105 protein-coding genes and 1 tRNA gene (2 of these 106 running past the window's edge) are annotated in these 112861 nt (G+C 67.5%); 52 read left to right on the top strand and 54 right to left on the bottom strand.

Annotated features, from left to right (window positions below; genetic code table 11):
* Positions 1-2204 carry the 5' portion of an indolepyruvate ferredoxin oxidoreductase family protein gene (locus CAL15_RS20950; RefSeq protein WP_086080254.1) on the bottom strand. It extends 1309 nt beyond the left edge of the window, so only the first 2204 of its 3513 coding nucleotides appear in the window; its start codon is at positions 2202-2204; the stop codon falls past the left edge of the window.
* 120 nt (positions 2205-2324) lie between these two features.
* On the opposite strand from CAL15_RS20950, the gene CAL15_RS20945 reads away from it, so the two are divergent.
* From CAL15_RS20945 to CAL15_RS20910, 8 genes are all read left to right on the top strand, one after another.
* Positions 2325-2783, top strand: coding sequence for an Lrp/AsnC family transcriptional regulator (locus CAL15_RS20945; protein WP_086080253.1), 459 nt, complete (start codon positions 2325-2327; stop codon positions 2781-2783).
* 98 nt (positions 2784-2881) lie between these two features.
* The gene (locus CAL15_RS20940) at positions 2882-3850 is read left to right on the top strand and encodes a Bug family tripartite tricarboxylate transporter substrate binding protein (RefSeq protein ID WP_086080252.1); all 969 of its coding nucleotides are present in this window, start codon (positions 2882-2884) and stop codon (positions 3848-3850) included.
* 76 nt (positions 3851-3926) lie between these two features.
* On the top strand, positions 3927-4706 hold the full coding sequence (locus tag CAL15_RS20935; protein ID WP_086081224.1) for a GntR family transcriptional regulator: 780 nt from the start codon (positions 3927-3929) through the stop codon (positions 4704-4706).
* A gap of 40 nt (positions 4707-4746) precedes the next feature.
* Positions 4747-6018, top strand: coding sequence for a 3-isopropylmalate dehydratase large subunit (locus tag CAL15_RS20930; protein WP_086080251.1), 1272 nt, complete (start codon positions 4747-4749; stop codon positions 6016-6018).
* A complete protein-coding gene (locus tag CAL15_RS20925; protein WP_086080250.1) occupies positions 6015-6545 on the top strand; it encodes a LeuD/DmdB family oxidoreductase small subunit in 531 nt (176 codons plus the stop codon). The genes CAL15_RS20930 and CAL15_RS20925 overlap by 4 nt, the downstream gene beginning before the upstream one ends.
* Complete coding sequence (locus CAL15_RS20920; protein WP_086080249.1) at positions 6542-7405, top strand: isocitrate lyase/PEP mutase family protein; 864 nt, start codon at positions 6542-6544, stop codon at positions 7403-7405. The genes CAL15_RS20925 and CAL15_RS20920 overlap by 4 nt, the downstream gene beginning before the upstream one ends.
* Positions 7406-7566: 161 nt before the next feature.
* Positions 7567-8085: a hypothetical protein gene (locus tag CAL15_RS20915; protein WP_086080248.1), complete on the top strand. Its 519-nt coding sequence runs from the start codon at positions 7567-7569 to the stop codon at positions 8083-8085.
* Positions 8086-8166: 81 nt separating this feature from the next.
* Positions 8167-9366 (top strand): MFS transporter, encoded by a 1200-nt coding sequence (locus CAL15_RS20910; protein ID WP_086080247.1) that lies wholly within the window; start codon positions 8167-8169, stop codon positions 9364-9366.
* An 11-nt stretch (positions 9367-9377) separates the two neighbouring features.
* Here CAL15_RS20910 and gltX read toward each other — a convergent pair whose 3' ends face one another.
* A complete protein-coding gene (gene gltX / locus CAL15_RS20905; RefSeq protein ID WP_086080246.1) occupies positions 9378-10781 on the bottom strand; it encodes a glutamate--tRNA ligase in 1404 nt (467 codons plus the stop codon).
* Between the two features lie 89 nt (positions 10782-10870).
* Here gltX and CAL15_RS20900 point away from each other — a divergent pair, with 89 nt between their 5' ends.
* From CAL15_RS20900 to CAL15_RS20880, 5 genes are all read left to right on the top strand, one after another.
* Positions 10871-13330 carry a bifunctional acetate--CoA ligase family protein/GNAT family N-acetyltransferase gene (locus CAL15_RS20900; RefSeq protein WP_086080245.1) on the top strand — a complete coding sequence of 820 codons (2460 nt, stop codon included), beginning with the start codon at positions 10871-10873 and terminating at the stop codon, positions 13328-13330.
* A gap of 22 nt (positions 13331-13352) precedes the next feature.
* Complete coding sequence (locus tag CAL15_RS20895) at positions 13353-14252, top strand: LysR substrate-binding domain-containing protein (RefSeq protein WP_232468049.1); 900 nt, start codon at positions 13353-13355, stop codon at positions 14250-14252.
* 166 nt (positions 14253-14418) lie between these two features.
* On the top strand, positions 14419-15396 hold the full coding sequence (locus tag CAL15_RS20890; protein WP_086080243.1) for a Bug family tripartite tricarboxylate transporter substrate binding protein: 978 nt from the start codon (positions 14419-14421) through the stop codon (positions 15394-15396).
* Positions 15397-15471: 75 nt separating this feature from the next.
* On the top strand, positions 15472-16833 hold the full coding sequence (locus tag CAL15_RS20885) for an acyclic terpene utilization AtuA family protein (RefSeq protein ID WP_086080242.1): 1362 nt from the start codon (positions 15472-15474) through the stop codon (positions 16831-16833).
* Positions 16834-16837: 4 nt separating this feature from the next.
* Positions 16838-17164, top strand: a complete 327-nt coding sequence (locus CAL15_RS20880; protein WP_086080241.1) for a DUF4387 domain-containing protein — start codon at positions 16838-16840, stop codon at positions 17162-17164.
* A 28-nt stretch (positions 17165-17192) separates the two neighbouring features.
* Here the strand turns inward: CAL15_RS20880 and CAL15_RS20875 are convergent, their stop codons facing one another.
* Both CAL15_RS20875 and yjgA read right to left on the bottom strand, forming a co-directional pair.
* Complete coding sequence (locus tag CAL15_RS20875; protein ID WP_086080240.1) at positions 17193-17870, bottom strand: alpha/beta hydrolase; 678 nt, start codon at positions 17868-17870, stop codon at positions 17193-17195.
* Positions 17871-17904: 34 nt separating this feature from the next.
* Positions 17905-18456 carry a ribosome biogenesis factor YjgA gene (gene yjgA, locus CAL15_RS20870; RefSeq protein ID WP_086080239.1) on the bottom strand — a complete coding sequence of 184 codons (552 nt, stop codon included), beginning with the start codon at positions 18454-18456 and terminating at the stop codon, positions 17905-17907.
* 61 nt (positions 18457-18517) lie between these two features.
* Between yjgA and pmbA the strand changes: the two genes are divergently transcribed.
* The 6 genes from pmbA to erpA all read left to right on the top strand — a co-directional run bounded on the left by pmbA (position 18518) and on the right by erpA (position 23497).
* A complete protein-coding gene (pmbA, locus tag CAL15_RS20865) occupies positions 18518-19885 on the top strand; it encodes a metalloprotease PmbA (protein ID WP_086080238.1) in 1368 nt (455 codons plus the stop codon).
* Positions 19886-20105: 220 nt separating this feature from the next.
* Positions 20106-20534 (top strand): 50S ribosomal protein L13, encoded by a 429-nt coding sequence (rplM, locus tag CAL15_RS20860; RefSeq protein ID WP_086080237.1) that lies wholly within the window; start codon positions 20106-20108, stop codon positions 20532-20534.
* Positions 20535-20543: 9 nt separating this feature from the next.
* Positions 20544-20936 (top strand): 30S ribosomal protein S9, encoded by a 393-nt coding sequence (gene rpsI, locus CAL15_RS20855; protein WP_086080236.1) that lies wholly within the window; start codon positions 20544-20546, stop codon positions 20934-20936.
* 206 nt (positions 20937-21142) lie between these two features.
* A complete protein-coding gene (gene argC, locus CAL15_RS20850; protein WP_086080235.1) occupies positions 21143-22207 on the top strand; it encodes an N-acetyl-gamma-glutamyl-phosphate reductase in 1065 nt (354 codons plus the stop codon).
* A gap of 37 nt (positions 22208-22244) precedes the next feature.
* Positions 22245-23063, top strand: a complete 819-nt coding sequence (locus CAL15_RS20845; RefSeq protein ID WP_086080234.1) for a DUF6776 family protein — start codon at positions 22245-22247, stop codon at positions 23061-23063.
* Between the two features lie 62 nt (positions 23064-23125).
* Positions 23126-23497, top strand: coding sequence for an iron-sulfur cluster insertion protein ErpA (erpA, locus tag CAL15_RS20840; protein ID WP_086080233.1), 372 nt, complete (start codon positions 23126-23128; stop codon positions 23495-23497).
* 87 nt (positions 23498-23584) lie between these two features.
* Here erpA and CAL15_RS20835 read toward each other — a convergent pair whose 3' ends face one another.
* The gene (locus tag CAL15_RS20835; protein WP_086080232.1) at positions 23585-24721 is read right to left on the bottom strand and encodes an anhydro-N-acetylmuramic acid kinase; all 1137 of its coding nucleotides are present in this window, start codon (positions 24719-24721) and stop codon (positions 23585-23587) included.
* A 13-nt stretch (positions 24722-24734) separates the two neighbouring features.
* A complete protein-coding gene (locus tag CAL15_RS20830) occupies positions 24735-26150 on the bottom strand; it encodes a M23 family metallopeptidase (RefSeq protein ID WP_086080231.1) in 1416 nt (471 codons plus the stop codon).
* A gap of 253 nt (positions 26151-26403) precedes the next feature.
* Here CAL15_RS20830 and tyrS point away from each other — a divergent pair, with 253 nt between their 5' ends.
* The 9 genes from tyrS to CAL15_RS20785 all read left to right on the top strand — a co-directional run bounded on the left by tyrS (position 26404) and on the right by CAL15_RS20785 (position 36324).
* The gene (gene tyrS, locus CAL15_RS20825; protein WP_086080230.1) at positions 26404-27645 is read left to right on the top strand and encodes a tyrosine--tRNA ligase; all 1242 of its coding nucleotides are present in this window, start codon (positions 26404-26406) and stop codon (positions 27643-27645) included.
* A 33-nt stretch (positions 27646-27678) separates the two neighbouring features.
* A complete protein-coding gene (locus CAL15_RS20820) occupies positions 27679-28335 on the top strand; it encodes a YbhB/YbcL family Raf kinase inhibitor-like protein (protein WP_086080229.1) in 657 nt (218 codons plus the stop codon).
* A 51-nt stretch (positions 28336-28386) separates the two neighbouring features.
* Positions 28387-29310 carry a LysR family transcriptional regulator gene (locus tag CAL15_RS20815; RefSeq protein ID WP_086080228.1) on the top strand — a complete coding sequence of 308 codons (924 nt, stop codon included), beginning with the start codon at positions 28387-28389 and terminating at the stop codon, positions 29308-29310.
* Positions 29311-29391: 81 nt separating this feature from the next.
* The gene (gene tcuA / locus CAL15_RS20810) at positions 29392-30828 is read left to right on the top strand and encodes an FAD-dependent tricarballylate dehydrogenase TcuA (RefSeq protein ID WP_086080227.1); all 1437 of its coding nucleotides are present in this window, start codon (positions 29392-29394) and stop codon (positions 30826-30828) included.
* Positions 30812-32041 (top strand): tricarballylate utilization 4Fe-4S protein TcuB, encoded by a 1230-nt coding sequence (gene tcuB / locus CAL15_RS20805; RefSeq protein ID WP_086080226.1) that lies wholly within the window; start codon positions 30812-30814, stop codon positions 32039-32041. Before tcuA ends, tcuB begins: the two co-directional genes overlap by 17 nt.
* 48 nt (positions 32042-32089) lie before the next feature.
* Positions 32090-33082: a Bug family tripartite tricarboxylate transporter substrate binding protein gene (locus CAL15_RS20800; protein WP_420042516.1), complete on the top strand. Its 993-nt coding sequence runs from the start codon at positions 32090-32092 to the stop codon at positions 33080-33082.
* Between the two features lie 205 nt (positions 33083-33287).
* Positions 33288-34532, top strand: coding sequence for a serine hydroxymethyltransferase (glyA, locus tag CAL15_RS20795; RefSeq protein WP_086080225.1), 1245 nt, complete (start codon positions 33288-33290; stop codon positions 34530-34532).
* A 67-nt stretch (positions 34533-34599) separates the two neighbouring features.
* Positions 34600-35079 (top strand): transcriptional regulator NrdR, encoded by a 480-nt coding sequence (nrdR, locus tag CAL15_RS20790; RefSeq protein ID WP_086080224.1) that lies wholly within the window; start codon positions 34600-34602, stop codon positions 35077-35079.
* Between the two features lie 33 nt (positions 35080-35112).
* Positions 35113-36324: a D-alanyl-D-alanine carboxypeptidase family protein gene (locus CAL15_RS20785; RefSeq protein ID WP_086080223.1), complete on the top strand. Its 1212-nt coding sequence runs from the start codon at positions 35113-35115 to the stop codon at positions 36322-36324.
* A gap of 47 nt (positions 36325-36371) precedes the next feature.
* On the opposite strand, the gene CAL15_RS20780 is transcribed toward CAL15_RS20785, so the two are convergent.
* Both CAL15_RS20780 and CAL15_RS20775 read right to left on the bottom strand, forming a co-directional pair.
* The gene (locus CAL15_RS20780) at positions 36372-37325 is read right to left on the bottom strand and encodes a GlxA family transcriptional regulator (protein WP_086080222.1); all 954 of its coding nucleotides are present in this window, start codon (positions 37323-37325) and stop codon (positions 36372-36374) included.
* Between the two features lie 13 nt (positions 37326-37338).
* Positions 37339-37899 (bottom strand): cysteine hydrolase family protein, encoded by a 561-nt coding sequence (locus CAL15_RS20775; RefSeq protein WP_086080221.1) that lies wholly within the window; start codon positions 37897-37899, stop codon positions 37339-37341.
* Between the two features lie 215 nt (positions 37900-38114).
* Between CAL15_RS20775 and ribD the strand changes: the two genes are divergently transcribed.
* The 6 genes from ribD (at position 38115) to CAL15_RS20745 (ending at position 45499) form a co-directional block, all read left to right on the top strand.
* Positions 38115-39227 carry a bifunctional diaminohydroxyphosphoribosylaminopyrimidine deaminase/5-amino-6-(5-phosphoribosylamino)uracil reductase RibD gene (gene ribD, locus CAL15_RS20770; RefSeq protein ID WP_086081222.1) on the top strand — a complete coding sequence of 371 codons (1113 nt, stop codon included), beginning with the start codon at positions 38115-38117 and terminating at the stop codon, positions 39225-39227.
* Between the two features lie 25 nt (positions 39228-39252).
* The gene (locus CAL15_RS20765) at positions 39253-39882 is read left to right on the top strand and encodes a riboflavin synthase (RefSeq protein WP_086080220.1); all 630 of its coding nucleotides are present in this window, start codon (positions 39253-39255) and stop codon (positions 39880-39882) included.
* Between the two features lie 454 nt (positions 39883-40336).
* The gene (locus CAL15_RS20760) at positions 40337-42253 is read left to right on the top strand and encodes a PrkA family serine protein kinase (RefSeq protein WP_420042565.1); all 1917 of its coding nucleotides are present in this window, start codon (positions 40337-40339) and stop codon (positions 42251-42253) included.
* 12 nt (positions 42254-42265) lie between these two features.
* Positions 42266-43528: a YeaH/YhbH family protein gene (locus CAL15_RS20755; protein WP_086080219.1), complete on the top strand. Its 1263-nt coding sequence runs from the start codon at positions 42266-42268 to the stop codon at positions 43526-43528.
* Between the two features lie 55 nt (positions 43529-43583).
* Positions 43584-45113 carry a SpoVR family protein gene (locus CAL15_RS20750; protein ID WP_086080218.1) on the top strand — a complete coding sequence of 510 codons (1530 nt, stop codon included), beginning with the start codon at positions 43584-43586 and terminating at the stop codon, positions 45111-45113.
* Positions 45114-45199: 86 nt separating this feature from the next.
* Positions 45200-45499 carry a 4a-hydroxytetrahydrobiopterin dehydratase gene (locus CAL15_RS20745; RefSeq protein WP_086080217.1) on the top strand — a complete coding sequence of 100 codons (300 nt, stop codon included), beginning with the start codon at positions 45200-45202 and terminating at the stop codon, positions 45497-45499.
* Positions 45500-45547: 48 nt separating this feature from the next.
* Here the strand turns inward: CAL15_RS20745 and CAL15_RS20740 are convergent, their stop codons facing one another.
* The 4 genes from CAL15_RS20740 to CAL15_RS20725 all read right to left on the bottom strand — a co-directional run bounded on the left by CAL15_RS20740 (position 45548) and on the right by CAL15_RS20725 (position 50469).
* Positions 45548-46744 carry an MFS transporter gene (locus CAL15_RS20740; RefSeq protein ID WP_086081220.1) on the bottom strand — a complete coding sequence of 399 codons (1197 nt, stop codon included), beginning with the start codon at positions 46742-46744 and terminating at the stop codon, positions 45548-45550.
* 2 nt (positions 46745-46746) lie between these two features.
* Positions 46747-48123: an MmgE/PrpD family protein gene (locus CAL15_RS20735; RefSeq protein ID WP_086080216.1), complete on the bottom strand. Its 1377-nt coding sequence runs from the start codon at positions 48121-48123 to the stop codon at positions 46747-46749.
* 11 nt (positions 48124-48134) lie between these two features.
* Complete coding sequence (locus CAL15_RS20730; protein ID WP_086080215.1) at positions 48135-49157, bottom strand: Bug family tripartite tricarboxylate transporter substrate binding protein; 1023 nt, start codon at positions 49155-49157, stop codon at positions 48135-48137.
* A gap of 76 nt (positions 49158-49233) precedes the next feature.
* A complete protein-coding gene (locus tag CAL15_RS20725; protein ID WP_086081219.1) occupies positions 49234-50469 on the bottom strand; it encodes a methylaspartate ammonia-lyase in 1236 nt (411 codons plus the stop codon).
* A gap of 106 nt (positions 50470-50575) precedes the next feature.
* On the opposite strand from CAL15_RS20725, the gene CAL15_RS20720 reads away from it, so the two are divergent.
* Entirely contained in the window at positions 50576-51376 is an 801-nt protein-coding gene (locus CAL15_RS20720; protein ID WP_086080214.1) for a GntR family transcriptional regulator, read from the top strand.
* A gap of 15 nt (positions 51377-51391) precedes the next feature.
* Here the strand turns inward: CAL15_RS20720 and CAL15_RS20715 are convergent, their stop codons facing one another.
* Positions 51392-53029 carry a methyl-accepting chemotaxis protein gene (locus CAL15_RS20715; RefSeq protein WP_086080213.1) on the bottom strand — a complete coding sequence of 546 codons (1638 nt, stop codon included), beginning with the start codon at positions 53027-53029 and terminating at the stop codon, positions 51392-51394.
* Between the two features lie 512 nt (positions 53030-53541).
* Here CAL15_RS20715 and CAL15_RS20710 point away from each other — a divergent pair.
* Positions 53542-53632, top strand: a tRNA-Ser gene (locus CAL15_RS20710).
* 92 nt (positions 53633-53724) lie between these two features.
* Here the strand turns inward: CAL15_RS20710 and gcvA are convergent.
* From gcvA to CAL15_RS20650, 12 genes are all read right to left on the bottom strand, one after another.
* Positions 53725-56247 (bottom strand): transcriptional regulator GcvA, encoded by a 2523-nt coding sequence (gcvA, locus tag CAL15_RS20705; RefSeq protein ID WP_086080212.1) that lies wholly within the window; start codon positions 56245-56247, stop codon positions 53725-53727.
* A gap of 159 nt (positions 56248-56406) precedes the next feature.
* Positions 56407-56778 carry a RidA family protein gene (locus CAL15_RS20700; RefSeq protein WP_086080211.1) on the bottom strand — a complete coding sequence of 124 codons (372 nt, stop codon included), beginning with the start codon at positions 56776-56778 and terminating at the stop codon, positions 56407-56409.
* Positions 56779-56788: 10 nt separating this feature from the next.
* The gene (locus tag CAL15_RS20695) at positions 56789-57514 is read right to left on the bottom strand and encodes a CoxG family protein (RefSeq protein ID WP_086080210.1); all 726 of its coding nucleotides are present in this window, start codon (positions 57512-57514) and stop codon (positions 56789-56791) included.
* Between the two features lie 48 nt (positions 57515-57562).
* Positions 57563-58048, bottom strand: a complete 486-nt coding sequence (locus CAL15_RS20690; protein ID WP_086080209.1) for a (2Fe-2S)-binding protein — start codon at positions 58046-58048, stop codon at positions 57563-57565.
* 16 nt (positions 58049-58064) lie between these two features.
* Positions 58065-60377 carry a xanthine dehydrogenase family protein molybdopterin-binding subunit gene (locus tag CAL15_RS20685; RefSeq protein ID WP_232468047.1) on the bottom strand — a complete coding sequence of 771 codons (2313 nt, stop codon included), beginning with the start codon at positions 60375-60377 and terminating at the stop codon, positions 58065-58067.
* Positions 60374-61249 carry an FAD binding domain-containing protein gene (locus CAL15_RS20680; RefSeq protein WP_086080207.1) on the bottom strand — a complete coding sequence of 292 codons (876 nt, stop codon included), beginning with the start codon at positions 61247-61249 and terminating at the stop codon, positions 60374-60376. The genes CAL15_RS20685 and CAL15_RS20680 overlap by 4 nt, the downstream gene beginning before the upstream one ends.
* Before the next feature lie 9 nt (positions 61250-61258).
* A complete protein-coding gene (locus CAL15_RS20675) occupies positions 61259-62071 on the bottom strand; it encodes an alpha/beta fold hydrolase (RefSeq protein ID WP_086080206.1) in 813 nt (270 codons plus the stop codon).
* 130 nt (positions 62072-62201) lie between these two features.
* Positions 62202-62948 (bottom strand): ABC transporter substrate-binding protein, encoded by a 747-nt coding sequence (locus CAL15_RS20670; RefSeq protein ID WP_086081218.1) that lies wholly within the window; start codon positions 62946-62948, stop codon positions 62202-62204.
* A gap of 14 nt (positions 62949-62962) precedes the next feature.
* Positions 62963-63928, bottom strand: a complete 966-nt coding sequence (locus tag CAL15_RS20665) for a Bug family tripartite tricarboxylate transporter substrate binding protein (RefSeq protein WP_086080205.1) — start codon at positions 63926-63928, stop codon at positions 62963-62965.
* 190 nt (positions 63929-64118) lie between these two features.
* Positions 64119-64376, bottom strand: a complete 258-nt coding sequence (locus CAL15_RS20660) for an RNA-binding protein (protein ID WP_086080204.1) — start codon at positions 64374-64376, stop codon at positions 64119-64121.
* A 100-nt stretch (positions 64377-64476) separates the two neighbouring features.
* Positions 64477-65304 (bottom strand): DUF2182 domain-containing protein, encoded by an 828-nt coding sequence (locus CAL15_RS20655; RefSeq protein ID WP_086080203.1) that lies wholly within the window; start codon positions 65302-65304, stop codon positions 64477-64479.
* The gene (locus tag CAL15_RS20650) at positions 65301-65903 is read right to left on the bottom strand and encodes a DUF1326 domain-containing protein (RefSeq protein ID WP_086080202.1); all 603 of its coding nucleotides are present in this window, start codon (positions 65901-65903) and stop codon (positions 65301-65303) included. Before CAL15_RS20650 ends, CAL15_RS20655 begins: the two co-directional genes overlap by 4 nt.
* A gap of 340 nt (positions 65904-66243) precedes the next feature.
* On the opposite strand from CAL15_RS20650, the gene CAL15_RS20645 reads away from it, so the two are divergent.
* The 4 genes from CAL15_RS20645 (at position 66244) to CAL15_RS20630 (ending at position 70066) form a co-directional block, all read left to right on the top strand.
* Complete coding sequence (locus tag CAL15_RS20645; protein WP_157666704.1) at positions 66244-67011, top strand: AraC family transcriptional regulator; 768 nt, start codon at positions 66244-66246, stop codon at positions 67009-67011.
* 71 nt (positions 67012-67082) lie between these two features.
* Complete coding sequence (locus CAL15_RS20640; RefSeq protein WP_086080200.1) at positions 67083-68057, top strand: Bug family tripartite tricarboxylate transporter substrate binding protein; 975 nt, start codon at positions 67083-67085, stop codon at positions 68055-68057.
* A gap of 4 nt (positions 68058-68061) precedes the next feature.
* Positions 68062-69186, top strand: a complete 1125-nt coding sequence (locus CAL15_RS20635; protein WP_086080199.1) for a lyase family protein — start codon at positions 68062-68064, stop codon at positions 69184-69186.
* Between the two features lie 10 nt (positions 69187-69196).
* Positions 69197-70066, top strand: coding sequence for a PhzF family phenazine biosynthesis protein (locus CAL15_RS20630; RefSeq protein WP_086080198.1), 870 nt, complete (start codon positions 69197-69199; stop codon positions 70064-70066).
* Here CAL15_RS20630 and CAL15_RS20625 read toward each other — a convergent pair.
* On the bottom strand, positions 70047-70898 hold the full coding sequence (locus tag CAL15_RS20625; protein ID WP_086080197.1) for a hypothetical protein: 852 nt from the start codon (positions 70896-70898) through the stop codon (positions 70047-70049). The two genes, CAL15_RS20630 and CAL15_RS20625, sit on opposite strands and share 20 nt — an antisense overlap.
* 317 nt (positions 70899-71215) lie before the next feature.
* The gene (locus CAL15_RS20620; RefSeq protein WP_086080196.1) at positions 71216-71998 is read right to left on the bottom strand and encodes an AraC family transcriptional regulator; all 783 of its coding nucleotides are present in this window, start codon (positions 71996-71998) and stop codon (positions 71216-71218) included.
* A 146-nt stretch (positions 71999-72144) separates the two neighbouring features.
* Between CAL15_RS20620 and CAL15_RS20615 the strand changes: the two genes are divergently transcribed.
* On the top strand, positions 72145-72918 hold the full coding sequence (locus CAL15_RS20615) for a fused MFS/spermidine synthase (protein ID WP_086080195.1): 774 nt from the start codon (positions 72145-72147) through the stop codon (positions 72916-72918).
* A gap of 12 nt (positions 72919-72930) precedes the next feature.
* On the opposite strand, the gene CAL15_RS20610 is transcribed toward CAL15_RS20615, so the two are convergent.
* A complete protein-coding gene (locus tag CAL15_RS20610; protein WP_086080194.1) occupies positions 72931-73740 on the bottom strand; it encodes an IclR family transcriptional regulator in 810 nt (269 codons plus the stop codon).
* Positions 73741-73852: 112 nt separating this feature from the next.
* On the opposite strand from CAL15_RS20610, the gene CAL15_RS20605 reads away from it, so the two are divergent.
* Together CAL15_RS20605 and CAL15_RS20600 are read left to right on the top strand one after the other, a co-directional pair.
* The gene (locus CAL15_RS20605) at positions 73853-75031 is read left to right on the top strand and encodes a thiolase family protein (RefSeq protein WP_232468046.1); all 1179 of its coding nucleotides are present in this window, start codon (positions 73853-73855) and stop codon (positions 75029-75031) included.
* A gap of 13 nt (positions 75032-75044) precedes the next feature.
* A complete protein-coding gene (locus tag CAL15_RS20600) occupies positions 75045-75440 on the top strand; it encodes a Zn-ribbon domain-containing OB-fold protein (protein WP_086080193.1) in 396 nt (131 codons plus the stop codon).
* A gap of 86 nt (positions 75441-75526) precedes the next feature.
* On the opposite strand, the gene CAL15_RS20595 is transcribed toward CAL15_RS20600, so the two are convergent.
* From CAL15_RS20595 to CAL15_RS20535, 13 genes are all read right to left on the bottom strand, one after another.
* Complete coding sequence (locus tag CAL15_RS20595; RefSeq protein ID WP_157666703.1) at positions 75527-76900, bottom strand: MmgE/PrpD family protein; 1374 nt, start codon at positions 76898-76900, stop codon at positions 75527-75529.
* Positions 76893-78056 (bottom strand): PrpF domain-containing protein, encoded by a 1164-nt coding sequence (locus tag CAL15_RS20590; protein WP_086080191.1) that lies wholly within the window; start codon positions 78054-78056, stop codon positions 76893-76895. Before CAL15_RS20590 ends, CAL15_RS20595 begins: the two co-directional genes overlap by 8 nt.
* Positions 78053-79249, bottom strand: a complete 1197-nt coding sequence (locus tag CAL15_RS20585; RefSeq protein ID WP_086080190.1) for an iron-containing alcohol dehydrogenase — start codon at positions 79247-79249, stop codon at positions 78053-78055. The genes CAL15_RS20590 and CAL15_RS20585 overlap by 4 nt, the downstream gene beginning before the upstream one ends.
* Positions 79250-79263: 14 nt before the next feature.
* Positions 79264-80451: an acyl-CoA dehydrogenase family protein gene (locus CAL15_RS20580; RefSeq protein ID WP_086080189.1), complete on the bottom strand. Its 1188-nt coding sequence runs from the start codon at positions 80449-80451 to the stop codon at positions 79264-79266.
* A gap of 22 nt (positions 80452-80473) precedes the next feature.
* Positions 80474-81250, bottom strand: coding sequence for an enoyl-CoA hydratase/isomerase family protein (locus CAL15_RS20575; RefSeq protein ID WP_086080188.1), 777 nt, complete (start codon positions 81248-81250; stop codon positions 80474-80476).
* 34 nt (positions 81251-81284) lie between these two features.
* Entirely contained in the window at positions 81285-82490 is a 1206-nt protein-coding gene (locus tag CAL15_RS20570; RefSeq protein WP_086080187.1) for a CaiB/BaiF CoA transferase family protein, read from the bottom strand.
* Entirely contained in the window at positions 82487-83737 is a 1251-nt protein-coding gene (locus tag CAL15_RS20565) for a CaiB/BaiF CoA transferase family protein (protein WP_157666702.1), read from the bottom strand. The genes CAL15_RS20570 and CAL15_RS20565 overlap by 4 nt, the downstream gene beginning before the upstream one ends.
* A 22-nt stretch (positions 83738-83759) precedes the next feature.
* Entirely contained in the window at positions 83760-84734 is a 975-nt protein-coding gene (locus CAL15_RS20560; protein WP_086080185.1) for a Bug family tripartite tricarboxylate transporter substrate binding protein, read from the bottom strand.
* A gap of 246 nt (positions 84735-84980) precedes the next feature.
* Positions 84981-85952: a LysR family transcriptional regulator gene (locus CAL15_RS20555; protein ID WP_086080184.1), complete on the bottom strand. Its 972-nt coding sequence runs from the start codon at positions 85950-85952 to the stop codon at positions 84981-84983.
* Between the two features lie 51 nt (positions 85953-86003).
* The gene (locus tag CAL15_RS20550; RefSeq protein ID WP_086080183.1) at positions 86004-87044 is read right to left on the bottom strand and encodes an amidohydrolase family protein; all 1041 of its coding nucleotides are present in this window, start codon (positions 87042-87044) and stop codon (positions 86004-86006) included.
* Positions 87045-87047: 3 nt separating this feature from the next.
* Positions 87048-88262: a CaiB/BaiF CoA transferase family protein gene (locus CAL15_RS20545; RefSeq protein WP_086080182.1), complete on the bottom strand. Its 1215-nt coding sequence runs from the start codon at positions 88260-88262 to the stop codon at positions 87048-87050.
* 7 nt (positions 88263-88269) lie between these two features.
* The gene (locus CAL15_RS20540) at positions 88270-89481 is read right to left on the bottom strand and encodes a CaiB/BaiF CoA transferase family protein (protein ID WP_086080181.1); all 1212 of its coding nucleotides are present in this window, start codon (positions 89479-89481) and stop codon (positions 88270-88272) included.
* Between the two features lie 54 nt (positions 89482-89535).
* Positions 89536-90522: a Bug family tripartite tricarboxylate transporter substrate binding protein gene (locus CAL15_RS20535; protein WP_086081216.1), complete on the bottom strand. Its 987-nt coding sequence runs from the start codon at positions 90520-90522 to the stop codon at positions 89536-89538.
* A 434-nt stretch (positions 90523-90956) separates the two neighbouring features.
* Between CAL15_RS20535 and CAL15_RS20530 the strand changes: the two genes are divergently transcribed.
* From CAL15_RS20530 to CAL15_RS20515, 4 genes are all read left to right on the top strand, one after another.
* Entirely contained in the window at positions 90957-91514 is a 558-nt protein-coding gene (locus CAL15_RS20530; protein WP_157666701.1) for a hypothetical protein, read from the top strand.
* A 327-nt stretch (positions 91515-91841) separates the two neighbouring features.
* Complete coding sequence (locus CAL15_RS20525) at positions 91842-92870, top strand: alpha/beta hydrolase (RefSeq protein ID WP_086080179.1); 1029 nt, start codon at positions 91842-91844, stop codon at positions 92868-92870.
* A gap of 137 nt (positions 92871-93007) precedes the next feature.
* Positions 93008-94030: a hypothetical protein gene (locus tag CAL15_RS20520; RefSeq protein ID WP_086080178.1), complete on the top strand. Its 1023-nt coding sequence runs from the start codon at positions 93008-93010 to the stop codon at positions 94028-94030.
* A complete protein-coding gene (locus tag CAL15_RS20515; protein ID WP_086080177.1) occupies positions 94027-95175 on the top strand; it encodes a glycosyltransferase in 1149 nt (382 codons plus the stop codon). The genes CAL15_RS20520 and CAL15_RS20515 overlap by 4 nt, the downstream gene beginning before the upstream one ends.
* A gap of 4 nt (positions 95176-95179) precedes the next feature.
* Here CAL15_RS20515 and CAL15_RS20510 read toward each other — a convergent pair whose 3' ends face one another.
* Complete coding sequence (locus tag CAL15_RS20510) at positions 95180-96214, bottom strand: endonuclease/exonuclease/phosphatase family protein (protein ID WP_086080176.1); 1035 nt, start codon at positions 96212-96214, stop codon at positions 95180-95182.
* Positions 96215-96319: 105 nt separating this feature from the next.
* Here CAL15_RS20510 and CAL15_RS20505 point away from each other — a divergent pair, with 105 nt between their 5' ends.
* The 3 genes from CAL15_RS20505 (at position 96320) to CAL15_RS20495 (ending at position 99296) form a co-directional block, all read left to right on the top strand.
* Complete coding sequence (locus CAL15_RS20505) at positions 96320-97084, top strand: hypothetical protein (RefSeq protein WP_157666700.1); 765 nt, start codon at positions 96320-96322, stop codon at positions 97082-97084.
* A gap of 162 nt (positions 97085-97246) precedes the next feature.
* The gene (locus CAL15_RS20500) at positions 97247-98284 is read left to right on the top strand and encodes a uroporphyrinogen decarboxylase family protein (protein WP_086080174.1); all 1038 of its coding nucleotides are present in this window, start codon (positions 97247-97249) and stop codon (positions 98282-98284) included.
* 55 nt (positions 98285-98339) lie between these two features.
* Positions 98340-99296 (top strand): Bug family tripartite tricarboxylate transporter substrate binding protein, encoded by a 957-nt coding sequence (locus tag CAL15_RS20495; RefSeq protein WP_086080173.1) that lies wholly within the window; start codon positions 98340-98342, stop codon positions 99294-99296.
* A gap of 577 nt (positions 99297-99873) precedes the next feature.
* On the opposite strand, the gene CAL15_RS20490 is transcribed toward CAL15_RS20495, so the two are convergent.
* The 10 genes from CAL15_RS20490 to CAL15_RS20445 all read right to left on the bottom strand — a co-directional run bounded on the left by CAL15_RS20490 (position 99874) and on the right by CAL15_RS20445 (position 109746).
* Positions 99874-100941 carry a protein-glutamate methylesterase/protein-glutamine glutaminase gene (locus tag CAL15_RS20490; RefSeq protein ID WP_086080172.1) on the bottom strand — a complete coding sequence of 356 codons (1068 nt, stop codon included), beginning with the start codon at positions 100939-100941 and terminating at the stop codon, positions 99874-99876.
* Positions 100929-101462: a chemotaxis protein CheD gene (locus CAL15_RS20485; RefSeq protein ID WP_086080171.1), complete on the bottom strand. Its 534-nt coding sequence runs from the start codon at positions 101460-101462 to the stop codon at positions 100929-100931. Before CAL15_RS20485 ends, CAL15_RS20490 begins: the two co-directional genes overlap by 13 nt.
* A 16-nt stretch (positions 101463-101478) precedes the next feature.
* Positions 101479-102291 (bottom strand): CheR family methyltransferase, encoded by an 813-nt coding sequence (locus CAL15_RS20480; RefSeq protein ID WP_086080170.1) that lies wholly within the window; start codon positions 102289-102291, stop codon positions 101479-101481.
* Between the two features lie 21 nt (positions 102292-102312).
* The gene (locus tag CAL15_RS20475) at positions 102313-103566 is read right to left on the bottom strand and encodes an EAL domain-containing response regulator (RefSeq protein WP_086080169.1); all 1254 of its coding nucleotides are present in this window, start codon (positions 103564-103566) and stop codon (positions 102313-102315) included.
* Positions 103567-103575: 9 nt separating this feature from the next.
* A complete protein-coding gene (locus CAL15_RS20470) occupies positions 103576-104145 on the bottom strand; it encodes a chemotaxis protein CheW (RefSeq protein ID WP_086080168.1) in 570 nt (189 codons plus the stop codon).
* Between the two features lie 10 nt (positions 104146-104155).
* Complete coding sequence (locus CAL15_RS20465; RefSeq protein ID WP_198299095.1) at positions 104156-105805, bottom strand: methyl-accepting chemotaxis protein; 1650 nt, start codon at positions 105803-105805, stop codon at positions 104156-104158.
* A 67-nt stretch (positions 105806-105872) separates the two neighbouring features.
* Positions 105873-108029, bottom strand: a complete 2157-nt coding sequence (locus tag CAL15_RS20460) for a chemotaxis protein CheA (protein ID WP_086080167.1) — start codon at positions 108027-108029, stop codon at positions 105873-105875.
* A 29-nt stretch (positions 108030-108058) separates the two neighbouring features.
* Positions 108059-108367 carry an STAS domain-containing protein gene (locus tag CAL15_RS20455; protein ID WP_157666699.1) on the bottom strand — a complete coding sequence of 103 codons (309 nt, stop codon included), beginning with the start codon at positions 108365-108367 and terminating at the stop codon, positions 108059-108061.
* Between the two features lie 49 nt (positions 108368-108416).
* The gene (locus CAL15_RS20450) at positions 108417-108785 is read right to left on the bottom strand and encodes a response regulator (protein WP_086080165.1); all 369 of its coding nucleotides are present in this window, start codon (positions 108783-108785) and stop codon (positions 108417-108419) included.
* Between the two features lie 7 nt (positions 108786-108792).
* Positions 108793-109746, bottom strand: coding sequence for a methyl-accepting chemotaxis protein (locus CAL15_RS20445; protein ID WP_232468045.1), 954 nt, complete (start codon positions 109744-109746; stop codon positions 108793-108795).
* A 378-nt stretch (positions 109747-110124) separates the two neighbouring features.
* Here CAL15_RS20445 and CAL15_RS20440 point away from each other — a divergent pair, with 378 nt between their 5' ends.
* A complete protein-coding gene (locus CAL15_RS20440; protein WP_086080163.1) occupies positions 110125-111285 on the top strand; it encodes an AraC family transcriptional regulator in 1161 nt (386 codons plus the stop codon).
* Here the strand turns inward: CAL15_RS20440 and CAL15_RS20435 are convergent.
* Complete coding sequence (locus CAL15_RS20435; protein ID WP_086080162.1) at positions 111239-111859, bottom strand: flavin reductase family protein; 621 nt, start codon at positions 111857-111859, stop codon at positions 111239-111241. The two genes, CAL15_RS20440 and CAL15_RS20435, sit on opposite strands and share 47 nt — an antisense overlap.
* Positions 111860-111944: 85 nt before the next feature.
* Positions 111945-112178 carry a hypothetical protein gene (locus CAL15_RS20430; protein ID WP_086080161.1) on the bottom strand — a complete coding sequence of 78 codons (234 nt, stop codon included), beginning with the start codon at positions 112176-112178 and terminating at the stop codon, positions 111945-111947.
* A gap of 197 nt (positions 112179-112375) precedes the next feature.
* Here CAL15_RS20430 and CAL15_RS20425 point away from each other — a divergent pair, with 197 nt between their 5' ends.
* Positions 112376-112861 carry the 5' portion of an NUDIX hydrolase gene (locus CAL15_RS20425; RefSeq protein WP_086080160.1) on the top strand. 453 nt of this gene lie beyond the right edge of the window, so the window shows 486 of its 939 coding nt (coding positions 1-486); its start codon is at positions 112376-112378; the stop codon falls past the right edge of the window.

Here is a 112861-nt window from a genome sequence, read left to right as displayed (position 1 = left end):
ACACCGGTGCCGCCCATGCCGGCCACCAGCAGGCGATAGGGTCGATCCAGCGCGGCCAGTTGCGGTTCGGGCAGCGCGGCGATGCGGCCGCGCAGCTGGTCGCGGTCGGCCTTCGGCGCGCTGCTCTTGCGCGGCTTGCCGCCCAGCACCGAGACGAAACTGGGGCAGAATCCTTCGGCGCACGAATAGTCCTTGTTGCAGCTGGACTGGTCGATGGCGCGCTTGCGGCCGTACGGGGTTTCGAGCGGCACGACGGACAGACAGTTCGATTGCACGCCGCAGTCGCCGCAACCCTCGCAGACCGCGCTGTTGATCAGCATGCGGCGCGGCGGATCGGGGAACTGGTTCTTCTTGCGGCGCCGGCGCTTCTCGGCGGCGCAGGTCTGGTCATGGATCAGCACGGTCACGCCCGGAATCTCGCGCAGCTCGCGCTGCAGGGCGTCGAGCTCGCGGCGATGATGCACGCGGATGCCCGCGCCCAGGTCGACGCCGCGGTACTTCTCGGGTTCGTCGGTGGTGACGACGATGCGCGCCACGTTCTCGCCGCGCAGCTGCTGGCAGATCTGCGGCACCGAGATCGGACCGTCCACCGGTTGCCCGCCGGTCATGGCTACCGCGTCGTTGAACAGTATCTTGTAGGTGATGTTGGCGCGGGCCGCCACGGCCTGGCGGATCGCCAGGTAGCCCGAGTGGTAGTACGTGCCTTCGCCCATGTTCTGGAACACGTGCGGCATGTCGATATAGGGCGCCAGGCCGATCCAGTCGGCGCCTTCGCCGCCCATCTGCGTCAGGCCGCCGGTGTTGCGGTCCATCCACGCGGCCATGTAGTGGCAGCCCACGCCGGACAGCGCCTGGCTGCCTTCGGGCACCTTGGTGGACGTGCTGTGCGGACAGCCCGAACAGAAGTAGGGCCGGCGCCGCATGCCGTCGGCCTCGTTGGACAGCGCTTGCTGGCAATCGAAGGCGGCGGGGTCGCCGCCCACGCGCAGGCCGGTCGTGCGCAGCAGCCATCCGGCCAGCGGCGCGGCCAGCAGCGAGGGCCGCAGCTGGCCGGCGGAAGTGACCAGGGTTTCGCCATCGAGCCCCGCCTTGCCGGCCACGGAGGGGCGGTCCGGCTCGTTGTACAGCAGGTCTTTGATCTGGCTTTCGACCACGGCGCCTTTCTCCTCGACCACGAGGATGTGGCCCAGGCCGCGCGCGAACTCGCGCAGCCGGCCGGCGTCCAGCGGCCAGGTCAGGCCCGGCTTGTAGATGCGCACCGGGGCCTGCGGCGTGACGGTGTCCACGCCCAGGCGAGCCAACGCTTCCATGGTGTCCAGGTGCGCCTTGCCGACGGTGACGATGCCCACGGTGGCCGAGGGCGCCGGGCAGACGAGCCGGTCGATGCTGTGGCGTTGCGCGAAGGCGCGCACCGCGCGCATGCGCAGGTTCATGCGGGTTTCGACGGCCAGCGACAGGAAGTCGCGGGCCGAGTACTCGAGCGCCTCGCGAGGCAGTTCGGGGTCTTCGGGCATGTCGTAGACACGCGGCGGCTGCAGTTCGAACGACTCGCCGCATTCGACCGTCTCGGACACGGCCTTGAAGGCGACCCATGTGCCGGCATGGCGCGACAGGGCCCAGCCCCACAGCGCGAACGTTTCGTATTCCTCGATGGACGCCGGATGCACCACCGGAATCTGCCAGCCGATCAGCGATGCCTCGCTGGCGTGCGGTATCGACGAGGACACCGCGGTGTGATCGTCGCCGACAACCAGCAGCACGCCGCCGTGGCGCGAGGCGCCGGCCGCGTTGCCGTGATGCAGGGCGTCGCCCGCGCGATCCAGGCCGGGACCTTTGCCGTACCACATGGCGACCACGCCATCGACCTTGCGGTCGGCGCGCACGCCGGCCTGCTGCGTGCCCATGACCGTGGTGGCCGCCATGTCCTCGTTGATGCCGGGCAGGAAACGGACCTGGTGCTCATCGAGAACCTTCTTGGCCTTCCACATGGCCATGTCCACGCCGCCCAGCGGCGAGCCGCGATAGCCGGACACGAAGCCCGCTGTATTCAGGCCGCGTTCGCGGTCCAGACGACGCTGGGTCAGCACCATGCGCACCAGCGCCTGCGTGCCGGTGAGGAATACGCGACCTTCGGTGCGGGTCAGGTTGTCGGACAGCTGGTAGTCCAGGTCGACGGGGGGTGGAAGCTGGGGCGTGCCGTCCATGATGGGAGCTCCGGTAACTTCCCGTCATGATAGGTTCGCCCGCCTTGCGTTTTATTGCGTTCTGCCATCGTGCTATCCCTATAATTCGAAATAAACGTTTCGTTTGGACGAGAGGTGGCGATGGACAAGACCGACATGGGCATTCTGCGCGCCCTGCAGGAGGACGGCCGGGCGTCCGCACAGCAGCTGTCCGACAAGGTGGGGCTGTCCGCCGCGCCCGTGTGGCGGCGGGTGAAGGCGCTGGAGGCAGGGGGCGTGATACGCGGCTACAGCGCGCAGATCGACCGCCACAAGGTAGGCCTGTCGGGCTGTATGTTCGTGCAGATCAGCCTCGAGCGGCATTCGGCCAGCACGGTCGAGAATTTCGAACGTTCGGTTCGCGACGCGCCCGAGATCCTGGAATGCTATGCCGTTACCGGCGACTCCGATTTCCTGCTGAAGATATTGGTGGAAAGCCCCGAGGCCTACGACCAGTTCCTGCATCGCTTCCTGTTCAATCTTCCCGGCATCCGGCAGACCCGCACCATCGTGGCGCTGCGCGAGATCAAGCACGAAGTGCGGCTGCCGCTTTCCCCCTGACTGCTACATAGATAAGAGGGCGCCTGCATCGCGCTGGCCCGGCTGCCGCAGCGCTTGTATACTTGTATTGTTATCAATACAACATACAGGAGACTGCGGTGGCAACATCCTTCCTACGCCTGGCCGGCGGCGTTCTGCTGACGGCGCTGTTCACTTCTTCCGCCCCCGTCCTGGCGCAGTCCAGTCCGCCGCTGCGCCTGGTGGTCGGCGCGCCTCCCGGCGGCACCACCGACACCGTGGCGCGGGCCATCGCGCAGCACATGGGCATCGATCTGAAGCGCACCGTTCTGGTCGAGAACCGCCCCGGCGCGGGCGGCAACATCGCGGCCGACTACGTGGCCAAGAGCAAGGCCGATGGCAACACGCTGCTGGTCACCTTCACCAGTTTCTCGATCAACGCCAGCCTGTACAAGAACCTGCCGTTCGATCCCAAGAAGGACTTCACGCCGATCAGCATGCTGGCCTCGGTGCCCAGCCTGCTGGTGGTGCGCAAAGACTTTCCGGTCAGCTCGATGCCGGAATTCGTGAAAGAGGTGAAGGCGAATCCCGGCAAGTACACCGCCGGCATCGGTGCGCTGGGCTCGTCGCTGCACATGGCGGGCGAGCGGCTGAAGATGATGGCCGGCCTGGAGATCCTGAACGTGCCGTACAAGGGCACCAGCCCCGCGCTGAACGATCTGCTGGGCGGCCAGGTGGACATGATGTTCGCCAGTTCGCTGAACGTGAAGTCGCCCATCAAGTCGGGCATGGTGAAGGCGCTGGGCGTCACCAGCCCGAAGCCGCTGGCCGAGTTTCCGGGCGTGCCGCCGATCGGCGATACCATCAAGGGTTTCGAATCCAATGCCTGGTTCGCCATGCTGGGTCCGGCCGGCCTGCCCGAACAGACCGTGGCGCAACTGAACGCGGCGGCGCGCAAGGCTGTCGATACGCCGGCGTTCCGCAGCATGCTCGAGGCGGAGTCGGCGTCGGCCGTCAGCAGCACGCCGCAGGAACTTGGCGACTTCATCGCCAAGGACATCGCCCGCTACGCCGAACTGGTCGAATTCACCGGCGCCAAGCCCGAATAAGCGGGGCGCGCCAGGAGTCCATCCCTTGTCCTCAGAAGTGTCCGCGGGCGTTTCGCCAGACCTGCCCAAGCCAGACCTGCCCAGCAATCCGCTGCCCCTTTATCACAAGGTGTACCTGCTGCTGAAGCAGCGGCTGGCGGCGGGCGGGTTTCCGCAAGACGCGCCCATGCCCGGCGAGAACGCGCTGGCGGCCGAGTACGGTGTGTCGCGCCTGACCATCCGCCGTTCGCTGGAGGCCCTCGAAAGCGAGGGCCTGGTGCGGCGTCGGCAGGGCCGCGGCACTTTCGCCGCGCCCGCGCCGCCATCGGCCGGGCACGAGTCGGACATCGATGCGCTCATGGCCCACCTGGCCGACATGGGCATGCAGACGCAGGTGCGCCTGGTCGAGCTGCAGACCGAGCCCGCGCCGCCCGCGGTGGCGCAGCGGCTCGAGCTCGAGCCCGGCTCGCCGGTGCACCGTTCGGTGCGGGTGCGCAGCCACGACGGCCTGCCGTTCTCGTATCTGACCACTTACGTGCCCGACGACATCGGCTGCCGCATCGGCCGCCAGGACCTGGCCTCGCGTCCGCTGCTGGCCATCTTCCGCGACCTCGGCGTGCAGGTGGCGCGTGCCGAGCAGGCCATCTCGGCCGTGCTGGCCGAGCCGCATCCCGCGGGCTTGCTGGGCGTGCCGGTGGGATCGGCGCTGCTCAGCCTGCGCCGCCTGGTGCGCGACGAGTCGGGACGGCCGGTGGAGTGGCTGCATGCGCTGTACCGGCCCGACCGCTATGAATACCGGATGGACATGCGCGCCCATGAGACCCCGGGCGAGCCCAACTGGCTGCCCGCCGGGGCGGACATGTCCGCCACCACTTGAGCCCGCCATTGACGCATGCCGGCCGCACGGAGATACACCAATGACCGCCCAGACCCTGGCCCAGAAACTGCTTGCCGCCGCCTGCGGCCGCGATGCCGTGCAGGTCGGAGAGATTCTGAACTGCCGCGTCGACCTTGCGATGTTCCATGATTCCAGCGGTCCGCGACGCCTGAAGCCCATGCTCGAAGAGTTGGGCACGGGCCTGTGGGACCGTTCGAAGGTCGTGCTGGTGATGGACCACTACGTGCCCGAATCCGACGACGAGTCGCGCCGCATCGTGCGCATCGCGCGCGACTGGGCGCGCGACCAGGCGCTGCCGCACGTGTACGACTCGGTGGGCATCTGCCACGTGGTGGTGCCCGAGCACGGCCACATCCGGCCCGGCATGTTCTGCGTGGGCGGCGATTCGCACTCGCCCACAGGCGGCGCCTTCGGCGCCTACATGTTCGGCGTGGGCAGCACCGAGATGCTGGGGGTGGTCACCACCGGCGAGATCTGGATCAAGGTGCCGCAAACCCTGATGATGCGCTGGAACGGCCGGCTGCCGGCCGGCGTCACCGCCAAGGACATGGCGCTGCGCATGATCGGCCGCTTCGGCATGAGCGGCGGCCGCTACCAGGCCGTCGAGTTCTGCGGCGAAGCTGTGCGGGCCCTTTCCATGCAAGAGCGCATGACCCTGTCCAACATGTCCGCCGAGCTGGGCTCGCAGGTGGGACTGGTGGCGCCCGACGAGGTCACCGTGCGCTATCTGCGCGAAGCCGGCGTGCCCGGATCGCAGATTCCCGACGTCTCGGCATGGCGTTCCGACGCCGATGCGCCGGCCGAATGGCACGACTTCGACGCGGCCGCGCTGGCGCCGCAGGTGGCCGCGCCGCACAGCCCCGCCAACGCGGCCGATGTCGACGACTATCCCGGCACCGCGGTCCAGGCCGCCTACATCGGCGCCTGCACCGGCGCCAAGCTGGAAGACTTGCGCGCGGCCGCCGCCGTGCTGCAGGGCCGCCGCGTCGCGGCGGGCGTCGCCCTGATGGTGGCCCCCGCCAGCGCGCGCGACCAGCAGCAAGCCGAACGCGAGGGCGTCATGGCGCAGCTGGTGCAGTCCGGCGCCACCGTGCTGCCCACCTCGTGCGGCGCCTGTTCGGGCTACGGCGGCTCGATTCCCGAGGGCGCCAACGTCATCTCCACCACGGCGCGCAACTTCAAGGGCCGCATGGGCGCCGACACCGCGCGCGTGTACCTGGCGTCCCCGTATACCGTGGCGGCCTCGGCGCTGGCCGGCCGCATCGCCGATCCCCGCGAGGTCATGGCATGAATTCCACCGCAGCAACCGGTCATCGCGCCTGGAAACTGGGCAGCGACGTCGACACCGACCAGCTCGCCCCGGGCGCCTACATGAAGTTCGGCATCGACGAGATCGCGCGGCATTGCCTGCAGGGCGTGCGCCCCGAGTTCGCCGGCAGCGTGCAGCCTGGCGACGTGCTGGTGGCCGGCGAGAACTTCGGCATCGGCTCGTCGCGCGAGCAGGCGGCATCGGCGCTGGTGGCGCTGGGCCTGCGCGCCGTGATCGCGCCCACCTACAGCGGGCTGTACTTCCGCAACGCGTTCAACGTGGGCCTGCTGTTGCTGACCTGCGCGCGCGCCGGCGAAATCGACGAAGGCGAACGCATCCGCGTGGATCTCGAGGGTCCGTCCGTGGTGCGCGCCGACGGCACGGTGCTGCCGTGCGAACCGATTCCCGGCTTCCTGCTGGACATGGTGCAGGCGGGCGGCCTGCTCAACCAGCTCAAGCGCCGCCTCGCCTCCGGCGAACTGGCGCGTCATCCCTTGAAGGCGATATGACTACTTCGACACTGAAGACCAGGCTGGACGCCGGCCAGGCCATCCTGGCTCCCGGCATCTACGATGCATTTTCCGCGCTGGTGGCCGAGCAGGCCGGTTTCGAGGCGCTGTACCTGTCGGGGGCGTCCATCGCCTACACCGCGCTGGGGCGCTCCGACGTGGGCCTGACCACCTATACCGAGGTATCCGAGACCCTGGCGCGCATCACCGAGCGTGTGCGCACGCCGGTCATCGTTGATGGCGACACGGGCTTCGGCAACGCGCTGAACGTGCAGCGCACCGTGCGCGGCTTCGAGCGCGCCGGCGCCGCCATGATCCAGCTGGAAGACCAGGGCTTTCCCAAGCGCTGCGGCCACCTGTCGGGCAAGACCGTGGTGCCGGTGCAGGAGATGTGCGGCAAGCTCAAGGCCGCGCTGGACGCCCGCACCGATGCCCGCACGCTGATCCTGGCGCGCACCGACGCGGTCGCTGTGGAAGGGCTGGATGCCGCGCTGGACCGCGCCGAGCGCTATGTCGAATGCGGCGTGGACGCCCTGTTCGTCGAGGCGCTGCGCACCGGCGAGCAGATGGATGCGGCATGCGGGCGCTTCGCCTCTCGCATCCCGTTGCTGGCCAATATGGTCGAGGGCGGACAGACCCCCGTGGAAAGCGCAAAGGCGCTGGCGCAGCGGGGCTTTCGCCTGGTGATCTTCCCCGGCGGCACCATGCGCGCCGTGGCGCATACGCTGCAGGGCTATTACGCAAGCCTGCGCGAGCACGGCACCACCGCGCCGTGGCGCGAGCGCATGCTCGATTTCGACGGCCTGAACGAGGTGATCGGCACGCCCGAACTGCTGGCCAGCGGCAAGCGCTACGAATAGGCGCCGGCCGAGCGCGCTGGACTGTTGCGCAATTGCAAATCCGGCGTGGCGCGCGCACCGTATCCGTTGCGTTGCGCGGCCTCGCTATTTAGAGTGCTTCCTGTCGGTCCGCGGCGCATCGCGCGTTGCGGCAAGTCACCGGGCATGGTCCCGAGGAAGTCATGATTCGTCCGTTTTTGCCCCTGGCCGGCGCGATGTGCGTCGGGCTGGTGTTGGCCGGTTGCGCGGCCAAGAAATCGCCTGCTCCCAAACAGGCGGAGGCCCCTGCCGCGGTAGCCGCGGCGCCCGAGCCGGTACGCTGCGTGCCGGCGCGTGGCGATGATCCCATGGTCGGAACCTGGTTCTCGGTGTCGCGTCCGCGCGGTTTCGCCGGCGACTTCCAGGCGCTGACGGTCCTGTCGGCAGACGGCACCATGAGATACGAGACGCAGATGAAGGTGGGTCGCAAGACCCGTCCCGCCCTGCGCGAAACGGGATGCTGGACGGTGGCGGACGGCGTCTACACCATGCAGACCACGCAATCGAACGGCGAGGCCGTGGATCCGGGCGACCCCATCTACGTCAATCGCTATCGCGTCGAGAAGGTCGACCGCGGCCAGCTGAAGCTGCGCGAGCTGCGCAACAACGGCCAGGTGCTGACGGCCAAGCGCATGCAGCCGGGTTATCGCCTGCCCAACTGACGCCGCGCGCGCCGGGCCATCCGGCGCAGGGACGGATAGGGTAAGGTAGCGGACTTCGCAACCCGCCCGCCGCGACCGTCCATGTCCACGCCGTCCTCGGAAAACCGCGCCATCATGCTGCTGGCCCTGGCGGCCTTCGTCAGCGCCAGCGCGTTCCGCATCTGCGATCCCATGCTGCCTCAGCTGGCATCCGAGTTCGGCGTCACCACGGGGCAGGCCGCGCATGCGGTCACCGCCTTCGCGGTGGCGTATGGCGTGCTGCAGCTGTTCTTCGGCCCGGTGGGCGACCGCTACGGCAAGTACCGCGTTGTGTGCGTGGCCACGTTCCTGTGCGCGCTGGGCAGCGCCGGGGCGGTGCTGGCAGGCTCGCTCGAGATGCTGGTGGCGTGCCGCGCGCTGTCCGGCGCGGCAGGCGCCGGCATCGTGCCGCTGTCCATGGCGTGGATCGGCGACACGGTGCCGTACGAGCGCCGCCAGGCCACGCTGGCGCGCTTTCTCACGGGCACTATCCTGGGCATGGCCTTCGGGCAGGTCGCGGGCGGCCTGTTCGCCGACTCGCTGGGCTGGCGCTGGGCGTTTGCCGCGCTGGTGGTGGGCTATGTGGCGGTGGGCGCGCTGCTGCTGCAAGAGGTGCGGCGCCAGCGCCGGCACGGCACGGCGGCGGTCGCCGGCGCGGGCGGCAGTTTCGTCGTGCAGGCGCGCCGGGTGCTGGGCGTGCCCTGGGCGCGCGTGGTGCTGGCCGTCGTTTTCTTCGAGGGGCTGTTGGTGTTCGGCACCCTGGCGTTCGCGCCTTCCTACCTGCATGACCGCTTCGACATCTCGCTGACCGCCGCCGGGGCGCTGGTGGCTGTGTACGCGGTGGGCGGGCTGATCTACACGCTGGTGGCCAACGCCGTGTTGAAACGGCTGGGCGAGCACGGCCTGTCGATGGCCGGCGGCATCCTGCTGGGCGTGGCTTTTCTTTGCTATGTGGCGGGACCCACCTGGTACTGGGGCATCGTGGCCAGCATGCTGGCGGGCTTCGGCTACTACCTGCTGCACGCCACCCTGCAGACGCATGCGACGCAGATGGTGCCCGAAGTGCGCGGCACGGCCGTGGCATGGTTCGCATCGTGCCTGTTCATGGGCCAGGCCGTAGGGGTGGCCCTGTCGGGCCTGGTGGTCGATGCGGGCGGACCGTCGATATTGTTCGCGATCGCGGCCGTGCTGTTGCCCGTGCTGGGGTGTTTCTTCGCGGGGTTGCTGAAGCGGCGGGCGGCGGCGCGGCGGCGCGCCGCTTGAGTTCGCAGCCGTTAAAGCGCAGCCAGCCGCTGCAGCACCGCTTCCTTGCCCAGCAACACCAGCACCGCGTCCACCGCGGGAGTTTGCGGGCGACCCGTTACAGCCACGCGCAGCGGGATGGCAAGCTGCGGCATCTTCAGGCCGCGGTCGGCCAGCACCGACTTGATCAGCGCGGAGACGGCTTCGCGGGTCCATTCGGTGTCGCGCGCGCGGGCGGCGAAGTCGGCCAGCGCTTCGCGCGCCGCCGGCGTGAAGTGCTGCTCGGCCAGCTCGGCGGACGGGGCGGCGTACGGGGCGCAGAACAGCATGGCGCCTTCGGCCAGTTGTTCCAGCGTTTCGGCGCGGTCTTTCAGCAGGGCGATGGCGCCGGCCAGGTCGACGGCTTGCGGATTGCCGCCGCGCTTGGCGATGCGCGGCGCCACGCGTTCGGCCAGTTCGGCGTCGGCCATCTGCTTGATGTAGTGCGCATTGACCCAGTTCAGCTTCTTGGGATCCCACTGCGAGGCCGACTTCGACAGGTGTTCGGTGTCGAACCACTGCACCAGCTGCTCGCGCGAGAAGATCTCGTCGTCGCCGTGGCTCCAGCCCAGCCGCGCCAGGTAGTTCACCATGGCTTCGGGCAGGTAGCCCTCGTTGTCGTATTCCATCACGTTGACCGCGCCGTGCCGCTTGGACAGCTTCTGGCCGTCGGGGCCCAGGATCATGGGCACGTGGCCGTACTGCGGCAGCGTGGCGCCCAGGGCCAGCAGGATGTTGATCTGGCGGGGCGTGTTGTTGACGTGGTCGTCGCCGCGCAGCACGTGCGTGATGCCCATGTCCCAGTCGTCGACAACCACGCAGAAGTTGTAGGTGGGGGTGCCGTCGGGGCGCGCGATGATCAGGTCGTCCAGCTCGCTGTTGTCGAAGCTGATGGGGCCCTTGACCAGGTCGTTCCAGCCGGTGGCGCCTTCCTGCGGGTTGCGAAAGCGCACCACGGGTTTGCGGCCTTCGGGAATGGGCGGCAGGGTCTTGCCGGGCTCGGGGCGCCACGTGCCGTCGTAGCGCGGCTTCAGACCCTGGGCGCGAGCGGCCTCTCGCATTGCCTCGACTTCCTCGGGCGTGCTGTAGCAGTGATAGGCCGTGCCCTGCTGCAGCATGCCGGCGATGACTTCGCGGTAGCGGTCCATGCGCTGCATCTGATAGAACGGGCCTTCGTCGGGCTGCATGCCCAGCCAGTCCATGCTGTCCAGGATGGCCTGGGTGGCCTCTTCGCTGGAGCGCTCGACGTCGGTGTCTTCCACGCGCAGGATGAACACGCCCTGGTGGCGGCGGGCATAGGCCCACGAGAACAGGGCGGTGCGCGCGCCGCCCAGATGCAGGAAGCCGGTGGGAGAGGGCGCGAAGCGGGTGCGGACAGTGGGAGCTTGGGAAGTCATGTAGAGGAAGCCTGCGGCCGGGCCGTGGATGCGCCGCGGCCGTTCTTGTTACGATGACCGGTATTTTAGAGTAGCAAGCGAACCGCGCCATGTTGCGACACGCACTCGCTCCGTTGTTCGAACCCGGCTCTCTGCTCGTCGTGGCCGATCGCGCGCTTCCGGTGGCCGCGGTGCTGCCGGCCCACTTGCGCGCGCGCACCACCATCGTCGATTGCGCGCCCGGCCAGGCGCCCGAACTGCCCGAACGCTGCACCGGCCTGGCCGATGGCGAACGTCCCGACCTGGCGCTGGTCTGCGTTTCCCCGGCCGTGCTGCCCGAAACGCTTCGTCGCCTCGCGCCGCTCGCCCCGCGCGGGGCCATCCTGCTGCCGCACGAGCTGCCCGACCCGTATCCCGGCGGCACCTTGGCGCTGTGCCGGGCGTGGGCACAGGAAACCGGCTGCCAGCTGATGGGCCCCCGATCGTTCGGCGCCCAGCGCCCGCACGCGGGATTGAACCTCAGCCAGCACCCGTCGCTGGCGCGCGGCGGCCGCGTGGCGCTGCTGGCGCAGTCGCGCTCGATCATGGCGGCCATCATGGATTGGGCCGAGGACGTGCACATCGGGTTTTCGGTGGCGGTCACGCTGGGCGACGCCGCCGTGGTCGGCCTGGCGCAGGTGCTCGACTTCCTGGCCAGCGATCCGCGCACCGACAGCATCGTGCTGTATCTGGAAGACGTCGGCCCGGCGCGCGAGTTCGTCAGCGCGCTGCGCGCGGCGGCCAGCGTCAAGCCCGTCATTGTGCTGAAGGCGGGCCGCGCCGATCCGGACGGCGCCGATGCCGTGTTCGATGCCGTGCTGCGGCGCGCGGGCGCGGTGCGGGTGCGCTATTTCGTGCAGCTGTTCTCGGCCGTGAAGGTGCTGGGCTACAAGAGCCGGCCGCGCGGCCGGCGCGTCGCGTTGCTGTCCAACGGCAGCGGCCCGCCGCAACTGGCGCTGGACCTGGCCGGGCCCGACACGCCCATCCTGAAGGCCGAGCTGTCGGCGACCACGCGGCGCGCGCTCGAGACCATGCTCGAGCCCGACGCCGCCATCTCGAATCCGGTCATCACCTATACGCCGCTGACGCCCGAGCGCATCCAGGCCATCCTGGACACGCTGCTGGACGACGCAGGCGTGGATGGCGTGCTGGTGCTGCTGGCGCCGGATGCGCTGGCGGACATGCCGGCCGTGGCCCGGCAGCTGGCGCAGATCGCGCCCAAGGCGCGCAAGCCGGTGGTGTCGTGCTTCATGGGCGATGCGGGCATGCGGCCGTTGCGCCGCATGCTGGACGACGCCGGCACGTCGGCGTTCCGCACGCCCGAGTCGGCCGCGGATGCCTTCGGGGTGCTGGCCACGCATCACTACAACCAGCAACTGCTGCTGCAGACGCAGCCGCCGGAGCCGCCGAGCTTCGAGCCCGACATCGCGGGGGCGCGCGCCATCATCCGGCGCGCGCGGGCGGAAGGCAGGCTGGAGCTCGACGCCGCCGAGGCGCGCGTGCTGCTGGATGCCTTTCTGGTGCCGCTGCGCGCCGAGCCGCGCGACGTGCTGCCCAGCGAGCCCGAGTCTCGTCCCATGGCCATCCGCGTGCGGCGCGACCCGCAGTTCGGTCCCGTCATCCGCTTCGGCGCGGGAGGGGCCGACGCCGCGCTGTCGCCGGCGGACCGCGGGCTCGATCTTCCGCCGCTCAACGGTTTCCTGGCGCGCCAGTTGGTCGAGCGCAGCCGGATATGGCGGCGCGTGTTGGCCCCGCAGGTCGGCAGCCTGGCTGCCGAGGCCTTGCAGCATGCCCTGGTGCAGGTGTCCGAACTGGTGTCCGAGCTGCCCGACGTCGAGTCGCTGGACATCGACCCGATGTACGCGGGCGACACGCAGCTGCGTGCCGCCGGCATGCGCGTGACCCTGTGCCGCGAGCCGGGCTGCGACTCGCCGCAGCAGCAGGGCTATCCGCACATGGCCATCCATCCTTATCCGGCGCGGCTGGTGCAGGTGCGGCGCTTCGAGGACGGCAAGCCCTGGGTCATCCGCCCCATCCGGCCGGAAGACGGCCAGTCGCTGCAGGACTTCATCCGCGGGCTTTCAGAGCGCTCGCGCTACATGCGCTTCGTGTCCATGATGCGCGAACTGACGCCGCGCATGGTGGCGCGCTATACGCAGGTGGACTACCACCGCGAACTGGCGCTGGTGGCGGCGACGCAGATGCCCAACCCCGCGCACCGCGGCCATCCGCGGGAGGTCATCATCGGCTTCGCGCACTACCTGCGCAATCCGGACGGACGCGGCGCGGAATATGCGCTGGTGATCGGCGACGACTGGCAGCGCCGCAAGCTGGGCGGTCAGCTGATGCGCGCGCTGATCGAAGAAGCGCGCGAGCAGGGACTCGAGTACATCGACGGCCTGGTGCTTTCCAGCAACCGCCCCATGCTGACGCTGATGACGCGACTCGGCTTCACCAACGATGCCGATCCCGAGGATCCCACCATGCGGCGGGTGTGGCTGGATCTGCGCGCCGGACGCACCGGCCAGTGACCGCGCCGTTGCGCCCCTCGCCATGAACCTGCGCCAGATCGAAGTCTTTCGCGCGGTGATGCTGGCCGGCTCGGTCAGCGGCGCGGCCCAGATGCTGCACGTCTCGCAGCCGGCCGTCAGCCGGCTCATTTCCTACACCGAGCAGCGGCTGGGATTCGCCTTGTTCCAGCGCCTGCGCGGTCGCTTGCATCCCACCGCCGAGGCGCAGAAGCTCTTTGGCGAGATCGAAGTGCTGTATCAGGCGGTGCAGCGTATCAACGGCCTGGCCGACGACCTTGCCAACCAGACGGGCGGGATGCTGCGGGTCGCCTGCAGTCCCAGCCTTGCCTATGCGCTGATGCCCATGGCCATCGCGGCCTTCGCACGGCGATGGCCCGATGTGAAGGTGGCCTTCGAGGGCATGCTGGCCGAGCCCCTGGTCGACGCGCTGCTCACTCAACGCGTCGACCTGGCGGTTGCCATCGTGCCTCTGCAGCATCCGCGCATCCAGACGCACCGGCTGTACCGCAATCGGATCGTGGCGGTGCTGCCCCCCGGCCATCGTCTGGCGGCACGCAGGCGCCTGCGCGTGACCGACCTGCGCGATGAGAGGGTCATCGGCTACAGCCCCGAGACACCGCTGGCGCATGCCATCGGTCGCCTGTACGACGGGGCCCATCTGGCGCCGCGTTGGGTCGCCGAAGTGAAGCAGACGCATGTGGCCTGCGCCATGGCGCAGCAGGGCCTGGGCATCGCATTGGTGGACGAGCAGGCGCGGGTCGGCGGGGCGTGGCCCGACCTGCAGATGCGCGAGCTTTCGCCGTCGATCGACCTGCAGGTAAGGCTGGGCTATTCCCGCCACGAGCCCCTGCCAGCGCTCGCGCAGGCATTCGCCGACGAACTGCGTGCATTGGACCATCCCGGCCTGGTGGCAGCCGGCTGACGGCAGGGCGGCGCGAGCCCAATGGCAGCGCGGGACTTAACGTCGTGTTATGGATTTTCTCCATATCCGAATACGACATCCGCGCGGGCCTTACCTAGAATTTTCCTTGAGCTGCCACAAAGGCGGTGGGGCGCCAATCCGGCAGTCCCGATAGCAAGGGGAAAACATGAAGCCATTACCGAGAGTGCGCCGGTGGATCGCCGCCGCCGCAATCGTGGCGTTGCCGGCCGCGGCGTCCGCCGCCGGGTATCCGGACCGTCCCATCACCATGGTGGTGCCGTACCCCGCGGGCGGCTCGCTCGATACCGTGGGCCGGCCGATCGCGCAGGCGTTCGAGAAGGCCACGGGCCAACCCATGATTCTGGAGAACGCGGGCGGCGCCGGTGGACTGATCGGCGCAGGCAAAGTGGCCAAGTCCCATCCGGACGGCAACACGCTCCTGCTGGCCAGCAATGGCCAGGTCACCATCGCGCCGCTGGTGTACAAGGAAATTCCCTATGACCCCGCCGCCGACCTCGTGCCCATCGTGCATCTGGTCGACCAGACGGCAGTGCTGTATGCCGGCGCCAAGTCGCCGTACCAGACCTTTGCCGACGTCGTTGCGGCGGTGAAGGCGGGGGGCGACAGCGTGCAGTTCGCTTCCAGCGGCACCGGCAGCATCTCGCACCTCGCGCTGGAACTGCTGGCGCAGAAGATGGGCGCGCGCTTCAACCACATCCCATACCGCGGCGCCGCGCCCGCCCTGCAGGACCTGGCCGGTGGACAGGTGCCCTTGCTGTTCACCTTCGTTGGTTCGGCAAAGCCGTTGACCGCCTCGGGGATGGTGCGCCCGCTCGCCGTGGCGGCGCCGCGGCGCTTGGCCGCGTTGCCGGACGTTCCCACCTTTGCCGAGCTGGGCTACCCCGGTGTCGAGGCTTCGGTCTGGATCGGGCTGATGGCGCCAAAGGGCACGCCGCAGGACCGCGTCGAGCGCCTGTCCGACATCGTCGGCGGCATGCTGCGGCAGCCCGCGTTCCAGAAGCTCATGGCCGACAACAACATGGAGGTCAAGGGCGGCTCGGTACCGGACTTCCGCAAGATGATGGCCGAGGATGCCGCGCGCTGGGCCGGACTGGCCAAGACGGCGAACCTGGCCGCCAAGTAGCAGCCCACTGGCCTCGGCCGGCCGGTCGGGCTCGGCGGTACCGGGTCCGGCCTTCTCTTCACTCAGGAAAATCAGATGAAACAAGTCACCGGCGTGGCTCCTTCCGGCTCGATGGGAAGCGGCTACAACCTTGCCTCATTCAAGCGCGCCATGCAGGCCGAACCCGACTTCATCGGCCAGGACGCCGGATCCACCGACATGGGGCCGTACTACCACGGCGCGGACAAGCCCTTCCTGCCTTTGTCGGCCTACCGGCGCGATCTGTCGGTGATGCTGGGGGCGGCGCGCGCAGCCCGCATCCCGCTGTTGATCGGATCGGCCATCACCAATGGCTCCAACGCCACGCTGGCATTGATGATCCAGATGCTGCGCGAGGTGGCGGCGGAGCAGAAGCTGTCCTTTAAGCTGGCCGTGATCGGCGCCGAGATCGACAAGACCTATCTCAAGGCCAAGATCGCGGCCGGTCCGGTCGAGCCGCTGGGTCCCGAGGGGCTGCTGACGGCCGAGGCGGTGGACGCCGCCGGTCCCATCGTGGCGCAGATGGGCATGGAGCCGTTCATGCGCGCGCTGTCCGAAGGCGCAGACGTCATCATTGCCGGGCGTGCCTGCGATGACGCGGTCTTCGCCGCATTGCCGGTGCTGCGGGGCTTCGATCCCGGCCTGTCCCTGCATTGCGGAAAAATCCTGGAGTGCGCGGGCCTCTCGGCGGTGCCCTACGATCTGGGCGAACCCATGATCGGCCGGGTGCGCGAAGACCACTTCGAGGTCGAGCCCGCCAATCCCGACAGCCGCTGCACCACGGTATCCGTGGCGGGACATTCTCTGTACGAGCGCAGCGACCCCTTCCTGCAGGCTGGGCCCGGCGGCATCAACGACCTCACGCACGCCGCATTCGAGCAGGCCGATTCCCGCATCGTGCGCGTACGCGGCAGTGCATATGTCAAGGACGAGAGATATCGGGTCAAGCTCGAGGCCGCCGAGCGGGTCGGCTATCGCAGCATCGTGGTGGTAGGCATCCGGGACGCCGTGATGATCCGCGAACTGGACCATGTATTCGAGCACGTGCGCGAACGGGCCGAGGAGCGCTTCGGGTTGAGCGGGAATGGCATCAACCTGCTTTTCCGCACGTATGGCCGCGATGGCGTGATGGGCAGCCTCGAGCCGGAGCGCGACCTGCCTCCCAAGGAGGTCGGGCTGGTGATCGATGCGGTGGCGCCGGACCAGGACACCGCGACCGCGGTCGCCATGTTCTCGCGCGGGGTGCTGCAGCACGCGCACTATCCGGGCATCCTGACCACGGCGGGCAACATGGCCTATCCGTTCTCGCCCTTCGGCGTGCCGGTGGGGCCGGCGTACCGCTTCTCCATCTATCACCTCATGCCCGTGGCGCATGCCTGCGAGTGCTTTCCCATTCACTACGAGACCATCAGGAACTGACGCCATGGCCACTGCCACCCAGCCATTGACGGCCTTCGCCAAGGTCATCCGCAGCAAGAACTCCGGGCCCTTCGAGCTGACCTTCGATGTGATGTTCGACGAGGACGCACCCTATCTGTTCGTGAAACGGAGCGGCGTCATCAACGTGGAGAATGTCGCTGCGGCCTATTCCATCATGGCCAGCGACGTGCTCGTGTGCACCGCCTTCGACGCGGCGCGGGCGTTCAAGATCACCATCAAGCGGCCGGTGAGTTCGGGCGATCTGATGGACCGCGACGTGTACGGCTGCCAGCAGCACGTGCCGCTGACGCGGCTGCAGATTCCGGCCTGAGTGGGGGCGTGCGCTCAGCGGCGCGCGCTCAGCGCAGCACCTCGGCCAGGAACCCGGCGATGTCCTCGACTTCCGGCGCGCACACCGAGTGCGGCATGGGATAGGCGTGCCAGCGCACGTCGTAGCCCAGCGACTGCAGCATGTGCCGCGACGCTTCGGCGCGCGCCACGGGCACGACCGGGTCGTACAGCCCGTGCGCCATGAAGATGGGCGTGGCCTGGTTGGCCGACTGGCGTTCGGCCGTGGCGGTGTCGGCCAGCGGCAGGTAGCCCGACAGCGCCACCATGCCGGCCAGGCGCTGCGGCAGCCGCAGGCCGGTATGCAGCGTCATCGCGCAACCTTGCGAGAAGCCGGCCAATACGATGCGCTCGGTCGGGATGCCGCGCGCGTTCTCGCGGCGCAGGAGCGCCTGCACGGCCAGTTCGCTGGCGCGGATGCCGTCGCCGTCTTCGCGGCGCACCAGGTCCTGGCCCAGGATGTCGTACCACGACCGCATCGCCATGCCGCCGTTGATGGTGACCGGCTGCACGGGCGCGTTGGGAAACACGAAGCGCACCGCGGGCGGCAGCACCGCCTGCAGTTCGGGCACGATGGGCGCGAAGTCGTTGCCGTCCGCGCCCAGGCCGTGCAGCCACAGCACCGCGTGCGTCGGGTTGGGAGCGGTCTCGATCTCGATGCAGTCCAGCAGGGGCAGGTCGGTGGTCATGAGAAGGCGGGTAGGGGGTAAGGCGGGCGGTGGGTCAGGCGGCCAGCGACTTCAATGCCTGGAACAGGGCGCGGTACTGCTTGCGCTGCGGCTCTTGTCCGGGGTTGAGCATGGCGTTGTGCTGCGCTTCCTTGCGCGCGGCGCGGATGACCGCGCGCAGGTGCTGGATATCGGTATCGGGATAGTCCTGCAGCAGCTCGGTCAGCGCGTCGTCGTCGGCCAGCAGGCGTTCGCGCAGCGTTTCCAGCCGGTGCATGGCCGCGGTTTCTTCACGAGAGCCGTTGCGCCAGGTGTCGAGCTGCGCGCGGATGACGTCGGCCGGCGCATCGCGCATCAGCTTGCCCACGTAGTGAGTCTGGCGGCGGCGGCCTTCGCGGCTGGTGGTGCGCTGGGCCTCGCGGATCGCTTCGTACAGGCGCTCGGCCAGCGGCAGCTGCTTCAGGCGGTCGGGCGACAGCTCGATCAGTTCCTTGCCCAGGTCGAGCAGGGCGTGCAGTTCGCGCTTGACCTGCGATTTGCTGGGACGGTCGTAGCCGTTGTCGTCGAGCCCGTCGTCGCCGACGGAATCGGGGTGTTCGGAATGCATGGAAAAAATCGGGTCGTAAGCGGACTTGGCTATGATAACCGTCTCTGCAAATTGGACAGCAATGGTCAACTCTTCCTCATCCCTGCCGGTGGCCGCGAATCACGCGCGTTTCAGCGAACTCGTCGAGAAGGTGCTGGATTACGCCCGGCGCGCCGGCGCCAGCGATGCGGTGGCCGAGGTCTCCGAAAGCCTGGGCCTGTCCGTCTCGGTGCGCAACAATGACATCGAGACCGTCGAGCAGACGCGCGACCGCGCGCTCGACCTGACCCTGTACGCCGGCCAGAGCCGCGGCTCGGCCTCCACCTCCGATTTCTCCGACGAGGCGCTGCGCCAGACCGTCGAGGCTGCCTGGCACATCGCCCGCCATACCGCCGCCGATCCCGCGGCCGGCCTGCCCGACGCCGATCGCCTGGCCACCGACGGCTACCCCGACCTGGCGCTGCACTACGCCTGGCCCGTGGGCACCGAGGCGGCCGCCGAACTCGCGCTGCGCGCCGAGCGCGCCGCCCGCGATACCGACGCGCGCATCACCAACACCGACGGCGCCACCGTGGGCACCTACGAAGGCCAGTTCGTCATGGGCAACACCCGCGGCTTCCTGGGCGGCTATCCGTATTCGCGGCACAGCCTGTCCGTGGCGCCCATTGCCGGGCGCGGCAACCACATGCAGCGCGACTACTGGTACTCGTCGCAGCGCGATCCGCGCAACCTGGCCTCGCCCGAGGCAGTGGGCCGCTACGCCGCCGAGCGCACCCTGTCGCGCCTGTCGGCGCGCCGCATCCGCACCGGCAAGTTCCCCGTGCTGTTCGAGGCCCCGCTGGCGCTGGGCCTGCTGGGCGCCTTCACCCAGGCGACCAACGGCGGCGCCCTGTACCGCAAGGCCAGCTTCCTGGTCGACGCGCTGGGCAAGCCCGTGTTCGCCGACCACATCGACGTGGCCGAAGACCCGCACGTGGCGGGCGCCATGGGCAGCTCGCCCTTCGACGACGAGGGCGTGCGCACGCAGGCCCGCAGCGTCGTGTCGGGCGGCGTGCTCGAAGGTTATTTCCTGTCCAGCTACACGGCCCGCAAGCTGGGCATGGCCACCACCGGCAACGCCGGCGGGTCGCACAATCTGTCGCTCACTTCGCGGCTGACGCGTCCCGAGGACGACTTCGAGGCCATGCTGCGCAAGCTGGGCACGGGCCTGCTGGTCACCGAGCTGATCGGGCAGGGCGTCAATTACGTCACCGGCGACTACTCGCGCGGCGCCTTCGGCTACTGGGTCGAGAACGGCCGCATCCAGCATGCGGTGCAGGAAATCACCATCGCCGGCAACCTGGCCGATATGTTCCGCGGCATCGCCGCGGTGGGCTCGGACACCATCTCGCGCGGCACCAAGCGCACCGGCTCGATCCTGATCGAGCAGATGTCGGTGGCCGGCACCTGACGACGCTCGCTGCGGCGGCTCCCAGGGGGGCGCGCTGTCGAATGGCTGTTTTGCCACACGCTTGCGCAAGATTTGAACAAACGTGCTAGAATCGTCAGCTTTCCCTTTTCATGTCTTTTGCACGGGCGGATCCATAACGCTTAGGCGGAGATCAAGAAATTGTGGAAATACGGCCCGGCCGATGTCCGGCGGGCTATTCATCTGAATCTTAGGAACCATCATGAAGACCTTTGTGGCCAAGCCGCATGAAGTCAAGCGTGACTGGTTTGTGATCGACGCCAAGGGCAAGGTCCTCGGTCGTGTGGCCAGCGAAGTCGCACACCGTCTGCGTGGCAAGCACAAACCCGAATTCACTCCGCACGTTGACACCGGTGACTACATCATCATCGTCAACGCCGCCGATATCGTCGTCACGGGCAACAAGGCGCAAGGCAAGAAGTACTTCCGCCACACCACCTACCCGGGCGGTATCCGCGAAACGAACTTCGAGAAAATGCAGCAGCGTTTTCCCGGCCGCGCCATCCAGAAGGCCGTCAAGGGCATGCTGCCCAAGGGTCCGCTGGGCTACGCCATGATCAAGAAACTCAAGGTGTACGCCGGTGCCGAGCACCCGCACACCGCTCAGCAGCCCAAGCCGCTGGAATTCTAAGGACACGCCATGATCGGTAACTGGAATTACGGAACCGGCCGTCGCAAAACCTCGGTGGCTCGCGTTTTCATCAAGAAGGGCACCGGCAAGATCGTCGTCAACGGCAAGCCCGTCGACGAGTTCTTCGCCCGCGAAACCGGCCGCATGGTCGTGCGCCAGCCCCTGGTCCTGACCGGCCTCGTCGAATCGTTCGACATCAAGGTCAACGTGCACGGCGGCGGTGAAACCGGCCAGGCCGGCGCGGTCCGTCACGGCATCACGCGCGCCCTGATCGACTACGACGCCACCCTGAAGTCGGCCCTGTCGCAAGCGGGCTTCGTCACCCGCGACGCGCGAGAAGTCGAACGCAAGAAAGTCGGCTTCCGCAAGGCACGTCGGCGCAAGCAGTTCAGCAAGCGCTAATGTTCCCCAAAAAGGCCGCGAAAGCGGCCTTTTTGTTTTCCGGCCCCGCCTGGCGCGCGGGCTGGAAGCGCCCGAGGTCGCGGCGCGAGCAGTGCCGGCGCGGAACCCCGTGCCCGTCCACCGGTCGGAACAAGGATGCGCGCGGCGCCGCCGCGTCGTCCGTTTCCTGAGCGATACTATCGATCTACGTTTTCTGGGTTTTCACCATGGCTCAAGCATCGAACTCCCGCATCAAGGTTGGCATCGTCGGCGGCACCGGCTATACCGGCGTCGAACTGTTGCGCCTGCTGTCTCAGCACCCCAACGCAGAACTGGTGGCCATCACGTCCCGCAAGGAAGACGGACTGCCCGTGGCCGACATGTATCCGAACCTGCGCGGCCACGTCGATCTGGCCTTCAGCGCGCCCGAAAAGGCGCGGCTTACCGATTGCGACGTGGTGTTCTTCGCCACGCCGCACGGCGTGGCCATGGCCCAAGCTCAGGAACTGCTGGCCACCGGCACGCGCGTCATCGACCTGGCAGCCGACTTCCGCCTGCAGGACACCGCGGTGTTCGAGCGCTGGTACAAGATGCCGCACAGCTGCCCCGACGTCCTGGCCGAATCCGTCTACGGCCTGGTCGAACTCAACCGTGAAGCCATCTCCAAGGCGCGCGTCATCGGCAATCCGGGCTGCTATCCCACCACGGTGCTGCTGGGCCTGGCCCCGCTGCTCGAGGGCGGCAAGCAACTGGTCGACACGCAGACCCTGATCGCCGACTGCAAGTCGGGCGTGTCGGGCGCGGGCCGCAAGGCCGAAGTGGCCACGCTGTTTTCCGAAGCGTCCGACAACTTCAAGGCATATGGCCTGCCCGGCCATCGCCACCACCCCGAAATCACGGCGCAGCTCGAGAAGATCTCGGGCGGCGCCGTGTCGCTGACCTTTGTGCCCCATCTGGTGCCGATGATCCGCGGCATGTTCTCCACCATCTACGCCCGCATCCAGCCTGGCGCGCGCGATACCGACTTCCAGGCCCTGTTCGAACAGCGCTACGCCGACGAACGCTTCGTCGACGTGCTGCCCGCGGGCAGCGCGCCCGAAACCCGTTCGGTGCGCGGCTCGAACATGCTGCGCATCTCGGTGCAGCGGCCCAACAACGGCGATCTGCTGATCGTGCTGGTGGTGCAGGACAATCTGGTCAAGGGCGCGGCCGGCCAGGCGGTGCAGAACATGAACCTGATGTTCGGCCTGCCCGAGTCGGCAGGCCTCGACCAGGTCGCCATCCTGCCCTGACCTCATCGGACGGCGGTCGCGCGCCGTCCCGCTGTGCATGCAAGACGCCCACGCACCGAACTCCAGCCGGCCGCGCTCGCCACGCAGAGTGGCGCGCATCGCGTGGCTGGTCCTGGTGCTGGGCGCTGGCGTGCTGCTTGGCGTGGGCGTGGCGTCCCGTTATGCGCAAGAGCCGCAGAAGGGCATGGTGGTGCTTACCGCAGACCAGGCCGCGGCGCAGCGCTTGGCGCTGCGGCAGCGCGAGGCCGACATACAGCGTCTGCGCACCGATCTCGACACCGCCGGCGGCGAACTGGCCATCGAACGCGCGGCGCGCATCGAGCTCGAGGCCCAGCTGAAGATCGCGCAGGAAGAAGCGGGCCGTGCGCGCGACCAATTGGCATTCTTCGAGCAATTGCTGCCCGCGGGCCCCGAGGGCGCGGTCGACATCCGCGGGGCTCAGTTGGAACGATCGGGCCAGGCGCTGGCCTACAAGGTGCTGCTGATGCGGTCGGGCCGGGCCAGCGACACGCCTTTTGCGGGCGCGTTGCGGTTCCACGCGGTGGGCAGGCAGAACGAGCAGAAGGCGGAGTTCGATCTGGCGCCGTTGCGCGTGAAAGAGGACCGTCCCGCAGGCACGGGCAGCCAGGCGCGCGAAGCAGCATCCGATTCGGCGCCCGGGCAGCAGCCGTCCGACAAACCCGCCGGCAATGCGCTGCCCATCCAGTTCGACCAGTACCTGCGCAGCCAGGGCATGCTGGAGCTGCCGGAGGGTTTCGTCCCCGAAACCGTTACGGTCAGCGTGCTCGAGGGCGACGCGGTGCGCGCCTCGCGCGTCGTCCCGCTGATTTTGAGTCCGGCTTCGCCTGGGCTATAGTGAACCCATAGGGGCGGCAAAGCTGCCCGCAAGCATTTGGCCACGCGGCCAGGAGTGTAATCATGAACGCTGTCACCGAAACCGTAGACCTGCAGGCCCCGCCGCCCGTGCCCCTGGTCTTCACCGATTCCGCCGCCATCAAGGTCAAGGACCTGCTGGCCGAGGAAGGCAACCCTGACCTGAAGCTGCGCGTGTTCGTGCAAGGCGGCGGCTGTTCCGGCTTCCAATACGGCTTCACGTTCGACGAAGTCGTCAACGAAGACGACACCGTGCTCGACAAGAACGGCGTGCAGCTGCTGGTCGACCCGATGAGCTTCCAGTACCTGGTAGGCGCCGAGATCGACTACAAAGAAGATCTGGAAGGCGCGCAGTTCGTCATCCGCAATCCCAACGCCACCACCACCTGCGGTTGCGGTTCGTCCTTCTCGGTATAAGCAGGACGCCGATCAGCCAGGCCGATTGAAAAGCCCTCGCGTGCCATCAGGCGCGCGAGGGCTTTTGTCTGTACGCGCGCGCCGCGCCTAGTGCGGATACAGCGCGCCCAGGATGCGCGCCCCGCGCGCTCCCGTCACCGCCGGCACGCTGGCCGGCACCCTGTCCACATGCGCCTGCGCCAGCCAGGCAAAGGCCAGCGCTTCCACCCATTGGGCGGGCACGCCTTCGCTGTCGGTGGGGTGCACAGGGCGCTGCAGGCAGTCCGCCAGATCGTTTATCAACCCCGTGTTGCGCGCTCCGCCCCCGCACACCAGCACGTCGCGCGCGTGCGGCAACGTGGCTTGCAGGGCGTCGGCCACGGTGCGGGCCGTCAGGCGCTGCAGCGTGGCCTGTACGTCCGCGGGCGCCAGCGAATCGGCGCCGTAGGCGTGCAGGCGCTGCGACAGCCATGCGGTGTCGAACAGATCGCGCCCCGTGGATTTGGGCGGCGGCAGCGAGAACCAGGGCTCGCTGTCGATCAGGTGCCGCAGCAGTCCGGCGTCGACGCTTCCGGTGGCGGCCCATCGGCCTTCGTTGTCATAGGCCAGGCCGGTATGCTGGCGGCACCACGCGTCCAGCAGCATGTTGGCGGGACCCGTATCGAAGCCGCGTGGCGGACCGTCATCCAGCAGCGTCAGGTTGGCGATGCCGCCCAGGTTGAGCACCGCGCGCGGCTGCGTGCCGCCGAACATGGCGGCATGAAAGGGCGGCACCAGCGGCGCGCCCTGTCCGCCGGCGGCCACGTCCCGGCTGCGGAAATCCGCCACCACGTCGATGCCCGTCAGTTCGGCCAGCAGGGCCGGCGCGTTCAATTGCAGCGTGTAGCCCAGTTCGGGCCGATGCCTGACGGTCTGGCCGTGCGCGCCGACGGCCGTGACGGACGAGGCGGGCAGGCCGGACTGCTCGAGCAGTTCGGCCACGGCCTGCGCGTACAGCCGGGCCAGGGCGTTGCCCGCCAGCGCCCCGCGAGCCAGCTCGTCGGCGCCGCTGCGGTTCAGCGCCAGCAGTTCGTCGCGCAACTCGGCGGGCATGTCCAGGCTGACGCTGGCGTGCAGGGCGGGCCGTGTGCCCGCTTGCAGGCTCACCAGCACGCCGTCCACGCCGTCCGTGCTGGTGCCGGACATCAGGCCAATGAAAAAACGGCCCGTGGCGATGCCGTCCGGGCCGTCGATGATGGTCGGCATGAGGAAGTCGCCGTCAGCGCGCCGCCACAGTGGTGCTGCCTTCGGGCGGCGTCTGCTGCAGGGCGGTCAGCATCTCGATCTGTGCGCGATAAGGCGCGACCGCGTCCGCGAAGGCCTTGCGCTCATTGGCTTCCAGCGTGCGGGCCACGGGCAGGTCGACGGAAAGCGGATCGACGGGACGGTTGTCCACGCGGAACTCGTAGTGCAGGTGCGGGCCGGTGGCCCAGCCCGTGGAACCGACGTAGCCGATAAGCTGGCCTTGCGACACCGTGGCGCCCTTGCGGATGCCTTCGGCCAGCCTGCTCTGGTGGCCATACAGGGTGGAGTACTGGCCGTGGTGCTTCACGATAACCACGTTGCCGTAGCCGTTCTGCCAGCCCGCGAACTCGACGGTGCCGTCAGCGGTGGAGTGGATCGGCGTGCCCGTGGGGGCGGCGTAGTCCACGCCCTTGTGGCCCGTCCAGGTCTTGTGGATGGGGTGCATGCGCATGCCGAAGGTCGAGCTGATGCGCGTGAACTTCAGCGCCGTGCGCAGGAAGGCGCCGCGCAGGTTGGTGCCTTCGAAGTCGTAGTACGCCCCCGACTTGCCGTCGGGATTGAACCAGACCGCGTTGTAGGTCTTGCTGCCGTTGACGAACTCGACGGCGAGCACGCGCCCGGCGCCGGCATAGCGGCCGTCGTGCGAGCGGGTTTCGTACACCACGCGGAACTGGTCGCCCTGGCGCAGGTCGCGCAGGAAATCCATTTTGGAGCCCAGGATTTCGGCGATCTGCAGCGTGATCGAATCGGGCACGCCGGCCGCGTCGGTGGCCGCGAACAGCGACGAGCGGATGGTGCCCACCGCCACGCGCGTTTCGAGGCGGGTGCCTTCGGTGACTTCGCGTGCCGTGTAGCCGTCGGCGCCGTCGCTTTCGACGTACAGCATGCGCGTGGAGACCTGACCGTCGTCCTCGGCGCCCGGGGTGTGGATGTAGCGCAGCCACTGCAGGTTGCCGGCTTCGTCGACCGCGGCCTGCACCGAGCGGCCGGGGTACAGCTTGTAGATGCTGCGGGCGCTGGCGTCGTGCGTCAGGAAGCTTTGCAGCCTGGGATTGTCGATGTCCAGGCGCTGCAGCACCGTGGCCAGCGTGTCGCCGCGGCGGATGCGGGTTTCATTGATGTAGGGCGCGTCGGTGGCGGTGCTGACCTGCATCTGTTCGGCCGACAGCGGCATCGGGCTGTTCACCAGTCGCAGCGGAGGCAGTTCGGTGTGGTCGGGCTGTTGCACCATGCCCAGCGCGGCGGCGCCGGCGAACAGGCCCAGCGCGGTAACCACCAGCGTTCGGCGGATGAGGGCTCCGCCGCGGGAAACCGTTTGTTTGGGGGGGGCGATCAGGACGGCCACCTTGTGTCGTATGCTGCGTACCAGGCAGTCCAGGCCACGATTCATCGCGTGTAGACCCTCCTGGCGGCACGGATTTGCGGATGCGGCCGTCTGGGCGCTGCCCGGCCCGGCCTGTGCCGAACGATGGGGCGCGCCTCATGTGGCGCAACGGGAAAACTATGGATGTACAGCAGCACAACCGTCATATGACAGTTGCGTATGATTAGGGCAGTATGCTAGCGGATTCGGATAGAATTTTCGACCGCTTTTTGTCGAATTTACACCTTTTTTGCACCTATGCGGTGCAGTAAAAATTACAATGGCCTCTTCCAACCCCCCGTCCGACGCCGCTCTGTCCCCTGAAGTCGAAGCCGATCTGCGCGTTGCGCTGCGCGGCTGCGACGAACTACTGGTCGAGACGGAATTCGCCCGCAAGCTGGCCAAAAGCCGTTCCACCGGCGTGCCGCTGCGCATCAAGCTGGGCCTGGACCCCACCGCGCCCGACATCCACCTGGGCCATACGGTGGTACTGAACAAGATGCGCCAGCTGCAGGATCTGGGGCACAACGTCATCTTCCTCATCGGCGACTTCACCGCCACGATCGGCGATCCCAGCGGCCGCAATTCGACCCGCCCGCCGCTCACGCGCGAGCAGATCGAGCACAACGCCCAGACCTACTATGCACAGGCGAGCCTGGTGCTCGATCCCGCCCGCACCGAGATCCGCTACAACTCCGAGTGGTGCGACCCGCTGGGCGCGCGCGGCATCATCCAGCTGGCCTCGCGCTACACCGTGGCCCGCATGATGGAGCGCGAAGACTTCACCAAGCGCTTCAAGGGCGGCGTGCCCATCGCCGTGCATGAATTCCTGTACCCCCTGCTGCAGGGCTACGACTCGGTGGCGCTCAAGTCCGACGTCGAACTGGGCGGCACCGACCAGAAGTTCAACCTGCTGGTCGGCCGCGAGCTGCAGAAGGAATACGGGCAAGAGCCTCAGTGCGTGCTGACCATGCCGCTGCTCGAGGGCACCGACGGCGTCGAGAAGATGTCCAAGTCCAAGGGCAACTACATCGGCATCTCCGAGGCGCCCGAGTCCATGTTCGGCAAGATCATGTCGATCTCGGACACGCTGATGTGGCGCTACTTCGAGCTGCTGTCGTTCCGTTCGCTGGAAGATATCGCCGCGCTGCGCGCCGAGACCGAAAACGGCCGCAATCCGCGCGACGCCAAGGTGATGCTGGCCCAGGAACTCGTGGCGCGCTTCCATTCGGCGCAGGCCGCGGAAAACGCGCTGTCCGCCTTCGAGGCGCGCTTTCGCGATGGCGCCATGCCCGAGGACATGCCCGAGATCGCCGTGGCCGGCGCGCCCATGGGCATCCTGCGCCTGCTGCGCGAAGCGGGCCTGGCGGCATCCAGTTCCGAAGCGCAGCGCAATCTCGAGCAGGGCGGGGTGCGCATCGATGGCGTGCGCGTGGACGACAAGTCGTTGCAATTGGCAGCCGGCAGCTATGTGCTGCAGGTCGGCAAGCGCAAGTTCGCCCGTGTTAATTTGGGCGGGTAGGAAGCGCCTACGGTACTTCTCCAGGAGCAAGACATGAAACTCTCGAGTCTGTCCTTCGCCGATAACGAAACCATCCCCGAACGCTACGCGTTCGGTCGGGTAGACCCCAAGTCGCATGTCGCGCTGGCCGACAACTGCAACCCGCAGTTCTCGTGGGACGACGTGCCCGACGGCACCAAGTCCTTCGCACTGATCTGCCACGACCTCGACGTGCCGTCCAAGCCCGACGACGTCAACCAGGACGGCCGCACCGTGCCCGCCGACCTTCCGCGCGTCGACTTCTTCCACTGGGTGCTGGTCGACCTGCCGGCCGACCTGCGCGAGATCGAGGAAGGCGCGTTCTCCAGCAGCGTCACCCCGCGCGGCAAGGGCGGTCCGCTGGCGCCCCTGAACGCGCGCCAGGGCCTGAACGACTACACCGGGTGGTTCTCGGCCGACCACGACATGAGCGGCGAGTATTTCGGCTACGACGGTCCGTGCCCGCCCTGGAACGACGAGCTGGTGCACCGCTACAAGTTCACGCTGTATGCGCTGGACGTGGCCTCGCTGGGACTGCAGGGCAGCTTCAAGGGCGCGGACGCGCTGCATGCCATGCAGGGCCACGTGCTGGCGCAGGCGTCCGTCACCGGCACGTACACGCTCAACCCGAACCTGGCGCCGAAGCAGATCGGCGCCACGTCCAGCACCTGACACGGGGCAGCAACCCGCCGACGCCGGGCCGCGCCGCGATCACCGTACTCCATGGAACTGCGTCAGCTGCGGTACTTCGTGAAGGTTTGCGAACTGGGCAGCCTCGGCCGCGCGGCCCTCGAGCTCGGCGTCGTCACCTCCGCACTGAGCCAGCAGATCAGCCGGCTCGAAAGCGAGCTGTCCACCCGGCTGCTGCAGCGCAGCGCCCGCGGCGCCGTTCCCACCGATGCGGGCCTGGCCTTCCTGCAGCAGGCCCAGCTCACGCTGCGACACGCCGACGGCGCGGTGCGCGCCGCGCAGCAGGCGCGGCTGTCGGGCCACGTCAGCGTGGGGCTGGCGCCGAGCACCGCCACGGTGCTCGGTGTGCCCCTCATGCGGGCCATGCAGGCACGTTATCCCGAGGTGCGCCTGCACATGGTCGAGGCGCTGTCCGGCCACTTGGCCACCATGCTCAATGCGCGCCAGCTCGATCTGGCCGTGGTGTTCCAGACCGGCGTGCCGCGGCGCTGGAGCGTGACCCCGCTGCTCGACGAAAAGCTTTTCCTGGTGGCCGCCACCACGCTGGCCGAGCGGCCGCGGGCGGCGCGCGTGCGGCTGCAGCAGCTTGCTCAGGTGCCGCTGATCCTGCCCACCCATAGCCATGGCCTGCGCGCCACGCTGATGGGCTCGTTCGCGCAGAGCGGCATCCAGCCGCGCATCGTGGCGGAGGTCGACGGGCTGGCCCTGCTGATGGCGGCCGTGCGCGACGGCTATGGGGCCACGGTGCAGCCTGGCGCGGCCGTCACGGGTCACCACGAGGGGCTCGCGCTGGCGCAGATTGCCGATCCGCACGTCGGCCGGCGCAACGTGCTGGCAAGCCTGTCGGACGACGAACTGTCGCCCGCCGCGCTGGCGACCCGCGTGGTGTTGGCCGAGACGGCGCGCAATCTGGTCACCCAGGGGCGCTGGGCCGGCGCGACCCTTCTCGAAAACTGAACACCTGTTGCCTTACCCTGCCTTTCGCGTGAAGAGCAGGTTGCCTACAGTCCCCGCTTCCCCTTGAGGAGGCGAGCGAGAGTGATCGATGTACTGGTGGTGGGCGGCGGCAATGCCGCGCTGTGCGCCGCGCTGACCGCGCGCGAGGCCGGTGCGAGCGTGCTGCTGCTGGAGGCGGCGCCCAAGGCCTGGCGCGGCGGCAACTCGCAGCACACGCGCAATCTGCGCTGTATGCACGACGCGCCGCAGGACGTGCTGGTCGAGTCCTATCCCGAAGAAGAGTATTGGCAGGATCTGCTGAAGGTGACCGGCGGGTTGACCGACGAACACCTGGCGCGGCTGGTGATCCGCGCCTCGTCGACCTGTCGGGGCTGGATGCGGCGCCACGGCGTCAGGTTCCAGCCGCCGCTGTCGGGCACGCTGCACGTGGCCCGCACCAACGCCTTCTTCATGGGCGGCGGCAAGGCGCTGGTGAATGCCTATTTCCGCAGCGCCGAGCGGCTGGGCGTGCAGATACGCTACGAGACCCCGGTGGTCGGCATCGAGATGGACGACGCGCGCCGCTTCGTCGCCGTGCTGACCGAAGGCGGCGAGCGCATCGCCGCCCGCACCTGTGTGCTGGCCTGCGGGGGTTTCGAATCGAACCGCGAATGGCTGCGCGAGGCCTGGGGCCAGAACGAGCGCGGCGAGTGGCCGGCCGACAACTTCCTGATCCGCGGCACGCGCTTCAATCAGGGCGTGCTGCTGCGCCACATGATCGACCAGCATGGCGCCGACAGCATCGGCGATCCTTCGCAGGGCCACATGGTCGCCATCGACGCGCGCGCGCCGCTGTACGACGGCGGCATCTGCACGCGCATCGACTGCGTGTCGCTGGGCGTCGTGGTCAATCTCGAGGCTCGGCGCTTCTACGACGAGGGCGAGGACTTCTGGCCCAAGCGCTATGCGATCTGGGGTCGCCTGGTCGCGCAGCAGCCGGGCCAGCTGGCTTATTCCATCATTGACCAGAAGGCCGTGGGCCGCTTCATGCCGCCCGTGTTTCCGGGCACCACGGCGCCCACCCTGCCCGAACTGGCGCGCAAGCTGCAGCTGGACGAGGCCGCGTTCATGAAGACGGTGAACGACTACAACGCCGCGTGCCGGGTCGGCACCTTCGACCACACCACGCTGGACGATTGCCATACCGAAGGGCTGGCGCCGCCCAAGACGCACTGGGCGCGGCCCCTCGACACGCCGCCTTTCCACGCCTACCCGGTGCGGCCCGGCATCACCTTCACCTACCTGGGCCTGAAGGTGGACGATACGGCGGCCGTGCGCTTCGCAGGCCAGCCCAGCCCCAACCTTTTCGTGGCGGGCGAGATGATGGCCGGCAACGTGCTGGGCAAGGGCTACACCGCGGGCGTCGGCATGAGCATCGGCACCGCGTTCGGCCGCATCGCGGGCGCCCGCGCGGCACGCGAGGCCGGGTATGAAGAGCAGGCGCAACAACAGGAGGTCGTCGATGCAGCAGGTCATTAAGCTCGTGGAACGGGCGAAAGCGCAGGCCGATGGCCACAACGTCGGCGGGGCGCTGTCGGCGGCGCCGGCGCAGCCTGCCCTGGCGCTGGGCGCCGAGGAGGCCGAAGTCGCGCGCCTCCTGCAGATCTGCAACGCGTGCCGCTACTGCGAAGGTTTCTGTGCGGTGTTTCCCGCGATGACGCGTCGCCTGGAATTCGGCACGGCGGACGCCCACTACCTGGCCAACCTCTGCCACAACTGCGGCGCGTGCCTGCATGCCTGCCAGTACGCGCCGCCGCACGACTTCGGGGTGAACGTGCCCAAGGCCATGGCCGAGGTGCGCGTGAAGACCTATCAGGAGTACGCCTGGCCGCCGGCCATGGGCCGGCTGTACGAGCGCGCCGGCCTGACCGTGGCGCTGGCGCTGGCGGGCGGCCTGGCGCTGTTCCTGGTGCTTGCGGTGGCCATGACGGGATCGCTGGTGCACGAGCCGCTGGCGGGCGACTTCTACGCCATCTTCCCGCACAACCTGCTGGCGGCAGTGTTCGGCGTGGTGTTCGGCTTCGTGGTGTTCGCGCTGGGCATGGGCGTGCGCCGCTTCTGGCGCGAGGTGACGCCCGCGCGCGACTATTCCGCCGGGGCCGTCAGCGCCGTGCGCGGCGGCGCCGCCGCCGAGGCGGTGCACGACGTCGCACGCCTGAAGTACCTGGACGGCGGCCATGGCGAAGGCTGCAACGAGGAGAGTGATCGCTACACGCTGTGGCGGAGGCGGTTCCACCACTTCACGTTCTACGGCTTCATGCTGTGCTTCGCCTCGACCTGCGTGGCCACGCTGTATCACTACCTGCTGGGCCTGCAGGCGCCGTATGCGCTGACGAGCCTGCCCGTGCTGCTGGGCACGACGGGCGGCATCGGCCTGCTGATCGGTCCCGCCGGGTTGCTGGCGCTGAACCTGCGGCGAGACCCGCAGCATGGCGACCGTCGCCAGCGGCCCATGGACCGCGGGTTCATCGTCCTGCTGCTGCTGGTCAGCGCCACCGGGCTGGCGCTGCTGGCGCTGCGCGATACGCGCTTCATGGCCTTGTGGCTCGCGATTCATCTGGGTACCGTGATGGCGCTGTTTCTCACGCTGCCCTATGGAAAGTTCGCCCACGGCATCTTCCGCTCGGCCGCGCTGTTGAAATATGCGATCGAGAAACGGCTGCCCAGCAAGCTGCAGCTGGGCGCCGATTGAAGCGCCGGGGTTCGCCCCGGTCGTATAAAAAACAGAGGAGACAGACTCATGTTCAGCAAGAACCGCCGCGCCGCGATCGCCGGCGCGCTTTCGATGGCCGCTGCCGCGGCCGCCATATTGCCGCTGCAGGCCCGGGCCCAGGAGTTTCCGCCCGCCAGGCCGGTCACCCTGGTGGTGGGCTTTGCGCCGGGCGGCGCGGCCGACGCCGCCGCGCGCCTCATCGCCAAGAAGCTGGGCGAGAACATCGGCCAGTCGGTCGTGGTGGAGAACCGCGGCGGCGCGGGCGGCAACATCGCCCACCAGCAGGTGGCCAACGGGCCGACGGACGGCACGATGCTGCTGTTCGGCTCGATAGGGCCGCTGACCATCGCGCCGCACATCATGAAGGTGGCCTACGACCCGTTCAAGGACCTCGCGCCGCTGTCCGGCGGAGTGAACTTCCCCAACGTGCTGGTCGCGAACAAGAGCCTGGGCGTGAAGAACCTGGCCGAGTTCGTGCAGCTGTCGAAGAACAAGCCCGGCAGCGTGGACTTCGCCTCGACCGGCGCGGGCTCCGCGTCGCACCTGGCGGGCGAGCTCTTCAACCAGCGCGCGGGCATCGACATGGTCCACGTGCCGTACAAGGGCGGCGCGCCGGCACTGCAGGACCTGCTGGGCGAGCGCGTGGCCTCGTACTTCGCGGCGCCGCCGACCGCCATGCCGCACGTCCAGACCGGCAAGCTGGTGCCGCTGGCCACCACCGGTCTGAAGCGGCCGGCCTACCTGCCGGACATTCCCACCGTGGCCGAGGCCGGCTATCCCGGCTTCGAGGCGCTGAACTGGTATGCGTTCGTCGCGCCGGGCAAGACGCCGGAGCCGCTCCTGGAGCGCTGGAACGTCGAGATCGTCAAGGTGCTGAACGACCCGGCCATGAAAGAGGCGCTGGAGAAGCACGGCCTGACCCCCCAGCCCACCACGCGCGCCGAGTTCGCGGCCTTCATGCGGGCCGAATCCGAGAAATGGGGGCGGGTGGTGCGCGAGAGAAAGATCGTCGCGCAGTGAGCGCGGAAACTCCTGGAACAAGGGATTGTATGAACGGCGCTCAAGCCTGCCATGAGCGCCCTTCGCCCAAGTGTGCGAACCGCGCGGCTTGAATGCCAAATGCCGCGATTCGTCGGGGTTTCCCCGCAGAACCGGGCGCATGGCGCGGTAAACTAGCCGTCATCCGAGCGACACGCAGCAATCCCTTACCCATCCAGGAATCTCCATGTTCGACCGCAATCTCAGCATCGCCCAGGTGGACCCCGACGTCTGGGCCGCCATCCAGAAGGAAGACGAGCGCCAGGAACAGCACATCGAGCTGATCGCCTCCGAGAACTACGCCAGCCCGGCCGTCATGCAGGCCCAGGGCACGCAGCTCACCAATAAGTACGCCGAAGGCTACCCGGGCAAGCGCTACTACGGCGGCTGCGAATACGTGGACGTGGTCGAACAGCTGGCCATCGACCGGCTCAAGCAGCTGTTCGGCGCCGAGGCCGCCAACGTGCAGCCCAACTCGGGTTCGCAGGCCAACCAGGGCGTGTACAACGCCGTCCTCAAGCCTGGCGATACCGTGCTCGGCATGAGCCTGGCCGAAGGCGGCCACCTGACGCACGGCGCCTCGGTCAACCAGTCGGGCAAGCTGTACAACTTCCTGGCCTACGGCCTGGACCAGAACGAAGTGCTGAACTACGCCCAGGTCGAACAACTGGCCAAAGAGCACAAGCCCAAGCTGATCGTGGCCGGCGCCTCGGCCTATGCCCTGCACATCGACTTCGAGCGCATGGCCCGCATCGCCCGCGAGAACGGCGCGCTGTTCATGGTCGACATCGCACACTACGCCGGCCTGGTGGCGGGCGGCCAATATCCCAATCCGGTGCCGCACGCCGACTTCGTCACGTCCACCACGCACAAGTCGCTGCGCGGCCCGCGCGGCGGCGTCATCATGATGAAGGCCGAGTACGAGAAGGTCATCAATTCGGCCATCTTCCCGGGCATCCAGGGCGGTCCGCTGATGCACGTCATCGCCGCCAAGGCCGTGGCGTTCAAGGAAGCCCTGTCGCCCGAGTTCCAGGACTACGCGAAGCAGGTAGTGGCCAACGCCAAGGTGCTGGCCGACACGCTGGTCAAGCGCGGCCTGCGCATCGTGTCGGGCAAGACCGAAAGCCACGTCATGCTGGTCGACCTGCGTCCCAAGGGCATTACGGGCAAGGAAGCCGAGGCGGTGCTGGGTCAGGCGCACATCACGGTCAACAAGAACGCCATTCCCAACGATCCCGAGAAGCCCTTCGTCACCAGCGGCATCCGCCTGGGCACGCCGGCCATGACCACCCGCGGCTTCAAGGAAGCCGAAGCCGAGCTCACCGCCAACCTGATCGCCGACGTGCTGGACAACCCGCGCGACGAAGGCAACATCGCGTCGGTGCGCGCCCGCGTCAACGAGCTGACCCAGCGCCTGCCCGTCTACCGCTGAGCCGCGCGGCCCCGCGGGCTTCCGTCCTCATTACAATAGGCGCCATCACAGGCATACGGGAGCCCGCATGAGATGCCCTTTCTGCGGCAACGCCGATACCCAGGTTGTCGACAGCCGGGTATCGGAAGAAGGCGACACCATCAGGCGTCGCCGTCGCTGCCTGTCCTGTGACAAGCGCTTCACCACCTACGAACGCGTCGAACTGGCCATGCCCTCCGTGGTCAAGCGAAACGGCAGCCGCACCGAGTACGACGCCGCCAAGCTGCGCAGCAGCCTGGCCCTGGCGCTGCGCAAGCGTCCCGTCAATACCGTCCAGGTCGATGCCGCGGTGGCGCGCATCGAAGAGGTGCTGCTGGCCAGCGGCGTGCGCGAAGTGCCCAGCGAGCGCATCGGCGAGCTGGTCATGGCGGAACTGAAGAAGCTCGACAAGGTCGCATATGTGCGCTTCGCGTCGGTGTACAAGAGCTTCGAGGACATCGGCGAATTCGTCGAGGCCATCCGTGAAATGCAGGGCCCCATGCTGCCGGGCAAGCTGCGCAAAGAGTGAGTAGGGCAGGGCGGCAGTACCCACAGCAACAATATGTCGATCAGAAAAAGAATCGTGGCCTCGGCGGTCGCCGTGGCCATTTCGGCCGTCTTGGCGGGGTTGGCTACGCCTGCCGCGCGGGCCGTCGCTCCCTCCGCGCCAGTGGCCTCCATTCCGGCCGTCGTCTCGGCCGCGACGCCGCCCTTGCTTACCGCCAAGGCGTGGCTGCTGCTGGACGCCACCAGCGGCCAGGTGCTGGGCGCCAGCAATGCCGACCAGCGTATCGAGCCGGCATCGCTCACCAAGGTCATGACCGCCTACGTGGTGTTCCAGGCGCTGAAGGCGCGCGAGATCACGCTGGACCAGCAGGTGCTGGTGTCCGCGCGGGCCTGGAAGGTGGCGCCGGGCAGCTCGAAGATGTTCCTCGAGCCCGGCACCCGCGTATCGGTCCGCGACCTGCTGACGGGCCTGTTGGTGCAGTCCGGCAACGACGCGGCGATCGCGCTGGCCGAGGCCGTGTCGGGCTCGGTGGAGGCCTTCGTGCAGCGCATGAACGAACAGGCCGCCGCGCTGGGCCTGCACGCCACGCATTTCGCCAGCCCCCACGGCCTGCCCGATCCGCAGACCTATTCCACCGCGCGAGAGCTGGCCATCCTGGCCGCTCGCTACCAGCGCGACTTCCCGGAATCGCGCGCGTACGACACGATCCGCCAGTTCACCTACAACAAGATCACGCAGTCCAACCGCAACCGGCTGTTGTGGCTGGATCCGACGGTGGACGGCCTGAAGACCGGGCACACCGAGTCCGCCGGCTATTGCATCGTCGTCTCGGCCCAGCGTCCCGCCGGCCCCCTGCAGCGCCGGCTGATCTCGGTGGTGATAGGCACCGCCTCGGACAAGCTGCGCACGCAGGAGAGCCGCATGCTGCTTGAATGGGGTTATCGCGCCTTCGATACCGTGCGTCTCTATGCCCAGGGCGAGGCCGCCGGCAGCGCCGAGGTGTGGAAGGGCGCCAGCGATGCCGTGAAGACCGGTTACGCCAGCGACGTCTACCTGACCGTGCCGGCGGGCGCCCGCATCGACCGGCAGGTGCGGCAAGCGGATACGCTGGTCGCGCCCCTGGCGGCGGGCGACCGGATCGGCACCGTGCAGGTCAGCGTGGACGGCAAGCCCGCCGTGCAGGTGCCCCTGGTGGCGCTCGAGCCCGTGGCGCAGGCCGGCATCGCCGGCCGGGCCTGGGACACGGTAAGGCTCTGGTTGCGTTAGGGCCTGTCAACGCCAGATTGCCGTACGCGTGACGGCGCGAAGCCGCGCTAGCCGACGCGCAGCGCGCCCGGCGATCCCTCCGCATGGCGCCGCCACACGCGGCGCAGATGATGCGCCGAGCCGAAGCCCGCGCGCTCGGCCACCCGTTCCAGGTCCAGCCGCGTCTCGCGTATCAGCTCGCTGGCCAGCGCCAGCCGGATGCGATAGACGTATTCCATGGGCGTGCAGCCCGCGTGCTCGGCGAACAGCCGGTTCAGGTGGCGCGAGCTGGTGTGCGCCTGGCGGGCCAGCAGGTCGGCCGACCAGGCGGCGGCCGGATCGCGCAGGATGGCGTCCTGCACTTTGTGCACGCCCGGATGCAGATGGTTGCGTCCGTCCAGCCAGGGCGACAGCGCGGGGTCGTTGCCGGCCCTTCTCAGGTACACGACCATGTCTCGGGCCGTGGCGGCCGCGATCTGCGGGCCGCAGGTCCGCGCCACCAGGTGCAGGGCCAGGTCGATACCGGCCGTGATGCCGGCGCTGGTAAGCATCGCGCCGTCCTCGACGAAGATGCGGTTGTCGTGCACCCGGGCGCCCGGTTCGAGCGCGGACAGCTGCTGCAGGCAGTCATGGTGGCTGGTGCATTCGCGGCCATTCAGGAGCCCGGCCGCGGCGGCCACCAGCGCGCCCGCGCAGACCGACATCAGGGTGAAGCCATCGGCGGGCTGGCGTTCGGCCAGCCATCGCACCAGCGCGCGCATGGCGGCAGCATTCCAATCGGGGCTGGCGCCGACCACCCCCGACAGCACCACCAGCGCATCGGCCGGCAGCCGCCGCGGCAGGGGCTGCAGTCCGCCCAGGTGCAAGCCGGCCAGGCCGCTTTCCACGCTGGGCTCGGGCCCGCAGTAGTGCATCGCGAAGCTGCCCGGCGCGAACTTGTTGGCCGCGCGGAACGCCTCGGCCGGGCCTGCCAGGTCCAGCAGCACGATGTCTCGCACCACCACGAAGTACACCGGGATCATGACGGCGGGCGCGTCAGGCCAGCGCGCGTGCCGCCGGCAGCACGTCGGCGAAGCGGCCCTGCAGCACCAGTTCGGTCCGCTCGCGGAGATCCTGCGGCGTGAACCGCTTGCCCGAAGCGGCCTGCATGGCGAAGGTCAGCGTGGCGTCCATGGCATAACGTACCTTGAATCCTGCGTCCGAGGCATGCCGTGCCGTGGTTTCGCAGCATTGCTCGGTGCGGATGCCGCTGATGACGACGGATTCGATATCGTTGCGTTGCAGCCAGTCGAGCAGCGTGCCGCCGGCGTCGTCGCGCGCATACAGCGCCGAGTGCACCGTCTTGTGGAACACCGCGGTGGGGGCGATGCGCAGTTCGCGCAGCGTGGCGACGTGGCCCGAGGCGAGCGAGAAGGGCTCCGCGGGATCGTCCGTCTGGTCCACATGGAAGACCTGCAGCACCGCCACGCCCCGCGACGACGCGTCGTCGATCAGGCGCTGTTGCGCCGACAGGTATGCGGCGAACTCGCTGTCGTCCCAATACGGACGCTGGCGGAAGGATTCCTGGACATCGATGACGATCAAGGCCTGTTTCATGGCACGCTCGTGAAAGTAGGAAATTGGCGGGATTGCGGGCATATTGTGCGCCCGCGCCGCTGGCCGGGCGAGGCCGGCAACGGACCGCCGCCGGACCGATCCGGACATCCCCCACGGTCCGGCCGGTGCCGCGGCGCCGTGCGGCCGGGCGGGCATGCAAGCGGGCATACAATCGAAACTCCATGACCCATACCGACCCTCACGACCTGGACTGGATGCGGCGCGCGCTGGCGCTCGCGCGCGGCGTGCTGTACACCACCACCCCCAATCCGCGCGTGGGCTGCGTCATCGTGCGCGACGGGCAGGTGCTGGGCGAGGGCGCCACGCAGCCGCCCGGCGGCCCGCATGCCGAGATCCGCGCGTTGCGCGACGCCACCGAGCGCGGCCATTCCGTCGAGGGCGCCACGCTGTACGTCACGCTGGAACCCTGCAGCCACCATGGCCGCACCCCGCCTTGCGTCGATGCCGTCCTGGCGGCGCGTCCCGCGCGCGTGGTCGTGGCCATGGGCGATCCCAATCCCCAGGTCAACGGCCGCGGGCTGGCCCAGTTGCGGGCCGCCGGCATCGCGGTCGACGTAGGGGTGTGCGTGGACGAGGCCCTCGAGCTGAATCCGGGCTTCGTGGCGCGCATGCAGCGCGGCACGCCCTGGACCTGGCTGAAGCTGGCGGCGTCGCTGGATGGCCGCAGCGCCCTGCACAACGGCATGTCCCAGTGGATCACGGGCCCGGAAGCGCGCGCCGACGGCCATCACTGGCGCGCGCGCAGCTGCGTGGTCCTGACGGGCATGGGAACCGTGCTTGCGGACGATCCCCAGCTGAATGTGCGCGAGGTGACAACCACCCGGCCGCCGCGCAAGGCGGTGGTCGATGCCCGCTACGCCATCCCCGAGAACGCCCGGTTGCTGGACGGCTCCGAGGTGCTGGTCTTCACGGCCCGCTCGGATCCGGCCAAGGCCGAACGCCTGGCGCGGCGCAACGTGCAAACCATACTGATGCCCGGCGACCAACCCCAGCGCGTCGACCTGGACGGCATGATGCGCTGGTTCGGCGAGCATGACGTGAACGAGGTGCACGTCGAGGCCGGCGCGGGCCTGTCGGGGGCGCTGCTGTCCGCCGGGTGCGTGGACGAGCTGCTGGTGTACCTCGCGCCCATGCTGCTGGGCGACGCCGCAGGCATGGTGCGCATGCCGATGATCGATCACCTGGACGGCGCCCAGCGTTTCGAATTTACCGATTTCACGCGCGTGGGCGCCGATGCGCGGCTGCGCGCCCGCGTGGCGGCGCGCTGGCAGGCCCTGCGGCAGGGCCTGGACGGCGCCCCGCGCTGAACACGATATCCAAGGAGCAAAAGCAATGTTCACCGGTCTCGTCGCGGCAGTGGGCCGCATCGTCAACGTCGAGTCCCTGCCTGGCGGCGCGCAGGCCGGCGTGCGGCTGGACATCGACGCGTCCGACCTGGACCTGCGCGACGTCGGCATCGGCGATTCCATCGCGGTGCAGGGCGCCTGCATGACCGTGGTGGCGCTGCAATCGCCGGGACGATTCCAGGTGGACGTGTCGCAGGAGAGCCTGTCGCGCACGGTCGGGCTGGATCGCCCCGGCGAGGTCAATCTCGAGAAGTCGCTGTGCGTGGGAGACCAGATCGGAGGTCACCTCGTGTCGGGCCACGTCGACGGCCTCGGCACGGTGGCGCGTTTCGAGCCGATCGGCGAGTCGCGCGAACTGGCCGTCCGCGTGCCGCGCGACCTGGCGCGTTACCTGGCCTACAAGGGATCGGTGACGGTGAACGGCGTCAGCCTGACGGTGAATCGCGTGAGCGACGATGCCGACGGCTGCGAGATCAGCATCAACATCATCCCGCACACGCAGGCCGTGACCACGCTGCGCAATCTGCGGCCGGGCGACCGGGTGAACATCGAGATCGACACCATCGCCCGCTACGTCGAACGCATGCTGACCCTGAGCGGCGACGCGCGCCGCTGACACGCGTCGCCCGCCAGCGACGGCGCGGCGCGCCGTCTGCGTGGATACCCGCAGTGCCTGCATGGATATGTCGCCGGGCAGGCCGCCCCGCCGCGGTGCGTATCGATATGCTTCATGCGCGAACCCGTGCACGCATGCATGAAGAGTGTGCAGGCGGGCATCTTGTCAGCACTCGTCTCACTACGCTGCTACACATCCGCCGCACAAAAGGCCATCTATACAAATGGCCCTTAATTTACCGACTCGCGGAACTTGCACGACTACATCGGGGCCTAAGCGAATAAGGGTCTGCGTATCCATTCTATTGTGTGTGGTGAAAGCACCACGACAAGATGATGTGGTGTGTTCAACAGCAATATTCGCTGGCACCACTCTTGCTTGAGGAACACAATGAAGACAACCGACCTGTTTTTTCTGTGCTTCGATACCGTAGGAGGGGTTGGCCGTGCAAAGCATCCTCGAAGGCTTCAAGTCGCAGTACGCACGTGACCAGGAAACCGAGCTTTCTCTAGAAGAATATCTCGCTCTGGCCAAACGCGATCCCATGGCGTATGCCAGTCCGGCGGAACGCATGTTGTCCGCCATCGGCGAGCCCGAACTGGTCGACACGCGCAATGACCCGCGTTTGTCCCGTCTGTTCTCCAATCGCGTCATCAGGCGTTATCCCGCATTCCGCGAGTTCTACGGAATGGAGGACGTCATCGACCAGATCGTGGCGTTCTTCAAGCACGCCGCGCAGGGCCTGGAAGAGCGCAAGCAGATTCTCTACCTGCTGGGCCCGGTGGGCGGCGGCAAGTCCTCCATCGCGGAACGCCTGAAGACGCTGATGGAAACCTATCCCATCTACGCGCTGAAGGGTTCGCCCGTCAACGAGTCGCCGCTGGGACTGTTCCATCCCGAGCGCTTCGGCGATTCGCTGGAGGCCGAGTACGGCATTCCGCGGCGCTATCTCAGCGGCATCATGTCGCCGTGGGCCGTCAAGCGGCTGCGCGAGTTCGACGGCGACATCTCGCAGTTCCGCGTGGTGCGCCTGAATCCTTCGGTGCTGCGGCAGGTCGCCATCGCCAAGACAGAACCGGGCGACGAGAACAATCAGGACATCTCGTCCCTGGTCGGCAAGGTCGATATCCGCAAACTCGATCGCTATTCGCAGGACGATCCCGACGCCTACAGCTATTCGGGCGGCCTGTGCCTGGCCAACCAGGGCCTGCTCGAGTTCGTCGAGATGTTCAAGGCGCCGATCAAGATGCTGCATCCGCTGCTGACGGCCACGCAGGAAGGGAACTTCAAGGGCACCGAGGGCTTCTCGGCCATCCCGTTCAACGGGTCCATCCTGGCCCACTCGAACGAGTCCGAGTGGCAGACCTTCCGCAACAACAAGCACAACGAGGCCTTCCTCGATCGTATCTACATCGTCAAGGTGCCGTACTGCCTGCAGGTGTCCGAAGAGGTGCGCATCTACGACAAGCTGCTGCGCCACAGTTCGCTGTCCAAGGCGCCGTGCGCGCCCGGCACGCTCGAGATGATGGCCCAGTTCTCCGTGCTGACGCGCCTGAAAGAGCCCGAGAACTCGAGCATCTATTCCAAGATGCGCGTCTACGACGGCGAGTCGCTGAAAGACGTCGATCCCAAGGCCAAGGCCCTGCAAGAGTACAAGGACTACGCCGGCACCGACGAGGGCATGACGGGCGTGTCCACGCGCTTCGCGTACAAGATCCTGTCCAGCGTCTTCAACCATGACCAGACCGAGGTCGCGGCCAACCCGGTACACCTGATGTATGTGCTCGAGCAGCGCATCGGCCGCGAAGACTTCCCCGAGGAAACGCGGCGGCGCTATCTCGAATTCATCAAGGGGTGGCTGGCGCCGCGCTATGCCGAGTTCATCGGCAAGGAAATCCAGACGGCCTATCTCGAGTCGTATTCCGAATACGGCCAGAACATCTTCGATCGCTATGTCACCTTCGCCGACTGCTGGATCCAGGACGAAGAGTTCCGCGACCCCGAAACCGGCGAGAGCTTCGACCGCAGCGCGTTGAACGACGAGCTCGAGAAGATCGAGAAGCCGGCCGGCATCGCCAATCCCAAGGACTTCCGCAACGAGATCGTCAATTTCGTGCTGCGGGCGCGCGCCAACAACGCTGGCCGCAACCCGAACTGGACGAGCTACGAGAAGTTGCGCGAGGTCATCGAGAAGAAGATGTTCTCGAACACCGAAGACCTGTTGCCGGTCATCTCGTTCAACGCCAAGGCGTCGGCCGAAGACCGCAACAAGCATCAAAGCTTCGTCGACAGAATGGTGGAGAAGGGTTACACCGAGAAGCAGGTGCGCTTGCTGTGCGAGTGGTATCTTCGGGTGAGGAAGTCTTCCTGAGGAGAGTGAATCATGAATTCGCTCATCGACAGGCGTCTGAACGGCCGCAATAAAAGCGCGGTGAACCGGGAACGGTTCCTGCGCCGCTACAAAGACCAGATCCGCAAGGCCGTCGGAGACATGGTCAAGGAACGGTCCATCGAAGACATGGACCGCGGGGGCGAGGTCAACCTGCCCGTGCGCGATATCTCCGAGCCGCACTTTCGCCACGGCGAAGGGGGCGACCGCGAGATCGTCCATCCCGGCAACCGCGAGTTCGCCAAGGGCGATGCGTTCGACCGCCCGCAGGGCGGCGCGGGAGGCGGGGGCGGCTCCGAGCCCGGCGAAGGCGAGTCGGTGGACCAGTTCACCTTCAGCCTGTCCCGCGCCGAATTCCTCAGCCTGTTCTTCGACGATCTCGAACTGCCCCACTTGGTGCGCACGCAGCTGGGCGACGTGTCGCAGAAGAAGTGGCAGCGCGCCGGCTACACCACCACGGGCTCGCCCAGCCAGCTCAGCGTCAACCGCACGCTGCGCGCTTCCCTGTCTCGGCGGGTCGCGCTCAGCGTGAACGCCCGCAGCGGCCTGGAAGAGGCACAGCGGAAGCTGGACGAAGCCATCGCGCGCGGCGCGCCCGACGACGAACAGAAAGCCCTGCGCATCGACGTGGACGAATGGACGGCGCGCGTGGCGCGTGTGCCCTTCCTGGACGACATGGACCTTCGTTACCGGCATCGCGTGGCCGTGGCCGCGCCGGTGGCGCGCGCGGTCATGTTCTGCCTGATGGACGTGTCCGGCTCGATGGACGAGGGCAAGAAGGACCTGGCCAAGCGCTTCTATACGCTGCTGTACCTGTTCCTGTCGCGCAAGTACGAGCACGTCGACGTGGTGTTCATCCGCCATACCGACAATGCCGAAGAAGTCGACGAGCAAACCTTCTTCTACGATCCCAAGAGCGGCGGCACCATCGTGCTGTCGGCACTCGAGCTGATGCGCGAGATCATGCTGGATCGCTATCCGCCCTCGGCCTGGAACGTGTACGCGGCCCAGGCGAGCGACGGCGACTCGTTCGGCGCCGACGCGGGCAAGAGCGCACGGTTCCTGTCCGAGCACCTGCTGCTGGCCACGCGCTACTTCGCCTATATCGAGGTGCCGGATTCGGCCGAGGCCCGCAAGAGCAGCCTGTGGGCCGAGTACGAACAGGAATCCGCGCCGCATTTCGCCATGCGGCGCATCTGCAGCCGCAGCGAGATCTATCCGGTATTCCACGACCTGTTCAAGAAGGAGGCGGCATGAGCATCGCGGACCGCCCCACGCGCAGCCGGCGTGCGCAGCGACAGGAGGACAAGCCATGAACGCCATCGCAGGACCCTACGGCGAACGCACGGTTCGTCCGATCTCCGTCGGTTCGGAATGGACCTTCGACCTCGTGCAGCGCTATGACGAGGTCATCTCCGAAACCGCCGCCGAATACGGCCTGGACACGTATCCGAACCAGATCGAGATCATCACCTCCGAGCAGATGCTGGACGCGTATGCCTCGGCGGGCCTGCCCATCGGCTACCCGCACTGGTCGTACGGCAAGGAGTTCATCCGCAACGAACAGTACTACCGCACGGGCATGCAGGGCCTGGCCTACGAGATCGTCATCAATTCCAACCCCTGCATCTCGTACCTGATGGAAGAGAACTCCATGGCCATGCAGGCGCTGGTGATCGCGCATGCGTGCTACGGGCACAACTCCTTCTTCAAGAACAACTATCTGTTCCGCCAGTGGACGGATGCCGACGGCGTGCTCGACTATCTGGTGTTCGCCCGCAAGTACGTGGCCGACTGCGAAGAGCGGCACGGCATCGAGGCGGTCGAAGCCATACTCGACTCGTGCCATGCGCTCAGCCTGCACGGCGTCGACCGCTACAAGCGGCCTACGCCGCCCTCGTTCCGCGAAGAGGCGCAGCGCCAGGCCGAACGCGAAGAGCACGCGCGTCTGCAGTTCAACGACCTGTGGCGCACCGTGCCCCGCGCCGAGCCTTCGCCGGCCGAAGAGGCGCGCCGTGCCGTATTTCCGCCCGAGCCCGAAGAGAACCTGCTGTACTTCATCGAGAAGCACTCGCCCAAGCTCGAGCCCTGGCAGAAGGAACTGGTGCGCATCGTGCGCAAGATCGCCCAGTACTTCTATCCGCAAAGCCAGACCAAGGTCATGAACGAGGGCTGGGCCACGTTCTGGCACTACACGCTGCTGAACCGCCTGCACCACAAGGGCCTGGTCACCGACGGTTTCATGATGGAAGTGCTGCAAAGCCACACCAGCGTGGTCAGCCAGCGCGGCTTCGACCAGCGCGGCTACGGCGGCATCAATCCGTACGCGCTGGGCTATTCCATGATGACGGACATCCGTCGCATCTGCGAATCGCCCACGCCCGAAGATCGTCAGTGGTTCCCGGACATCGCTGGCAGCGACTGGCTGAAGACGCTGGACTTCGCCATGCGCAACTTCAAGGACGAGTCCTTCATTTCACAGTACCTGTCGCCGCGGCTGATACGCGAATTCCGTTTCTTCGCGATCGCCGACCATCAAGAGAATCCCAAGCTCACCGTGGCCGCCATCCACGACGACGAAGGCTACCGCGACATCCGCCGCCTGCTGGCCGCGCAGCACAACCGCGACAACCAGGTGCCGGACATCCAGGTGGTGCGCTACAAGCGCGAGTCCGACCGCTCGCTGGTGCTGCGCCATCAGCAGACGCGGGGACGGCCGCTTGCCGCCGAGGACGCCGACCAGGTCATGAAGCACCTGGGCAGGCTGTGGGGGTTCCGTGTGCGGCTGGAAGAGGCCGCGCCGGACGGCACGGTGCTGTCGTACCGGCAGGTCGAGCCGTGAAGCCGGCATTGGGCCCGCGCGCGCGACGATCGTAGGCGCGCGGCCGCCCATACCGGCTGGCGGACCGTACGCCAGGAGAGCGAATCATGCGCAAGCTCGAAAAGATCGGCGCGGAGCGCGCCGCGCAGGGGCTGTCGGGATGGATGCCGGCGGCGCAAGGCCGCGACGCCATCACCAAGACCTACAAGTTCAAGGACTTCAACGCCGCCTTCGGGTTCATGTCGCGCGTGGCATTGAAGGCCGAGCGGATGAATCATCATCCCGAGTGGTGCAATGTGTACAACCGCGTCGAGGTGTCCTTGATCACACATGATGCGGATGGCGTGACCGAGCTCGACGTGGAGTTGGCGCGCTTCATGGACGAGGCCGCCGCGCGACAGGAGTAGCGCTCGCCCCATGGCCGTACGCCGCGGGAACGATGCACGATTGCCGGGCTATCGCGCGGCGACCCGACGGCGCATCCGGGCCGCCCAGGCCACCCCGATCAGCGGACCGACGGCCAGCACGGTCATTACGTACTGCGGCGATACCGCGTCGGAAAGCAGGTCCAGCAGCTGGATGCTGACCACCGTGATCGCGAATCCGATCGCGTTGACCAGCGTCACGATGCTGCCCACTTGCGTGGGAGGCGATTCCTGCGCCACCAGCGCCGCGAACTGCGGCGAGTCTCCCACCACCACCACGCCCCAGAACAGCAGGAACGCCAGGAAGGCCGGCGTGGGCAGCGCGAAGCACAGCGGCGAGGCGACGCAGCACAGGCCCGACAGCGACAGCTGCGCCACCGCCACGGGCCGGCTGCCTACTGTGCGCGACACGTATCCGCCGGCCACGCATCCCAGCGCACCCAGGCCGATGACGGCGAAGGCCCAGAACGATACCGTGGGAGAGGGCGGCACGGCGCCCGCGGCGGCGCCGTGCGCGGCCACGTAGAACGGCACGAAGGTCCAGAAGGCGTACAGCTCCCACATGTGGCCGAAGTAGCCGACGGCCGCCGCGCGCAGGCCCGGCAGCCGCGCCCAGGCCTCGCCCAGGCCCGCGCGAGAGGCCGGCGGCGCACGGCGCGCGTACGGCCCGTCCGGCACCCATGCCAGCATGGCCGCTCCGCCCAGCACGGCGATGACCGAGGCGCTGGCCAGCACGACGCCGCCGTCCACGTGCGCGCCCAGCGCCCGCATCAGGTGCGGGAAAGACGTGCCCAATACCAGCGCGCCGGTGAGAAATCCCAGGGCATGCCCCAACCCCGACTTGAACCAGCTGGCTGCCGCGCGTATGCCTATGGGATAGATGCCAGCCAGCGACACGCCCACCGCGAAGCGCAGCGCCAGCACCGCGGCGTCGGGCCGCGGCAGCGTGGCCAGCGCCAGCATGGTCAGGGGATAGTTGCACAACGCACCCAGCAGGCAGGATGCGAAGAACAGCCGCGAGGCGGCATGCCGGTCGGCGATGCGCAGCCAGGCCGAGCAGAGCGTGCCGACGATGAAGCCCAGCTGCACCGCGCTGGCCACGTAGGCCACGCTGTCGCCCATCCCCAGTTCGGCGCTGGCCGCATTGCCGGCGAACCACAGCGACGTGCCGCCGAGCTGCGCCAGGACGATGATGGGCAGGATGCGCCCGGGACGTTGGTCGTTCACGGTCACATGCGCGGCGCGCGCGCGGGCACGTTGACGGCCAGGGCGCGCAGGTCCGCGGCGGCATCCATGTCCAGGATGGCTTCGCAAAGCTCGCTGGCCGCGTGCACGCCGATCACCGGCACGGCGAGCGCCAGGAATTTCTCCTGCAAACGCGCGGCTTCCTCGTCGATGTCGGCGGCGGGCACGCCCGCGTCGTGGCCGGCTTCCAGCGTGGACCCGTCGCGGCGCCGCACCACCATGCGCGAGGCCATCATGGCCATATCGTCGTGGCACTGCACGTCCATGCACTCGCGCAGCGCGATGATGGCGGGATCGGCCAGCCGTGTGGCGGTATAGGCGTCGATGGCGCTGGCGTCCAGGCCCAGCAGGCCGTATGCCGCGTTCATGCGCAGGCTGAAGCGGGCCTCGTTGGCGGTCTGCGGCGCCGCGATGTTGCACATGGTCTCGCTGCCGCGGTTGGCATGCAGCGTGATCGAGGCGATGTCGCAGGGGCGCAGCCCCTGTTCGCGCAGCTTGCGCCCGCACTCGATGACGGCATGGGTGCCGTAGCAGGACGCGTGATATTTGAAGAGCCGTTCCATCAGGTGCAGGTCGCGTGGCGGCGCGGCGATGGCGGCGTTCCAGTCTGGGGCGGGGCTGAGCACGGCCGCGTAGCCCTGCGGCGCCTCGAGCCCGTCCTGTCCCGCCTCGATGCCGCGCGCCGCCAGGCGGGCCGCCATCAGGCCGTTGCGGGCCGCCAGTCCGGCATGCAACGGCTTGGCCATCGTGCCGAACATGGCCTTCAGCCCGCCGGCCTGCGTGCCGGCCAGGCATAGCGCCGTGGCGGCCTGCTCCGGCGCGAGCCGCAGCAGGCGCGCGCAGGCCGCGGCCGCCGCCACGGCGCCCACGGTGGCGGTGGCGTGGTAGCCGTGGCGGTAGTGCGCGTCGCCCAGCCAGCGCCCCACGCGGCAAGCCACTTCGTAGCCGGCCACGAAGGCGGCCGTCAGCTCGCGCGCGCTGCTGCCGCGCGACTGCGCCAGCGGCAGCAGCGCCGAATACACCACGGCGGTGGGATGGCCCGTGATGGCCAGGTTGACGTCGTCATAGTCGAGCCAATGCGCGGCGGCGCCGTGTATCAGGGCCGCCGCGTACTGCGATACCGCGGCGGCATGCCCGATCACCGGCACGGCGCCGCCGGCGCCGGCGTCCAGCTCGTCCTGGACCATCGCCGTTATCCCGTCCTCGCGGCAGGCCGCCAGGGTGACGGCATACCAATCCAGGATGCAATGCCTGGCGATGCGCCGCGCATCGGCGGACAAGGCGTCGTATTCGAAGGCCAGGGCGTACTCGGCCAGCCAGCGCGTGGCGGCGGGACGGTCGGGGGCGTGTCGGTCGGACATGCGGGCCTCCTTCAGTCGCCGGGCCGGATGCCCGCCTGCTTCATGATGGCGCCATAGCGGCCCAGCTCATCCTTGATGAGCGCGCCGAATTCAGCGCTGGACATGCCGGAGATGTCCGTGCCCTGCCCCTGGAGTTTCGCCTGCACGTCGGGCATCTGCAAGACGGCGCCGACGTCCGCCTGGATTTTCTGTACCACGGCCGGTGGCGTGTCGGCGGGGGCCAGCAGGCCGATCCAGGCCGCCATCTCGTAGTCGGGCAGGCCCGCTTCGCGCATCGTGGGCACGTCGGGCAGCGACGAGGAGCGGCGCGTGGTGGTCACCGCCAGGGGACGCAGCTTGCCCGCCTTCAGGTGAGGCAGCGACAGCGCCACGGTGTCGAACATGATGTCGACCTGCCCGCCCAGCAGGTCCGCCACGGCGGGCGCGGCGCCCTTGTACGGCACGTGCACCATGTCCACACCGGCCTGGACCTTGAACATCTCGCCCGCCAGGTGGATGGAGCTGCCCGTGCCCGACGAGGCGAAGGTGTACTTGCCCGGATTCTTCTTCAAGAGCGCGATGAGTTCCTGCATGGACGTCGCGGGTACCGAGGGATTTACTTCGAGCACGTTGGGCGCCCACGCCAGCAGCGTCACGGGCGCGAAGCTCTTCACCGGGTCCCAGGGCAGCTTGGTCGACAGGTTGGGCCCCATGGTGTGGCTGCTGGTGGTGGCGACCAGCAGCGTGTGGCCATCGGGTTCCGAGCGTGCCACGTAGTTGCTTCCGATGGCCCCGGTGGCGCCGGCGCGGTTTTCGACCACCACGGACTGCCCCCACTTCTCGCCCAGCTTCTGCGCGACCGTGCGCGCGATGATGTCGGTGGCGGCGCCGGGCGGGAAGGGCACGACCATCGTGACCGGCTTCTGCGGGAAGGTGGCGGCGGCGTCGGCGGCGCCTGCCGCCAACGGAACGGCCGCGGTGCCGGCCGCGACCAGGGCTGCGAACGCCAGGCGCGCTGCAAAGCCCGCGCGTTGCGTGGGTTGATGCTTGGTCATGATGGTGTTCCCTCCTGCGTTGTGCTTGCTGCGTTGGAATTGTTCGCACGCGGCGGCCGCCGGCGTGGCGGCGGCGTCAGTACCTGCCCAGCGTGCGGCTGACCTCGTTCGTCATGATCATCAGGCCCTCGTCAAAGCCCAGGCCGGGCTTGGTCAACATGCGCCATGCGCCGAATGCCAGGCCCACGTGGATGGAGGCTCGCGACGAGATGTCCGTCTCGTTGCAGCTGCCGCCCAGATAGGCCAGCGTGCCGTGCTCCTGGCAGCCCTCGATGGCGTCGATGGTCGTCAGCAGCGAGCCGTTGTCGGGCATCTTGATCTGCACGGCATGCGCCGCGCCCGAGGCGGCGAAGGCGCGCACGTTGCCCGGGCCGTTGGCCCATTCGTCTGCGATCAGGCGGGCGTTGGGCAGGCGCGCGTCCAGCCGGGCGCGCAGCGATCCCATGCGCTCGCGGGCTTCTTCGGGGCTTTCGGACAGCATCGGGTCTTCGAAAAACACGGTCAGGCCGCCAGCCCGTTCGCAGATCGTGGCCAGGTAATCCAGGATGCGGTCTTCGTCGTTGCCAAGCATGCGGCCCAGCGAGGCGTGGAAATCGAAGTGCAGGTCGGGCTGGTACCCCTGCGCGCCCAGCTTGCGGATGCGGCCGGCGATCCATGCCGCATATTCGGGCAGCCGCTCGCATTCGGCGCGGCTCTGGATGGCCGACTGCGGGAACATGTCCAGCCCGCGCACGATGGCCTTGTCGACGTTGGACTCCCATGAGCCGCCGCATGAACCCGCGAAACCGGGACCTTGCGTGGGGCGGGGACGGCCGTATTCGCGGCACAGCACGTCCACCATCTGGCAGCGGTTGGCCAGGGCCGCCGCCGCCAGCAGCGCCTGCGTGACGCCATACTCCACCGGCAGCCGCATCGACTCGGGCAGCGGCATGGTTTGCAGTGCGCCGGCCGCCGCGCGGAACCCCTCGAACGTGCGGCCCGCCAGGCCCTGCCGCAGTACCGCCTGAACCGTCTCGATACCGTTTGCCGCCAGCGGCATGGGGCGTCCGGCGCAGCCGGCGTTGGCCACGGTGGTGCAGTCGCCGTAGGCGGTCTGGCCGTCCTCCAGGTCCAGGCAGATCAGGTAGGCCACGCTGGGCGAGCGCACGGCGGGAAAGGCGGGCGAGCTGGTGGGGCCTTCGAAGAAATAGCCGTCGGCCCTGGCGCCAGTCTGCACTGCCATCTGGTCGTTGATCCAGTGGCCGCCGATGCCCGGCAACACGCGCACGGATTCGATGCGGAAGGGACGAAGGTCTTGCTGCGCGCTGGTCATGGGGGTCTGCGTCAAAATAAGTCCGGAGAACGATCCCGCCAGCACGAATTGGCCGCCGACGGGTGATACGCTCATGTGTCGTTTCGTAAATTCAGAGTAGTTGACTATGCAACCTGCGTCAAGCGCCGGTCGCCATCAGGCCGTGCCCGTCTATCTCAAGATCCGCAACGCCTTGCGCGATGCCATCAGCCATGGCGCCTATGCGCCAGGCGACCTGCTGCCCTCAGAGACCGAGCTCGCCAAGCGCTACGCCACGACCCGCGCGACGGTCGTGCATGCCATCCAGCAACTGGTCTTCGAGGGCCTGGTCGAGCGCAAGCGCGGCGTGGGCAGCTTCGTCGCCCAGCCCACGTTGTCGTCCACGGTCGATACGCACCAGGTCGCCTATTTCGAGCAGGATGCCTTCGCCCGCGACCTGAGCTATGAGGTGCTTACCTACGGCAAGGCGGCGGTAGAGGACCACGTGCGCGCCACCCTGCGGCTGGGCCGCGCCGAGCCGGTCTACCGGCTGCAGCGCCTGCGGCTGCTGTCGGGCAAGCCTATCGCGTTGGAGATGCGCTATCTGCCGGGGCTGATCGGCGCCCGGCTCACCGTGGAGATGTTGTCCCGGCGTTCGGTGCAGGCGCTGCTGGATGAAGAGCTCGGCATGCCGATCACGCGTTTTCTCAACACCGTGCGGGTCGCGATGCCGCCGCCGGCGGTGGTCAAGCAACTACAGATCGAGAAGGGGCGGCCGGTGATGGTGCGCACCCACACGTTTCTGGATGCGGTGGGCACGCCGCTGCTGTGGGGCGAGACGCTGTATCGAGAGGAATACCAGATCAACTATGTGCTGACGGCGATGGACGCGCCGGACGCCGACCTGCCGTCGCGCGGCAGCGGTGGCGCGCCCGACGTGGCCTGGTAGGGCGCAGGCGCGCGGTCAGGCCGCCGGTAATGCCTTGCGCGGAGCATGGGCTACGCGCAAGGCGACTGCATCGGCGCGCGCGGCGCCTGCGGCGTCCAGGCGGAACACCTGCATGGTCTGCGAGGTGTCCTGCGCCAGGCGTTCCAGCGACATCGCCGACGAGGCCACCTGCTCCACGAGCGCGGCATTCTGCTGAGTGATGCTGTCCAGCTGCGCCACCGCCGCGTTCACTTGCGAGATGCCCGCCAGCTGTTCCCGCGTGGCGTTGCTGATTTCCGCGACCAGGTCGTTCACGGACTGCACGCTGTCCAGCACTTCCCCCATCGTCTTGCGCGCCAGTTCGGTGCGCTCGCTGCCCTGCGCGACCTGGATGGCGGAGTCGTCGATGAGCTGGCGGATCTCTTTGGCGGCGTGCGCGCTGCGCTGCGCCAGCGCGCGCACCTCGGCGGCCACCACCGCGAACCCGCGGCCCTGCTCGCCCGCGCGCGCCGCCTCGACCGCGGCATTCAGCGCCAGGATGTTGGTCTGGAACGCGATGCTGTCGATCAGCTGGGTGATCTCGCTGATGCTGCGCGAGGACTTCAGGATGTCCTGCATCGTCAGGCTGACCTGCTCGACCGCCTCGGCCCCGCGCTGCGCCACTTGGCTGGTCTGCGTCGACAGCGCCCCGGCCTTCTGCGCCGATTCCGCGGCCAGGCCCACCGTGCCCGTGATCTGCTCCATCGACGCGGCCGTCTGCTGCACGTTGCTCGCCTGCGCTTCGGTACGCCCGGACAGGTCCAGATTGCCGCGCGCGATCTCGGCGGTGCCGGCCGCGATGTCCTGGCTGTGGTCGCGCGCGTCGCGCACGATGGAACGGACGTTGACGCTGAGCTGCGCCAGCGCCGTCTGCAGATCGCCCAGTTCGTCGCTGCGTGTTCTTTCCAGGGACTGGGTCAGGTCGGCGGCCGCCAGGCGGTTCGCCGTGTGCACCAGTTCCTGCAGCGGCTGCTTCAATCCGCTGTCCAGCATGCGCCAGGCCACGGCGAGCAGGGCCAGCCGCATGGCCCATGCGGCGCTGGCGGTGGCCACGGTCTCAGTGGGCATGTAGTGGTCGATCGCCGCAAAGGCCAGCAACAACAGCACCAGCAGGGCCATCCACCTGCCCGCGACTCCCATGCGCGTGATCCGCGCCAGGCGGCCGGCCAGCGTGCGCTTGACCACCTGGCCTCCGGACAACGCATGGCGCAGGCGTCCGGAGGCATGTTCCTCGCGCATCGTGGCGTACAGGGCCTCGGCCTCTTCGATCTCTTCGCGCGTGGGCTCGGTGCGCACCGACATGTAGCCGACGGTCTCGCCGTCTTCCAGCAGCGGCGCGGCGTTGGCCATCACCCAATAGAAGTCGCCATTCTTTCGGCGGTTCTTCACCGCCGCAGACCAGGGCCGTCCCGACGAGATGGTGGCCCACATGTCGCGAAACGCCTCTTCCGGCATGTCCGGATGGCGGATCACGTTGTGCGGCTGGCCCAGCAGCTCTTCTTTCGAGAACCCGCTGACTTCCACGAACGCGGGATTGCAGTACAGGATGCGGCCCTTGGTGTCGGTGGTCGAGACCAAGGTGCGGCCTTTGGGAAATGGGTATTCCCGCCCGGTGACGGGCAGATTCTTGCGCATTGTCTTCCGTTGACCTTATGTTGATCGCGATGCGCCTTTCCGCAAGGCAGCAGCCACTTGCCTGCATGCGGGCCGCGAGGTCTAGTTCTGGGTTGCGAAGGATCCAGGCTGGCGCGATCGCAATGCCCGATATTCATCTTTTTTGTGTCATGGGGACGGGCGGAGTACCGCGTATTCCGGGCCTGTCTTTGGGCGATTGGGTGGGCGTGTGTGGGCGTCCGGGCGGGAAGAGGTCAGATTGTGCAGCGGCGCGACGGGCCGGGGAAAGGAGCGTGCGAAAGTTTCGTGAAATCCTGCTAGAATCGCGGATTGCCGTTTTCTGCTGCATGGCGCGCGCTTGTGCGCCTTGGCTTGTAAGGTTCGGGCTTGTAAGGCCGAGGCTTTTGAAGTCTGGGGCTGTTGAGTCTGGGGCTGTTGAGTCTGGGGCTGTTGAGTCTGGGGCTTTTAAGTCTGGGGCTTTTGAGTCTGAGGCTTTCCAGTCTGAGCCGGGTAGCGAAAAGGCAACCAGATCAGGACAGGTGGCCGAGTGGTTGAAGGCGCACGCCTGGAAAGCGTGTATACGTCAAAAGCGTATCGGGGGTTCGAATCCCCCTCTGTCCGCCAAGAATTCTTCCCTAGCAAGTTCGAGAGCCCGTAGAGCCGCTGCCTACGGGCTTTTTCTATTCCGCGGGCGGGCTGCTTCGATTTACCCACATTCAAGGTGCGGAGTGCGGCTGTGCGTCCTTCTTCGGCATATCGGTCCAGAGCTCCAGCAGTTCACGACGCAGCAGCTTGCCGCGGCGATTACGGGGTAGCGAGTCGAGCTGATACGCGTTTGCCGGCACTCTGTCCCTGGGCAGGTTGCGCCGGCAATAGGACAACAGCTCGTCTACCGGAAATTCCGAGCGCGGGATGTAGAAACACACCGGCACTTGCCCGAATATGTCGTCGGGCACGCCGATCACCACCGCGTCGATCACGTCGGGATGGGTCAGGACGATGTCCTCGATCTCGCGGGGCGGAATCTTGATGCCGCCGCGGCTGATCAGATCGTCGGTCCTGCCGAGTACCCGGATGCGCCCCGATGCGTCCATGACTCCCAGGTCGTTCGTGGCCAGACGCCGGCCGCGTATCGGCGTGATGTGTCCGTCGGCTTCGAGTATGCCTACCGCGAGCTGCGGTCCCGACACGCTGATATGGCCGACGACGTCCGGGCCGCTATTGCCTTTTTCATCGACGATTGCCACCTCGGTGTGAGTGACCGGATATCCCACCGTGCCTATCGTGATGTCGTTGTGCCGATTGCTGCATATCCACCCGGCTTCCGAGGATCCATAGATGCTCAGCAGACGCACCCGGAATACCTGCTCGAAGCGCAGCCACTGCGCCGTGGCCAGGTTGGCCGTGCTGCAGGTCATCAGCCGGAGCGAGCCGAATGCGCCGGGCGCGGTATCTTCGGACTGCTGCAACAGCAGGTTGATCACCGCGGGCACGCCCACGCTGATCGAAATCTGGTGTTGCGCTATCCACCGCGGTATCGCGGTCAGCGAGAATCGTGCCGCCATATGCAGTGTCAGGCCGGTCTGCAGGAACGGCATGAGGCTCAGGATCTGCGTGGAGTACCAGTCGAAGGAGCGATACTCCAGCGTCCGGTCGCGTGCGGTCAGCCCCAGTGAATCCACCATGGCCTGGCCGTTGAGCCAATAGGCCTTGTGGTCGTACACGATGAACTTGGGGTCGCCGGTAGTGCCGGACGTGGTGCAGATGCTGGCCATGTCGTGCAGGCGGGCGCCTCGCGGAAGTTGTGACGCATCGCCGGCCGCGCGCGTGAAAGAGATGACGGAATCTTCGCTTTGCGGGTCGGCTTCTTCCCAGACGCCGCAGGCCAGCAGGCGGCCCTTCCACGCGTCGGGTATCCGTTCGACGTCCGCCCCTGACGTGCAGAGGATGAGCGCCGGCTGCAGTCTCTCCAGCACCTGTGTGCAGGCGCCCGACCGCAGGCGCGACAGTTCGATGGGACAGACTACCGCCGCCAGCCGCCACAGTGCCAGCCAGAGCAGCACCTTCTCCAGGCCTTCCTCCGCGTGGAGCAGGACGCGCTCCCCCGCCGTCACGCCTCGCTCGCGCAATTGCAGGGCGACGTTGTCCACCAGGTTCGCCAGTTCCGAGAACGTGATGCGCCGTCCCTGCTGCACGTCGACCAGCGCCAGCTTGTCCGGCGTCTGGGCTTTCCATCGGGCGAGGATCTCGGCCAAGGGCTGGTAGTGGTAGTCGGGATCCTCGGCGACGGCCAGGGGCGGCTGATCCGCTCGCGCGTCGTCCGTGTGCGCGGGTGCGCTGTCCTCGCCCAGGGCAGTCAACGCCCATCGCCTGAACAATTCGACCTTGCGCAGCTGGGCCTTGCTTGCAGGAGACACGAGGTAGTAGCCGGACCGGGACGTCAGCCTGGTGCCGAAAGGCGCAACCAGCTGGCCCGTGCGCAGGTAGCGGTCGACCAGCGGCGTGCGCCCGATCGCGATGCCGGCGCCCGCAACCGCGGCCTCCAGGGTGGTCATCTGCAGGTGATAGGCGGACTCTCCCGCGAAGCGCACGTTGCTGTGTCCGGCCGCATCGAGCCATGCGGGCCAGTCGTCCTGATGCATGGCGTGGTAGAACGTACGGATCCGCCGCAATGCGCTCAGTTGCTGTTCTTCCGTCAGGGCCGGGTCCAGCTGCTCGAGCAGCCTGGGGGCGCAGACGGGGAAAAATGACTCGCGCGCCAGCAGGTCGGCGCGTACGGCCGGCCAGTTGCCCGATCCGTATCGGATCGCAATGTCGTAGTCCGCACGGTTGAATTCCGAAAATACGCTGCTTGTCGTGAGGTGGACGCTTATTTCAGGATGACGATCCTGAAAGTCGGCAAGCGCTGGCACCAGGCATTGCATCGCATAGGTGGGAAGGCAGAAGACGCTCAGGACGACGCTGTTCTTGTTGCGCTGCGTCTGCTCCGTGGACCGCGTCAGCAGGCTGATGGCTTCGCTGATGGACTGCAGATACTCGCTTGCCACGGTGGTAAGGATGAGCGTGTTGCGCTGGCGCACGAACAGCTTGATGCCCAGTTGATCTTCCAGGTTCCTGATCTGATGGCTGATCGCGGTCTGGGTCAGCTGGAGCTCTTGAGCGGCCTTGGTGAAACTGAGATGACGAGCGGCCGCTTCGAAAGCCAGCAGGGTCTGCAGCGAAGGCAAATATGGTTTCATGACGCTCCACGCGAAGTGCTGCGTGTGTCAGGCCGTGCTGCGACGAGTGAAGCAGGTGAAGACGCGGTCCAGCCGCACACGCCGGACGGCCGGCGACGTCATGGAACAGTACGGCCGTGCACGGAGTGCGCGCACGGGGTTTCAGGACAGGCCGACGGTTCAGGGACGTCGCGCGACCATCTGAATTTCGACGAGATAGCCATAATGCAGCTCGGGTACCGGCACGATCGCGCGGGCCGGCCGGTGTTCGCCGAAATGGCTGGCGTAGACTGCATTGAACCGCGGCCAGTTCTCGACGCCGACGATATAGACCGTGCATTGTGCCACGTCGGTCAGCTGGCATCCGGCCGCCTCGAGCACTCGTTGGCAATGCGTCAGGGACGCGCGGGCCTGGCGTTCGAAGTCGTCCGTCTCGCCGGGAGCGGCCGGTCCGGGCAGCATCCCCGATACGAATACCAGATTGTCCACGCACATCGCCTGCGAATAATGGCCGGCCGGCGCGGGGGCTTGAGGGGTCAGTATGGGTTGCATCAGTGTTTCCTCAGTTCGAGTTCAGGATCATGATCGTTGCGGCAAGCACGGCCACTGCGGCGGCGACGGACGATACGGCGGCGCCGAGCACGGCTATCGATGCGGCCAGAGAGCGATCCTCGCGAACGGGCGCCGCGGCGGGCAAGAGGCTGCCCGGCAGGGAGGCGGGCGCGATGCGGGCTGCGGCGGGTACGGCTTCGGCAGGCGCCTGCGCGCGGCGAGAGTCCGCGGCCGGACTGTCGGACGTTACGGCGCCGGCTGATGGCGGCACGGACGTCGGATCCGCGCCGGCGGGCTCCTGCTGCAGCACCCGTGCGAAGCGAGAGAAGAAGTCATCCGCGACACGGCGTGCCACGCCGTCGATGAGCCTCGAGCCTACCTGTGCCAGCTTGCCTCCGACTTGGGCCTTCATAGAATAGCTCAGCGAGGTGCCTGCATCGGCGTCGGCCAGCCGGACCTGAGCCTCGCCTTTGCCAAAGCCAGCCGCGCCGCCCGAACCTTCGAAGGTCAGCGCGTACGAGGCGGGCGGTACGATGTCGGACAGCGTCAGCTTGCCCGTGAAGCGGGCTTTGACCGGCCCGATGGCCAGGACCATGCCCACCTTGAACGTATGCTCGGATTCGCGTTCAAAGACGTCGCATCCCGGAATGCACTGCCGCAGGATGTCCGGGTCGTTCAGGCCCTCCCAGACGCGTTGGCGCGGCAGGGTCAGGTTTTTTTCACCAGTCAGTATCATGAGTGAGTTCCGAAGTTGGTCGGGGTGCGGCCGGCAGCGCCTCGCGTTTCAGGCCGCACCACGGATGCGCCGGGCGGCCAGTTGGACGGCCTGGATGATCTCGGGATACGCGCCGCAGCGGCACAGGTTTCCAGCCAGGTAGTGGCGGATCTCCGCTTCGCTGGGATCGGGATTCCTGTCCAGCAGTTGGCGGCTCATCATCACGAAACCCGACGTGCAGAACCCGCACTGGAATGCGCCGCATTCGATGAAGGCTTGCTGAACGGGATCGAGCTCGCCCTGCTGCTCGAGGCTCTCGATGGTGTGCACTTCCGTCCCGTCCGCGTGCATGGCGGGATAGATGCAGCCGGTGACCGCGTCGCCGTCGACGCGGACGGTGCAGCAACCGCAAAGGCCCTGGCCGCAGCTTTCGCGCGCGCCATAGAGGCCAAAGCGGCTGCGCAGGACTTCAAGCAGCGTTTCATAGCTTTCCACGTGGGCGGAAACGGGCTCGCCGTTCAGGACGAACTGGATCAGATTGGAGGTCTGGCTCATGGGATATACCTTGGACTTATTCGTCGGCAAGCGGCGAATGGCGAGCGGCGGCGATGGCGCGGTACACGGCCTCGGGCGTGATCGGCAGGGACGTCAGGCGTACGCCGACGGCGTCCTCGATGGCTTCGGCCAGGGCCGAGGCCACGCCGAACGTGGCGCTTTCGCCCACGCCCTTGGCCCCGAAAGGCCCGTTGCTCTGGAAGGCGGGCACGATGTCCACGCCGATGGTCGGCGGAAGATCGTGGATGCCCGGGATCTTGTAGTCGGAAAACGATGCGTTGCGCAGCTGTCCGACCTCATCGAACTCCATTCGCTCCAACTGCGCCATGCCCAGCTGCATGATGGCGGCGCCCGAGATCTGCGTCTCGACAACCTTGGGGTTGATCGGTGTGCCGCAATCGACGACGTTCTCGAAACGCAGTATCCGAAAGTGCCCGGTCTCGGTATCGACCTCGACTTCGACGCCCGAGCCGCCCACCATCCAGTTCGGCGTGATGTCGGGAGACTGCCCTTGGTCGTGATCGGGCGACTGGTAGGGGGGAATGAATGAACCCGTGCCGATGATGTTGCCCGCCGGCATGCCGTACTTCCGACGCAACAGACTGCCGGCCGCAGCCGGCGTCGCGTCCTGCACGCCCAGCTCCTCCGCCAACGCGCGAACCTTTTCCACCGCGTCTTCGGCGGCCAGGCGCACGGCGTGGCCCATGTGGAACGTCGACCGCGAGCCAAGGGTGGCCATGTCGTAGGGCGTGGAATCGGTGTCGGGACGGACGACGCGGATCGATTCGGCGTCGATGCCCAGCACTTCCGCGGCGATCATGGCCATTGCGGTGTCCGAGCCCTGACCCATGTCCACCGTGCTGACGTACAGCAGGCAGCTGCCGTCGCCTTGCAGGCTCAGCTTGGCGACGGATGTGGTCGGCGCGACCACCGCCTTGAAGCCGATGCCCACGCCGCGGCCGCGGCGCAGGTGGCCGTTGCCGCGATCGAACGGCTCGTTCCAGCGCATGCGATCCGCCACGCGGTCGAGTACCTGCACGAGTGCCGCATCGCGCATGATGGTGCCCGTCGCATGCGGCTGGCCGTCCCGAAGCAGGTTCTTGCGGCGGAACTCTATGGGGTCCATCTTGAGGGCTCGGGCGATGATGTCGGCCTGGCATTCGTAGCCCCACACCACCTGCGTGATGCCGAATCCCCGGAACGCGCCCGCCGGAGGCAGGTTCGTATAGATCTGGTAGGAGTCGATGTGGACGTTGGCAATGTCATAGGGGCCCGAGGCGGTGAAGCCCGACTTCTGCGTGACACGCGGCCCTATGTCGGCGTAGGCGCCGCCGTTCCAGAACACTTCGCACTGACGGGCGGTGATGGCGCCCTCGGTGTCCACGGCGGTCTTGATGCGGAAGGTGTTGGCGTGCTTCGTGATCGTGAAGAACTGTTCCTCCATCGTCAGCGCCACACGTACCGGACGCCTGGCCAGCAGCGCACACGCCGTGGCAAGCGCCTCGAGCTTGACATAGAGTTTGGCGCCGAACCCGCCGCCGAGTACTCCCGTCTGCACCTTGACCTGGTTTTCTCGCCAGCCCAGCAGTCGGGCGATTTCTATCCGCACGAACGACGGGCTTTGCGATGCGGTGTAAAGCGTGAGCCGGTTGTCGCCAGGCTCCGCGATGCTGACCATGGGCTCCAGCGGCACGTGCATGATCTGTTGCGTCTTGAACGTATGCTCGAAGACGTGCGCGGCGCGAGCGAATTCGGCTTCGACGTCGCCGCGGCGCACGCGGAAATCCAGGGCGATATTGGTCTCTTTCCGCCCGGCCAGGTGCTTGAGGTCGGGGAAGGTGCCGGCAGGCTTGAGGACGTCATGCACGAACGTGGAAGAGGTCGCGGCCTCGACTTCGTCGAAAACGGCGGGAAGCGGCTCGTACTCGATATGCACCAGGTGGGTGGCGGCCTCTGCGACATGGGGGTCGGACGCAAGGACAACGGCGACGGGCTCGCCTGCGTAGATCACCTTTTCCAGGGCCAGGATCGGCTGGTCGTGAAACGCCGGGCCGAAGTAGGGCTTCGGTATGACAGCCAGGATGTCGGCGCCCGTGTAAACCGCATGGACGCCCTTCATTGCGCGCGCCTGGCTCGTGTCTATGGAAACGAGCTTGCCGTGCGCAATGGAGCTGCGAACGATTTTCGCGTGCAGCATCCGGGGGAGCACGATGTTGTGCGTGTATTCCGCCCGCCCGGTGACTTTGCTGCGCGATTCCAGGCGGTTCAGCCGCCGGCCTACCTGCTGGCGGGATGTGTGGTCTTGCATGGGAAGGGGACGCTCTTTCATTGCGCAGTCCTGGCGGTGTTGGCAGCCAGGCGCACTGCCCGGGTCAGGGTCACTTTCAGCAGGTGGCGTTTGTACGCGGCGGATCCGTGGGTATCGCCGACGATGTCGATCTCTTGCGCGGCGGCGTCGCCGGCGCGTTCGAGCGCTTCGTCGTCGTCGACCGATACGCCTTCCAGGACCCGCTGCGCGGCCGCCAGACGGGTAGGGCGGTCGGTGGCTGCGCCGGCCATGATGCTGGGCCGGCGCACATGTCCGCCTTCGTTGTCGAAGACCAGCGCCAGGCCGAGCGCGGGCCAGTCGTGCGCGGCCCGCGTGGTGATCTTCATGTACGTGCCGGCCGAGGGCTGCGGCGGCACGGTGACTCCGACGATAAGTTCATCGCGGGCCAGGACGGTCTCGTAATACCCCGTGCAGAAGCTGTCGGCGGGTACTGTACGCAGGCCGCTACGGGCGCCGGCGATGGTGATGCGTGCGCCCAGCGCGGCCATTACCGGCGGCAGGTCCATGTGGGGGTCGGCGTGCGCGAGGTTGCCGCCCACCGTCGCCACGGCACGCACCCGCACGTTGGAATGCGTGCGCAGGGCGCGGGTCAGCATCGGCCAGCCGCGGCGCACGTCCGAGTTGTGCTCGAGATCCTTCAGCCGCGCAAGGCCGCCGATAACCAGTTCACCCTTTTCGTTGATCCGCGTGCTGGAGTAGCGGGCTTCTATGTTGCGCAGGCTGACCAGCCGCGAGGGAGACAGCACCCCGGCCTTCATCATCAGCATGATGGCCGTCGCACCGCCGACGGGCCGGACTTCCGGGTCGTCGGGGGACAGCAGGCTCAGGGCTTCTTCAAGGGAGTAGGGCACCACGAATTCGAAGGGCAGCATGTCGGAGCCTCAATGGTCGCGGGCGCGGCATTCGAGCAGGCCGAGCAGTGTGTTTGCGATGACGTCCGGTGTCTCCAGGGGCGTGAGGTGGCGGGCGTCTGGCAGCACGGTCATTGAAGAGCCGGCGATGCCCTCGTGCAGGGCCTGGGCCATGGCGACGGGCGCGGCATAGTCCTGTTCGCCGACCACCACCGCCGTCGGGACGCCGATCCGCGGCAACAGCGGCCGCCCGTCGAACTGCCCCAGCATGTGGCAGGTGGCGGCAAAGGCGTCGACGTCGTTGCGCAGGAATATCTCGATGCAGCGGTCCACGACCTCTGGCCGTTGCTTGAGGAAGTCGTCGCTGAACCAGCGCGACTTCTGGAATTCGATCAAGGCCTGCAATCCCTCGGTACGTGCGCGCTGGGCCCGCGCGGCCCAGTCGCGCGGCGCGGTGTCGCCGTACCACGCCGTGGTGTCGATCAGGCCGAGGCCGGCGCATCGTTCGGGATGGCTGCCGGCGAACTGCAAGGCGATACAGCCGCCCATGGAGGCGCCGGCGACCAGCACCTTGTCCCAAGCCAGCGTGTCGAGGACGGCTACCAGGTCTTGCGCCATGGTCGGGGCGTCATAAGGGCCGGGCGGCTTGTCCGAACGTCCATGGCCTCGCGCATCGATCGCAACGATGCCGGCGCGGCTGGAAAGCCGCTCGGCGACCGGCTCCCAGAAGGTATGGTCCATGGCCAAGGAATGGATCAAGGCGATCTTGGGACTGTGCGCATCCGTCTTGCCTGTCGCCTGGTAGGCAATGCGATGGCCGTCCTGGGAAGTAGTGTGTTTCATGGCGTTCCTTGCTGACGAGCTGTGATGGTGCGTGGCGCCCCCGCCGCCCGCAAACGAGCTTTTCATTGCCCGCCTATGAAGCGGACTCATGCTGCAATGCGGCTGCGCCCGTTGCGCGATTCGGGTGTGTCTATGCAGGTCCGGGTTTCGCGGGCGGGGCTACCCTGGCGCCGTCGATGCCGTGGCGCTTCAGCGCACGTTCGACGAATCCTTCGCGTTTCATGTCCTCGACGAATTCCGCAAGCTCCGCGGCGGCCTCCTGCCCCCGTCGGCGGTGGACGGCCATGGCCTGCCGTATGGTCATGAAACTGCCGGGCAGCAGACGCAGGCCGCCGTGGCGGATGGCGTCTGCCTCCAGCTGCTGGCGCACGCCTGCGGCCACCTCGGCGCCCTCATCGAGGAAGGTCTGCACCACTGCGGGAGAGGTGGGTGCGCGAAGGATGCTCGCGTGTCTCAGCGTCCGCGTCAGGTATAGATCGTAGGCACTGCCCTTGCCCACGACGACCCGGACGCCGGGCTGATCCACTTGCGGCAGAGCGGCCAGGCGCGAATCCGACCGGACCAGATAAGAGCCTTCGATCAGCACGTAGGCAGCGGTGAACAGCAGGCTGTCCTTCCGCAGTGGGTCGATCGCGAAGAAGCCGATGTCCGCCAGTCCGCTGGACACGGTCAAGACGGAGTCTCCCGCGCTGTCGTGCACCACCAGGGATAACGGCACGTCCAGTCGCTGCGCGAAGACGTGGGCAAGATCCACTGACACGCCGCAGGGATCGCCCTGCGCATCCCGCCGTGCGAGGATGGGGTTGCCCAGGTTGATGGAGGCACGCAGGCAGCCCTCGGGGGCAAAGGCTGCCTTCAGGTGGGACGTCAAGCTCATGGCATGCAACCCCGTCATTGCGAAATGGTCACGCCGGCTTTCTCGACAATGGTGCGGTTGGTGTTCAAGTCCCGCTCGATGCGAGCGCGAAACTCTTCAGAGGTCGAGCCCACGGCCTCGCCGCCGCCCATCGCGAAAGTCTCGACCAGTTTGGGCCCTTTCAGGACGGTATTGACGTCGCGGTTGAGCTTGGCGATGACGTCGGCGGGGGTGCCCTTGGGGGCGAGCAGGCCGACCCAGTTGGCGGCGTCCACGTCGGGGACGCCGGCATCCTGCAGGGTGGGCCACTCCGGACGCGTGGGGATGTGGCGTTTGGTCATGACCGCCAGAACCTTGACGTGCCCCGACTTCACGAACTGGTCCATCGAGGACGCCGCCACCACGCCTAGCGAGACTTCGCCGGAGGCGACGGCCGCGGCCGCGGGGGAGCCGCCGCGATAGGGGACGTGCATCAGTTTGATCCCGGCGCTACTGGCGAACCATTCCCCAGCCAGGTGGTTGAAGCTGCCGTTGCCGGGGCTGGAGAAGGTCAGCGAACCGGGGGCTGCCTTCGATCGATCGATCACGTCCTTCACCGAATTGAGCTTGGAGTCGCTTTTGGTCGCCAGGACCAGCGGCGTATCGGTAACCAGCGAAACCGGGATGAAATCGCGGTCCAGGTCGTAAGGCACCGACTTGAACACGGCGGGATTCACAGAGAACTCGCCGGTATGAGCCATCAGCAGCGTATATCCGTCCGGTGTCGCGCGCGCGGCGGCTGTGGTGGCGATGAAACCATTGCCGCCGGGCCGGTTCTCCACGACCACCGACTGTTTCCACAGTTGGGACAGCTGTTCGCTGAGATGTCGCGCCGCAATATCGACCACACCGCCAGGGGCGAACGGCACGAGCACCCGTACGGCGCGCTCGGGGTAGTTTTGGGCGAAGGAGGGCGCACAAGCCAGTGCGAACGTCAGGAAGAGGGCAAGCCTGGTTTTCATGGGGTCTCCGTTTTTTGCTTTGATGAATAGTCCGCGCCAGGGGCGGTGGACAGCAGACTACGGAGGGTCCCGTGGGAGGGCAACTGAAGAATATTGGGGCACCCCATGAGCGGTATTCATGGGTGCGAAGGCAGCTCGCGTGCAGCCGTGGCGGCCGCGCGTCCAAACGCGCCGGACCGTCGGGGCGGGCCTATTCGCCCGGCGACTCCCGCATGATCATCGCCGTGATCGTGCGCTCTTTCCAGTACACGTTGTGGATGCGCGGCACCAGTGTCTGCAAGGCCGCCGCGCTTGCGTCGTTGAATTTCAACAGCACTGCCGGTCGCCCGCCAGTGCTGGGAACGCGCTGGATCTCGTCGAACGACGGGAGGCCGTACTTGTTCAGGAACGCCTTGATCTCGTCGTCCGAGGTGGTTTCGTGAACGTGGGTGAGGAGCAATGCCGCCATGATCTTTCTCCTGCAAAGTGAACAGTCGACGCGGCCGGTATGTCCCGGCTGGCGCCCGGTTGGCCTGGTGGAGCCGGCGACGGGCTGGGCGCGCCGGGGTTCATGGCGTCCCGCCCATCCCTTCCACCGCCATGACGAAGGCCCATCCCAGCAGTGCAACGCCCAGTGGGGCACTGATGCGCCGGCCCCAGGGGAGGTTCTTCTCGATCGCCATGACGGCCGCCAGTGCCAGCATCCATCCCAGGCTGCCCATGCCGACCGCGTACATCACCAGCATCAGCGCCCAGCAGCAGCCCACGCAGAACAGTCCGTGATGCACGCCCAGCAGATAGGCCTGCCGCGCCGCCAGCCCGCCGCGCCAATGCTGCATCACGAAGCTCAGCGGCGTACGGCACTGTTGCAGACACCGGTACTTCAGCGGGCTGAACTGGAACGCGCCAGCCAGCCCGATGCACCCGACGCCGACCAGCCAGCCGTGCCATGCCAGCACGGGGGTCGTGGAAAACCAGGCCAGCAAGGCCGTGTGCACGGCATGACCGAGCACACCGAACGCGGCCCACACGCTCATGTAGCCCAGCACCAGCAATGCCAGCAGCCTGCCGTGGTCGCGACGTGCGGCCGCCAGCCGGTCGAAGACGTCGAACAGAGGCAGTATGGTCGGCAGCATCATGGCCGCCGTCATCAGGACCCATGCGGCCGCGTAGAGTGCCAGCGGCACCACCACGTCGCCGCCGGGCACGGCGCGGCACAGGAACGCCGCCGGTCCGGTCGCCGTCCAGTCGTCGTGTTCCAGATAGCGCCCGTACGGACTGCGAGCCCAGGCCCACAACGCCAGCCAGGCCAGCGCAATCAGCGCGGACAGGACCAGCAGAAAGGCGCGGCGGCGACGCGGCCTGCCCGCAATCGCGCCATTCGCGGCGTGGTTCATCCGTCGAAGACGAAGGTGCTTTGCAGGGCGTTGTGGTTCTTGATGTCCACGTTGATGCCCAGCGCTTCGTTCCTCGAACGGTAGGTGGGCGCCTTGCCGACGAACACGGGAGCGCCCGGCACGGTGGAGAATATCGTGTCGGTCAGCGTGGTCTGTCCGCCTGTGGCGCCCAGGTAGGGCTCCAGCCGGGCGTAGTAGTCCGCGCCGATCTCGAGTTCTCCCTTGCCTTCTTCCACGGTGAAACGGATGGGCGCGCGCTCGACCGACACGACTTCGCCGATCAATTTCGCCAGATCGGCGATGGGGCCGCCGGCCTGACCCGTGTAGACCTTCAGCAGAGACCTCTCCTGCGCATCCGAGGCGTGCTCATCAACGTAGATCGCGGCCTTCCAGTTCCCTTCCAGGATGTTGCCCGGCACGTGGGCCACCGCGGCGACGGTGTTGCCGCTGACGTCCACGTCGTCCACGGTGCCTTTGTCTATGCGCCATGCGACGATGGTGTCGCAGGTGCCGTTATCGGGATCCTCGCCTATCCAGCAAGGGCAGAGGACGTTGCAGTTGCAGACCTCGAGCAGACGGCCTTCCAGGTGATAGCTCATATGCTCCCCCGTCGTTTGGCCCGGTGAATCGCTGCCCGGCACGCGCCGTCAGCCGGCGCCGCTCGCCGGACGCCCATGGCCAGGCACCCTTGGCCGGGCGCGCCTGGCCGGCAATTCGATTCTTGTACCGCTGACGAATACCCGTCAAGCCGGCCGGCGCCCGAAAGCCGCCAGACCCGCTTTTGGAGGTATCGATACGGATTAGACGGGAGAAGTCTGATTTTGGATCAGGCGCATGGACTGGGGACGGCCATGTGTTTCGATGCCCTCGAAGCCGCGTGGAATCCGGCGCTTCCACGCGGGCGTGCAGCAGGCCGTGTTGCGCCGGTCGAGGAAAGAAATGATCGATTTCGATGTGGTATGCAACGACCGTCCCCATTACGGCAATGGCCCGCACGTGCATGCCGACGACATGCTGTTCGTGCCGCTGGACGGCGTCTTTTCGGTTGCGGCCGATGGCCGTTCCGCCGTCATCACCGACGGCGCCATGTGGTACGTGCCCGGACGCCGGGCCCATCATGTCGAGGCCAGCAACCGGCAGCGGCACTTGTGCTACTACGCGGACATGGCTCGGCTGGATAGCCAGGGATTCTCACAGCCGCGCTGCTGGAGCATGAGCACGATCCTGCATGACCTGATGCGCCTGCGGCGCCATTTCCTGCCGGGTCGCGCGGTGACGATAGACCTGAGCCGCGAAGCGCTCGACCGCATGATCATCGCAGAAGTGTGCCGCATCGTCGCCGGCACGCCGGTGCCTCTGGTGTCCGACGAAACCGCGGCCATTCTGTCGGCGGTGAAGGCGTTCATCGCGCAGCACCTGGACGAGGACCTGGGCTGCGCCTCGTTGGCCGAACGATTCCGCCTGAAAGAGCGCACGCTGGCCCGCTGGTTCAGCACGCGCGAGCGCATGTCCATCGGCCAGTACATTCTCGAGACGCGGCTGCAAGAGGCGGCCCGGCTGCTGCGTACCACCGCCTTGTCCATTGCCGACATCCAGGGCGCGGTGGGGTTCGCATCCGCCGCGCATTTCGCCTTTGCCGTGCGCAAGCGTTTCGGCGTATCGCCTTCGGCGCTGCGCAAAAATATCACTAAAGTGATAAATCGATAGCAGTGGCAGCCTGATCATAACGGAGCAGGCGGCCCCGGTCGTATCGTCATCGGACTTCATCGAGGACCAACATGCGACCTTCAATCTACTCCCGTTGTCTGCTGGCATGCCTTGCCATCGCCAGCGCACCCATCGCGGCGCACGCCGCGGACTGGCCCACTCGTCCGGTGTCGGTGGTAATTCCGTTTCCTCCTGGCGGTACCACGGACGTGATAGGGCGGCTGATCGCGCAGAAGCTGTCGCAGCGCCTGGGGCAGCCTTTCGTCGTGGAAAACCGGGGCGGCGCCTCGGGCACCATCGGCACGCGGCAGGCGCTGGTGTCGGCGCCGGACGGCCATACGGTGCTGGTGGTGACCACCACGACGTTCTCCACCTATCCCGCCACGCACCCCAAGACGCCTTATCAAGTCGAACGGGATGCGGTCGCGGTGATCAACCTGGCCGAAGTCGCGAACGTGCTGATGGTGCATCCCAGCCTGAAGGTCAAGACGCTGCCCGAACTGCTGGACTACGCCAGGAAGCATCCTCGCGAACTCGACTACGGCACGCCGGGCGCTGGCTCCTTCGCGCACCTGGCCATGGAGCTGCTGGGCGCGAAAGCAAAGGCGCAGCTGGTCCACATTCCGTACAAGGGCGCGGGTCCGGCCCTGAATGACGCCATAGGCGGCCAGCTGAAGGTGCTGTTCGACCAGGTGCCGACGACGCTGGCGCAGATCCAGGCAGGCAAGCTGGTGCCGATTGCCGTTACCAGTCCGCAAGAGAGCCTGCCTGCCGTGCGCACATTCGAGGCGCAGGGGCTGGCGGACTACGCCCCGACGATCTGGTATGGGCTGGCCGTTCCTGCCGGCACGCCGCCGGACATCGTGGCCCGCCTGAACCGCGAGACGAACGCCATTCTTGCCGACCCTGACGTCAAGGCGCAGCTGCAGGCGCAGGGCGCGACGGCCAAGGGCGGAACGGCCGAGGCGTTCGCGGCGCAGGTGCGCGCCGACTACGCCCGCTGGCGCGACGTGGCCCAGGCGCAGAATCTGCAGATCGACGAGTAGCGCCATGGAGTTGATGGATGGCGACACGGCGGGTTACTCGCCCGAGAAGTTTCTGCCTCGAGTTTTTCTGGACACGCTTCTGGCCCACAAGGCCGCGGCGGCGCGAGCGAACGGATCGCTGGGCCTGTTGCCCGACACCGTCGCCCAAGCCATTGCGCAGCAGGCGCAGGCACTGCGCGTCAGCCGCCGGGAAGACCCCGGTCCCTCCATCTGGCAATCCGGCTGCGGGCTCGAGTTCAACCGCTGGGCGAACGCCTGCATCGCCCAGGCCTGCGCGCAGCGCTCGGGCGTGTCGGTGATGCCCGAGCACGTCAACTGGAATCAGTCGACCAATGACACGTTCCCCACGGTGCTGCAGCTGGCGCTGCTGCGGGCCTACCGCGTCCAGCTGGATCCGGCCTGCGGTCTGCTGCAAAGCCGGCTTCGCGACAGCGCCGCACGCGCCGGAGACAGCCGCGTCATGGGCCGCACGTTCCTGCGCGATGCGAAGTGGATGGCCCTGGGCCAGGTCGTGGGCGGCTGGGCCGATCTCGTCCATGCGCACCACGACTGGCTGACGCAGGCCGCGGGTCCGTTGGCATCGATTCCGCAGGGTGGCTATTCTCTGGGCAATGGAGATGGCGTGCACCGGCGTTTCGCCGCAGCCTATGTCGCAAGCTGGAATGCCGCCGAAGGCCTCGAGTGCCGGTCCAGTGCGGCGCCCAGCAATGAGATCGCCGGCATACGCTCGCTGGCCGCCTTCGCCTCGGCGCTCGGCGCGCTTGCGTCCGGCATCGAGAAGATGGCCGCCGACATGCTTCTGCTGTGCTCCGGACCCGAGCACGGCTTTGCAGACCTGGGATTCCAGGAAAGCGCCCACGATTCGACGACGCTGCTGGGCAAGAGCAACCCGAAGCAGGCCACCACCATCCTGATGGCCTGCGCCTATGTCAGGGGGCAAAGCGGCATGGTGGTCGACCTGGCCGCGCGCGGGCAGCTCGCCTTGTTCACCGCGTTCCCGCTGGTAGCCTACGCGCTGCTCGACGCGGTGCATGTGCTCGCGCAGCAGACGCGTGCCTTCGCCACCGGGTTCGTCCCTCACCTTCATCCGCTGAAGCCGACGATGGCGGCACTCAGTGCATCGAAATAGGAATTCCTGAATGAATCGCGAACCCGAGACTGTGGTGGTGAACGTGTTCACCGAACAAGGGGGCGGCGGCAACCCGTGCCCCATCGTGCTTGATGCCACCGGAATGACGGAAGCGGACATGCAGGCCATGGCGCAGCGCCATGGCCTGGAGTGCGCCTTCCTGTTTCCCACCGATGGAGCGGCTCCGTACCGGCTGCGCTACTTCGTTCCCACGCGCGAGATGGAAATGTGCGGCCATGCCACGCTGGGCACGGGCTGGCTGCTGCGCATGCGCGGCCTGGCAGCGCCTACCCTCATCACTGTCCAGACGCTGGCGGGCGAGGTCACGATCGACATGCGCGCCGCGCGCATCCGGATCGGCCAACCCGGCGCCACCGTGCAGCCGGTGGAAGCCGGCTATATAGACGACATACTGCGCGTCCTGGGGATCAGGCCTTCCGATCTGGCCACACCCCTGATCTGCAACGCCTCCACCAGTCGGCCGAAGACCATCATCCATATCGCATCGACGGATATCCTGAACGCCCTGGCGCCGCGTTTCGACGAGATGCGCGACCTCTGCGGCCGCATCGGGTCCACGGGGCTTTATCCCTTCGCCGTGTCGCAAGACGCGGCCTTTACCTACGAGGCGCGACAGTTTCCCCAGTCCTCGGGCTACCTCGAAGACGCCGCCACCGGCATCGCGGCGACGGCGCTTTTCGGCGCCCTCGGGCATTACGGAATCGACATTCCGCGTGGCGTTACGGCCAACGTGCTGCAGGGACGCGCGATGGGACGCCTGTCGCGCATGTGCGTGACGATGGAAGATCCGCGGCACGACGCGCCGCACGCGTCGTCCACGTATTGGCTGAGCGGCGAGGTCACGGAGCAGGCGCCATAGCAAGCGGGGCCCTTGCCGTGTCGCGGTCCAGCTCGACGATGCGGTCGTACAGTTTGTCGTACGAATGGGCCATGTCGTCCAGCAGTTCGACGTTGGCCTGGTACATCGCGTCCCAGTCCGGCGGCACCGACAGCGCGGTGCAGTAATCCTCGAAGCCGCGCACCAGCGCCGCGAAATGACCGCGCTCGGTGTCGCCCAGGTGGTCGTGGATGAATTTCAGGTCGGCGCCCCACGAGTCCCGCGGACGCGCGAGCACGTCACGCTGCCAGCGCGAGAAGCGGGCGGCGCAATAGGCGAACTCGCCATGGTTGTACAGCTCTTCGGGCAGAGAGATCAGCATTGCGCGGCCCAGGTCCGCGCCGGCCTGACGATAGTGGCGCGACGCATTGATGAAGCGCTTCAGCCCGGGAACGACATGGCTGTCGAGCTTCCACTGATCGTTGCCGGCCAGCCGCGTCGCGAAATCCTCGTACAGTTTCTGGTGATCTGTCGTGCCGATGCCCACGTCCTCGCGCGACACCTCCGAAGCGCGGGTCGCGCAGCGGTACAGCACGGGACGCTGCCGATCGTCGTCCGTGTTCTCGGCCGCTTCCATCAGCCTGAAGGTAAGCGCGCAAAAGCTTGCCGCGCCGATACCCGGTGACCGCCAATTGCGGAAGAAGGTGTTGCGGGCCTCCTGCGACCAGGCGCGTGCCGTGAACTGGTCGAAGAAGGCTTCGATGCGCTCGACGGCCCGGGCCGAGGCCGCATAGGAATCGTAGAGGGCATGCCGGGCAGCGGCGTTGTCGACCAGCGCTATCTCGATGTCGACGATCGGACGGAACTTGTTCATTGCATTTACTCCAGGCGCGCTCCGAAGCGGCGGGGCGTGCTGGAGCCGCCAGCCGCTGGAGCCGGATTGTGGGTGGCAGAGGACGGATGCGAGGCTGGCGTAACATGCGCTATGCGGCGGCATAGGGCGTTTGCACGCGTCTGGCGCAGAGAGGCGCAACGGGGTGGTACGGGTCACCGACCATGCGAGTCGGTACGGCCAGCTTAGGGCCGCGTCGCGGTCCGGATTGTCGATTTGCGGCCAGGACTATCGAATTTCTGCCAGCCGCCAGCCGCCAGCCGCCAGCCGCGCCGCCGATACCGCGCTCAGGCCTGTTGCTAGTCCGCCAGGCGGCGATGGCGCAACTGGCGGGGCGCCACGCCGTAGGCGCGGCGCATCGCGTAGGCGAAGTGGGCGGCCGAGGCGAACCCGACCGCCTGCTGGATATCGCAGATGGGAAGCGTCGTCAGCTGCAGCAGGCGATGGGCCTCGGACAGGCGCGCGCGCAATACGTACTGGCCTAGCGGCATCCCTTCGACACCCTGGAACCACCGTGCCAGCGTGCGCGCGCTGGTCTGCATGCGCTCGGCAAGTTCGCGGCAGGACAGGTCTTCGTCCAGGTGCGCGCGCACATATGTCTTGACCGCCTGCACCAGTCGATCGGGTTCTTGCGCGTCCGTTGGCGCAAGCGATGCCACGATGCGGCCCACCTCGGCCAGGATGGCGCGGTCCAGCTCGGCCTGCGAGAGCCCCGGCGCCGGACGCCCGCGATGCCGCAGATGCGCTCGGACCCGAAGCAGGTCCAGCAAAAACGTCGACATCGTCCAGCGCTGTGCCGCCGCGCCGGACGGTGCGTCTTTGGCCCGGCTGGCGGTCAACAGCGCAGGCATGTGCAGGTAGTAGCAAAGATGCCGCTGGTCCGGCGTGGCCGTCACCTGATGCACCTGCCGGCTGGGCACCCACCAGACGCTGCTGTTGTCCAGCAGCGCGGGCCGGCGGTCGTCGCGGGATGAGACCGAGAACAGGCCGTCCAGCGGCATGAACAGCATGTCGTCCGCATGGGCGTGCGGACCGTTCGCGTAGTCGTGGCGATCGTTGCAGACGACGTCGAAATCCAGCATGGCGGTCTCCTGGACTGCGTGCGAGGGGATATCGAAGCCCAATCATCAGACGGATTTGTGTATGAACAGTGACAGATCTACCCGAAGAAATGCCGCCAGGGCCGATAATCCGAGGCTTCCGCCGGTCTTTCGTCGTCCCATACGCCATGTCCCTGCCTGATTCCCCGTCCGGTGATCCGCCGTCGACCCGGCCCGAGTTGCGCCGCACGCGCGATGCGCTGACGCTGCAGTTCGCGGGTTCCGCGGCAGTCCAGAGCAGCATGTCGCTGCTCAATCCCTACGCGCTCGAGCTCGACTACACGCGGTTGATGATGGGCTTCCTGCTGTTCGACAGCGCGCCGCGCCGCATGCTGATGATCGGCCTGGGCGGCGGATCGCTGGCCAAGTTCTGCCATCGCTACCTGCCCGGGACGTCGATCGACGTGGTAGAGATCGACCCCGAGGTCATCGCGTTGCGCGATGCGTTCCACGTGCCGCCCGATGACGGGCGCTTCCGCGTGATCGCCGCCGATGGCAGGCTCTATCTGCAAGAGCCTCGCGCCGGCGCCGACCTCGCGGACGTGCTGCTGGTCGATGCCTATGATGGCCGGGGCATGCCGCCCGCCTTGTGCGAGCGCGCATTCTTCGAGGACTGCCGCACGGCCATGTCGTCCGAGGGCATTCTCGTCGTGAACCTGCATTTCGAAAGCGCCACCTATCCGGTCTGCCTGGCGCACTTGCGCGAGGTGTTCGGCGCGTCACTGTTCGAGGTGGTGGACGACGACATGACCAACAGCATCGTGTTCGCGCGCAAGGGCGAGCCGTTCGACGACGTCGATCTGGCCGCGGCGCTGCGCAAGCCCGCCGCCATGGCCAAGGATGCCTGGCGGCAGCTGCTGCCGACCTTCAGGCTGATCGAGGCCACGCTGACGCTGCGTTGACCCGCCGCGCGGCTAGGCGTGCTCGTCCCTGCCGTCGGTCTTCAGCTTCGCCTCGATCTCGCGCACCGCCTCGGTCATCACCTGAAGCTTGTCCCGCAGGTAATGGCCCGACAGCCGCTTCTTCAGCGCCGACACGCTGAGGCCGCCCACCGGCGCGCCATGCGGCCCGAAAATCGGCATGGCCAGCGCGCGGATGTCCTGCACCTCGAGCACCTCGTTGATGAAGTAGCCCTTGGTGCGCACGTGCTCCACGCGTTCCCACATCGTCTTCACGTTGAAGGTGGGGTAGTCGCGCGCGATGCGCTTGCTGTTGGCCTGGTAGATGCGTTCGATCTCGTCGTCCTGCAGGCCGCTCAACAGCGCCACCGCGCCGGCGCCGATGTTCAGGGGCCGGTGCCGGCCCACATCGAGCACGAAAGCCTTGATCGGATAGGCGCCTTCGGCGCGGCCCGCGCAGACGCCGTCGAAACCCGATCGTATGGTAAGGAAGGCGGTGTCGCCCGTGGCGGCGGCGACGCGCTCGAGGAAGGGATGGCACACGTCGCGCAGGTCGAACGACATGGCCGCGGCCAGGCCCATTTCATAGGCGAGCGATCCCAGGTGATAGCGCTTGGTCTTCTCGTCCTGGCGGATGATGCGTTCGGTGACCAGGGCCTGCAGGATGCGATGCGTGGTGGGGCGCGTCAGGCCGCTGGCCTGGTACAGCTCGACGAGCCGCAGGCCCTTGCGGTTGTCCGCGGTGATGAGCTTGAGCAGGGCCGCGCAGCGATGCACCATCTGCGTGCCTGTTCGGCCTTCCTCGGTATCTGGATCGGTTCTCATGCAATCTCATAATGTGGACGAAATTTTGCCGAGGCGCCAAAGCTGTGCGCGGATAATGGCAGAAATCTCGATTGATCCGAAAGAATAGTCCACATTAAGGGAGACTGCCCAGGTGACGACCGATACCTTGGACACCAACACATCCCAGATCTCCGCCGTGGTCGGCATAGGCCACACGGACTGGGTGGAAGACTATCGCCGTGTGCGCAACGGCGAGAAGCCGCATGATTCGTACGGCTATGCCGCGCTGGCCTTCAAGCGCGCGCTGGAAGACGCGGGGCTGACCCGCGACGACGTGGACGGCCTGATCGTGGGACCGACGACGGCCTACGAACGCATGGGCGAGATCCTGAACATCGATCCCCGCTGGGGCGGACAGGCCGACGCGGTGCAGTCCGTGTTCCAGGCCGTCATGGCCATCAAGTCTGGCCTGGCGGAAGTGGTGGCACTGGTGTACGGCAACGACCAGCGTTCGGCGGCGGTGCAGTATGGCGGTCCGCAAGCCATGGGCGGCGGGGCCTTTCTGTCGTACGTGTATCACAGCCCCTGGGGCCTGACCTCGCAGGGGGCGCTGTATGCGCTGATGTTCCAGCGCTACAAGGAGCTGCACGGCGTGACCGACAGGGACCTGGGACAGGTGGCCGTGGGCCAGCGCCAGTGGGCCAACCTGAATCCCAACGCCATCATGCACGGCAAGCCGCTCAGCATGGAGGACTACCTGGCGGTGAAGTACATCGCCGAGCCGCTGCGCATGAACGACTACTGCCTGATCAACGACGGCGGCGTGGCGCTCATCGTCATGGAAGCCAGCCGCGCGCGTAAGCTGTCGGACAAGGCGGTGATGATCCACGGCCTGGGCCGCAGCGACCTGAACCGCAACGCCACCAGCCTGGGCCCGCGCCTGGTCGATTTCTACCTGCCGGCTCAGCAGGGCGCGGCGCAGCAGGTCTACGCCGCGGCCGGCATCGGCCCCGAGGACGTGGACGCGCTGATGGTGTACGACAGCTTCAGTCCGCACATCCTGTTCGCGCTGGAAGGCTTCGGGTACTGCCGTCCTGGCGAGGCCGGACGCTTCATCGCCGAGAACGGTATCGGCGTAGGGGGAAAGCTGCCGGTGAACACGCATGGCGGCCATCTTTCCGAGTCGTACATGCAGGGCTGGAGCCACCAGATCGAGGCCGTGCGCCAGGCGCGCGGCGGACTGGGCAAGCGCCAGGTGCCCGATTGCCGCTACGTGCAATACGTATCGGACGTCGCCGGCAAGGCCATGTCCATCATCTACGGACGTTGAGGAGGGCACGACCATGAGCAAGACGCCTCGCCTGTATTCCCCCTATGACGCGCCCATGTGGGAGAGCATCGCCGAAGGCCGGATGAAGCTGCAGCGCTGCCCGGAGTCGGGCGCGTTCCGCTATCCGCCCGGCCCGATGTGCCCGGTCAGCCTCAGCATGAACTACGAATGGGCGCCCGTCTCCGGACGCGCGAAGATCGTCTCGTGGACGGTGTTCCACCGCCAGTACCTGCCTGCGTATCCCGCGCCGCACCTGGTGGTGGCCGTGCAGCTCGAGGAAGGCCCGATCATGGTGTCGTACATGGACCATGCCGAGCTGGACGACGTGAAGCTGGACGCGCCGGTGCGCATGATCTACGCGGATCATCCCGACGGGTATCGCGTGCCGAAGTTCACGCTGGACCGGTGAACGCAGCGGGCGGACTCGCGCGGTGGCGCGGGCCCGCCTGGCTTCAGCGCTTGTCCCGGCGCGGGCGCTGTCCCGCCGCGACGCTCTTACGGCAATGCCGGCAAGCGCCCCATCATCTGCCGCACCGGCGTATCGGCCAGCGCCATGGCGGCCGCGAAGAACGCATCGCCATCGTCGGCCGCGCCGGCGTAATGCAGGCAGTCGCGCCATTTCTCGCGCAGCTCGTAATCGTCCAGCGGGCAGGCCGCCGAGCCGCTCAGCTGGCGGATCTCCTTGTGCAGCACCGTGCCCGATTTCAGCGTGACGGCCAGCGTGTTCCATCTGGGCATCTCGGGGCCGTCGTCCTCCGCGCAGGTGATCTTCTCCATCAGGGCTTGGGCCGCGGGGCGCTGCACCGCCTCGTCGCTGAAGCTGGACAGGCGCACGTGGCCGTCCAGCAGCGCGGCCGCCATGGCGTACTGCATGCTGAACTTGCCTTCCAGGCCGGTGCGCGGCCGGTCGTGGATCAACGGCACCATGGCGCGCCGATTCGACCTGACGTGCACCGCGGCCACGGCGTCCGCATCCAGGGCATGTTCGGCCCGCATGGCGAGCATGCCGTCCAATGAACGGTGGGCGGCGTAGCACATGGGGTATTTCTTGATCTCGATGCCGCTGCGCGTCAGTTCCAGTTCGGCCTCTCCCAGGCCCTGCAGCGCCTGCGCCAGATCTTCGCCATTGCCGTACAAGGTCGCAAAGCCCTCGGCGCCGTCCAGCGCGTCGAGCGCGCCGTCCACGCCCAGTTCGGCCAGCAGGGCGGCTCGCGCCGCCGAGGCGCCGCAGTGGCCCGCCTGGAAGGATTTGGCCATGGTGCCGAAATTCCCGCGGGTTCCCGAGGCCTGGGCCACGGCCAGGCCGATGGCGTTCACCGTCTGCGCTTCCGACAGGCGCAGCAGATGGCAGCATGCGACCGCCGCGCCGATGCCGCCCAGCGTGGTGGTGGCGTGCCAGCCGCGCGCGTAGTGGTCGTGCACCATGGCGCGCGCCAGCCGCACCATGACCTCGAAGCCCACGGCGTACGCGCTGGCCAGCCTCCGGCCGTCCAGGCCCCGGCTCTCGGCCAGGGCGACCAGCGGCGGCAGCAGGGCGATGCTGGGATGGCCGCGCAGCGGGCTGTTGACGTCGTCGAAGTCCAGCACGTGGCCAGCCACGCCGTTGTACAACGCGGCTTCTTCCACGGGCATCGATCTGCCGGCGCCCCAGGCGGTGGCGCCCGTGTCGGCGCTGGCGCGGGCCTCGGCATATTGCAGGAAGATGCGCGACGCGGGTTCGGCGCGGCCGGCCAGCGCCACGCCCACGGTGTCGACCAGCGCGCGGCCGACCTGGCGCAGGGAAGCGCCGTCCAGCCTGCGCGCATCGAAGGCGCAGGAAAAGCGGGCGATACGCCGCGAGGCAGACAGGGCGGGAGAGGCGTCAGGCATGCGGACTCCGTGCTTGCCGGTTACCGGGAAACAGCTCGCCTCGCGCGATGAGGCGCGCGGTGCGTTGGATGGTGGCCGCCGTGATGGTCGTGGCCTCGCCATCGTGCCGTGCGGCAGCGTCGACGAGGATCGTGCCGCAGGGATGGCCCAGCCGCAGCGGGCCTGCGCGATCAGGGCGCAAATGCGCTGCCGCGATGGTGCCCGGTATGCGGCACGCCATGCCGATGGCCGCGGATACCGTCGCCGCCAGCGCCTTGCTGGTGGCCGAGGTCGAGTACTGCCGGCAGACCAGGTCGACATCGTCCGCGGCGATGCGCTCGCCCGTGGTGTAGGCGCGGTAGTCGCGCGGCGACTGCACGGCGACCAGCATGGGCGTGGACGGCGCGGCCCGCCCGCGCCAGTAGTCGCCCAGGCCGGTGCGGATGGCGACGGTCTCGCGTATGCGCTGCATCAGGCCCGTCAGCTCGGCGTTGCCGTCGATCTCGTCGGGCGATTCGATGCCTCTCATGCCCAGGTCTTCGGCGGCCGCCAGCACGATCAAATTGGGGCCGTCCACCACCGACACGTCCAGCGGACCGTGTCCCGGCACCTCGATGCGGCTCGATGCGCTGCCCAACGGCAGCAGCGTGCCGGTGATGGCGCCTGTGGCCCGGCTGAAGTCCAGGGCGATGGGCGCGCCCGTGCCGGGCACGCCGCCGATGGCGAGCGGTCCGTCTTCTAGCACCGCGCCGTCCCGCAGCGGTACCTTGGCCTCGATGATCCGGCCGGTGTTGACGTTGTGGATGCGCACCGTGGCGTGCGAGCCCCGGGCCGCGACGAAGCCTTCGTGCACGGCATAGGCCGCCGCGGCCGCCGTCAGGTTGCCGCAGTTCAGGTTGAAATCCACTTCGGGATGATGAATGCCGACCTGGGCGAACAGGTAGTCGATGTCCGCCCCGGTCACGCTGGGCGGACCCATGATGCCGGCCTTGCTGGTCAGCTTGTCGCCCCCGCCCATGCCGTCGATCTGGCGGGCATCGGGGCTGCCGAAGATGTCCAGCAGCACGGTTGCCAGGGCCGCGCGGTCCGGGGGCAGGCGTCCGGCGGGCATGAAGACGCCCTTGCTGGTGCCGCCGCGGAACAACGAGAAGGGAATCGAAGCGGTGGCTGGGCTCATGGCTGTGTGGCCTCCGTCAGGATGGCGCGCAGGCGGTCGCGATGCCGCGCCAGTTCGCGTGCGCGGTCGGCGTTGAAGTTGAACAGCGACGCTTCCAGCGCGTGCTCGCGGTCCGCGTCGGATACGCCGTCGAGACGTTGCGGCAGCCCCAGCGCGAGAAACTGTTCCTGCACGGCGCGCGCGACGCCGTGCGGCGAGGCCGCGTCGGCGTCGGCCAGGCCCAGCGCGCGGCCCATCTGGGCCACGGCGTCGGGACACAGGTCCGCGAAGTGCCGGATGGCGGGCGCCGTCATCGCCGCGTGGGCGCTGCCCTGGTCCAGGTGCGGCACGCGGTTGAAGAGGGCCGCGGCCAGCGCATATACCGCGCGGGCGATCCAGTGCGCGTCGAACGGGCGGCCGCCGTCGTCCTCGTCGCGGTTCTGCAGCAGCGCGGCCGCGCACATGTCCAGGCGCGCCCGCGCGTCGGCGGAATCGGCCATGCGCGGCAGCGCGTCGCGCGAGAGGGTGTAGGCATGCAGGCGCGAGGCCTGCACGAGCGGGTTGGCGCGTCGCAGGTCGCCCGTGTTCATCAGCGCGCGCCAGTACACGCCGACGCCGGTGGACAGCGCCAGCGATGCCGGCGCGGTCAGCAGCGCCTCGCTGTCCCAAAAGATGGCCGCGGGGCGCGTCTTCGGATCGAAGAACTCCAGCCGCGGCCCGCCGTCCGCGCGCCGCAGCGCCGCGCCCGCGCGGTTCTGCGCCGAGGTGGCGGCCGTGAGCACGTTGAAGATGGGCGGCTTGGGGCGCAGCAGGCGCGGGCTTGCCGGCGCCTGGCCATCGGCGTAGCGCGTGGCGAGTTCGGGCAGCGGCCGGTTCTCGCCCAGCGCGATGGCAACGACGCGCGCCGCCTTCAGCACGCTGCCGGCGCCTATCGCGATCAGCAGGTCGGCCCGCAGGTCGCGGGCCTGCGCGGCTGCGTCCTCGACATCCTCCAGCGGCGCATCCTTGCGCAGCCGGGTATAGGCGCCCGCGTAGCGATCGCCCAGCAGCGCGCGGATGCGGTCCGGCAGGGGCGTGCGGGTCGCGACGCTGTCTCCGCACAGCACGAACGCGCGGCTGGCATCCAGGCGGGCTGCCTCGCGCGGCAGCATGGCGAGGGCGTCGTCGCCGGCGTGCAGCCGGACGGCGGGTGACAGGGAGGCAAACCGTTCCATGGCCGCCTCCGGGTTCACGCCGCGCGCAGGCCGTTGCGCAGCAGTTCGCGAGCCACCACCCAGCGATGCACCTCGCTGGGCCCTTCCACGATGCGCATGACGCGGCACATGCGCGAGATGTACTCCAGCGGCAGTTCCTTCGACACGCCCATGCCGCCGAACAGCTGGATGGCGCGATCGACCACGCGGGCGATCATCTCGGTGCCCTGCACCTTCACCATCGAGCCGTCCAGCCGCACGTCGCCGCGGCCCTGGTCCATCTTCCAGGCCATCTGGTAGACCAGCAGCCGCACCATTTCGAGTTCCTGGTACGAATCGGAGATCCACCACTGCACCGCCTGGCGGTCGGCCAGCGGCGCGCCGAAGGTCTGGCGCGTGTTGGCCTGCTCGATCATCATGTTCAGGCAGCGCGTGGCCAGGCCCAGGCAGCGCGAGGCGATCTCCAGCCGGCGCACGCCCAGCCGCTTGGACAGCGGCCCGAAGCCCGCGCCGACCTCGCCCAGTACCTGGCTGTCCTCCAGTTCCACGTTGTCCAGCACAACCTCGTAGGGATGGTATTCGCCGATCATGGGGAAGGACGTGGGAATGCTGAGGCCCGGGGTGCCCTGGTCGACCAGGAAAGCCGTGAACGCGGAACGCTTGTCGGCCTTGGCATCGGTGACGGCCATCACGATCATGAAGTCGGCGCGGCGCGCGTTGCTGATCCACAGCTTGGTGCCGTTGAGCACCCACTTGCCGTTTCTGCGCTCGGCCCGCGTCTTGATGGCGGCCGCGTCCGAGCCCGCGCCCGGCTCGGACAGCGCCAGACAGCTTTTCTTCTCGCCGCGCGAGTAGGGCAGCAGGTAGCGGTCGATCTGGTCGCCCCTGCACAGCTCTTTCAGCATGAAGAGATTGGGGCTTTCCGGCGGCAGCACGAACGGCACGACGCTGTGCTTGAGCTGCTCGACGACCAGGCACTTGGTCAGCATGCCCAGGTCCTGGCCGCCGAATTCCTCGGGCACGTCGATGCCCCACAGGCCTATCTCGCGGGCCTTGGCCTGCAGGGTGGACTCGAGTTCGGGCGGGATGAGCGGCGTGTCCGAGTAGCCGCGCTCGGCCTCTCGCCGGATGATCAGCGCCTCGTGCGGAATCAGTTCATCGGTGGTGAAACGCGCCACGGTGTCGCGCACCATGCGCGAGTCTTCGGGCAATTCGAAATCCATGTCTACTCCTGTTGCGAGCCGTTCAGCGGCCCTTGTAGGCGGGCGGCCTTTTTTCCTGGAATGCGCGCCGTCCCTCGATGCGGTCCTCCGTGTCGCGCAGCAGGCCGAACACGTAGCGTTCGCCGTCCAGCGCGGCGGGCAGCGGCATGTCGCGGCCGGCATACACCAGCCGCTTGATGGCGCGCACGGACAGCGGGGCGTTCTGCGCGATGCGCCGGGCGATCGCGTGCGCGGCGGGCAGCAGTTCGCCGGGCGGCACGACCCGGCTGACCAGCCCGATGCGCAATGCCTCGGCGGCATCGATGCGGTCGCCGGTCAGCAGCATCAGCATGGCGTCCGATGACGCCACGGCGCGCGGCAGGCGCTGCGTGCCGCCCGCCCCGGGAATGCTGCCGATGCGCACCTCCGACAATGCGAACACCGCGTTGTCCGATGCGATGCGGATGTCGCAGGCCAGCGCGATCTCCATGCCGCCGCCCATGGCGTAGCCGTTGATGGCGCATATCAGCGGCTTGTCGGTGTCCAGGCCTTCGAGCAGGTGGTCGGAATGCGGGCGACCGAATGTCAGCTCGGCAAAGCTCTCCTTGGGGGGCATGGTTTTTTTCAGGTCCGAGCCGGTGCAGAACGCCTTCTCGCCAGCGCCCGTCAGCACCGCCACGCGGATGCTGTCGTCTTCGTCGATGCGACGCCACGCGGCCTGCAGTTCCGCCCGCATGTCCGGGTCGATGCTGTTCATCGCATCGGGGCGATTCAGCGTCAGGGTGGCGACGTGGTCCTCCACCGAGATGTCCAAGGGCATGGTCTCCTCCTTTCGTTCGGGTTCGTGGCGCCGGCTACGACAGCACGCCGTCCGCGCGCAGCTGCCCGATGGCCGCGTCGTCCAGGCCGAGCACGTCGCGGCAGATCTCGTCGGTGTGCTGGCCCAGCAGCGGCGCGGGCGCCGTGGGCTCGAAGTGCGCGCCGGAAAAGCGGTAGGGCGCGGCGTTGTAGGTGCTCGGCCCCATCTCGGGGTGGTCCAGCGTGACCCAGTGGCCGCGATGCTCCAGTTGCGGGTCGCGCATCACGTCGCGCGCGTCGTACACGGGGCCCGCCGGCACGCCCGCCTCCTGCAGGGCTTGCGCCAGCTGCATCATGTCGTGCCGCGACGTGCGCCGCGCCAGTTCCTGGTCGATGGCCTCGCGCTGGCGCAGCCGTTCTTTCGCGTGGCGCCATTCCTCGGGCGCCGGCAGATCCAGTGCGCGCGTCAGGGCGGTCCATTGCGCGTCGCTGCACACCTCGATGGTGATCCAGCGGTCCGCGCCGGCGCAGGGATAGACGCCGCTGGGAGCGTGATCCGGCCGGGCATTGCCATGGCGGCCGTCGACGACGCCGTTCACCAGGTAGTTCATCAGGCTGGGTCCGACCATGGCCAGCGTGGACTCCATCTGCGCCAGGTCGATGAACTGCCCCTCGCCGGTACGCCGCTGGTGCCGCAGCGCGGCAAGGATGGCGAATGCGGCGTGGCCGGGATTGGGAATGTGGTCGGGATAGTTCGTGCCGGTACCCGCCGGCTGGCGGTCAGGCAGTCCCGTCATGTGCTGCAGTCCGGTCAGCGCGGCGATGGTCAGGCCGTAGCCCAGATCGTCCTTCTCCGGTCCGGACGCGCCCTGCATGGACATCGCGGCGTACACCAGGCGCGGCGACAGCGCCTTCAGGGTATCGTGGCCCAGGCCCAGCTTCTCCATCACGCCGGGCGTGAAGTTGTTGGTGACGAGGTCGGCGTCCGCGATCAGGCGCTTCACCATGTCCAGGCCACGGTCCGTCTTCAGGTTCAGCGTGACGCTGCGCTTGCTGGAGTTCCGGTCCGCGAAGTAGCCGCTGCGGTTCACACCCGGCTTGCCGTCCTTGAAAGGCTTGGTGACGCGCAGCGTATCCAGCCGCGCCGAGCTTTCGATCTTGATCACGTCCGCGCCAAGGTCGGCCAGGATCTTGGTGGTGTACGAACCGGCGCCGATCCAGGTGAAGTCGATCACGCGCACGCCCGCCAGCAGCCTTCTCATCGCACGGCTCCCTGCGCCATCAGGGCCTGTTGTTCCGCGTCGGTGTACCCGGCCCAGGCCAGCACCTGCCGCGTATGCTCGCCCAGCTGGGGCGCGCGGCGGCGCAGCCGCCATGGCGTGGCCGACAGGCGGTACGGCGCCCCTGGCATGCGCACGGCCGTGCCGCGGGCGTCTTCGGTATCCACGAAGTACCCGCGATGGGCGCGTTGCGGGCTGCGGACGATGTCGCTGGCGTCGCTGATGGGGGCCAGCGGAATGCGCCGCGCGCGGGCCTGTTCGTGCAGCGTGTGCCGGTCCCGTGTGCCGGCGAAGGGCATGAAGACTTCGCCGAAGAGGCGCTTGGCCTCGTCGCTTGCCAGGAAGGCCTGGTCATTCCAGCGCGGCTCGGTGAACTGCCGCGCGCCGGCCGCGCCCTCGGCGATCAGCCAGTCGGTGGTGGTGCTCCAGAAACGGTTGCTGCCCACCCCGCCCGCCATCAGATAGATGTAGCCGTCGGCGCATTCGAAGACGCCCGTTCCCGCCAGCCGCTGCGTGCCCGCGTTGCGCTTGCGTATCGTGCCTTCCAGGTCGTGGAACTGCACGGCGTTCTCCATGCCCATCACCACGCACTCCTGCATGGAGACGTCGACGTGCTGCCCCGTCCCGCCCGCTTCGGCGTCGTATACCGCGGCCATCGACGCCACGGCCGCGAACAGGTTGGCCGCGCCCACCGCCTGCTCGCCGCAGGCCACCATGGGGGCGGTGTCGGGATAGCCGGCCAGGTACAGCATGCCGCCCATGCCCATGGCGGTGAGGTCGGTAGCCAGCCAGTGCGAAAAAGGACCGGACTGTCCGAACGCCGTGATGCTGGTCATCGTCAGCGCCGGGTTCACGGCGGCCAACTGCGCGTAGTCCAGGCCCCGGCGGGCCATGACGCCGGGCTGTTCGCTTTCCACGACCAGGGCGCTGCGCTCGGCCAGCCGCAGGAACACCTGCCGGCCCGAGTCGCTGTCCAGGTCCAGGGCGATGCTTTCCTTGTTCGTGTTCTGGTACTGGAAGGTCAGGCTGGCGTCCGGGTCGTCGCGGCCCGCCACGCGCGGTTCCGCGTGCCGCGTGGGTGCGCCGCCCGCGGGCTCTACCAGGATGACCCTCGCGCCCAGGTCGGCGAACAGCTTGCCGCAATAGTTGCCCAGCGGGCCGGCCAGATCGAGGACCGTGATGCCCGCCAGTGCGGCGGCCGGTGCGGCGTTCCGGGGTGATGACTTCATATGCATGGATCGGCTGTATGGCTTATTGCATCTGGTAGATGTCGGCCTGCTTGGCGAGGTCGCGCCATTTGACGAGGTTGCTCTCTATGTTGCGACGCATCTCGTCGGAAGAACTGGCCACCACGCCGTAGCCCAGGCGCTCCAGCTGTTCCTGGCGTTTCTTCAGCGACTTGACGATGGAGGCGTTCAGTGCGCTGACCACCTTTGGGTCGGCCTTGGCCGGCATGTTGAAGCCGTACCAGGTGTCCGAGTCGTATCCCTTCAGGCCGATCTCCGAGAAAGTCGGCACGTCGGGCAGTTGCTTGTTCCGCTGCGGGCTGCCGATGGCAAGAATGCGTATCGTGCCCTTGTCCGCCAGTTCCTTTGCCGAGGCGGACTGCACGAACATCATGTCGATATGGCCGCCCAGCATGTCGTTCATGGCAGGGCCGCCGCCGCGATAGGGCACGTGCGTGATCTTCACGCCCGCCATCGCCTTCATCAGCTCGCCGGCCATGTGCTGCGAGCTGCCCACGCCGGCCGAGCCGTAGCTCAGTTTCTCGGGATTCTTCCTGGCGAAGTCGATGAGCTGCTGCGCGGTCTTGTAGGGCGAATCCGTGCGCACTGCCAGCACCAGCGGCGCGGTGACCGCGATGGACAACGGCGTGAAGTCCTTCTGCGGGTCGTAGTTCAGCTTCTTGTAGATGGACGGATTGACCGACAGGATGCCGTCCGTCGTCAGCATCAGTGTGTAGCCGTTGCCGGGCTGGCGCTTGACGTAGTCGGCGGCGATGGTGCCGCCGGCGCCGGCATGGTTCTCGATCACCACGGGCTGCTTCAGGTCTTCGGCCACGTCCTGTCCCACCAGGCGCGCCAGTCCGTCGGTGCTGGCGCCGGCGGCGTAGGGCACGATCATCTTGATCGGCTCGGAGGGATAGCGGTCGGCGGCGTAGGCCTGCAGCGCAAGCGCGAAGCCGGCCATGCCGATCAGGAGTTTGAACGGATTCGTGGAAGGCACGGATGTCTCCTCGTTGTTATGGATGGGGTCGTGCGGCACGTGCGCCGGACCGGTCCGCCGATCTATGTGGCGGTACCAGGCCAGGAAATGATAGGAATGGGCGACCCCGCGGGCAATGCGAAAAAGCCCACAATGTGAGCTATAGGGTTAGTGCGTAAAGCCCTGCTGCGGGGCGCTGACGAGCGCTGCAGGGGTAAGTCCAGATAATGAGATTCCAGGCGGGGTGCGCGCCGTTGGCGAGGCGAGTCAGCGGACCACCACCGTGGGCTTGCCTGGCCACAGGCCGCGCCGCGCCACCGTGCGTATCTCGCTGGACACGAAGTCGACCATAAACTGCACATTGCGCAGGCGCCCCTGCGCGCGCGTGGTGATCAGCGTAAGAGACAGCGACATGCCCTTGTCGCTCAGGGGGCGCGTGATCAGCTTGCCGGCGTCGATGTCCGCCGACGCGCCGCCCTGTGTGGCCACCGTGTAGCCCATCCCCTGCGCCGCCATGGCGCGCAGCATGCTCATGCTGGTGGCCTCGTACAGCGGGGTCAGCGGCTTGTCGATCTCGGCGAAGGCATCCTCGAGCAGCATGCGGATGGTCTGGTGGCCGCTGGGCAGCACCAGCGGCAGGGCGGCAAGGTCGCGCACCGAGACGCGGGGTAGGTCGCGCAGCGGCGAATCGGGCCTGCCCAGCACGTACAGCCGTTCCATCAGCAGCGGCACGCTGACCAGGTCAGGATGCGCCGGTGGGTCGTACAGCACGGCCAGGGCCAACTCTTCGCTCAGCACCCGCTCGATCATGGTGTGGCTCAGTTCCTCTACCATGTTGACCCGCAGCAGGGGCCACCGCTGGGCGATCATCGGCAATAGATACGGCGCCATGACCATGCTGGCCGAGTTGGTGATGCCCATGGACAGCGAGCCCGACACGACCTGGGTGGAATGGCCGATTTCTTCCTTCAACCGCACCAGTTGCGTCAGTATGCCGGGGGCCCGTGCGGCCAGCATCTGGCCTGCTTCGGTCAGCTTGCAGCCGCGGCTGGTGCGGATGAACAACTGCGCGCCGATCTGTTCTTCCAGCTTGCCCATCTTGCGCGTGACGACAGGCTGGGCGGTGCGCAGTTCGGCGGCCGCGCGGGAGAAGCTGTGGGTCTTGGCCACCCAGCAAAAGACGTTCAGCAGGTCGATGTCGATCAGCTGCGCGTCTTGCGATAGGGGGAAGTCGATCATCCGGTTCCGCGGGGCGTGCAATTCGAACGTGCCGATGTCCGGCCTGCGGAATTATGGCACTGATCGCTCCTCAAGCCGGTAGCACTGCGCCGCCGTGCCATGGAACAGCCGGTCGCGCTCCTGCTGGCTGTATTGCTGGGCAAGGCGCTTGAAGGCGTTCCAAAGCACGCGATAACTGAACGAGCCCTTGTCCACGGGGAAGTTGCTTTCGAACATGCAGCGCTCGGGGCCGAACAGCTCCACCACCGGCAGCACGTATGGTGCGAAGTCGCTCGCCAGCGTTTCGGAAGTCGGGGGCAGGGGGCGGCGCTTGTAATCGAAGCCGGCGATCCGCATGCCGAGACCGCCCAACTTGACGTACACGTTCGGATGGCTGGCCAGCGCGCGCATCGATTTCAGCCATGCCTGCCGCACTTCCTCGCGCCGGTCGGCATACGCGCCGATATTGAGCACCCCGCCCAGGTGGTTCAGCACGATGCGCGTATCCTGGAATGCCGCGGCAAGCGCGGCCACATCCTGCAGCTGCGGATGGAATACCCATGCGTCGAAGCTCAGTCCCATGCGGCCCAGCGCCTCGAAACCCTGCCGGAAGCGGGCATCGAGCAACAGCCCGGGCGGTGGCCGCAGCGCGGGGTTCATGACGCTGTCGTCCGCGTCCCATGTGGCGATGTGGCGGATGCCCTTGAAGCGCAAACCGGCCGCTTCGACGTGCGCCTGCAACACGTCCTGCACGGCCGAGCCCAGGCACAGGTCGGCATGCCCGACGATGCCGGCGCATACCCGGATGCCTCCATGGCCACCGTCGGCGCAGCGCTCTGCCAGGCGGTTGGCGAACTCGGTCTCGCCCACCGGCGCGAAGGCGGGATTGCCGTCCGAGCGATACATCGAACGGCATTGCGAATAGACCGTCGCGACGACTCGATGCCCATCCCGCAGGTCATGCAGGAACTCATCCAGCAGATAGCGGTTGCCCTCCCGGTCCCACAGATGGTGGTGCGGGTCGATGATGACCTGGTCCGGATCCAGCACGGGCTCCTGCACCTGGGCAAGCCATTGCGGCCGAGGTACGTCATGTACGTTGGCGTTGTGCATCGGCTACTCCAGCGCCTGCGCGGCGGCCAGGGTTTGTATGTCCGCATCCGACTTGTTCAGCACCGATCGCAGCACGCTGTTCGTGTGTTCGCCGAGCATGGGCGCGGGCATGCGGGGCCGCACGGGCACGTCGGAAAAGCGGAAAGGCAGCGCGCTGTACGTCGTCTCGCCCATCTCGGCGTGCTGCTGCCGCACCCAGTGCCCGCGATGCAGCAGCTGCGGATCGGACAGCACGTCGCGTGCATCCAGCACGGCGCCCGCAGGCACGCCCGCGCGCTGCAGCGCCTGCTGCAGCTCCTCTCGATTCCACCGCGCGGTGGATCGTGCCAACGTGCGCTCCAGTTCTTCCGCCTTCGCGAGGCGCCCCGCGGCATCTCGCCATGCGGCGTCGGCCAGCGCCGGTTCATCCAGCACGTCCAGCAGGGCTTGCCACTGCGTGTCGCTGTCCACGGTGATCGCGATCCAGCGGTCGTCGCCTTCGCAGGGGAAAACGCCATACGGCGCCAATGGCCGATGGCGGTTGCCGGAACGCTGCGCCAGCACGCCATTGGCCGTGTAGTCCGCCACCGTGGGGCCCAGCAAGCACAGCGTCGGCTCCACTTGAGACAGGTCGATGTGCTGGCCGCGGCCGGTGCGCCGGCGATGGCGCAGGGCGGCCAGTACGCCCAGCGCCGCGTGTGTGGGATTGGGGATATGGTCGGGGTAGTTGGTGCCCGTGCCCGTGGGATCGCGGTCGGGCAGGCCGGCCAGTCCGTGCAGGCCCGTCAGCGCGCCGATGGTCAGGCCGTATCCCAGGTAGCGCGATTGCGGTCCCGACTGCCCCTGCATGGACATCGACAGATACACGATGCCCGGCTTGAACGCGCAGACGTCGGCATAACCCAGTCCGAACTTGTCCATTACTCCGGGCGAGAAGTTGTTGGCCACGACATCCGATGCCGCGATGATCTCCCGCGCCACGGCGCGCCCCGCTTCGGTCTTCAGGTTCAGCGTGATGCTCTTCTTGCTGGAGTTGCGGTCGGCGAAGTAGCCGCTGCGGTTCACGCCCGGGATCCTGTCCTTGTAGGGCGGGCTGACGCGCAGGCCGTCGGGGCGTTGCGCGCTTTCGATCTTGATGACCTCTGCGCCCATGTCGGCGAAGACCTTGGTCGTGAACGAGCCCGCGCCCAGCCAGGTGAAGTCCGCGATGCGGATGTCGTGCAAGGGAAGTGCTTTCATGGATGACTCACTGCTGCGAGGCGTGCTCATTCGGCGGCGTGCGCGATGCCAGCGCGGGTGCGGCGCGCCCGCTGACGCACGGGGTCTCGCTCATCAAGAAGGGAGCGCCGGGTACGCGGTAGGGCGACTCGCGCCCGGGAATGGACGCATCGACGAAGAAGCCGCGGTATGCCAGCTGCGGATTCGAGACCACGTCGGCGGCGGTGTTCAAGGGCGCCAGCGGCAGGCGGCGGCGCTGCGCTTCCTCGTACAGTTCAGCCTTGGTCCGCTGGCGGGTGAACGCGACGAAGATATCTTCGAAGCGCTGCTTCGCCTGCGGCGTGGCCAGGAAGTCCCGCTCGGTCCACTGTGGATCGCGGAACTCCTGCGCCCCTGCGACCTGTTCATCGATCATCCACTGCGTATGATCGGGCCAGAATCGGCTGCCGCCGATGCCGCCCGCCATGTAGTAGATCTCGCCGTCCTTGCATGGAAACACGCCCATGCCCGCGACGCGCTGCTCGCCGCCTTGGCGGCGCCGCACCACGTCTTCCAGTTCGGCGAACTGCGCGGCGTTCTCCAGGCCCATGGCGATGGCTTCCTGCACCGACACGTCGATATGACGGGCGGTAGCCGCCGCGGGGTCGCGTTCCGCGTCCCATACCGCGATGGCGATGGCCACCGCCGCGAACTGCGCGCCGGCCAGCAAGGCCTGATCGCCGGGGGCGCCCATCGGCTCGCGGTCGGCATAGCCGCCAAGGTAGAGGAAACCGCCCAGCGCCATGGCGACGAGGTCGTCGCCTACATAGTCGGCATAGGGACCGTCCTGGCCGAACGGCGTGATGCTGACCACGATAAGCTTCGGGTTCGTCGCGCGCAGCGATTCGAAATCAATGCCCAGGCGCCGCGCTTTCGCGGGCAGGCACGATTCGATCAGCACGTCCGCTTCGCGCGCCAGCTCGTGCAGGGCCTGGCGCCCCGTCGGCGTTTCCAGGTCGACGACCACGCCACGCTTGCCTTCATTCAGATAGTTGAAGTACAGGCTGGCGTCCGGGGCGGGCGTGCCGTTCAGATAGGGGCCGCGATGGCGGCTGGCCGCGCCGCGAGGCGGCTCAACCAAAGTGACGTCCGCGCCGAGCTGCGCCAGTAGCCTGCCGCAGTACTGCTCGGCGGATTGAGTCAGGTCGAGGACGCGCAAGCCCGCCAGCGCGCCGGCAGGCGGTGTAGAAGATGCGTTCATGTGGCTGGAAGCGTGGTTGCCGGGACGCCCCACGACGGGACGTCCCCTGCCAGGTCAGTCGAGCTGGATGTTGTTGGCACGGATGACGTCACGCCACTTGCCGACTTCACGTTCGGTGTATGCGCGCACCTGTTCGCGGGACTCGGCGGCGGGCTGGGCGCCCAGCTGCAGAATGCGGTCGCGCACCTCGGCACGCCCCAGGGCCGCGTTCACCGCGGAGTTCATCTGGGCCAGCAAGGGCTCGGGCGTTCCCGTCTTCGCGAACAGCGCGAAGAACGACAGCACGTCGTAGTCGGCGATGCCGGCTTCCGCCACGGTGGGAACGTCCGGGAGTTGCGGCTGCCGCCTGGCGGACGTGACGGCCAGCGCGCGCACCTTGCCGGCCTTCACCAGTTCGAGCGCCGAGGGCAGGTTGTCGAACATCACGTCGATGTGCCCGCCCATCAGGTCGGCGATGGCCGGCGCGCTCCCCTTGTACGGTACATGGACCAGGTCCACGCCGGCGGACCGCTTGAACAGCTCGCCGGCCATGTGCAGCGAAGAGCCCGGGCCGGCCGATCCGAAGGTCAGCCGGCCGGGTTCTTTCCTGGCCAGTGCGACAAGGTCGGCCACGCTGTGGATCGGCGCCGAGGCGTTCACGATCAGCACGTTCGACACGTAGGCCACCATGGCGACGGGCGTGAAGTCCTGCGTGAACTCGAAGGACAGCTTTTTGCCGGCTGCCTGGTTCACGGGATTGTTGAACGACCCCATGTACAGCAGCGAGCCATTGGCCGGGCCGTTGGCGACATAGGCCGCGGCGATGTTGCCGTTGGCGCCCGGGCGGTTCTCGACGATGACCGGCACCTTCAACGCGGCTTCCAGTTGCGGCGCGATCACGCGGGCCAGGGCGTCGGTGCTGCCGCCCGCCGAAAAGCCGACTTCGATCTTGACCGGTTCGGACAGCGTCTGGGCCGAGCTGGCGAATGCCAGGGCGGACAGGGCGATGGCAGTGGCGGCACGCGCGAACGCCAGGGCGGATCGGCGTGCGGGGGTGGGCATGTTGCAGTGGGATGCGGGCCCGGACAGGGCGCGCGCGTGCAGCGAATACGTCACAAGCGTATGTCTCCGTGGGTTGTTGTGTGTCGGACTGTGGGTGTCCGGTGTGGCGAAACTTTATCGTCCGGCTCGTGGCCCAGCTAGCGCATTTCCGGTATGTCTTGGCCGCCGGTTCCGGTATGGCGGCGGGGCCGCCGGATTCCGGCTCCTAGGGAAAATCCTGGCTCCGAGTCGAGGACCGTCGTTTCTCACGGAAACGCAGCGCGCACGATGCATAGACGCCGTTCCGGTACAGGTTCTTGATAGGTTTGTTGCTAAGTGCGGTCAAAACCTATGGAAAACCCGGCATGTAGGATTTAAGTAACCGCAACGCGATCTGTTCCAAAACCTTGTCGGCTGCGTGCTAGGATGCGCCGAATCTATCTTGGTTTTGCAATATGTATCCGAATAGAACTCGCGCGTCGGTGCGGTGGCTGGTCGCGTTGCTGTCCGCCATCGCTATGGCATGTGCGGCGGGCGCCGCCGCGACCGTCCGGTACTCGGCGGTGTCGACCGAGTCGCCGCTGGTCGCCGGTCGCTTGCTTACCCAGAACGAACTGGCCGTACTGGCCATCGCCTATCCCGGCGAGAACTTCGGCAAAGTCCGCGTGTATTCCCGGCGCTGGCGGCTGTTCCAGGGCGAGGACTACCTGATCGCGCCCAACGGCAACATCTACTGGCCCAAGGCGGATGCCGTCTGCCCCGATTTCACGGCGTGCGGCCGCACCATGCTGCGCACCTTCGTCCACGAGGCCGCGCATATCGTGCAATACCAGTCGGGCACCAATGTCGTGCTGTCCGCGGCGATGCACCAGATCGTCCACCACCTGTCCTTGCACGCCTACGACCCGTACAAGTTCGATGCGGATCTGTCGTCTCCGCTGGGCCTGAACGTGGAAGCGGCGGCCGAATGGCACGCGGCCCGGTTCTGCAGCATGACGGCCGCGTGCGATTAGGTGCGGGTGCTCGATAGAGATTCATGCCTGCAATGCGCGTGATGCGTGGCGGAAGGCGCGTCCGCGTCAGGGAAGCCGGCCCGGACGGTCGAGACGAGCGGTGACCGTGGTGCGAAAGCGCTTGACATCAATCTACTGATAGGTAGAATTCGCTTCACGCGCTGAGGTTCCGGAAATCAGCCGGCTTCGGCGCAGCAATGGCTGATGTGCCAAGTTCAGTGCGCATGAGTGCAATCCGCGCGCCCCAACCCGATGCGTTCCGCCATATAAATAGTGCACGATTTAATAGCTATCTACTTGAACTTAACGACCCCGAAGGAATTCATCATGAAATTCACCGCCAAGCTTCTCTCCGCCGCCATCCTTGCCGCCAGCGCCACCATCGCGGTGGCCGGGCAACCCGCACCGGCCGGCAGGCCCGACCGCGTCACGGCCGACTTCCTCAAGGCTCTGAACAGCAGCAAGGGCCCTGGCATCGAAACCCTGTCGCCGGCCGCGGCGCGGCAGGTGCTGGTCGATGCGCAGAAGAGCGTGAAGGTCGACCTGTCCGGCATCGAGGTGTCGGAAAAGACCATCCAGCAGGACGGCCTGACCGTGCCGTTGACCATCGTGCGTCCGGAGGGCGTGGCCGGCACGTTGCCCGCCTTCATCTTCATCCACGGCGGCGGCTGGATCCTGGGCGACTATCCCACTCATGAACGCCTGGTGCGCGATCTGGTCGTGCAGTCGGGCGCGGTGGCCGTGTTCGTGAACTACACGCCGTCGCCAGAAGCCAAGTACCCCGTGGCCATCAATGAAATCTACGCGGCCACGAAGTGGGTGGCGGCCAACGGCGCGCAGATCGACGTGGACGGCAGCCGCCTGGCCATCGTGGGCAACAGCGTGGGCGGCAACATGACCGCCGCCGTGGCGCTGATGGCCAAAGACAGACAGGGTCCGGCGCTGCGCTTCCAGGGCCTGATGTGGCCGGTGACCGATCACGACTTCAACACCGGTTCGTACCAGACCTATCGGCAGGGACACTTTCTTACCCGGCCCATGATGCAGTGGTTCTGGAACGCCTACACGACCGATCCCGCGCAGCGCGCGCAGAAGTACGCCTCGCCGCTGCGCGCGTCGATCGACGAGTTGAAGGGATTGCCGCCCGCCCTGGTGGCGACCGCGGAACTGGACGTGCTGCGCGACGAGGGCGAGGCCTACGGCCGCAAGCTGGACGCCGCGGGCGTGGAAGCGACGGTCACGCGCTACAACGGCGCCATCCACGATTTCGGCCTGCTCAACGCCCTGGCCGACGATGCGCCCACCAAAGCCATGACCAAGGCGATGGCAGCGGAACTGCGCAGCCGCCTGAACTGATGGCGTAGTTGACCGGCGACGCCGGCATATGCACGGGGCCGGTCCGATGCATATGCCGGCCCGGCGCTTTTTCCCGTGGCGCCAAGATGAGCGAGCTATACTTGCCGTCACTTTTTCGCCCCCCCGCGCCCGACGCCATGCTGAATAAAATCCTCGCCTCGCGCCCGGTGACCAAACTGCTGCGGTACACATACCGCTACAGCCACCCGCGTGCCATGCGACACAACCAGGCTGTATGGCCCATGGTGGCCGTGCGCCGGGACGAGAATGCCCGCCTGCTCGAATGCCGCATCCGCGGCACGCCATACTCTCCGCCGCTGATCGACCTCGACGACGTGCCTCGTCACACGGGCGAAAGCTGCCACCTCATACTCAGCGGCCCGTCCGTGGCCGAAATCGACTATTCGCAGCTGGACCTGGGCCATGTGATGGGGGTCAACGGTTCGATCGCGCTGCAGGCGCGCTTTCCCGACCTGAAGTTCCACTATTACGCGATGCTGGACACCGGCTTCATGAGCCGGCGCAGGCATCTGGTCGACCAGATCCTCAGCCAGGACCTGCTGCTGCTCATCACGCCGGAGGCGGTGAAGTGGATCGCGCAGCACGTGCCGGCGCGACGCATCGCCTGCCGGCTGGCGGTGTTCGAAGAGGTGCACCAGCGCACCCTGCTGCCGCGGCCGTCGCCCGAGCAGCTTATCGCCCAGCTGCGCGGCGATCCCGACCTGGTGCTGTTCGACGCCTATCGTCCCGTGCATGCGCATGGTTTCAGCCTGGACGTGCGTCGCGGACTGTTCGGCGCCGGCACCGTCGCGTACAGCGCGCTGCAGTTCCTGGTCTGGCTGGGCTTCGACCGCATCTATCTTCATGGCCTCGACATGAGGAACGCCGCCAGCAAGCCGCGCTTCTACGAAACCGAGAAAGACCGGCTCAGCACCGCGCTCGAACGCCAGTTCGCCAATCACATCGAGCCGGCGTTCCGGGATGCCAGCGTGCTGCTGCGCCAGCGCGGCGTGAAGGTATACAACCTGTCGCTGGACAGCGCGCTGGGGGACGACGTCTTCCCGAAGATCGATTGGCGCACGCTGGTGTCCTCGGGTGCGGCGGCAGCCGGAGCCGAATTTCCCGCTGCCGTCGCGGCCGAGGAAGCCGCGCGTTCATGAAGATCCTTTATACGAACTTTCATGGGGGCGATGGCGGAGGCCACACCACCTACGTGCTGACGCTGGCGCGCGCGCTCGCGGGCCGGCACGACGTGACCGTGGCCGCGCCGGCATCCAGCCGGCTGTATGCGCGCGCCAGCGAGAACCCCTCGCTGCGGGCGATACCGCTGCCGTTCTCGACGCGCGTGGGCAGGCTGTGGCGCGAGTGCCTGAGCCTGCGCCGTTTCCTGCGCCGCGAGCTGTTCGACATCGTGCACGTCAATGGCTCGGTGGATCATCGCCTGGTCATGCTCTCCATCATGGGCATGGGCGGCAAGCGGCCCAGCGTGGTCTACACCAAGCACAACGACCTGTGGGCCGGCAGCACGGGCAACCTGATGCGCGCGCGCTTCGCCACCGACCGCGTGGTGTGCGTATGCGAATACACGCGCCGCGCCCTGTCGGCCTCGCCCTATAGCGACTGCGGGCTGCGCGTGGTGCACAACGGCGTGGACACCGATTACTACAGCCCGTTCAATGCGGCGGACACGCAGGCCGCAAGGCGGCAATGGGTCCCGCAGGCCGGCGACGACGCGCTGCTGGTCGGCAGCAATGCCGGCACACCGGATTACAAGGGCTGGATCGACATGGTGAAGGCCGTGGCCGAGCTGCCCGAGACGCAGCGCCGCCGCGTGTATGTGCTGCTGGCGGGCCGCCCGCCCACCGAGGCGCAGCGCGCGCAGGTCGAGCATCTGGGCATGTCCGGCAATGTCGTGTTCGCCGGCCTGCTGCAGGATGTGCGGCCTTTCATCGCGGCATTGGATTTGGGCTTCGTCCTGTCGCACCAGGAGACCATCTCGTTCGCCTGTCGCGAGATGATGGCGATGGGCAAGCCCGTCATCGTCAGCCGCGTGGGCGGCCTGCCCGAGAACGTGACCCCGGGGCGCGACGGCTGGATCGTGCCGTCGCGCACGCCCAAGGCATCCACACAGATCCTGCAGGAGCTCCTGGACGACAGGTCGGTGCTCGCCCGGCTGGGCGCCGAGGCGCGGCAGCGCAGCCTGCGCGAATTCTCGCTGGACACGTTCGTGCAGGGCACCGAGGCCGTCTACCAGGAACTGATGGACGCGCATTCGGGGCGAGCCCTGACGCTGCCGCCGGGCTGACCGATCAGGTCCGCGCCGGCCTGTACCGGAACGAGGCCCGGACGATGCCGTGGTCATTGGTGCCGCTGAGCTTCTGCGTATCGAAATTCAGATGGTCGTTGTTGACCACCATGCCATCGAACATCCAGATGCGCTTGCGGCTGTGGTCGTAGAACTCCTGGCTCACCAGGATCTGGTCCAGTGATTCGCGCTGGTCCTGGAATACGTGCGTGTAGTACACGTCGCGCGTGTCCCGGTATTCCTGCAGCGTCTGTGCGGTGTACAGCGCCGTGTCGCCGCCGCCCACCGCATCGCCCACCAGATAACGCGGCTGACCGGTCAGGATGTTCGCGGTATTGCTGTGCTGGTCGTCGTTGATGTCGCCCAGCACCACCACGGGGACGTCCGTGCCCTTCATCTGCTCGGTCAGCAGATAGCGCAGCGCGGCGGCCTCGGCGGTGCGGCGGATGGTCGACAGCGCGCTGCCCAGGGCAGTGGCGTGCCGGGAGTAGCGTTCCTGGCTGCGCCTGTACCAGGCCTCCCGATAGACCTCGGTGGGGCGTTTCGATTTCAGGTGGCAAACGTAGCAATGCACGTCGGGACCGTCCTCGCGCGGGCGGGCCACGAAGTGCAGCACCGGCCGCGAGAAGCCCTGGATGTTGACGCCGATCTCGGGCGTCTGCGGATCGTCGCCCTTGGACTGCAGCACGAAGCCCTTGGGAAAGTCCTCGATCCAGTCGGGCTTGCCGACCACCAGGCCGCGCCGCAGGATCGCGGCGCAGACGATCTTGCCGCCGTCGGCATCTGCGGGCGCCAGCACGTCGTACTCATCGGCCAGGCCGGCGCGCTGCAATGCGTCATCGATCGCCTGCGCATGCCACAGCTCCTGGAAGCCCACCACGTCGGCCTGCATCAGTCCGATCTGGTGCGCCGTCCAGGCGATCTTCATGTCGTACTCGTCCTGGGTCCAGCCGGCCTGATCATTGTCATAGATCGGCAGGCCGGGCAGGTTCAGGTTGTACAGATTGAACGTGGCTATGGTGAATGTCGACAGGTTCATCGCTGGGCCTCCTGGATATGCCTGGATCGGAATCTAGGAGGGCGATATGACAGAAAGAATGCCTGAAACGCATCGTTGCCTTCTTGCTGCGGGCCAGGTGATGCCGTGGAACCATTGCGCCCCGGGGTGTTACCAAGCCGCGGTGGGCAACGCCCCGGGGCCAGCGTTGCGGGGCGCCGCGGGCCGGCGCCGCGCCAAACCAGGACAAGCACGATGAACATTTCAATCACAAGCGACGAGGTGCGGGCCTTCTTCGGCGACAAGCAGGATCTATATGAAAAACACGTCAAGATGACCCGCATCTTCATGCTGGATGAGCACGTGCAGGCCCAGGCCAATGGGCTGGCCCAGATCAACGATGCTTTCCGGTGGATCGAGAACGGAAACCGGGACGTGAAGGAACTCAAGGAGCGCTTCCAGGGCATATTCGAACTGGCCCGGATGGGACAGGCTGACGGTCAGCAATTCCAGGGAGCGTGCCAGCAGTTGGAAAAGCTGCTGGGGTATCTGCAGCCCGTGATGCAGAGTCTCGGCGCGATGGCCGGCACGGGGCAGGGAGTGGTCGACACGGCGGGCCCCGCCGCCGCCGACCAGTTCAGGCAGGCGCTGGCCGGTCTCGAGAAGGCCCTGGCAGGTTGCGACATCGGCGTGATCGCGCAGAACGCGTCGGGCGTGCTCGCAGGTCCGGCGCTGGCTGGCTTTACGAATGCGGCCGACAAGGTCCTGCATGCCATGTCGCCGATCACCCAGGCGGCCCAGCTGCAGCTGCAGGGCTCGATGGAGAAATTGCAGGCGGCGATGCAGGATTTCAGGTCGGAAGAACCCAGGATGCAGACGCTGCGGGAGCCCGCAAAGGCGATCCATCGTTGATCCGCGCCCGCCAGGGATAGCGCGGAATGAAGTCGGACTAGGGGTTTACGAGCAGATTGGCCATTGCGCGAATTTTCCTCAACCAAAAGGCAAACCCAATTCATGCTCTATGTCATATAAATCGGGGTTGCCTATTTTCCGCTTTCCATTCCGGAGTTCCCCATGTCCCTCCTGCTGCCCACCACGCTCGTCGGCTCGTACGCTCAACCCGATTGGCTGATCGACCGCAAGCGCCTAGGCGACCGTTTCCCGCCCCGCGTGCGTGCGCAGGAACTGTGGCGCGTGGCGCCCGAATGGCTGGAGCAGGCGCAGGATGACGCCACGCTGCTCGCCATCCGAGACCAGGAAGATGCGGGCCTGGACATCGTCACCGACGGCGAGGTGCGCCGCGAGAGCTATTCCAACCGCTTCGCCACCGCACTGGAAGGCGTGGACGTCGACAACCCCGGCACCGCGCTGGACCGCAGCGGCCACCCCAATCCGGTGCCGCGCGTGGTGGGCAAGATCCGCCGCAAGCACGCCGTGCAAGTGCGTGACGTGCAGTTCCTGCGCGCCCACACCGACCGCCAGATCAAGATCACCGTGCCGGGCCCGTTTACCATGGCCCAGCAGGCGCAGAACGACTTCTACGCATCCGAGGCAGAGATGGCCATGGACTACGCCGTGGCCGTCAATGAAGAGATCCGCGACCTGTTCGCGGCCGGCGCCGACGTCGTGCAGATCGACGAGCCCTACATGCAGGCGCGTCCCGAGAAGGCCCGCGAATACGGCGTGCCGGTGCTGAACCGCGCGCTCGAGGGCATCCAGGGCCGCACCGCGGTGCATATCTGCTTCGGCTACGCGGCCGTCATCCATGCGCGTCCGAACGGCTATTCGTTCCTGCCCGAACTGTGCGGCTGCTCGGCCCACCAGATCTCGATCGAGACGGCGCAGTCCAACCTGGATTGCTCGGTGCTCGAGAAGCTGCCCAACAAGGAGATCATGCTGGGCGTGCTGGACCTGTCCACCCACGAGGTCGAGACGCCTCAGGTGGTGGCCGAGCGCATCCGCCGCGCCTTCCCGTACGTGTCTCCCGAACGCATCATCGTCGCGCCCGACTGCGGGCTGAAGTACCTGCCGCGCGACGTGGCCTTCGGCAAGATGAAGGCCATGGTCGACGGCGCGAAGATCGTGCGCGCCGAACTGGCGCAGCGTAGCTGATTTTTTCCGCAGTTCCCTACAACTCTCTGCCGCAGCGCGGCCAGGTGTCGTCCGCATGATCCGCAAACTGATAGCGCTTTCCCTTGCCGTCTTCGCCCCGCTGGCCGCGGCGCAGGACTTCCCCAACCGTCCCGTCACCATCGTCGTGCCTGTGCCGCCGGGCGGCATCGTCGACCTGGCCGCGCGCCTGGCCAGCGAACCGCTGGGCACGGCCCTGGGCCAGCCCATCGTCATCGACAACCGCGGCGGCGCCAGCGGCAACATCGCGTATGGCATCGTGGCGGCGGCGCCGGCCGACGGCTACACGCTGCTGGCGTCGTACTCGATGTACCACGTCGGCAACCCGTCCATGTTCACCGGCCTGCGCTGGAGCGCCGAATCGTTCAAGCCGGTCGGCATGGTGGCCGTGTCGCCGCACGTGGTCACGGTGCATCCGTCGCTGCCGGTGAAAAACCTGAAAGAGCTGGTGGCCTACGCCAAGGCGCATCCGGGCGAGATCAACTACGCCTCGCAGGGCAGCGGCTCGGTGCCGCACGTGGGCACCGAGCTGCTCAAGCAGATGACGGGCACGGACATGACGCACGTGCCCTACAAGGGATCGGGCCCGGCCATCCAGGACGTGCTGTCCGGCCGCGTGCAGCTGTTCATCACCACGCCGCCCTCGGTCATCGGCCACATCCAGCTGGGCAAGCTGCGCGCCATCGCGGTCGCGGGCCGCGAACGCCACCCCATGATCCCCGACGTGCCGACCGCGGCGGAGCAGGGCTACCCAGGCTTCGAGCTGGACGCCTGGGTCGCGCTGTTCGCGCCGGCCAACACGCCCGACGCCGTCGTGCGCAAGATCAGCGCGGCCCTGGAATCCGGCCTGCAGAAACCCGAAGTCATCAAGACCGCCACCGAAGCCGGCGTACGCGTCAGCTACCAGAACCCCGACCAGCTCGGCGCCACCGTCAAGAAAGACACCGACTACTGGTCGAAGGTGATCAAGTCGGCCAATATCACGGTCAACTGATTCGTGCTTGGCAGCGCTTGCGGGTGCTGGGCAGATGCCGTGTCGTTGTTTTGTTGATTGCTGTGTTCTGTTCTTTTGATCGCTGTATGCATGTTCTTCTGACGCCGGCGCCGCACCTGCGAACGCTCGTACTCGCGCTGCCGCGCTCCGTGCGAGCGTTCTCCGGCGCGGCGCCGGCTCACAGGAACGTAATGCCGCGGTCTGAAAGGGCTCGTTCACATCGATCCTCAGTACTCGGGCACATCGATGTGTATCAGGCAGCGAGCGGTATGCTTGCGAGGGCATGCGCCTGTAATGTGCACATGCATATGCACATGCATATGCGCATCTACATCCGCATGCACATGCAAGGCCGCATGAACATGGGAATGAATAAGAACATGGACATGCACGGCAGACTTGCGATCGCCCGAATATAGATGTCTTGAGCCTGGGACATGGCGGAGGGTTCGCGCCCGCAGCGCGCGAGCGCGAGGACGAGAATCCGCAGTCATGGCCCAGGCGCTCAAGAACTCAAAATCCGAGCCATCACAAATCCACAGCCACGTCCAAAACGGGACGAGACGCACGACAAGGCCTACCGCAGCGCCTGGATCTCGCGAGCAATCGTCGCCAGCGGCACAGATCTCTCGACCGCGCCGCGCTTCAGCGCCTCTCTTGGCATCCCGTAGACGACGCAGCTGTCTTCGTCCTGCGCCAGCGTGCGGGCGCCTGCCGTCCGCATCTCCAGCAGGCCGGCGGCGCCATCGTCTCCCATGCCGGTCATGATGATGCCCAGCGCGTTGGCGCCCGCGTGGCGCGCGACCGAGCGGAAGAGGACGTCTACTGATGGGCGGTGGCGGTTCACCAGGGGGCCGTCCATCACGTCCACCATGTATTGGGCGCCGCTGCGCTGGAGCGTCATGTGGCGGCCGCCGGGAGCGATCAGGGCTCGGCCGGGCAGTACGCGGTCGCCGCTGCGGGCTTCGCGCACTTCGACGCGGCTGATGGTGTTCAGGCGCGCGGCGAAGGCGGCGGTGAATTTCTCGGGCATGTGCTGCACGATGACCATGCCCGGGCACACGCGCGGCAGGCTGCTCAGCACTTCTTCCAGGGCCTGCGTGCCGCCCGTCGACGTGCCGATGGCCACCACGCGTTCGGTCGTCTGCAGCGGCGCGTGCGCGTCGGTCGGGGGCAGCACCGCGTCGGCGCTGTAGCGCGGAATGGGTGCGGGCGCGGAGGCGGCCGCGGCCACGCGGCGCACCTTGGCGCGCGCCGCGCCGCGTACCGTGGCGACCAGTTCGGCGGCGGATTCGGCCAGGAACTGGCGCAGGCCCAGGCGAGGCTTCTCGACAACCGCCACCGCGCCCGCGGCCAGCGCGTCCAGGGTCACGCGCGCGCCTTTTTCGGTCAGGGTCGAGCAGATGACCACCGGCGTCGGCCGCTGCTGCATCAGCAGGCGCAGGAAGGTCAGGCCGTCCATGCGGGGCATTTCGATGTCGAGCACGATGACGTCGGGCCAGGCCTGCTGCATGCGTGCCATGGCCAGCACGGGGTCGGCCACGGCATGCAGGACTTCCATGCCGGGGGCCTCGCCGAGTACGCCGGCCAGCACCTGCCGGACCACCGCCGAGTCATCGACGATCATGACTTTTATGGGTTGCATGCGGATAGGGTTATCGGGGCGGCCGCGGCCGGCGTGTGCCGCACCCGGACTTCGCCCGTGTTCAGGTTGAACTGCACCTGCCGATGGCCCTGGCCGAACAGGTGTTCGCCGCAAGGCGCGAGGCCGTGTCGCAGCAGTAGTTCGCGCGCGGCCTCGCCGTTGCGGCGGCCTATGTCCATCACGTGCATGCCGTTGGGAAACATGTCGCCGCCGCCCACCAGGCGGGCCTGGCAGTCGCGGATGCGCGTGCGATGGCGGGCCAGGTCCCGCAGCATCAGCTGCATGGCCTCGTCGCCGTAGCGGCCGTCCAGCGGCGTGTCGGGCTCGCGATGCCGCGTGCCCAGCAGGAAGTGCGACATGGCGCCGACCCGCAGGGCGGGCTGCCAGAGGATGATGGACACGCAGGAGCCCAGCAGCGTGTACAGCGTCGCGTTGCCGCGGCCGACGTAGTGTTCGCCCGGACGCAGCGTGATGCGGTCCGCGGCCGGCTGGGGCGGCGTGAAGGTGGGCAGGGCGGCCATTGCGGCGTGGATCGGATCAGAGTTTGCGGTAGACCGACGGGGCCGCCTGCTGCACCGGCAGCGACAGGCCATGCAGGCTTTCGGAATGGCCTATGTACAGCCACCCTCCCGGGTTCAGGCGCGTCAGCACGCGTTCCACCACCTGGCGCTTGGTCTCGCCGTTGAAGTAGATGAGCACGTTGCGCAGGAAGGCGAAATCGAACATGCCGATGTCGGGCAGGGCGGCATTCAGATTGGCGTGCATGAAGCGCACGTGCTCGCGGACGGCGCGGTCGACCAGCAGCGTGCCGGCCTGCGCGCCCTTGCCCTTCAGGCAATAGCGCTTCAGGTACTCGGGCGGGATCTGGCGCGTGCGCTGCTCGGGATAATGGCCGGTGCGGGCGCGTTGCAGCATGCGGGTGCTGATGTCCGTGCCCAGCACCTCGAACGGCCGGCCCTGCAGCACGTCGCACAACACCATGGCGATGGAATACGCCTCTTCGCCGCTCGAGCTGGCCGCGCTCCAGACGCGCACCGGACGCGGCGAGCGCCGCTCGCCGTCCTGCGCCGGGGCGACCGTGCGCGCCAGCATGTCGAAATGGCGCGGCTCGCGAAAGAAGTAGGTCTCGTTGGTGGTCAGCAGGTCGATGGCGGTCTGCACCTCGCCGGCATGGCTGCCGCTTTGCAGCAGCGCGAAGTACGCGCCGAAGCTCTGCGCGCCGCAGGCCTGCAGGCGCTTGGACAGGCGGCCGCTGACCAGCGCCTTCTTGGCCGGCGACAGGCTGATGCCCGCCGTCTCGAAGATGAAGCGCTGGAAGTGGCCGAATTCCTGGTCGCTGATGACATGCATGGTGAAATCCCGATGTGTGCGTCAGCCCGCGTCCGGCCCCGGGGGCGTGCGCAGCAGGGCGATGCGTTCGGCATGCTGGCGCAGCCAGAGCGGAATGTCCGCGCCGGCCATGGGCTTGCCGACGAAATATCCCTGGCCGACCTGGCAGCCCAGCTGCTGCAGCAGGCGCCACTCCTCCAGGGTCTCGATGCCTTCGGCCGTCGACACCACGTCCAGCTGCCTGGCCATGTCGATGGCCGACTTCAGGATCACGCGCAGGCTCTTGCGCTCGTTCGAGTGACGCACGAAGGCCCGGTCTATCTTCAGTTCGGTGAACGGAATCCGTGTCAGCTGCTGCATGGACGAGAAGCCGGTGCCGTAGTCGTCGATGGACAGGCCAAAGCCGCGCAGCCGCAGGCGCGCCAGCAGGCCGCGCGCTTCGCTGTGCGTGTCCACCACCGAGCTCTCGGTGATTTCGAAGCAGACCTGTTCCGGCTTGGCCTCGAAACGCTGTACCAGCGCCACGAGGTCGCGCGTCAGCCCCGGCCAGTCGAGCAGCCGCGGCGACAGGTTGACCGCGATGCCCAGCCGCAGGCCGCGGCTGTTCCAGGCGGCCAACTGGCGCAGGGACAGCTCGAGTACGCGGAACGTGAGAGGCTGGATCAGGCCGCACTGCTCGGCCGGCGGAATGAACTGGGCGGGCGTGATCGGCCCGAGTTCGGGATGGTTCCAGCGCGCCAGCGCCTCCATCCCTCGCACCAGGCCGGTGTGCATGTCCGCCTTGGGCTGGTACTCCACGAAGATCTGTTCGCGCAGCAGCGCGGCTTCCAGCATGCCGGGCGACATCATCGTTGCTTCCGGCCTGGCCACGCGGCCCACGCTGCCCGGCAGCGCGGCACGCCGGGACAGGGCATCGGCCAGGGCGTCCAGCGTCAGCGGCTTCTCCAGTCCCGCCAGCACCGTCAGGCCCAGGTCGCTGCCGATGGCCTGCACGGAATCGATCAGGGCGCTTTCGCGGCCCGATGCGATGATGATGTCGGTCTCGGTGTTGCGGATGCGCAGCGCCTCGATCAGCTCGATGCCGTCCATCTGGGGCATCTCGATGTCCACGATCAGCAGCGCGGGCGTCGTCGGCAGGCTGGCCAGCAGGTCCAGCGCCTGCGCGCCGTTGGCCGCCTCGTACACGACCCGCGCGCCCAGCATGCGGCACAGCGCCGCCGCATGGCGGCGCTGGAAGGTGCTGTCGTCGACGACCAGCACCGACTCCAGGGGGCGCGGCGAGTCCTTGGAGGGCATCGTGGCGGACTATGAGGCCTGCGCGGCGTCCGCGGCCATGGCGGCCTCGCCGTGGTCGCGCAACCGCTCGTGGAACTGCTCCAGCACGCTGATCGAGAGCGCCCGGTCGACCGACAGCAGGATCACGAAACGGCCGCGCACCTTGCCCACGCCGGACAGGAAGTCGGAACGCACGCCCGCGCCGAAGGCGGGCGGCGGCTCGATGTCCGCGGGCGGGATCTCGAGGACTTCGTTGACGGCGTCCACGATCACGCCCAGCACCTGGCGGCCCGCCTCGGCATCGTCGATCTCCACGATCACGATGCACGTGCGCTTGGTGATCGGCGAGGGCGCGCGGCCGAAGCGCACCTGCAGGTCCATCACCGGCACCACGGCGCCGCGCAGGTTGATGACGCCGCGCACCGAGGGAGGCATCAGCGGAACGACCGTCAGCCCCTCGTACTCGATGATCTCCTTGATCGACAGGATGCCGATGGCGTAGATTTCGCCACCCAGCATGAAGGTCAGGTACTGCGCGGCTTCGGCGTCCGCTGCTGAGATGGGGCCGGCTGCCTGGCCGGCCTGGGTAGCGGCATGCATGGCGTCTCCCTCAATAGCGGCCGAACTGCGATTCGTCCGGCATGTCCATGCTCGCCAGCGCCAGGCGTCCCGCGGGCTCGCCGGCCGGCAGCTCGGGCGCGCGGCGCGCGGAGGCCTTGGGCTTGGCGGCGGCGCGCGCCGGCGCGTGGCCGCTGTTGGCCAGCTTGAAGTACGACATGGCCTGCTGCAGCTGTTCGGCCTGCGAGCTCATCTCTTCGGCGGTGGCGGCCAGTTCTTCCGAGCTGGAGGCATTCTGCTGCGTGGTCTGGCTGAGCTGGCCCACGGCCGCGTTGATCTGGCCCACGCCCGAGGATTGCTCCTCGGAGGCGGCGGTGATCTCCTGCACCAGGTCGGAGGTCTTGCGGATGTTGGGCACCATCTGCTGAAGCAGGTGGCCGGCGCGCTCGGCCAGGTCCACGCTGGAGCTCGCCACGTCGCTGATCTCCTGCGCCGCCACCTGGCTGCGCTCGGCCAGCTTGCGGACTTCGGCGGCTACCACCGCGAAGCCCTTGCCGTGCTCGCCCGCGCGGGCGGCCTCGATGGCGGCATTCAGGGCCAGCAGGTTGGTCTGGTAGGCGATGTCGTCGATGATGCTGATCTTCTGCGCGATCTGCTTCATGGCCGCCACGGTGGCGGTGACTGCCTCGCCGCCTTCGGCCGCCTCGCCGGCGGCTTTCGTGGCCATGCTGTCCGTCACCTTGGCATTCTCGGTGTTCTGGGCGATGGAGGCGGTCATCTGCTCGATCGAGGCGCTGGTCTCTTCGACGCCAGCGGCCTGCTCGCTGGAGGCCTGGCTGAGCGACTGGGCGGTGGCGCTGACTTCCTCGGCCGCGCTGGCCAGCGACTCGGCGCTGGCATTGACCTCGGTCACCACCTGCGACAGCTTGCCCGTCATGTTCTTCAGGGCCGCCATCATGCTGGTGGTGTCGCCCTTGCGGGTCGCGACCTGCACGCCCAGATCGCCGCCGGCGATCTGCTGCAGCACCGTGGCGGCATACGAGGGCTCGCCGCCCAGCACCCTGATCAGGCCGCGCGTGATCAGCAGCGCCACGATGGCGGCCATCGCCACGGCGGCGGCGGACAGCGTCATCACCAGCGTGCGCGTCTCGGCGTAGACGACGTCGCCGCGGGTGTTGGCCTCGTCCATCAGGCGGGCCTGATAGATCGCCAGATCCCGGAACGCCGCTTCCAGCGCGCGGTTCGCCGGCTGCAGCTCCGCCTTGCGGAAAGCCTCTGCCTGGAGCTTGTCGGTCTGCAGCAGCGTGTGGAACGTCGGCGTCTTGCTGTTCAGGGTGGCGCGGCGTTCGGCCAGGGCCTTGATCAGTTGCCGCCCTTCGTCGGTATTGGTGGTGCGCTCCAGTTCGGCCAGGCTCTTGTCTCTCGCGGCTTCATTGGCGGTCAGCCGCTTGGTCCGGGCCTCGACGTCGGCGGGGTCGTCTGCCGCGATCAGGCCCAGGTATTGCTGTCCGTCGTCGATCGAGGCCTGCAGACCCTGGTTCGCCAGCACGATCTTGGGATAGCGGTCCTGCGTGACGTCCGTGAGGGCGTCGTTGACGTCGTTGAGCCGCACCAGGCTGAGGGCGGCGATGCCCAGCAGCAGCATGATGACGATGCCGAATCCCAGCGACAGCCGGGTGGCGACTTTCATATTCCCGAACATGTAAAGCTCCTTGCCTGTATGACGTGCCTGTTGGGTGTTGAGACAGCCGCTGCGGCGGGGCGGCCGTTCACGCGCTGAGCCGGGAATGCTCGGCCGCGGGGGTTCTTGCCTGTTCCATGAGAGCGGGCACATCGAGGATCAGGGCGACTTCGCCGCTGCCCAGAATGCTGGAGCCGCTGATGCCGCGCACCTGGGCAAAGATGCGCGACAGGGGCTTGATGACGGCCTGGGTCTCGCCCAGCAGCGTGTCGACCACCAGGCCGATGCGCTGCGTGCCGTGCCGCACGACGACGATGTTCTGGCGCGCGGCGGGCTGGCCCGGCAGCCCGAACATGTCGCGCAGGCGGATGAAGGGCAGCACGCGGTCGCGCAGGTCCGTGTAGTCGCGGCCGGGCACGTCCTCGAAGGCCACGCATTCGTCCACCATGTCCAGCGGCAGCACGAAGCGCGACGCGCCCACCGTCACCTGGAACCCGTCGATGATGGCGAGCGTCAGCGGCAGGCGGACGATGACGGTGGTGCCCTGGCCGGGACGGCTGGCGATGTCGACGCTGCCGCGCAGCGCCTCGATGTTGCGCCGGACCACGTCCATGCCGACGCCGCGGCCCGACAGGTCCGTGACCTGCTCGGCGGTGGAGAAGCCGGGTTCGAAGATCAGCTTGAAGACCTCGCCGTCGGACAGATCCCGTCCCGCCTCGACCAGGCCGCGATCGATCGCCTTGGCCAGGATGCGGTCGCGGTCCAGCCCGCCGCCGTCGTCGCCGACCTCGATGACGATGTGTCCCGAGTCGTGGCGCGCGTCCAGCGTGATGGTGCCTTGCGCGGGCTTGCCGTGGGCGGCCCGCACGGCCGCCGTCTCGATGCCGTGGTCCATGGCGTTGCGCACCAGGTGGGTGAGCGGATCGCTGATGCGCTCGACCACGGTCTTGTCCAGCTCGGTGTCCTCGCCGCGCACCACCAGCGCGATGTCCTTGCCCAGCGAGCGCGACACGTCGTGCACCACGCGGCGAAAGCGGTTGAAGGTGGCGCCGATCTTCACCATGCGCAGTTGCAGCGCGCTGTCGCGGACGGACTCCACCAACTGCGCGACCTGCGCGCTGCATTCCTGCAGCTCGACGTTGCCCAGTCGGCGCGCCGCCAGGTTGGCGCCCGCGGATGCCGTGATCAGTTCGCCCACCAGATTGATCAGGCGGTCGAGCTTGTCGGCGTCGACCCGGATCGTGGCGGCCTGGTCGGCGGGACGGGCCTCCGGGGGCCTGTCCGCTGCTGCGCCCGCGGGCGCGGCGGCCGCCTGGAGCGAAGGCGCAGCCGCGGGCTGCGCGCCGGCTGCGCAGGCGAGGGCACTGACCGGGTCGCCGCCCGGCGTGCAGGCGTCGTCGGCCAGCAGCGCCGCGCGCTGCGCGAGGGTCAGCGTGCCGCAACGCACCAGCATGTCGGCGATGAGGCCGGGCTGCGATCCGCGTTCGGCGCACAGTTCGGCGTACGTCTGCGGGTCGCTGCCGGGCGCCAGGATGCGCACCGAGCAGTCATCCACGATGAATTCGAACGTGCTCTCGATGGTGCCGCGGTCCGCCTCGGTTTCCAGGCCGATCTCGAATCCCAGGTAGCACGCCTCGGGGTCCATCGCATCCAGCACGGGCAGGGCCTGCGTGTCGCAGCCCACGCCGGCGATGCGGCCGATGCGCTGCAGATAACGCAGGAACGACAACGGGTCCATGCCGTTGCGCAGTACGCCTTCGTCCAGTCGCAGCGAGATGTGCCAGTGCCCTGCGCCTTCGGCGGACGCCGTGGCGGGCGATCCGACCGACACGGCCTCGCCGCCGGCCGCGGGCAAGCCAAGGCGCGCCGACAGCTGGCGGCCCAGGTCTTCGGCTTGCGGCGCCGGCGCGAGCGCCGACGGATCGGGCATGCGCGCGGCCGTCTCGACCATCTCGCCGATGCAGTCCCGGCACGAAAGCAGCAGGCCGACGAGTTCGGCATCCAGCGTCTGCCGACCCTCGCGCACCTGGTCGAGCAGGCTTTCCACGACGTGCGTGAACTCGACGATGGCCCCGATGCCGAACAGACCGGCCGAGCCTTTGATGGTGTGCGCCGCGCGGAAGATCGCGTTGATCTCGTCGGCGGGGTCGACGGCATCGGGCACGTTCAGCAGCGCCTCTTCCATTTCGGTGAGCAGTTCGCGGCTCTCGCTGATGAAGGTCTGCAGTGCCTGGTCCAGATTCATGACGGTCTCGGAGGGAATAGAGGGGCGACTCAATCGACCTGGGCCGGGTGGGACAGATAGCCGTCCAGGCCCAGCAGCGTCATGGCCTCTGCCACCGCCATGCTCTGCCGCACCAGCCGCACGTCCATGCCGCGGGCGCGCGCGTAACGCACGGTGCCCAGCAGCAGCTGCACCCCGGCCGTATCGATTTCGCTGACGCCGGACAGGTCGATGTCCAGGGCCTGGGGTTCGGACTGCCCGGCCAGACCGGTCACCGTCTGCATCAACTGCAGTCGGGTGTCCTGCGCGCAATAGATGTTGAGTTCGCCGGCCAGGCGTAGCGTGTTGGAGCGGATCATCGGAATTCCTGATGCAGACATATCGGAACAGGGCACGGCTAGTCCGCGCTCACGGCGGCATCAGGCGTTCGACCGCGCCCAACAGCTGGGCGGGTTGGAAGGGCTTGACCATCCAGGCCTTCGCGCCCGCCAGCTGCCCCTCGCGCTTCTTCTCTTCCTGGCTTTCGGTGGTCAGCATCAGCACCGGCGTGAAGCGATACGCGGGCAACTGCTTGACCGTCTTCAGGAAGGTGATGCCGTCCATGTTGGGCATGTTCACGTCGCTGATGATCAGGTGCACCTTCTTGCCGTCCAGGTGCTTGAGCGCATCCTGCCCGTCGCGGCCTTCGATCACGTCGTAGCCGGCGCCGCGCAGCGCGATGCCTACGACCTGGCGTACGGAGGCGGAATCGTCGACGATGAGTATGGTCTTGGGCATGGCTTCCTCAGAAAAAGGTGATGTCCGCGGCGGCCTGCGACTGCGCAGGCGCCTGTTGCCGGTGCACGGCACGTTCGTCGGCCATGGCGTAGCTCTGCTCCAGTTCGCCGAGCAGCGCGTCCGCCTTGATGGGCTGCAGTTCGCCCGATTCCTCGCAGGTGGCCCCGTACTCGCGGATCACGTCGGGCAGCCGTTCGATGTTGGCCCGGACGTGGCTCATGATCTGGCTCACCCGGTCCTGGAACTGCAGCTGCACCAGGGCGTCGTTGACCTCGCCCTTGATGCCGTGGCTTTCCTGTCGCATCAGTTCGGTGGTGTCGGAGAGGCTTTGCGCGAAGTCGTTGAAGCCGCTCAGCACTTCCTGGATGGCGCTTTCCGACGCCGCGACGGCCTGCCGTTCGTTGTGGGTGGATTCCTCGGCTGCGGCGCAGGTGGCCATGATGGCCGAGCCGATCATGCCGATCTTCTCGGCGATGCGGCTGCCGGTCTCTTCGGATTGTCGCGACAGGGCGCGCACCTCCTGCGCCACGGTCGCGAAGCCGCGGCCCAGATTGCCGGCATGCGCGGCCTCGATGGTGGCGTTGACGGCCAGCAGGTTGGTCTGCTGCGTGATCTGCGCGATGGCGCGCACCATCTGCTGCAGTTCGTCCACGAACCCTTGCAGGCCCCGCACCTTGTCGAGCATGTCGGCCTTGGCCTGCATGCCTTCATGCAGCAGCGCCACCACGCCGTCGAGCTGCTGGCGGCTGCGCGCGGAAATGGCCGCGGCGCTGTCGCTGCCGCCGCCCTGGCCGACGGACAGATGCAGCGTCTGGTCCAGCCGGCTGGCGATCTCGCCGAAACGCATGCTGAGCGCCTCGATGGCGTCTTCCATCTGCCGGCGCGAGGTTTCGATCTGGCCGGACCACACGGGCGCGAGGTCCGCGCTGAAAGCTTCCAGGCACCCTAAATGCTGGACCATTTCACTGCTTCGTCGCCGATGACGCCGCCGCGAACAGACGCCGCCGAGCACGCCGGCCGTGACCAATAGCGCGCCGGTCGCGAGACCCGCGGGGCTCCATGTGGAGAACGCCGCGCAGGCGGCGCCGCCCGCGATGCCCAGCAGGGGAGGCACGAGCCGGTCTAGGCTGGCACACGTGAATCGCATGAACAAAGTCTCTGTCGGAGGGTGGGTCACATATCGTTAATGTGCTGACGTTTGGTAACTACTACGGCGCGTGCGGGGGAATTGATATGGTTCGAGCGGCCATATTCCGGCACCGAGCCGGCCAAACTATCGGTTTTATCAATTGAACGGCAACAATCGGTCAGAGAATGCCGGCACAGACCGGAGGGCTCAATGGGCAGCAAGATCGGACATGCCGTCCGTGGACGTGGATACCCCCTGGGCGGGGGCCCGGACACGGCGGCTCCCGCCGACGTCGTACCGGTCACGCTGCGTCAGGTCCTGTCCGAGGTGGCGCGCCAAGGTGGCGCCCCCGAGGCGTTGTGCGAAGGTGTGGGTTTCATGCCGGCCGACCTGGAGTCGGAAGACTTCATGGTGTCCGAGCCGCAGTGCGCGCAGATCATCCGGCGCGCGCTGCGCATGCTGCAACGTCCCACGCTCGGGTTGGAGCTGGGCGTACGCGTGAACCTGGTGTCATGGGGACCCATCGGACTGGGATTCATGGCCAGCGGCACATCGCGCGAACTACTCGACCTGGCGGTGTCGTTCCAGCGCGCGGCCGGCCGCGTACCGGTGCTGCGCGCCGAGGAGATGAAGCACAGCTACTGCCTGGTGGCGCGGGCGCATCGCCATGGCCGCGAAGTCGCCACCTTCCTGATCGACGAGACCTTCGCCGCGATGGGACAGATCTGCAGGCAGGTCGTCGGCAATCATTTCAATCCGCGCCAGATTGACCTGGTCACGGATCGTCCGTCCTACGGCGCCGTGTACGAAGAGGTGTTCCGCTGCTCCGTGCGTTTCGGCCAGGCCGAGAACCGCATGTACTTTCCACTGGAGCCTTATGCGGTGCGCACCGCGGATGCGCGGGTGCTGCGCCAGGTGGTGAAGTGGCTAGCGCCCGCCGGCGAGCAATGGCAGGGACCCAGCACCGTGCTCGAGACCACGGTGCTGCAGACGATACGCCGCGACCTGGCGAATCCGCCGCGCCTGGGCGAGGTGGCGTCGCTATTGCACACCAGCGAGCGCACGCTGCGGCGGCGCCTGGCCGATGCCGGGCACAGTTATGCGGCGCTGGTGGACCAGGAGCGCAAGGCGCGCGCGCTGCAGCTGATCGAGCATTCATCGCGCGCCATGCGCGACATCGCACGCGAATGCGGATTCACCGACGTGCGCACGCTGCAGCGGGCCATCAAGCGCTGGACCGGCCTGTCGCCCACGGCGCTGCGCCGCGCGCGCCAGGAGGCCTGCGCCGAAGTGCGAGCCAGCAGCGCCAGCACCCGGTGCCGCGTCAGCCGGGCCGCCGCATCCGGAAAAGCGCCTCGGTCGAGATCGTGAAGTAGTCGGCGGGGCCGCCGCCGCGCAGGATGGGACGGCCGGCCGCGGTGTCATAGATGCCGTCCTTCAGCAGATGCTTGCGGATGTGCACGCCCACGACCTCGCCCAGCACCAGCCAGGTGTCGATCAGTTGGCCATCCCTGCCTTGCAGCCGGATCAGCTGCGTCAGGCGGCACTCGAAAGAGACCGGGCTTTCGGCCACGTGCGGCGCCGACACGACGCGCGAGGCACGTGGCGTGACGCCGGCCAGTTCGAACTCGTCGACCTCGGGCGGCACGGCCGCGCTGCTGGCGTTCATGGCCTGGGCCAGCTCCTCGGTGGCGAGGTTCCAGCAGAACTCACCCGTTTCTTCGGCATTGCGCACGCTGTCCTTGTATCCCGTGCCCGCAAAACCGATGATGGGCGGCGTGTAGTTGAATGCGTTGAAGAAGCTGTACGGGGCCAGGTTGAGGGCGCCGTCGCGGTCCCGCGACGAGATCCAGCCGATAGGCCGGGGCGCGACGATGGCGTTCAAGGGGTTGTGGGGCAGGCCGTGCCCTTGCGTGGGCTCGTAGAAATAGACGTCGTCGGACATGGCGGCTGTAGGGCGCGAGTGGGAACAAGCCGGCATTGTGCGCCAATTCTCGCGCCTCGCAGCGCCTAGGGTCTGTCAACAGGCCCTAGTCGATCTGGCCGGGCGGTTTCGATTTCGAGGTGTCGAGGAAATCGTCCTCGCCGGCCGGCACGCCGGGATCGCCTGGCTCGGTCAGCGCGCGGCCGTCGCGCGGCATGCCGGCGACCTGGTCCGGCACCTTGGGCGTGGGCATGATGTGGGTGCCTTGCCGCGAAGGCATGTCGGCGTGTTCGCCGCCGGGCACATGGGAAGGGACGGGATCTTTGGTTTCGCGTTTCATGGCGGGACTCCTTCGGCAGCGGAGCCTGTGCGGCGATCGCGCAGGCGCCGGGTCTGTCTATGTCATCGTAGGAGCCTCGCGCCCGGCATGCCGTCTCCAAGCGTGTCCTTTGCAAACGGCTGTTGCACGGCGCGCACCTATAATCGGCACGGCGCCGCGACAGCGGCGGCGTTCGTCATTCCCTTACGGCCCTTTCCTTGACCGACTCCATCGACCGCTCCGTTGCCGCAGAACTGGTTGCCGTGCTGGTGGCGGTAACTGCCGGCGAACCGCGCGTGCTCACCATCGAGTCGGGCTGCGCGCTGCCCGCCGGCCCTTTCGAGGTCGCGCATCGGTCGCTGCAGTCGGGGCTGCGCGAATGGGTCGAGGCGCAGACCCATCATCCCATTGGCTACATGGAACAGCTCTATACCTTCGCCGACCGCGACCGGTCCGACGAAGGCGGGGCACGCGTGATCTCGGTGTGCTATCTGGGGCTGACGCGCGAGTCCGGCGCACCGGGCGTGGCGCCGGACAGCTGGCAGCCGTGGTATCGCTATTTCCCGTGGGAAGACATGCGTGGCGGTGCGCCGGCCATCATCGAATCGTTGATCGTGCCCAGGCTTCAGGCGTGGGCCGGGCAGGGCGCCGACGCCGCGCAGCGCGATGCCCGTCGCCAGCGCGTGGCCATGACCTTCGGCCGG

It is taken from the genome of Bordetella genomosp. 13, from assembly GCF_002119665.1.
Taxonomy (GTDB): Bacteria; Pseudomonadota; Gammaproteobacteria; order Burkholderiales; family Burkholderiaceae_B; genus Bordetella.
The sequence above is the reverse complement of the archived record's forward strand: the minus strand, read 5'-3'. Positions and strand labels throughout refer to the sequence as shown.

Excerpts from the sequence above, each read along its gene's own strand:
- CAL15_RS20800 (WP_420042516.1), top strand. The coding sequence starts at position 32,090 with ATGTTCAGCAAGAACCGCCGCGCCGCGATCGCCGGCGCGCTTTCGATG.
- gcvA (WP_086080212.1), bottom strand. The coding sequence starts at position 56,247 with ATGAAACCATATTTGCCTTCGCTGCAGACCCTGCTGGCTTTCGAAGCG.
- CAL15_RS20555 (WP_086080184.1), bottom strand. The coding sequence starts at position 85,952 with ATGATCGACTTCCCCCTATCGCAAGACGCGCAGCTGATCGACATCGAC.
- CAL15_RS20435 (WP_086080162.1), bottom strand. The coding sequence starts at position 111,859 with ATGTCCGACGACGTCTATTTCTACGAGCCCACGCAAGGGCACGGCCTG.
- CAL15_RS20495 (WP_086080173.1), top strand. The coding sequence starts at position 98,340 with ATGATCCGCAAACTGATAGCGCTTTCCCTTGCCGTCTTCGCCCCGCTG.
- CAL15_RS20815 (WP_086080228.1), top strand. The coding sequence starts at position 28,387 with ATGGAACTGCGTCAGCTGCGGTACTTCGTGAAGGTTTGCGAACTGGGC.
- CAL15_RS20575 (WP_086080188.1), bottom strand. The coding sequence starts at position 81,250 with ATGCCCTTGGACATCTCGGTGGAGGACCACGTCGCCACCCTGACGCTG.
- CAL15_RS20515 (WP_086080177.1), top strand. The coding sequence starts at position 94,027 with ATGAAGATCCTTTATACGAACTTTCATGGGGGCGATGGCGGAGGCCAC.
- CAL15_RS20540 (WP_086080181.1), bottom strand. The coding sequence starts at position 89,481 with ATGAACGCATCTTCTACACCGCCTGCCGGCGCGCTGGCGGGCTTGCGC.
- CAL15_RS20430 (WP_086080161.1), bottom strand. The coding sequence starts at position 112,178 with ATGAAACGCGAAACCAAAGATCCCGTCCCTTCCCATGTGCCCGGCGGC.
- yjgA (WP_086080239.1), bottom strand. The coding sequence starts at position 18,456 with ATGCATTCCGAACACCCCGATTCCGTCGGCGACGACGGGCTCGACGAC.
- CAL15_RS20910 (WP_086080247.1), top strand. The coding sequence starts at position 8,167 with ATGTCCACGCCGTCCTCGGAAAACCGCGCCATCATGCTGCTGGCCCTG.
- CAL15_RS20455 (WP_157666699.1), bottom strand. The coding sequence starts at position 108,367 with ATGATCCGCTCCAACACGCTACGCCTGGCCGGCGAACTCAACATCTAT.
- CAL15_RS20485 (WP_086080171.1), bottom strand. The coding sequence starts at position 101,462 with ATGGCCGCCCTGCCCACCTTCACGCCGCCCCAGCCGGCCGCGGACCGC.
- CAL15_RS20465 (WP_198299095.1), bottom strand. The coding sequence starts at position 105,805 with ATGTTCGGGAATATGAAAGTCGCCACCCGGCTGTCGCTGGGATTCGGC.
- CAL15_RS20700 (WP_086080211.1), bottom strand. The coding sequence starts at position 56,778 with ATGCAACCCATACTGACCCCTCAAGCCCCCGCGCCGGCCGGCCATTAT.
- CAL15_RS20520 (WP_086080178.1), top strand. The coding sequence starts at position 93,008 with ATGCTGAATAAAATCCTCGCCTCGCGCCCGGTGACCAAACTGCTGCGG.
- CAL15_RS20665 (WP_086080205.1), bottom strand. The coding sequence starts at position 63,928 with ATGAAAACCAGGCTTGCCCTCTTCCTGACGTTCGCACTGGCTTGTGCG.
- CAL15_RS20470 (WP_086080168.1), bottom strand. The coding sequence starts at position 104,145 with ATGCATGCCGCTACCCAGGCCGGCCAGGCAGCCGGCCCCATCTCAGCA.
- rplM (WP_086080237.1), top strand. The coding sequence starts at position 20,106 with ATGAAGACCTTTGTGGCCAAGCCGCATGAAGTCAAGCGTGACTGGTTT.
- CAL15_RS20820 (WP_086080229.1), top strand. The coding sequence starts at position 27,679 with ATGAAACTCTCGAGTCTGTCCTTCGCCGATAACGAAACCATCCCCGAA.
- CAL15_RS20630 (WP_086080198.1), top strand. The coding sequence starts at position 69,197 with ATGAATCGCGAACCCGAGACTGTGGTGGTGAACGTGTTCACCGAACAA.
- CAL15_RS20915 (WP_086080248.1), top strand. The coding sequence starts at position 7,567 with ATGATTCGTCCGTTTTTGCCCCTGGCCGGCGCGATGTGCGTCGGGCTG.
- CAL15_RS20720 (WP_086080214.1), top strand. The coding sequence starts at position 50,576 with ATGCAACCTGCGTCAAGCGCCGGTCGCCATCAGGCCGTGCCCGTCTAT.
- CAL15_RS20655 (WP_086080203.1), bottom strand. The coding sequence starts at position 65,304 with ATGAACCACGCCGCGAATGGCGCGATTGCGGGCAGGCCGCGTCGCCGC.
- CAL15_RS20635 (WP_086080199.1), top strand. The coding sequence starts at position 68,062 with ATGGAGTTGATGGATGGCGACACGGCGGGTTACTCGCCCGAGAAGTTT.
- argC (WP_086080235.1), top strand. The coding sequence starts at position 21,143 with ATGGCTCAAGCATCGAACTCCCGCATCAAGGTTGGCATCGTCGGCGGC.
- CAL15_RS20880 (WP_086080241.1), top strand. The coding sequence starts at position 16,838 with ATGGCCACTGCCACCCAGCCATTGACGGCCTTCGCCAAGGTCATCCGC.
- CAL15_RS20645 (WP_157666704.1), top strand. The coding sequence starts at position 66,244 with ATGATCGATTTCGATGTGGTATGCAACGACCGTCCCCATTACGGCAAT.
- CAL15_RS20735 (WP_086080216.1), bottom strand. The coding sequence starts at position 48,123 with ATGTCCGACCGACACGCCCCCGACCGTCCCGCCGCCACGCGCTGGCTG.
- gltX (WP_086080246.1), bottom strand. The coding sequence starts at position 10,781 with ATGACTTCCCAAGCTCCCACTGTCCGCACCCGCTTCGCGCCCTCTCCC.
- CAL15_RS20625 (WP_086080197.1), bottom strand. The coding sequence starts at position 70,898 with ATGAACAAGTTCCGTCCGATCGTCGACATCGAGATAGCGCTGGTCGAC.
- rpsI (WP_086080236.1), top strand. The coding sequence starts at position 20,544 with ATGATCGGTAACTGGAATTACGGAACCGGCCGTCGCAAAACCTCGGTG.
- CAL15_RS20490 (WP_086080172.1), bottom strand. The coding sequence starts at position 100,941 with ATGCAACCCATAAAAGTCATGATCGTCGATGACTCGGCGGTGGTCCGG.
- CAL15_RS20895 (WP_232468049.1), top strand. The coding sequence starts at position 13,353 with ATGAACCTGCGCCAGATCGAAGTCTTTCGCGCGGTGATGCTGGCCGGC.
- CAL15_RS20680 (WP_086080207.1), bottom strand. The coding sequence starts at position 61,249 with ATGCTGCCCTTCGAATTCGTGGTGCCCTACTCCCTTGAAGAAGCCCTG.
- CAL15_RS20525 (WP_086080179.1), top strand. The coding sequence starts at position 91,842 with ATGAAATTCACCGCCAAGCTTCTCTCCGCCGCCATCCTTGCCGCCAGC.
- CAL15_RS20750 (WP_086080218.1), top strand. The coding sequence starts at position 43,584 with ATGAACGCCATCGCAGGACCCTACGGCGAACGCACGGTTCGTCCGATC.
- CAL15_RS20890 (WP_086080243.1), top strand. The coding sequence starts at position 14,419 with ATGAAGCCATTACCGAGAGTGCGCCGGTGGATCGCCGCCGCCGCAATC.
- CAL15_RS20685 (WP_232468047.1), bottom strand. The coding sequence starts at position 60,377 with ATGAAAGAGCGTCCCCTTCCCATGCAAGACCACACATCCCGCCAGCAG.
- CAL15_RS20660 (WP_086080204.1), bottom strand. The coding sequence starts at position 64,376 with ATGGCGGCATTGCTCCTCACCCACGTTCACGAAACCACCTCGGACGAC.
- CAL15_RS20775 (WP_086080221.1), bottom strand. The coding sequence starts at position 37,899 with ATGAAACAGGCCTTGATCGTCATCGATGTCCAGGAATCCTTCCGCCAG.
- CAL15_RS20580 (WP_086080189.1), bottom strand. The coding sequence starts at position 80,451 with ATGGATTTCGAATTGCCCGAAGACTCGCGCATGGTGCGCGACACCGTG.
- CAL15_RS20545 (WP_086080182.1), bottom strand. The coding sequence starts at position 88,262 with ATGAAAGCACTTCCCTTGCACGACATCCGCATCGCGGACTTCACCTGG.
- CAL15_RS20690 (WP_086080209.1), bottom strand. The coding sequence starts at position 58,048 with ATGAGCCAGACCTCCAATCTGATCCAGTTCGTCCTGAACGGCGAGCCC.
- CAL15_RS20590 (WP_086080191.1), bottom strand. The coding sequence starts at position 78,056 with ATGAGCCCAGCCACCGCTTCGATTCCCTTCTCGTTGTTCCGCGGCGGC.
- CAL15_RS20830 (WP_086080231.1), bottom strand. The coding sequence starts at position 26,150 with ATGAATCGTGGCCTGGACTGCCTGGTACGCAGCATACGACACAAGGTG.
- CAL15_RS20620 (WP_086080196.1), bottom strand. The coding sequence starts at position 71,998 with ATGCTGGATTTCGACGTCGTCTGCAACGATCGCCACGACTACGCGAAC.
- CAL15_RS20745 (WP_086080217.1), top strand. The coding sequence starts at position 45,200 with ATGCGCAAGCTCGAAAAGATCGGCGCGGAGCGCGCCGCGCAGGGGCTG.
- glyA (WP_086080225.1), top strand. The coding sequence starts at position 33,288 with ATGTTCGACCGCAATCTCAGCATCGCCCAGGTGGACCCCGACGTCTGG.
- CAL15_RS20565 (WP_157666702.1), bottom strand. The coding sequence starts at position 83,737 with ATGAAGTCATCACCCCGGAACGCCGCACCGGCCGCCGCACTGGCGGGC.
- erpA (WP_086080233.1), top strand. The coding sequence starts at position 23,126 with ATGAACGCTGTCACCGAAACCGTAGACCTGCAGGCCCCGCCGCCCGTG.
- CAL15_RS20730 (WP_086080215.1), bottom strand. The coding sequence starts at position 49,157 with ATGACCAAGCATCAACCCACGCAACGCGCGGGCTTTGCAGCGCGCCTG.
- CAL15_RS20640 (WP_086080200.1), top strand. The coding sequence starts at position 67,083 with ATGCGACCTTCAATCTACTCCCGTTGTCTGCTGGCATGCCTTGCCATC.
- CAL15_RS20570 (WP_086080187.1), bottom strand. The coding sequence starts at position 82,490 with ATGAGAAGGCTGCTGGCGGGCGTGCGCGTGATCGACTTCACCTGGATC.
- CAL15_RS20725 (WP_086081219.1), bottom strand. The coding sequence starts at position 50,469 with ATGACCAGCGCGCAGCAAGACCTTCGTCCCTTCCGCATCGAATCCGTG.
- tcuB (WP_086080226.1), top strand. The coding sequence starts at position 30,812 with ATGCAGCAGGTCATTAAGCTCGTGGAACGGGCGAAAGCGCAGGCCGAT.
- CAL15_RS20460 (WP_086080167.1), bottom strand. The coding sequence starts at position 108,029 with ATGAATCTGGACCAGGCACTGCAGACCTTCATCAGCGAGAGCCGCGAA.
- CAL15_RS20445 (WP_232468045.1), bottom strand. The coding sequence starts at position 109,746 with ATGGTCCAGCATTTAGGGTGCCTGGAAGCTTTCAGCGCGGACCTCGCG.
- CAL15_RS20755 (WP_086080219.1), top strand. The coding sequence starts at position 42,266 with ATGAATTCGCTCATCGACAGGCGTCTGAACGGCCGCAATAAAAGCGCG.
- CAL15_RS20475 (WP_086080169.1), bottom strand. The coding sequence starts at position 103,566 with ATGCCCTCCAAGGACTCGCCGCGCCCCCTGGAGTCGGTGCTGGTCGTC.
- CAL15_RS20530 (WP_157666701.1), top strand. The coding sequence starts at position 90,957 with ATGTATCCGAATAGAACTCGCGCGTCGGTGCGGTGGCTGGTCGCGTTG.
- CAL15_RS20440 (WP_086080163.1), top strand. The coding sequence starts at position 110,125 with ATGGGCAGCAAGATCGGACATGCCGTCCGTGGACGTGGATACCCCCTG.
- CAL15_RS20945 (WP_086080253.1), top strand. The coding sequence starts at position 2,325 with ATGGACAAGACCGACATGGGCATTCTGCGCGCCCTGCAGGAGGACGGC.
- ribD (WP_086081222.1), top strand. The coding sequence starts at position 38,115 with ATGCGGCGCGCGCTGGCGCTCGCGCGCGGCGTGCTGTACACCACCACC.
- nrdR (WP_086080224.1), top strand. The coding sequence starts at position 34,600 with ATGAGATGCCCTTTCTGCGGCAACGCCGATACCCAGGTTGTCGACAGC.
- CAL15_RS20845 (WP_086080234.1), top strand. The coding sequence starts at position 22,245 with ATGCAAGACGCCCACGCACCGAACTCCAGCCGGCCGCGCTCGCCACGC.
- CAL15_RS20695 (WP_086080210.1), bottom strand. The coding sequence starts at position 57,514 with ATGATACTGACTGGTGAAAAAAACCTGACCCTGCCGCGCCAACGCGTC.
- CAL15_RS20930 (WP_086080251.1), top strand. The coding sequence starts at position 4,747 with ATGACCGCCCAGACCCTGGCCCAGAAACTGCTTGCCGCCGCCTGCGGC.
- CAL15_RS20610 (WP_086080194.1), bottom strand. The coding sequence starts at position 73,740 with ATGAGAACCGATCCAGATACCGAGGAAGGCCGAACAGGCACGCAGATG.
- pmbA (WP_086080238.1), top strand. The coding sequence starts at position 18,518 with ATGGTCAACTCTTCCTCATCCCTGCCGGTGGCCGCGAATCACGCGCGT.
- CAL15_RS20900 (WP_086080245.1), top strand. The coding sequence starts at position 10,871 with ATGTTGCGACACGCACTCGCTCCGTTGTTCGAACCCGGCTCTCTGCTC.
- CAL15_RS20500 (WP_086080174.1), top strand. The coding sequence starts at position 97,247 with ATGTCCCTCCTGCTGCCCACCACGCTCGTCGGCTCGTACGCTCAACCC.
- CAL15_RS20535 (WP_086081216.1), bottom strand. The coding sequence starts at position 90,522 with ATGCCCACCCCCGCACGCCGATCCGCCCTGGCGTTCGCGCGTGCCGCC.
- CAL15_RS20785 (WP_086080223.1), top strand. The coding sequence starts at position 35,113 with ATGTCGATCAGAAAAAGAATCGTGGCCTCGGCGGTCGCCGTGGCCATT.
- CAL15_RS20600 (WP_086080193.1), top strand. The coding sequence starts at position 75,045 with ATGAGCAAGACGCCTCGCCTGTATTCCCCCTATGACGCGCCCATGTGG.
- CAL15_RS20715 (WP_086080213.1), bottom strand. The coding sequence starts at position 53,029 with ATGCGCAAGAATCTGCCCGTCACCGGGCGGGAATACCCATTTCCCAAA.
- CAL15_RS20780 (WP_086080222.1), bottom strand. The coding sequence starts at position 37,325 with ATGATCCCGGTGTACTTCGTGGTGGTGCGAGACATCGTGCTGCTGGAC.
- CAL15_RS20450 (WP_086080165.1), bottom strand. The coding sequence starts at position 108,785 with ATGCCCAAGACCATACTCATCGTCGACGATTCCGCCTCCGTACGCCAG.
- CAL15_RS20585 (WP_086080190.1), bottom strand. The coding sequence starts at position 79,249 with ATGGAACGGTTTGCCTCCCTGTCACCCGCCGTCCGGCTGCACGCCGGC.
- CAL15_RS20510 (WP_086080176.1), bottom strand. The coding sequence starts at position 96,214 with ATGAACCTGTCGACATTCACCATAGCCACGTTCAATCTGTACAACCTG.
- CAL15_RS20835 (WP_086080232.1), bottom strand. The coding sequence starts at position 24,721 with ATGCCGACCATCATCGACGGCCCGGACGGCATCGCCACGGGCCGTTTT.
- tyrS (WP_086080230.1), top strand. The coding sequence starts at position 26,404 with ATGGCCTCTTCCAACCCCCCGTCCGACGCCGCTCTGTCCCCTGAAGTC.
- CAL15_RS20550 (WP_086080183.1), bottom strand. The coding sequence starts at position 87,044 with ATGCACAACGCCAACGTACATGACGTACCTCGGCCGCAATGGCTTGCC.
- CAL15_RS20595 (WP_157666703.1), bottom strand. The coding sequence starts at position 76,900 with ATGCCTGACGCCTCTCCCGCCCTGTCTGCCTCGCGGCGTATCGCCCGC.
- CAL15_RS20615 (WP_086080195.1), top strand. The coding sequence starts at position 72,145 with ATGTCCCTGCCTGATTCCCCGTCCGGTGATCCGCCGTCGACCCGGCCC.
- CAL15_RS20925 (WP_086080250.1), top strand. The coding sequence starts at position 6,015 with ATGAATTCCACCGCAGCAACCGGTCATCGCGCCTGGAAACTGGGCAGC.
- CAL15_RS20675 (WP_086080206.1), bottom strand. The coding sequence starts at position 62,071 with ATGAAACACACTACTTCCCAGGACGGCCATCGCATTGCCTACCAGGCG.
- CAL15_RS20480 (WP_086080170.1), bottom strand. The coding sequence starts at position 102,291 with ATGCATGTCATCAGCGACCAGGAATTCGGCCACTTCCAGCGCTTCATC.
- CAL15_RS20765 (WP_086080220.1), top strand. The coding sequence starts at position 39,253 with ATGTTCACCGGTCTCGTCGCGGCAGTGGGCCGCATCGTCAACGTCGAG.
- CAL15_RS20875 (WP_086080240.1), bottom strand. The coding sequence starts at position 17,870 with ATGACCACCGACCTGCCCCTGCTGGACTGCATCGAGATCGAGACCGCT.
- CAL15_RS20885 (WP_086080242.1), top strand. The coding sequence starts at position 15,472 with ATGAAACAAGTCACCGGCGTGGCTCCTTCCGGCTCGATGGGAAGCGGC.
- CAL15_RS20670 (WP_086081218.1), bottom strand. The coding sequence starts at position 62,948 with ATGAGCTTGACGTCCCACCTGAAGGCAGCCTTTGCCCCCGAGGGCTGC.
- CAL15_RS20920 (WP_086080249.1), top strand. The coding sequence starts at position 6,542 with ATGACTACTTCGACACTGAAGACCAGGCTGGACGCCGGCCAGGCCATC.
- CAL15_RS20650 (WP_086080202.1), bottom strand. The coding sequence starts at position 65,903 with ATGAGCTATCACCTGGAAGGCCGTCTGCTCGAGGTCTGCAACTGCAAC.